Origin of the sequence: Pseudomonas sp. FeN3W (genome assembly GCA_030263805.2) — a bacterium.
GTDB lineage: Bacteria > Pseudomonadota > Gammaproteobacteria > Pseudomonadales > Pseudomonadaceae > Stutzerimonas > Stutzerimonas stutzeri_G.
The window spans coordinates 1,057,047-1,167,759 of sequence record CP136010.1 but is presented as its reverse complement, the minus strand read 5'-3'; the positions used below and the strand labels follow the sequence as shown (position 1 = coordinate 1,167,759).

Annotated in this window: 111 protein-coding genes and 1 pseudogene (2 of these 112 only partly in view); 67 read left to right on the top strand and 45 right to left on the bottom strand. The window is 62.0% G+C overall.

Annotated features, from left to right (window positions below; genetic code table 11):
* Nucleotides 1–567: the 5' end (the start) of a DNA mismatch repair protein MutS gene (mutS, locus tag P5704_005315; GenBank protein ID WOF79915.1), read on the bottom strand. Its footprint begins 2,013 nt before the window's first position; only the first 567 of its 2,580 coding nucleotides appear in the window; the start codon lies at nt 565–567; the stop codon falls past the left edge of the window.
* Between the two features lie 457 nt (nt 568–1,024).
* Here mutS and P5704_005310 point away from each other — a divergent pair, with 457 nt between their 5' ends.
* The 4 genes from P5704_005310 (at nt 1,025) to recX (ending at nt 4,333) form a co-directional block, all read left to right on the top strand.
* Nucleotides 1,025–2,137 (top strand): acyltransferase, encoded by a 1,113-nt coding sequence (locus P5704_005310; protein WOF79914.1) that lies wholly within the window; start codon nt 1,025–1,027, stop codon nt 2,135–2,137.
* A gap of 98 nt (nt 2,138–2,235) precedes the next feature.
* Nucleotides 2,236–2,733, top strand: coding sequence for a CinA family protein (locus tag P5704_005305; protein WOF79913.1), 498 nt, complete (start codon nt 2,236–2,238; stop codon nt 2,731–2,733).
* Nucleotides 2,734–2,816: 83 nt separating this feature from the next.
* Complete coding sequence (gene recA, locus P5704_005300; GenBank protein ID WOF79912.1) at nt 2,817–3,860, top strand: recombinase RecA; 1,044 nt, start codon at nt 2,817–2,819, stop codon at nt 3,858–3,860.
* A 5-nt stretch (nt 3,861–3,865) separates the two neighbouring features.
* Nucleotides 3,866–4,333: a recombination regulator RecX gene (gene recX, locus P5704_005295; GenBank protein ID WOF79911.1), complete on the top strand. Its 468-nt coding sequence runs from the start codon at nt 3,866–3,868 to the stop codon at nt 4,331–4,333.
* Between the two features lie 111 nt (nt 4,334–4,444).
* On the opposite strand, the gene P5704_005290 is transcribed toward recX, so the two are convergent.
* Nucleotides 4,445–5,536: an LOG family protein gene (locus tag P5704_005290; protein ID WOF79910.1), complete on the bottom strand. Its 1,092-nt coding sequence runs from the start codon at nt 5,534–5,536 to the stop codon at nt 4,445–4,447.
* Between the two features lie 115 nt (nt 5,537–5,651).
* Nucleotides 5,652–7,061, bottom strand: a complete 1,410-nt coding sequence (locus P5704_005285) for an MBL fold metallo-hydrolase (GenBank protein ID WOF79909.1) — start codon at nt 7,059–7,061, stop codon at nt 5,652–5,654.
* A 132-nt stretch (nt 7,062–7,193) separates the two neighbouring features.
* On the opposite strand from P5704_005285, the gene P5704_005280 reads away from it, so the two are divergent.
* Nucleotides 7,194–9,608, top strand: coding sequence for a xylulose 5-phosphate 3-epimerase (locus P5704_005280; GenBank protein WOF79908.1), 2,415 nt, complete (start codon nt 7,194–7,196; stop codon nt 9,606–9,608).
* A 52-nt stretch (nt 9,609–9,660) separates the two neighbouring features.
* Here P5704_005280 and P5704_005275 read toward each other — a convergent pair whose 3' ends face one another.
* Nucleotides 9,661–10,059: a PA3611 family quorum-sensing-regulated virulence factor gene (locus tag P5704_005275; GenBank protein ID WOF79907.1), complete on the bottom strand. Its 399-nt coding sequence runs from the start codon at nt 10,057–10,059 to the stop codon at nt 9,661–9,663.
* A 127-nt stretch (nt 10,060–10,186) separates the two neighbouring features.
* On the opposite strand from P5704_005275, the gene P5704_005270 reads away from it, so the two are divergent.
* Nucleotides 10,187–10,897, top strand: coding sequence for a tRNA-uridine aminocarboxypropyltransferase (locus P5704_005270; GenBank protein WOF79906.1), 711 nt, complete (start codon nt 10,187–10,189; stop codon nt 10,895–10,897).
* A 12-nt stretch (nt 10,898–10,909) separates the two neighbouring features.
* Here the strand turns inward: P5704_005270 and P5704_005265 are convergent, their stop codons facing one another.
* Complete coding sequence (locus tag P5704_005265; protein WOF79905.1) at nt 10,910–11,821, bottom strand: DMT family transporter; 912 nt, start codon at nt 11,819–11,821, stop codon at nt 10,910–10,912.
* Between the two features lie 245 nt (nt 11,822–12,066).
* Here P5704_005265 and erdR point away from each other — a divergent pair, with 245 nt between their 5' ends.
* The gene (gene erdR / locus P5704_005260; GenBank protein ID WOF79904.1) at nt 12,067–12,717 is read left to right on the top strand and encodes a response regulator transcription factor ErdR; all 651 of its coding nucleotides are present in this window, start codon (nt 12,067–12,069) and stop codon (nt 12,715–12,717) included.
* A 14-nt stretch (nt 12,718–12,731) separates the two neighbouring features.
* Here the strand turns inward: erdR and P5704_005255 are convergent, their stop codons facing one another.
* The gene (locus P5704_005255) at nt 12,732–13,658 is read right to left on the bottom strand and encodes a LysR family transcriptional regulator (protein WOF79903.1); all 927 of its coding nucleotides are present in this window, start codon (nt 13,656–13,658) and stop codon (nt 12,732–12,734) included.
* Nucleotides 13,659–13,770: 112 nt separating this feature from the next.
* On the opposite strand from P5704_005255, the gene fpr reads away from it, so the two are divergent.
* A complete protein-coding gene (gene fpr / locus P5704_005250) occupies nt 13,771–14,547 on the top strand; it encodes a ferredoxin-NADP reductase (GenBank protein WOF79902.1) in 777 nt (258 codons plus the stop codon).
* Nucleotides 14,548–14,604: 57 nt separating this feature from the next.
* Here the strand turns inward: fpr and P5704_005245 are convergent, their stop codons facing one another.
* Together P5704_005245 and P5704_005240 are read right to left on the bottom strand one after the other, a co-directional pair.
* Nucleotides 14,605–15,090 (bottom strand): YchJ family protein, encoded by a 486-nt coding sequence (locus P5704_005245; GenBank protein ID WOF79901.1) that lies wholly within the window; start codon nt 15,088–15,090, stop codon nt 14,605–14,607.
* Nucleotide 15,091: 1 nt separating this feature from the next.
* Nucleotides 15,092–15,541 (bottom strand): DUF6231 family protein, encoded by a 450-nt coding sequence (locus P5704_005240; GenBank protein WOF81175.1) that lies wholly within the window; start codon nt 15,539–15,541, stop codon nt 15,092–15,094.
* A gap of 459 nt (nt 15,542–16,000) precedes the next feature.
* Between P5704_005240 and P5704_005235 the strand changes: the two are divergent.
* Nucleotides 16,001–16,360, top strand: a pseudogene (locus tag P5704_005235) (OmpA family protein).
* 59 nt (nt 16,361–16,419) lie between these two features.
* On the opposite strand, the gene P5704_005230 reads toward P5704_005235, so the two are convergent.
* The gene (locus tag P5704_005230) at nt 16,420–16,884 is read right to left on the bottom strand and encodes a CopD family protein (protein ID WOF79900.1); all 465 of its coding nucleotides are present in this window, start codon (nt 16,882–16,884) and stop codon (nt 16,420–16,422) included.
* 87 nt (nt 16,885–16,971) lie between these two features.
* On the opposite strand from P5704_005230, the gene dinG reads away from it, so the two are divergent.
* From dinG to pdxH, 4 genes are all read left to right on the top strand, one after another.
* Nucleotides 16,972–19,116 carry an ATP-dependent DNA helicase DinG gene (dinG, locus tag P5704_005225; protein ID WOF79899.1) on the top strand — a complete coding sequence of 715 codons (2,145 nt, stop codon included), beginning with the start codon at nt 16,972–16,974 and terminating at the stop codon, nt 19,114–19,116.
* A 110-nt stretch (nt 19,117–19,226) separates the two neighbouring features.
* Nucleotides 19,227–20,375: a serine hydrolase domain-containing protein gene (locus tag P5704_005220; GenBank protein ID WOF79898.1), complete on the top strand. Its 1,149-nt coding sequence runs from the start codon at nt 19,227–19,229 to the stop codon at nt 20,373–20,375.
* 136 nt (nt 20,376–20,511) lie between these two features.
* Nucleotides 20,512–21,138 (top strand): OmpA family protein, encoded by a 627-nt coding sequence (locus P5704_005215; GenBank protein WOF79897.1) that lies wholly within the window; start codon nt 20,512–20,514, stop codon nt 21,136–21,138.
* A gap of 196 nt (nt 21,139–21,334) precedes the next feature.
* Complete coding sequence (gene pdxH / locus P5704_005210; protein WOF79896.1) at nt 21,335–21,982, top strand: pyridoxamine 5'-phosphate oxidase; 648 nt, start codon at nt 21,335–21,337, stop codon at nt 21,980–21,982.
* Between the two features lie 218 nt (nt 21,983–22,200).
* Here pdxH and P5704_005205 read toward each other — a convergent pair whose 3' ends face one another.
* The gene (locus tag P5704_005205) at nt 22,201–22,437 is read right to left on the bottom strand and encodes a hypothetical protein (GenBank protein WOF79895.1); all 237 of its coding nucleotides are present in this window, start codon (nt 22,435–22,437) and stop codon (nt 22,201–22,203) included.
* Between the two features lie 164 nt (nt 22,438–22,601).
* Between P5704_005205 and P5704_005200 the strand changes: the two genes are divergently transcribed.
* The 7 genes from P5704_005200 to P5704_005170 all read left to right on the top strand — a co-directional run bounded on the left by P5704_005200 (nt 22,602) and on the right by P5704_005170 (nt 28,988).
* Nucleotides 22,602–23,063, top strand: a complete 462-nt coding sequence (locus P5704_005200; GenBank protein WOF79894.1) for a glycine zipper 2TM domain-containing protein — start codon at nt 22,602–22,604, stop codon at nt 23,061–23,063.
* 216 nt (nt 23,064–23,279) lie between these two features.
* The gene (locus tag P5704_005195) at nt 23,280–26,072 is read left to right on the top strand and encodes a monovalent cation/H+ antiporter subunit A (protein WOF79893.1); all 2,793 of its coding nucleotides are present in this window, start codon (nt 23,280–23,282) and stop codon (nt 26,070–26,072) included.
* Entirely contained in the window at nt 26,072–26,401 is a 330-nt protein-coding gene (locus P5704_005190) for a Na+/H+ antiporter subunit C (GenBank protein WOF79892.1), read from the top strand. Before P5704_005195 ends, P5704_005190 begins: the two co-directional genes overlap by 1 nt.
* The gene (locus P5704_005185) at nt 26,398–27,897 is read left to right on the top strand and encodes a monovalent cation/H+ antiporter subunit D (protein WOF79891.1); all 1,500 of its coding nucleotides are present in this window, start codon (nt 26,398–26,400) and stop codon (nt 27,895–27,897) included. Before P5704_005190 ends, P5704_005185 begins: the two co-directional genes overlap by 4 nt.
* The gene (locus tag P5704_005180; protein ID WOF79890.1) at nt 27,894–28,394 is read left to right on the top strand and encodes a Na+/H+ antiporter subunit E; all 501 of its coding nucleotides are present in this window, start codon (nt 27,894–27,896) and stop codon (nt 28,392–28,394) included. The genes P5704_005185 and P5704_005180 overlap by 4 nt, the downstream gene beginning before the upstream one ends.
* Nucleotides 28,379–28,648, top strand: coding sequence for a K+/H+ antiporter subunit F (locus P5704_005175; protein ID WOF79889.1), 270 nt, complete (start codon nt 28,379–28,381; stop codon nt 28,646–28,648). Before P5704_005180 ends, P5704_005175 begins: the two co-directional genes overlap by 16 nt.
* A 10-nt stretch (nt 28,649–28,658) precedes the next feature.
* Nucleotides 28,659–28,988 (top strand): Na+/H+ antiporter subunit G, encoded by a 330-nt coding sequence (locus P5704_005170; GenBank protein ID WOF79888.1) that lies wholly within the window; start codon nt 28,659–28,661, stop codon nt 28,986–28,988.
* A gap of 54 nt (nt 28,989–29,042) precedes the next feature.
* Here P5704_005170 and P5704_005165 read toward each other — a convergent pair whose 3' ends face one another.
* The gene (locus P5704_005165) at nt 29,043–31,745 is read right to left on the bottom strand and encodes a [protein-PII] uridylyltransferase (protein WOF79887.1); all 2,703 of its coding nucleotides are present in this window, start codon (nt 31,743–31,745) and stop codon (nt 29,043–29,045) included.
* A gap of 37 nt (nt 31,746–31,782) precedes the next feature.
* A complete protein-coding gene (gene map / locus P5704_005160; GenBank protein ID WOF79886.1) occupies nt 31,783–32,565 on the bottom strand; it encodes a type I methionyl aminopeptidase in 783 nt (260 codons plus the stop codon).
* Between the two features lie 286 nt (nt 32,566–32,851).
* Here map and rpsB point away from each other — a divergent pair, with 286 nt between their 5' ends.
* The 17 genes from rpsB (at nt 32,852) to P5704_005075 (ending at nt 52,321) form a co-directional block, all read left to right on the top strand.
* On the top strand, nt 32,852–33,592 hold the full coding sequence (rpsB, locus tag P5704_005155; protein ID WOF79885.1) for a 30S ribosomal protein S2: 741 nt from the start codon (nt 32,852–32,854) through the stop codon (nt 33,590–33,592).
* Between the two features lie 127 nt (nt 33,593–33,719).
* Nucleotides 33,720–34,583 (top strand): translation elongation factor Ts, encoded by an 864-nt coding sequence (tsf, locus tag P5704_005150; GenBank protein ID WOF79884.1) that lies wholly within the window; start codon nt 33,720–33,722, stop codon nt 34,581–34,583.
* A 200-nt stretch (nt 34,584–34,783) separates the two neighbouring features.
* On the top strand, nt 34,784–35,527 hold the full coding sequence (gene pyrH / locus P5704_005145; GenBank protein ID WOF79883.1) for a UMP kinase: 744 nt from the start codon (nt 34,784–34,786) through the stop codon (nt 35,525–35,527).
* Nucleotides 35,524–36,081, top strand: a complete 558-nt coding sequence (frr, locus tag P5704_005140) for a ribosome recycling factor (GenBank protein WOF79882.1) — start codon at nt 35,524–35,526, stop codon at nt 36,079–36,081. Before pyrH ends, frr begins: the two co-directional genes overlap by 4 nt.
* Before the next feature lie 138 nt (nt 36,082–36,219).
* The gene (gene uppS / locus P5704_005135) at nt 36,220–36,981 is read left to right on the top strand and encodes a polyprenyl diphosphate synthase (GenBank protein WOF81174.1); all 762 of its coding nucleotides are present in this window, start codon (nt 36,220–36,222) and stop codon (nt 36,979–36,981) included.
* Nucleotides 36,975–37,790: a phosphatidate cytidylyltransferase gene (locus P5704_005130; protein ID WOF79881.1), complete on the top strand. Its 816-nt coding sequence runs from the start codon at nt 36,975–36,977 to the stop codon at nt 37,788–37,790. Before uppS ends, P5704_005130 begins: the two co-directional genes overlap by 7 nt.
* On the top strand, nt 37,787–38,977 hold the full coding sequence (ispC, locus tag P5704_005125; protein WOF81173.1) for a 1-deoxy-D-xylulose-5-phosphate reductoisomerase: 1,191 nt from the start codon (nt 37,787–37,789) through the stop codon (nt 38,975–38,977). Before P5704_005130 ends, ispC begins: the two co-directional genes overlap by 4 nt.
* Before the next feature lie 58 nt (nt 38,978–39,035).
* Nucleotides 39,036–40,388 (top strand): RIP metalloprotease RseP, encoded by a 1,353-nt coding sequence (gene rseP, locus P5704_005120; protein ID WOF79880.1) that lies wholly within the window; start codon nt 39,036–39,038, stop codon nt 40,386–40,388.
* Between the two features lie 69 nt (nt 40,389–40,457).
* Nucleotides 40,458–42,809: an outer membrane protein assembly factor BamA gene (bamA, locus tag P5704_005115; GenBank protein WOF79879.1), complete on the top strand. Its 2,352-nt coding sequence runs from the start codon at nt 40,458–40,460 to the stop codon at nt 42,807–42,809.
* 48 nt (nt 42,810–42,857) lie between these two features.
* On the top strand, nt 42,858–43,361 hold the full coding sequence (locus P5704_005110) for an OmpH family outer membrane protein (GenBank protein WOF79878.1): 504 nt from the start codon (nt 42,858–42,860) through the stop codon (nt 43,359–43,361).
* Nucleotide 43,362: 1 nt separating this feature from the next.
* Nucleotides 43,363–44,421 carry a UDP-3-O-(3-hydroxymyristoyl)glucosamine N-acyltransferase gene (gene lpxD, locus P5704_005105; GenBank protein WOF79877.1) on the top strand — a complete coding sequence of 353 codons (1,059 nt, stop codon included), beginning with the start codon at nt 43,363–43,365 and terminating at the stop codon, nt 44,419–44,421.
* Between the two features lie 103 nt (nt 44,422–44,524).
* Entirely contained in the window at nt 44,525–44,965 is a 441-nt protein-coding gene (gene fabZ, locus P5704_005100; protein WOF79876.1) for a 3-hydroxyacyl-ACP dehydratase FabZ, read from the top strand.
* On the top strand, nt 44,962–45,738 hold the full coding sequence (gene lpxA / locus P5704_005095) for an acyl-ACP--UDP-N-acetylglucosamine O-acyltransferase (GenBank protein ID WOF79875.1): 777 nt from the start codon (nt 44,962–44,964) through the stop codon (nt 45,736–45,738). Before fabZ ends, lpxA begins: the two co-directional genes overlap by 4 nt.
* A 1-nt stretch (nt 45,739) precedes the next feature.
* Complete coding sequence (gene lpxB, locus P5704_005090; GenBank protein ID WOF81172.1) at nt 45,740–46,873, top strand: lipid-A-disaccharide synthase; 1,134 nt, start codon at nt 45,740–45,742, stop codon at nt 46,871–46,873.
* The gene (gene rnhB, locus P5704_005085; GenBank protein WOF79874.1) at nt 46,873–47,511 is read left to right on the top strand and encodes a ribonuclease HII; all 639 of its coding nucleotides are present in this window, start codon (nt 46,873–46,875) and stop codon (nt 47,509–47,511) included. Before lpxB ends, rnhB begins: the two co-directional genes overlap by 1 nt.
* A 155-nt stretch (nt 47,512–47,666) precedes the next feature.
* Nucleotides 47,667–51,188, top strand: coding sequence for a DNA polymerase III subunit alpha (dnaE, locus tag P5704_005080; GenBank protein ID WOF79873.1), 3,522 nt, complete (start codon nt 47,667–47,669; stop codon nt 51,186–51,188).
* Nucleotides 51,189–51,370: 182 nt separating this feature from the next.
* Nucleotides 51,371–52,321: an acetyl-CoA carboxylase carboxyltransferase subunit alpha gene (locus P5704_005075; GenBank protein ID WOF79872.1), complete on the top strand. Its 951-nt coding sequence runs from the start codon at nt 51,371–51,373 to the stop codon at nt 52,319–52,321.
* A 341-nt stretch (nt 52,322–52,662) separates the two neighbouring features.
* Here P5704_005075 and P5704_005070 read toward each other — a convergent pair whose 3' ends face one another.
* A complete protein-coding gene (locus P5704_005070; GenBank protein WOF79871.1) occupies nt 52,663–53,385 on the bottom strand; it encodes a TorF family putative porin in 723 nt (240 codons plus the stop codon).
* A gap of 343 nt (nt 53,386–53,728) precedes the next feature.
* Between P5704_005070 and tilS the strand changes: the two genes are divergently transcribed.
* The 6 genes from tilS to ispD all read left to right on the top strand — a co-directional run bounded on the left by tilS (nt 53,729) and on the right by ispD (nt 60,118).
* Complete coding sequence (tilS, locus tag P5704_005065) at nt 53,729–55,021, top strand: tRNA lysidine(34) synthetase TilS (GenBank protein ID WOF79870.1); 1,293 nt, start codon at nt 53,729–53,731, stop codon at nt 55,019–55,021.
* A gap of 166 nt (nt 55,022–55,187) precedes the next feature.
* Nucleotides 55,188–56,819: a CTP synthase gene (locus P5704_005060; protein ID WOF79869.1), complete on the top strand. Its 1,632-nt coding sequence runs from the start codon at nt 55,188–55,190 to the stop codon at nt 56,817–56,819.
* Entirely contained in the window at nt 56,816–57,661 is an 846-nt protein-coding gene (kdsA, locus tag P5704_005055) for a 3-deoxy-8-phosphooctulonate synthase (protein WOF79868.1), read from the top strand. Before P5704_005060 ends, kdsA begins: the two co-directional genes overlap by 4 nt.
* Nucleotides 57,662–57,694: 33 nt before the next feature.
* Entirely contained in the window at nt 57,695–58,984 is a 1,290-nt protein-coding gene (gene eno, locus P5704_005050) for a phosphopyruvate hydratase (protein WOF79867.1), read from the top strand.
* A 142-nt stretch (nt 58,985–59,126) separates the two neighbouring features.
* Nucleotides 59,127–59,405: a cell division protein FtsB gene (gene ftsB, locus P5704_005045; protein ID WOF81171.1), complete on the top strand. Its 279-nt coding sequence runs from the start codon at nt 59,127–59,129 to the stop codon at nt 59,403–59,405.
* Nucleotides 59,402–60,118 carry a 2-C-methyl-D-erythritol 4-phosphate cytidylyltransferase gene (gene ispD / locus P5704_005040; GenBank protein WOF79866.1) on the top strand — a complete coding sequence of 239 codons (717 nt, stop codon included), beginning with the start codon at nt 59,402–59,404 and terminating at the stop codon, nt 60,116–60,118. Before ftsB ends, ispD begins: the two co-directional genes overlap by 4 nt.
* A gap of 34 nt (nt 60,119–60,152) precedes the next feature.
* On the opposite strand, the gene P5704_005035 is transcribed toward ispD, so the two are convergent.
* The 3 genes from P5704_005035 to P5704_005025 all read right to left on the bottom strand — a co-directional run bounded on the left by P5704_005035 (nt 60,153) and on the right by P5704_005025 (nt 62,745).
* On the bottom strand, nt 60,153–61,319 hold the full coding sequence (locus P5704_005035) for a hypothetical protein (GenBank protein ID WOF79865.1): 1,167 nt from the start codon (nt 61,317–61,319) through the stop codon (nt 60,153–60,155).
* Between the two features lie 76 nt (nt 61,320–61,395).
* Nucleotides 61,396–61,710, bottom strand: coding sequence for an HPF/RaiA family ribosome-associated protein (locus tag P5704_005030; protein ID WOF79864.1), 315 nt, complete (start codon nt 61,708–61,710; stop codon nt 61,396–61,398).
* Nucleotides 61,711–61,833: 123 nt separating this feature from the next.
* On the bottom strand, nt 61,834–62,745 hold the full coding sequence (locus P5704_005025) for a LysR family transcriptional regulator (protein ID WOF79863.1): 912 nt from the start codon (nt 62,743–62,745) through the stop codon (nt 61,834–61,836).
* A gap of 158 nt (nt 62,746–62,903) precedes the next feature.
* Here P5704_005025 and P5704_005020 point away from each other — a divergent pair, with 158 nt between their 5' ends.
* Nucleotides 62,904–64,019: an S-(hydroxymethyl)glutathione dehydrogenase/class III alcohol dehydrogenase gene (locus P5704_005020; protein WOF79862.1), complete on the top strand. Its 1,116-nt coding sequence runs from the start codon at nt 62,904–62,906 to the stop codon at nt 64,017–64,019.
* Nucleotides 64,020–64,105: 86 nt separating this feature from the next.
* The gene (fghA, locus tag P5704_005015; protein WOF79861.1) at nt 64,106–64,951 is read left to right on the top strand and encodes an S-formylglutathione hydrolase; all 846 of its coding nucleotides are present in this window, start codon (nt 64,106–64,108) and stop codon (nt 64,949–64,951) included.
* Between the two features lie 189 nt (nt 64,952–65,140).
* Here the strand turns inward: fghA and P5704_005010 are convergent, their stop codons facing one another.
* Together P5704_005010 and P5704_005005 are read right to left on the bottom strand one after the other, a co-directional pair.
* On the bottom strand, nt 65,141–66,190 hold the full coding sequence (locus P5704_005010; protein WOF79860.1) for an alkene reductase: 1,050 nt from the start codon (nt 66,188–66,190) through the stop codon (nt 65,141–65,143).
* Between the two features lie 38 nt (nt 66,191–66,228).
* On the bottom strand, nt 66,229–66,531 hold the full coding sequence (locus P5704_005005) for a metalloregulator ArsR/SmtB family transcription factor (GenBank protein ID WOF79859.1): 303 nt from the start codon (nt 66,529–66,531) through the stop codon (nt 66,229–66,231).
* A 181-nt stretch (nt 66,532–66,712) separates the two neighbouring features.
* On the opposite strand from P5704_005005, the gene ispF reads away from it, so the two are divergent.
* From ispF to P5704_004965, 8 genes are all read left to right on the top strand, one after another.
* A complete protein-coding gene (gene ispF / locus P5704_005000; protein WOF79858.1) occupies nt 66,713–67,186 on the top strand; it encodes a 2-C-methyl-D-erythritol 2,4-cyclodiphosphate synthase in 474 nt (157 codons plus the stop codon).
* On the top strand, nt 67,183–68,223 hold the full coding sequence (gene truD / locus P5704_004995) for a tRNA pseudouridine(13) synthase TruD (protein ID WOF79857.1): 1,041 nt from the start codon (nt 67,183–67,185) through the stop codon (nt 68,221–68,223). Before ispF ends, truD begins: the two co-directional genes overlap by 4 nt.
* Entirely contained in the window at nt 68,223–68,972 is a 750-nt protein-coding gene (surE, locus tag P5704_004990) for a 5'/3'-nucleotidase SurE (protein ID WOF79856.1), read from the top strand. Before truD ends, surE begins: the two co-directional genes overlap by 1 nt.
* A 38-nt stretch (nt 68,973–69,010) precedes the next feature.
* Entirely contained in the window at nt 69,011–69,646 is a 636-nt protein-coding gene (locus P5704_004985) for a protein-L-isoaspartate(D-aspartate) O-methyltransferase (protein WOF79855.1), read from the top strand.
* Nucleotides 69,647–69,665: 19 nt separating this feature from the next.
* Entirely contained in the window at nt 69,666–70,601 is a 936-nt protein-coding gene (locus tag P5704_004980; GenBank protein ID WOF79854.1) for a DUF368 domain-containing protein, read from the top strand.
* Between the two features lie 79 nt (nt 70,602–70,680).
* Nucleotides 70,681–71,481, top strand: coding sequence for a peptidoglycan DD-metalloendopeptidase family protein (locus P5704_004975; GenBank protein WOF79853.1), 801 nt, complete (start codon nt 70,681–70,683; stop codon nt 71,479–71,481).
* Between the two features lie 100 nt (nt 71,482–71,581).
* Nucleotides 71,582–72,577: an RNA polymerase sigma factor RpoS gene (gene rpoS / locus P5704_004970; protein ID WOF79852.1), complete on the top strand. Its 996-nt coding sequence runs from the start codon at nt 71,582–71,584 to the stop codon at nt 72,575–72,577.
* A 542-nt stretch (nt 72,578–73,119) separates the two neighbouring features.
* Nucleotides 73,120–73,257 (top strand): hypothetical protein, encoded by a 138-nt coding sequence (locus P5704_004965; GenBank protein ID WOF79851.1) that lies wholly within the window; start codon nt 73,120–73,122, stop codon nt 73,255–73,257.
* Between the two features lie 18 nt (nt 73,258–73,275).
* Here P5704_004965 and P5704_004960 read toward each other — a convergent pair whose 3' ends face one another.
* Entirely contained in the window at nt 73,276–74,121 is an 846-nt protein-coding gene (locus tag P5704_004960; GenBank protein ID WOF79850.1) for a GNAT family N-acetyltransferase, read from the bottom strand.
* 155 nt (nt 74,122–74,276) lie between these two features.
* Between P5704_004960 and P5704_004955 the strand changes: the two genes are divergently transcribed.
* Together P5704_004955 and P5704_004950 are read left to right on the top strand one after the other, a co-directional pair.
* Nucleotides 74,277–76,214, top strand: coding sequence for a sodium:solute symporter family protein (locus P5704_004955; protein ID WOF79849.1), 1,938 nt, complete (start codon nt 74,277–74,279; stop codon nt 76,212–76,214).
* A gap of 269 nt (nt 76,215–76,483) precedes the next feature.
* Nucleotides 76,484–76,999 carry a hypothetical protein gene (locus P5704_004950; protein ID WOF79848.1) on the top strand — a complete coding sequence of 172 codons (516 nt, stop codon included), beginning with the start codon at nt 76,484–76,486 and terminating at the stop codon, nt 76,997–76,999.
* A 111-nt stretch (nt 77,000–77,110) separates the two neighbouring features.
* On the opposite strand, the gene P5704_004945 is transcribed toward P5704_004950, so the two are convergent.
* From P5704_004945 to P5704_004935, 3 genes are all read right to left on the bottom strand, one after another.
* Nucleotides 77,111–77,902: an SIR2 family protein gene (locus tag P5704_004945; protein ID WOF79847.1), complete on the bottom strand. Its 792-nt coding sequence runs from the start codon at nt 77,900–77,902 to the stop codon at nt 77,111–77,113.
* A 6-nt stretch (nt 77,903–77,908) separates the two neighbouring features.
* Nucleotides 77,909–78,457 carry a non-canonical purine NTP pyrophosphatase gene (locus tag P5704_004940; GenBank protein WOF79846.1) on the bottom strand — a complete coding sequence of 183 codons (549 nt, stop codon included), beginning with the start codon at nt 78,455–78,457 and terminating at the stop codon, nt 77,909–77,911.
* Between the two features lie 184 nt (nt 78,458–78,641).
* Nucleotides 78,642–79,082, bottom strand: coding sequence for a group II truncated hemoglobin (locus tag P5704_004935; GenBank protein ID WOF79845.1), 441 nt, complete (start codon nt 79,080–79,082; stop codon nt 78,642–78,644).
* Nucleotides 79,083–79,217: 135 nt separating this feature from the next.
* Here P5704_004935 and P5704_004930 point away from each other — a divergent pair, with 135 nt between their 5' ends.
* The gene (locus P5704_004930) at nt 79,218–79,649 is read left to right on the top strand and encodes a universal stress protein (GenBank protein WOF79844.1); all 432 of its coding nucleotides are present in this window, start codon (nt 79,218–79,220) and stop codon (nt 79,647–79,649) included.
* Between the two features lie 21 nt (nt 79,650–79,670).
* Here P5704_004930 and P5704_004925 read toward each other — a convergent pair whose 3' ends face one another.
* Complete coding sequence (locus tag P5704_004925) at nt 79,671–80,015, bottom strand: YajD family HNH nuclease (protein WOF79843.1); 345 nt, start codon at nt 80,013–80,015, stop codon at nt 79,671–79,673.
* Between the two features lie 93 nt (nt 80,016–80,108).
* Nucleotides 80,109–80,813 carry a YebC/PmpR family DNA-binding transcriptional regulator gene (locus P5704_004920; protein WOF79842.1) on the bottom strand — a complete coding sequence of 235 codons (705 nt, stop codon included), beginning with the start codon at nt 80,811–80,813 and terminating at the stop codon, nt 80,109–80,111.
* Between the two features lie 215 nt (nt 80,814–81,028).
* Between P5704_004920 and P5704_004915 the strand changes: the two genes are divergently transcribed.
* Nucleotides 81,029–81,913, top strand: a complete 885-nt coding sequence (locus P5704_004915; GenBank protein WOF79841.1) for an O-acetylserine/cysteine exporter — start codon at nt 81,029–81,031, stop codon at nt 81,911–81,913.
* Nucleotides 81,914–81,951: 38 nt separating this feature from the next.
* Here P5704_004915 and P5704_004910 read toward each other — a convergent pair whose 3' ends face one another.
* From P5704_004910 to P5704_004900, 3 genes are all read right to left on the bottom strand, one after another.
* Nucleotides 81,952–82,089 (bottom strand): hypothetical protein, encoded by a 138-nt coding sequence (locus tag P5704_004910; protein ID WOF81325.1) that lies wholly within the window; start codon nt 82,087–82,089, stop codon nt 81,952–81,954.
* A 151-nt stretch (nt 82,090–82,240) separates the two neighbouring features.
* Nucleotides 82,241–82,954: an MOSC domain-containing protein gene (locus P5704_004905; protein WOF79840.1), complete on the bottom strand. Its 714-nt coding sequence runs from the start codon at nt 82,952–82,954 to the stop codon at nt 82,241–82,243.
* A complete protein-coding gene (locus tag P5704_004900) occupies nt 82,951–83,148 on the bottom strand; it encodes a hypothetical protein (GenBank protein WOF79839.1) in 198 nt (65 codons plus the stop codon). The genes P5704_004905 and P5704_004900 overlap by 4 nt, the downstream gene beginning before the upstream one ends.
* Nucleotides 83,149–83,254: 106 nt before the next feature.
* Between P5704_004900 and dgt the strand changes: the two genes are divergently transcribed.
* Together dgt and P5704_004890 are read left to right on the top strand one after the other, a co-directional pair.
* Complete coding sequence (dgt, locus tag P5704_004895; GenBank protein ID WOF79838.1) at nt 83,255–84,751, top strand: dGTPase; 1,497 nt, start codon at nt 83,255–83,257, stop codon at nt 84,749–84,751.
* A 280-nt stretch (nt 84,752–85,031) separates the two neighbouring features.
* Nucleotides 85,032–86,240: an ammonium transporter gene (locus P5704_004890; GenBank protein WOF79837.1), complete on the top strand. Its 1,209-nt coding sequence runs from the start codon at nt 85,032–85,034 to the stop codon at nt 86,238–86,240.
* 34 nt (nt 86,241–86,274) lie between these two features.
* Here the strand turns inward: P5704_004890 and P5704_004885 are convergent, their stop codons facing one another.
* Nucleotides 86,275–87,207, bottom strand: coding sequence for a glyoxylate/hydroxypyruvate reductase A (locus P5704_004885; protein WOF79836.1), 933 nt, complete (start codon nt 87,205–87,207; stop codon nt 86,275–86,277).
* A 118-nt stretch (nt 87,208–87,325) separates the two neighbouring features.
* On the opposite strand from P5704_004885, the gene P5704_004880 reads away from it, so the two are divergent.
* On the top strand, nt 87,326–87,562 hold the full coding sequence (locus P5704_004880) for a DUF2789 domain-containing protein (protein ID WOF79835.1): 237 nt from the start codon (nt 87,326–87,328) through the stop codon (nt 87,560–87,562).
* A gap of 58 nt (nt 87,563–87,620) precedes the next feature.
* Here the strand turns inward: P5704_004880 and P5704_004875 are convergent, their stop codons facing one another.
* Nucleotides 87,621–88,016: a DUF3597 domain-containing protein gene (locus P5704_004875; protein ID WOF79834.1), complete on the bottom strand. Its 396-nt coding sequence runs from the start codon at nt 88,014–88,016 to the stop codon at nt 87,621–87,623.
* Nucleotides 88,017–88,243: 227 nt separating this feature from the next.
* Here P5704_004875 and P5704_004870 point away from each other — a divergent pair, with 227 nt between their 5' ends.
* The 3 genes from P5704_004870 (at nt 88,244) to P5704_004860 (ending at nt 90,504) form a co-directional block, all read left to right on the top strand.
* Entirely contained in the window at nt 88,244–89,062 is an 819-nt protein-coding gene (locus tag P5704_004870) for an inositol monophosphatase (GenBank protein WOF79833.1), read from the top strand.
* A gap of 190 nt (nt 89,063–89,252) precedes the next feature.
* Nucleotides 89,253–89,513, top strand: a complete 261-nt coding sequence (locus P5704_004865; GenBank protein ID WOF79832.1) for a hypothetical protein — start codon at nt 89,253–89,255, stop codon at nt 89,511–89,513.
* Nucleotides 89,514–90,090: 577 nt separating this feature from the next.
* On the top strand, nt 90,091–90,504 hold the full coding sequence (locus P5704_004860; GenBank protein ID WOF79831.1) for an HPF/RaiA family ribosome-associated protein: 414 nt from the start codon (nt 90,091–90,093) through the stop codon (nt 90,502–90,504).
* Between the two features lie 40 nt (nt 90,505–90,544).
* Here P5704_004860 and P5704_004855 read toward each other — a convergent pair whose 3' ends face one another.
* Together P5704_004855 and P5704_004850 are read right to left on the bottom strand one after the other, a co-directional pair.
* Entirely contained in the window at nt 90,545–91,006 is a 462-nt protein-coding gene (locus tag P5704_004855) for a DUF3597 domain-containing protein (protein ID WOF79830.1), read from the bottom strand.
* A gap of 95 nt (nt 91,007–91,101) precedes the next feature.
* On the bottom strand, nt 91,102–91,470 hold the full coding sequence (locus P5704_004850) for an STAS/SEC14 domain-containing protein (protein WOF79829.1): 369 nt from the start codon (nt 91,468–91,470) through the stop codon (nt 91,102–91,104).
* Nucleotides 91,471–91,765: 295 nt separating this feature from the next.
* Here P5704_004850 and P5704_004845 point away from each other — a divergent pair, with 295 nt between their 5' ends.
* Nucleotides 91,766–93,361 carry a methyl-accepting chemotaxis protein gene (locus tag P5704_004845; protein WOF79828.1) on the top strand — a complete coding sequence of 532 codons (1,596 nt, stop codon included), beginning with the start codon at nt 91,766–91,768 and terminating at the stop codon, nt 93,359–93,361.
* Between the two features lie 89 nt (nt 93,362–93,450).
* Here P5704_004845 and P5704_004840 read toward each other — a convergent pair whose 3' ends face one another.
* Nucleotides 93,451–93,732: a peptidylprolyl isomerase gene (locus P5704_004840; GenBank protein WOF79827.1), complete on the bottom strand. Its 282-nt coding sequence runs from the start codon at nt 93,730–93,732 to the stop codon at nt 93,451–93,453.
* Between the two features lie 187 nt (nt 93,733–93,919).
* Here P5704_004840 and ppk2 point away from each other — a divergent pair, with 187 nt between their 5' ends.
* Nucleotides 93,920–94,846: a polyphosphate kinase 2 gene (gene ppk2, locus P5704_004835; GenBank protein ID WOF79826.1), complete on the top strand. Its 927-nt coding sequence runs from the start codon at nt 93,920–93,922 to the stop codon at nt 94,844–94,846.
* A 10-nt stretch (nt 94,847–94,856) separates the two neighbouring features.
* On the opposite strand, the gene P5704_004830 is transcribed toward ppk2, so the two are convergent.
* The 9 genes from P5704_004830 to P5704_004790 form a co-directional block, all read right to left on the bottom strand.
* Entirely contained in the window at nt 94,857–95,819 is a 963-nt protein-coding gene (locus P5704_004830) for a PstS family phosphate ABC transporter substrate-binding protein (protein WOF79825.1), read from the bottom strand.
* 18 nt (nt 95,820–95,837) lie between these two features.
* Nucleotides 95,838–96,065: a hypothetical protein gene (locus P5704_004825; protein WOF79824.1), complete on the bottom strand. Its 228-nt coding sequence runs from the start codon at nt 96,063–96,065 to the stop codon at nt 95,838–95,840.
* 18 nt (nt 96,066–96,083) lie between these two features.
* On the bottom strand, nt 96,084–97,244 hold the full coding sequence (locus tag P5704_004820; protein WOF79823.1) for a Na/Pi symporter: 1,161 nt from the start codon (nt 97,242–97,244) through the stop codon (nt 96,084–96,086).
* A 173-nt stretch (nt 97,245–97,417) separates the two neighbouring features.
* The gene (gene glpD, locus P5704_004815) at nt 97,418–98,953 is read right to left on the bottom strand and encodes a glycerol-3-phosphate dehydrogenase (protein ID WOF79822.1); all 1,536 of its coding nucleotides are present in this window, start codon (nt 98,951–98,953) and stop codon (nt 97,418–97,420) included.
* A 269-nt stretch (nt 98,954–99,222) separates the two neighbouring features.
* Nucleotides 99,223–99,981, bottom strand: a complete 759-nt coding sequence (locus P5704_004810; protein ID WOF79821.1) for a DeoR family transcriptional regulator — start codon at nt 99,979–99,981, stop codon at nt 99,223–99,225.
* Between the two features lie 133 nt (nt 99,982–100,114).
* On the bottom strand, nt 100,115–101,623 hold the full coding sequence (gene glpK, locus P5704_004805) for a glycerol kinase GlpK (GenBank protein ID WOF79820.1): 1,509 nt from the start codon (nt 101,621–101,623) through the stop codon (nt 100,115–100,117).
* Nucleotides 101,624–101,635: 12 nt separating this feature from the next.
* Nucleotides 101,636–102,517 (bottom strand): MIP/aquaporin family protein, encoded by an 882-nt coding sequence (locus tag P5704_004800; GenBank protein ID WOF79819.1) that lies wholly within the window; start codon nt 102,515–102,517, stop codon nt 101,636–101,638.
* A gap of 198 nt (nt 102,518–102,715) precedes the next feature.
* A complete protein-coding gene (locus P5704_004795; protein WOF79818.1) occupies nt 102,716–103,480 on the bottom strand; it encodes a YoaK family protein in 765 nt (254 codons plus the stop codon).
* 91 nt (nt 103,481–103,571) lie between these two features.
* The gene (locus tag P5704_004790; protein WOF79817.1) at nt 103,572–105,932 is read right to left on the bottom strand and encodes a DEAD/DEAH box helicase; all 2,361 of its coding nucleotides are present in this window, start codon (nt 105,930–105,932) and stop codon (nt 103,572–103,574) included.
* Between the two features lie 270 nt (nt 105,933–106,202).
* Here P5704_004790 and P5704_004785 point away from each other — a divergent pair, with 270 nt between their 5' ends.
* The gene (locus tag P5704_004785) at nt 106,203–106,640 is read left to right on the top strand and encodes a hypothetical protein (GenBank protein WOF79816.1); all 438 of its coding nucleotides are present in this window, start codon (nt 106,203–106,205) and stop codon (nt 106,638–106,640) included.
* 45 nt (nt 106,641–106,685) lie between these two features.
* Here the strand turns inward: P5704_004785 and P5704_004780 are convergent, their stop codons facing one another.
* A complete protein-coding gene (locus P5704_004780; GenBank protein WOF79815.1) occupies nt 106,686–107,474 on the bottom strand; it encodes an ion transporter in 789 nt (262 codons plus the stop codon).
* An 88-nt stretch (nt 107,475–107,562) separates the two neighbouring features.
* On the opposite strand from P5704_004780, the gene P5704_004775 reads away from it, so the two are divergent.
* Complete coding sequence (locus P5704_004775) at nt 107,563–108,312, top strand: DUF72 domain-containing protein (protein ID WOF79814.1); 750 nt, start codon at nt 107,563–107,565, stop codon at nt 108,310–108,312.
* Here the strand turns inward: P5704_004775 and P5704_004770 are convergent.
* The 3 genes from P5704_004770 to P5704_004760 form a co-directional block, all read right to left on the bottom strand.
* On the bottom strand, nt 108,309–108,902 hold the full coding sequence (locus P5704_004770; GenBank protein ID WOF79813.1) for a hypothetical protein: 594 nt from the start codon (nt 108,900–108,902) through the stop codon (nt 108,309–108,311). The genes P5704_004775 and P5704_004770 overlap by 4 nt on opposite strands.
* Nucleotides 108,903–109,075: 173 nt before the next feature.
* A complete protein-coding gene (locus tag P5704_004765) occupies nt 109,076–109,939 on the bottom strand; it encodes an SDR family oxidoreductase (GenBank protein ID WOF79812.1) in 864 nt (287 codons plus the stop codon).
* A 212-nt stretch (nt 109,940–110,151) separates the two neighbouring features.
* Nucleotides 110,152–110,713, bottom strand: partial view of a hypothetical protein gene (locus P5704_004760; GenBank protein WOF79811.1) — the 3' portion only. The gene runs 173 nt beyond the window's last position; 562 of the gene's 735 nt are visible here — the last part of the coding sequence; the start codon falls outside the window, past its right edge; it ends in the stop codon at nt 110,152–110,154.

Sequence of the window (110,713 nt, the reverse complement as noted above, 5' to 3'; positions counted from 1 at the left end):
CAGGCCCTGTGGCCAGTCGTCGGGAATCAACAGTTCCGCCGGGCTCAAGCGCTCCAGTTCCGCGAGCAGGGTTTCCCAGCCCTTGAGTTCCTGCACGCTGAAGCGGCCGCTGGCGATGTCCAGCACCGACAGGCCGAACAGGCGCTCATCGCCGACCACCGCCGCCAGCAGGTTGTCGCGGCGCTCATCGAGCAGCGCCTCGTCGCTCACCGTGCCAGGGGGGATGATACGTACCACCTGGCGCTCCACCGGCCCTTTGCTGGTCGCCGGATCGCCGATCTGCTCGCAGATCACCACTGATTCGCCAAGCTTCACCAGCCGCGCCAGGTAGCCTTCGGCGGAATGAAAAGGAATACCCGCCATAGGGATCGCCGTGCCCGCCGACTGCCCGCGCGCAGTCAGGGTGATGTCGAGCAGCGCGGCAGCTTTCTTGGCATCGTCGTAGAACAACTCATAGAAATCGCCCATGCGGTAGAACATCAGCTGGTCCGGATGCTCGCGCTTGAGCTTCCAGTACTGTTGCATCATCGGCGTATGGGCGGAGAGGTCGGCGTTGGGCTTGGTCATCGGTTTGCGTGCGGTTCGTTGAGTGGCGGGGAAGGCTGCTCGGATAACGTTCGGTCGAGCCGTCCGGGGCGGCAGGTTCCCGCGGGAAAGCCGGCAAGGTTAACACGGGCTGAGCGGCTCGACAGGTGACGACGTGGGCCAGTTCTTGGTCAGGTGTCATCTGTCGGGCGACGCGCAGAACGCGTTGACAAGCGAACCGGTGCTGTTGGTAACTCTGGCCTGTCGACAGGTTGCCGGTGCGCCTTGTGCCTCCTGTACGCCAAGCCTGCGACCTCGATTGCGCAGTTGTGCAGGCCTCGGTGCCTGTCGCGGTAGCTTGCCTGATTGTCGCTCATGCTTCGCCGCCCGGTGGATTGCAGCCCCGGCCGTCCCACTCTGGCGAATGCCTGTCTACCCCCTCGCGTCAGTTCTTCCTGCAGTAATGCTGGCGACCTTCCTGGTCAAGTGAGCAGCAGACATGTCTCGACTACTCGGACTCGACGCCCTGCGCGGCGTTGCGGCGTTGTGCGTCGCCTATTCTCATCTGATCGCAAAAATGAAGCGTGACGGCCAATTCGATGGACTGACCAGCGATCTGTTTCTTGTCAGCAAAACGGTGCTGGATGTCGGCAAGATCAGCGTGCTGGTGCTGTTCGCCCTGAGTGGCTATTTCGTCGTCGCGGCGTTGTACAAGAGTCGCCATCGCTACGAACGGCCTGTCGCGGCGTTCGTCTATCAGCGCTTCTTCAGGCTGTTTCCCCTGTACTGGCTCTCACTGCTGCTCGGCGTGATGTTTCCCTGGGACGATCCGGCACGGGTATTCAGTCCGGCTGTCATCGCCGTCAACGCGACGATGCTGCAAGGCTTCGTATTCGTCGAAAACGTGATCGGTCTGTACTGGACGCTGCAGATAGAACTGACCTTCTATGTGCTGTGCATCGTCATGTTCGCGCTGCGCCTGGGCGGTTCGGCCAAGCGCGATCTGCTGTTTCTGCTGGCCCAGTACGGCTTCACCCTGCTGCTCGCGTTCCTGCGCTACAAGCTGGAAATGAAGCTGCCGGTGGCCTTGCCTCTGATGTTGAGCGTGTGTTTCCTCGGTGCGCTGTGGAAAGCCACGGATAATGGTCGCGCGGCCGATACCGGATATTACGCACGCATCGCGGTCGGTTTGTTCTACCTGTTTCTGCTGCCGATCTGCGTGCTGGCCTACTCGCGCGATACCGGTCTCGGCGAAACCTGGTATCGCTACTTCATCAGCTACGCGGTGGGTATTGCGGTCTTCATTACCGCGACACGCATCAGCGGCAAGGGGCTGAGCTGGATCGCACCGTTAGGCGGGATTGGCTATATCGTCTTCCTGTCCCATCCGTCGGTATTCGCGATCGCCGAGCGGCTGGGCTTCGGTGCCGGCGCGCTGGCCATTCCCGGCCCTTTCTATATCGCAGCGATGCTGCTGCTGGTGACGCTGTTCGGCTTCTTCGTCAAGCGAACCCTTGCCGATCCCATCCAGCGCTATGGTGATGCGGTGGTAAGCCGTCGCGGACGGCGTATCGGCGAGCCTGCCGTCCTGCCGGTTCGCCAGGACGCCTGATCGCCGAGGCGCATCTCGACCATTGGCAACGCGGATGGGCTGAACTCGGTCGCCCGCTGGTGTAGGGTATCGGCCACTTTCCTTTGGCCGGAGCCCTGATGAATCTCACTGAACTGGCCGCGCAGCTGGGCGAGGCGCTGCAACGACTGGGTGCGCAGGTCAGCACCGCGGAATCCTGCACCGGTGGCGGCATCGCCGAGGCCATCACCCGTATCGCCGGCAGCTCGGCCTGGTTCGAGGCCGGCTATATCACCTATTCCAACGCTCAGAAGACATGCCAGCTCGGCGTACCGGCGGAGCTGTTCGATCAGGTCGGCGCGGTCAGCGCCGAAGTGGTGCAGGCGATGGCGCGCGGAGCGCAGCAGAACAGTGGTGCGCGCTTCGCAGTGGCCGTCAGCGGCATCGCCGGGCCTGGTGGTGGCTCAGCGGAAAAACCGGTGGGCACGGTCTGGATTGCCTGGGCCGATGACGTTCATCTGCAGGTCCAACGCTATCTGTTCGCCGGCGATCGCCAGGCTGTACGTGAGCAGACAGTCGCGGCGGCGTTGCAAGGGCTGCTTGCGCTGACGGCCGGAGAAAAACAGTTTCGGGGCTAGGCGAGTAAATTTGCCTATGTTCTAATACTGGCTACTTATACAGTTGTTGTGGCCTCTGGCCCTCTTGATCAAGTGAGGATTCGATGGACGAGAACAAGAAGCGCGCCTTGGCTGCAGCCCTGGGCCAGATTGAAAAGCAGTTCGGCAAGGGCGCAGTGATGCGCATGGGCGATCACGATCGCCAGGCGATTCCGGCCATCTCCACAGGCTCGCTGGGCCTGGATATCGCGCTGGGCATCGGCGGCCTGCCGAAGGGACGAATCGTCGAGATCTACGGTCCCGAATCGTCCGGCAAGACCACCATGACCCTCTCGGTCATCGCCGAGGCGCAGAAGATGGGCGCCACCTGCGCCTTCGTCGACGCCGAACATGCGCTGGACCCGGACTACGCCGGCAAGTTGGGCGTGAACGTCGACGACCTGCTGGTTTCGCAGCCGGATACCGGCGAGCAGGCGCTGGAAATCACCGACATGCTGGTGCGCTCCAATGCGGTCGACGTGATCATCGTCGACTCCGTGGCGGCGCTGGTGCCCAAAGCCGAAATCGAAGGCGAGATGGGCGACGCACACGTCGGCCTCCAGGCCCGTCTGATGTCTCAGGCGCTGCGCAAGATCACCGGCAACATCAAGAACGCCAACTGCCTGGTCATCTTCATCAACCAGATCCGCATGAAAATCGGCGTGATGTTCGGCAGCCCGGAAACCACTACCGGTGGTAACGCGCTGAAGTTCTATGCTTCGGTTCGTCTGGACATTCGCCGTACCGGTGCGGTTAAAGAAGGTGACGAGGTCGTTGGTAGCGAGACTCGTGTCAAGGTGGTGAAGAACAAGGTGGCGCCACCGTTCCGTCAGGCGGAGTTCCAGATCCTCTATGGCAAGGGTATCTACCGCAATGGCGAGGTCATCGATCTTGGCGTGCAGCAGGGCCTGGTGGAGAAGTCCGGCGCTTGGTACGCCTACAAGGGCAATAAGATCGGCCAGGGCAAAGCCAATGCCGCCAAGTACCTGGAAGACAATCCGGAAATCGGTCGCGAGATCGAACAGCAGATCCGCGACAAGCTGCTAGTGGTCGCCGGTGGTAGCAAGGCGAACGCGGTAAGCGAAGATCTGGCTGACGCCGATCTCTGATCCCCATGGCTGCCGTGCTCGATAATCCCGTCGCGGTACGGCGGACGGCCATGGACCTGCTGGCTCGACGCGAACATGGTCGCGTCGAGCTGGCCCGTAAGCTGCGCCAGCGTGGCGCCCCTCCTGAGTTGATCGAGCAGGCCCTGGATCGTCTATGCGAGCAGGGGTTGCTTTCCGAATCCCGCTATCTCGAAAGCTTTGTCAGAAGCCGGGCCAATGCCGGCTATGGGCCGTTGCGCATCCGCGAGGAATTGGCCCAGCGCGGGTTGCCCAGAACGGATATCGAACAGGCATTGCGTGACAGTGGTTTCGACTGGGGTGAGCAGTTGCGCGAGCTCTGGCAGCGCAAGTTCGCTGGACGCTTGCCTGCTGACGCCAAAGAGCGGGCCAAGCAGGGGCGTTTTCTCAGCTATCGCGGTTATCCGCTGGAGTTGATCAGCCGAATGTTGCGCGGCGGTAGTTCGGCAGATTGAACCGGAGGTGGGGCTTTATGGCTGGCTGTGCGCGTCGGCGAGCAGTCAACGCTGAAGCCGACTAGCCTTACAAGCACTCGCCATACCCAGAGTTCGGGCCAGCAAAGGGCATCAATCCTCGCTCGCCAGCGGCCGCGCCCAGTTGGCCGGTTCGTTGATGTAGTCCGTCAGCTCTCGCAAGCGACCGTGGTTGCGGCCGTTGAAGACGAAGCTCAAGCGCGGCAGGCGCTGCAGTTCCGGCTCGTCCAGTTCCGATTCGCAGCAGTTCTGCTGTTCGAATACGCCCTTCAGACACAGATCGGTGAACTCCGCGTTCAGGTAGTCCATCGCCTGGTCGTTCAGTGCGTGGTTAAGGCGCAGTACGAAACGATCCTTCAGCCAGCGACTCGAGTGAAAGTTGCGATAGAAGTTGGCGATTTCCCTGGCTGCTTCCTCCGCATCGTCCACCAAACGCATCAATCGCATGTCGCTGGGCAGGATGTAGCGATTCTCCTCCAGCTGATCGCGCATGAACTGCAGTGCATCTTTCCAGTAGGTGCCGCCAGGCTCGTCGAGCAGCACGATCGGCACCAGCGGGCTCTTGCCGGTCTGGATCAGTGTCAGCACTTCCAGTGCTTCGTCCAGTGTGCCGAACCCGCCTGGGCAGAGCACCAGCGCATCGGCTTCCTTGATGAAGAACAGTTTGCGCACGAAGAAGAAGTGGAATGACAGCAGGTTCTCGGTGCCGCCGACCGTCGGGTTGGGATGTTGCTCGAAAGGCAGCGTGATGTTCAGCCCCAGGCTGCTGTCGCGTCCGGCACCTTCGTGGGCCGCGGCCATGATGCCGCCACCGGCGCCAGTGATGACCATGAAGTTGTAGTGCGCAAGGATGGAGCCCAACTGCCGAGCCAGCGCATACAGGGGATGCTCGACCGGCGTTCGGGCTGAGCCGAACACCGTTACCTTGCGGCGCCGCTTGAACTGGTCGAGGCGGCTGAACGCGTGCTCCATCTCGCGCATCGTCTGCAGCAGGATCTTGGCATCCCAGCGGCTGCGGTCGGCCTGGGCCATGCGCGTTACGGTTACCAGCATCTCCCGGTACAGGGAGAGGTTCGGACTGTTTTCCGGAACGACCAACGCGGTCAGCTCATCGAGCTTGCTTTCCAGTTCGGCTCCGCTGGTCTTGAAATGCCGCGACAGGTAGTCATCCGAATCAAAGGACATACAACATCTCCATGTATGAGCGTCGCGTTCAGGCTATAGGGTGCGGTCAACCGGCTCAAGCCGGTTGCGTGGCGCGTAGCTGACCGAAGCCGCAAGCGGCTTCGGCGTGCCGCCTTCAGAGGGCGATTCGGTCGCCGGGCTCCGGAATGCGTGCCTCCCAGTCGAGACGCTCACGGATGGTCTGTTGCAGTACCTGCATCTTCTCCAGCTCGCCGTGCACCAAGTAGAGCTCCGGACGGCTTTCGAAGTTGCTGACCCAGTCGATCAGCTGGGACTGGCCGGCGTGCGCGGAGAACCCGCCGAGGGTATGTACCTTGGCATTCACGGCGATGCGCTGGTGCAGTAGCTTGACGCTTTTCGCACCGTCGACGATGGCACGGCCGAGCGTACCGCGTGCCTGGAAGCCGGGAATCACCAGATGGCATTCCTCGCGCCAGAGGTTGTGCTTGAAGTGGTGAAGGATGCGCCCGCCGGTGCACATGCCGCTGCCGGCGATGATGATCACGCCGCTCTTGAAGCGGTTTATTGCCATCGATTCTTCCGGTGTCGGCGTGGGTCTGAGGATCGGCAACCAGCGCTCGGCGTACAGCTTGCCGCTGGCTCCGCCAAGGGCATTGTCGATGCCATCGAGATCCAGCTGATCCTTGTAGTGTGAGTAGATAGCGTTGGCACCGATGGCCATGGGGCTATCCAGGAAAACCGCTTGCTGCGGCAGGCGGCCCTCACGGTAGAAGCGCCCGAGGTAGTAGATCAGGTCCTGGGTGCGTCCAACGGCGAAGGAGGGCATCAGCACGTTGCCGCCATCGCGGTGAGCCTGTTGCAGGATGCCGGCCAGCTCCTCGATGGTGTCTTCGTGGCTGCGGTGATTGCGGTCGCCATAGGTGGATTCCATGAGCACCACGTCGGCTTCCTTGAGCACGGTTGGCGCATGCATCAGCGGCGAGCAATCGTTGCCCAGGTCGCCCGAGAAGACCACGCGCCGCGTTCGGCCATGGTCGTGCACATCCAACTGCACGATCGATGAACCGAGGATGTGACCGGCATCGTGGAAGGCCACCGCGACACCTGGCGCGACATCGAACGTCTCGCCATAGGCGTGGGGGGTGCGCTGGCTCAACATGCGCTCGGCGTCGACGCGGGTGTAGAGCGGCTGGATCATGGGTTTGCCGATCCGTGCGCGCCACTTGTTTTCCCACTCCGCATCCTTTTCCTGAATCTGCGCCGAATCCAGCAGCATCAGTTCGAGCAGCTCAGCGGTGGCATCGGTGCAGTGCACCGCGCCGCGGTAGCCGAGGGCGACCAGGCGCGGCAGCAGGCCGCTGTGGTCGATATGCGCGTGAGACAGCACCACCGCATCGAGCGTCTTGGGGTCGAAGGCGAACGCGCTGCGGTCGCCGCCGGCTTCTTCCCGGCGGCCCTGATGCATGCCGCATTCGAGCAGAACCCTTGCACCATCATGGGTCTCAATGAGATAGCAGGAGCCGGTGACCTGCTGAATGGCGCCTAGAAAACTGAGCAAAGCCATGTTGCCTTCCTGTCTGTACGATGATGTCCACCTTGCCCGCTCGGTTGCCATGACCACTTGATACATATCAGAGATAACGAATCGAGCGCTGCCTAGACTACAGCACAACCCGCTTACCAACGGAGTGAACCCATGAGTCAGCTACTGCCCAGCCTTGTCGAGCTGGATCAACACGCGCAAGCCGAACCGGAGTTCGCCACCTGGCGTGTAGGTTTCGGGCCGTTCGAGCACGCGCTGGAGACCCAGGCGGCGGTGTTCCGGTTGGCCCATCAGCTGGTACAGGCAGGTCATCAGCCGGATTTGGCCAGTGTGTACCGGCTGCTGCAGGCGGTCGATCGGGTCGCCAGCGCCGGACTCTGGCTGGTGGTGCACATGACCTACGCGCGCCAGGTGCGTCTGGACGGCTCGCCGCTGACGGCCGAGGATTTCAAACAGAACCCCGAAGGACATACCGGCGGCGCGCTGAACATGGTGCCGGCCTATGCCGGTTACCTGGCCCTGAATGCGCTGACTGGCCGTACCCGCGCCTGGCTTATGGGGCAGGGCCACTGTGTGGCGGCCGTCGATGCGCTCAACCTGCTGACGGGCAACCTGCATCCGGAGCAGGCGCAAACCTATGTCGGCGGCGAGGCGGGCATGAATCGCCTGCTGCAGGATTTCTACGGTTACGGCCAGGCGGCCGACGGCAGTCCACTCGCGCCGCTGGGTAGCCATGTCAATCCGCACACTGCTGGCGGCATCGCCGAGGGCGGCTATCTCGGTTTTGCCGAGCTGCAATATGCGCACATGCCGCTGCCGGGCGAGACGCTGGTGGCCTTCCTCTCCGATGGTGCGGCGGAAGAACAGCGCGGCAGTGACTGGATTCCCCGCTGGTGGCGTGCCGAAGATTGCGGCGTCGCGCTGCCGGTGATGATCGCCAACGGCCGGCGAATCGAGCAGCGCACTGCGCTTGGCACCGAACAAGGGCTCGAGGATTTCCGCCAGCACCTGAGCCAGTGCGGCTTCGACCCGATGCCGTTCGATGGGCGTGATCCCGCTGCTTTCGTCACCACCCTGTGGGAGATGGAGCTGCGCCTGGAACGGCGCGTGGAAGAGAAGGCACGCGGCATTCTCAACTATCCGCTACCGATGCCCTATGGCATCGCCGAGACGGTGAAAGGCTTCGGCTTCTATGGTGCCGGCAGCAACGCAGCGCACAACCTGCCGTTGCCGGGTAATCCGAGCCGGGATGAGCAGTCGCGCGACCTGTTCAACGAATACGCGGCGCGTCTGTTCGTACCGCAACAGGAGCTGGTTGCTTCACTGGCGCTGTTCACGCGCAGTCGCCAGGGGCGAGAGCTGGAGCGCGATAATCCGCTCGCTTCGCGTCGCCCGCCTGCGCCGACCATGCCGAAGCTGAATTACCGCGACGACGCCTGTTCACCCATGGCAGCGGTCGATCGTTTCTTCGTCGAGCTGACGGCCGCCAACCCCGCGTTGCGGCCGCGGGTGGGTAACCCGGACGAGCTGGCCAGCAACCGTTTGGGCGGCGTGCTCAAGGCGCTCAAGCATCGCGTCATCGAGCCGGAAAGCGAGCTGGAGGCCGTGGATGGCGCCATCATTACCGCCCTCAATGAGGAGGCGGTGGTCTCCGCCTGCCTTGCCAACCAGGGCGGCTTGAATCTGGTGGCCAGCTACGAGGCCTTCTGCGTGAAGATGCTGGGCGTAGTGCGGCAGAGCATCATCTTTTCCCGGCAGCAAAAGGAGATCGGCAGGCCAGCAGGCTGGCTCGGCTGGCCGCTGATCGCGACGTCGCACACTTGGGAGAACGGCAAGAATCAGCAGTCGCACCAGGACACCACCTTCTGCGAGGCGCTGCTTGGTGAGATGAGCGATATGGTCCGGGTGCTGTTTCCGGCCGACCACAACAGCGCCCTGGCGCTGCTGCCATCGATCTACCAGGCGCGTGGCGAGCTGGCCTGCCTGGTCATGCCCAAACGCGACCGGCCGTGCTACTTCGATCAGGCCCAGGCCGAGCAGTTGGCGCGCGATGGTGCCATCGTGGTCGAGGAGCAGCCGGGCAACGAGGCATTGCTGCTGATTGCCAACGGCAGCTATCAGCTGGGCGAGATGCTCCGTGCGGCCAAGCGGCTCAAGGAGGCCGACTGCGCTTATCGACTGGTCTATCTGCAGGAGCCGGGTCGCTTCCGCGGGCCGCGCGATCATTGGGAAGTCGAGGCGCGCGCCAGCGAAGGTGTAGCTGAGCGGTTGTTCCCGGATGCGATGGAGATGCGCGTGCTGCTGACGCACATGCGGCCGGAAGTGGCGCGTGGTCACCTGTGGCCGATTCTGCCGGATGCGCGCAAGTGTTCGGCGCTCGGCTATCGCAACCGCGGCGGTACGCTGGATGAGTTCGGCATGCAGTTCGCCAACCGCGCCAGCTGGGCGAATGTGCTCGCGGCCTGCGCACGCCTGCGCAACGTGCCGCGCACGGCACTGCTCACCAGGGACGAGGCTGCCGCGGTGGCCGGCAGGGGTGATCCGCAGATACTGCGGGGCGATGCTTGATCAATAAGCCTGGCGGGATGGGCCGTGGCCTGCTCCCGCCTGCTTTCACCTTTTAGCGGCCGCAGTCCGAGGCCTTGTAGCGCTCGCTGGCGATGGGCTTGTTGCTCTGGTACTCGCTGAAGTCGTAGCGCAGCACCGCGCCCTGGCTCATCAGCTTGCGCAGCCCTTCGTTGCCACAAACGCTGACGGCGAGCTGGCTGCGCACATCGGCGGGATTGTCGCGCATTTGCGCCGCATGGCGTGGCTGCACGCTGAGGTGGTTTACCAACACGTTGTTTTCTACGGTGTAGCCCTGGTCGAGAATGTCTTCGTTGATCGCGCGGGGCGTTCCGACACTGCTTTCGCGGGCGACCTGCTCGAGCAGCTGATTCAGCTGTTGCTCCTGCAACGAGGCGGCGTGGGCAGCGGGAAGGGCGAGGCTCAGAGCGAGCAGGGTGGTCAGACGATACATGGCGGTCTCCTTTTGACTGCGCTATTTCGACCGGCTGCCTGTGGTGCGGTTCATTTAACGGTGCCGGGCAGCAGATGCCTGCGCGCTGGTAGACTGCCGCGCTTCATCGTCACCCTCGAGTCGATTCATGCCCCATGCCGTAGCCCGTCTGCGCAGCGAACGCCTGGCGAAAAGCCTCAAGCCCTTCGTTGCCCGCGGCTCCCGGGCGCCGCGCTGCGAACGCTGCCGGGTCCCGTCCAGCCATTGCCTTTGTCCCTGGTTGCCGACGATCGAGAGCGATTGCGGTGTCTGTCTGCTGATGCACGATATCGAGCCGCTCAAGCCGAGCAACACGGGTTGGCTGATTGCCGATGTAGTACGCGATACCTTCGCCTTCACCTGGCAGCGCACGGGCGTGGACCCGCGATTGCTGGCGCTGCTGGCCGATCCGCAATGGCAGCCACTGGTGATCTTTCCGGGCGAATACGCCGAATCGCGGAGAGTGATCGAGCAAGTCGAGCGGGAGGACGGTAAGCGCCCGCTGTTCATCTTGCTCGATGCCACCTGGACCGAGGCGCGCAAGATGTTTCGCAAGAGCCCTTACCTCGATGGCCTGCCGGTGCTGAGCCTGCGCCCCGAGGTGCTATCGCGCTACCGGCTGCGTCGGTCCACCCGCAGTGACCATCTGTGCACTGCCGAGGTCGCTGCACTCTGTCTGGATCTGGCTGGTGATTCGAACGCGGCGAACATGCTCGACGCCTTGCTCGACGTGTTCACCGAGCACTATCTGGGTGCCAAGTATCATCGCCAGCCGGACCTGCAGAACGCCGCGCATCTGGCGTTGAAGCCTGTGCGCTGACGCGATTGGCCTTCAGGCCTTGGCTGGACTCGCCGTTGTTAGCGGCTCGGCTTTGCGTGGCCAGAGTTGTGCGGCGAGCATGCCGATGAACATCAATACGCAGCCCATGTAGCCGCGCAGCGTCAGGCTTTCTTCGAGGAACAGTGCGCCCGCGATGGCGGCGAACACCGCTTCCAGCGAGAGGATGATCGCCGCATGGGAGGCTATCGCATGCTTCTGTGCAACGACCTGCAGCGTGTAGCCAACCGCAACGGCGAACAATCCGCCATAGATGAGGGCCGGCCCGGCGAGCCAGATGCTGGCTGGCTCGATCTCTTCGAAGATCAATGCCAGCAGCAGGCTCACCACGGCACAGGTGGCGAACTGCAGGAAGGCCAGGCGGATCGCGTCGTGGCGGCTGACGAAGAAGCTCACCAGCAGCACGTGCAGGCCCCAGACGAAGGCGCCGGCCAACTGGATCCAGTCGCCAGAGGCTACGGTGAAGTCCTCGCCGATGCTCAGCAGCGCCATGCCGGCGACGGCGAGAAAGGCGCCAAGCCAGGTTCCGAGGCCGGTCTTGTGGCCAATGATCAGTCCCAGTAGCGGCACCACGATTACGTACAGTCCGGTAATGAATCCTGAGTTGGTCACGCTGGTAAACAGTAGGCCGACCTGCTGCAGGTTGATTCCCACAGTCAGCGCAAGCCCCATGCTCAGGCCGCCCAGCAGCAGGCCACGCTGCAGAAAGGGTTCGTGCCGGGCTTTGGTGCGACCCTGGTAAATCACCAGTGGCAGCAGCGCGAGAGCGCCCAGGGTGAAGCGCAGGCCGGTAAATAGAAAGGGACCGATGTTGTCCATGCCGACGCGCTGGGCGACGAAGGCCGTGCCCCAGATCATGGCGGTGATCAGCATCAGAAAGTCGGCGCGGAGGGCTTGGCTACGCATGTTTCGGCTCGGTCGGGAAAAATCGCAGACTTTGCTACAAAGCGCTGCGCTTGACCACTTATTCATGGGTGGGCATGCTTGCGCCGCTTGATTTGTTGTGGCGGGCGGTCGATATTCGATCGAGCCGGCCGAAATTTCACATCGGACCATCCCCGGAGCGTTGTCTCGGGGTTTCTGCCGTCATCTTGTCGGCATCGGCTGCTCAAGCCGATGAAAAAGCGCCAATAAAAACTACAGGTCTGCCAATGGCTGCTTACGAAATAATCATTGCCGATGATCACCCGCTTTTCCGCAGCGCGCTGCAACAGGCGCTCACCATGGGGCTTGGGGAAAACGTACGTCTGGTGGAAGCGGCGAGCATCGCCGAATTGGAAAGCTTGCTGAATCAGGGCGCCGATTGGGATCTGGTGCTGCTGGATTTGAACATGCCTGGAGCCTATGGTTTCTCGGGGCTGGTACTGCTGAGGGGGCAGTATCCGCATCTACCGGTAGTCATGATCTCGGCACAGGAGGATGCAGCGGTCGTTGCGCGCTCGCGTGAGTTCGGTGCCAGCGGTTTCATTCCCAAGTCCAGCTCTCTGGAAACCATCCAGGAAGCGGTACGTGCGGTTCTGGATGGCGATGTCTGGTGGCCGAGCAACATCCAGGATGTGGCCAACGTCAGCGATGAAGCCAAGGCCGCCAGCGCCGGGCTTGCCAGCCTGACGCCGCAACAGTTCCGAGTGCTGACCATGGTCTGTGACGGGCTGTTGAACAAGCAGATCGCCTACGAGCTCAGCGTTTCCGAGGCGACCATCAAGGCCCACGTTACCGCCATCTTCCGCAAGCTCGGCGTGCGTACCCGCACCCAGGCGGCCTTGTTGCTGCAGCAGATGGGTTCCATTCCCACCAGCTGAAGCCAGATATGGCCTCAGGCGATCGGCGGCAGCTGGATCTCATCGCTGCGGCGCACGCCTGAGGTCAGGGCGCGACACTGTTCGACGAACTCGAGCATGGCCGCGGTCTGATATTTGTGCGAATGCCAGATGAAGTAGAACTGGCGGCGCAGGTCCAGCTCCGGGGTCGCCACCGGTACCAGGCTGCCACGGCGAAAGGCGTCCCGCAGCGCCAGCCGAGAAATACAGCCGATCCCCAGTCCCGACTCCACCGCGCGTTTGATCGCTTCGGTGTGCTCCAGCTCGAGTCGCACGTTCAGCTTGCCTGGCCGATGCCGCACGGCCTGCTCGAAGGTCATCCGCGTGCCGGAGCCCTGCTCGCGGAGAATCCAGGCTTCGCTGGTCAGTTCGTCCAGACCCACCTCGTCGCGTCCGGCCAGCGAATGCTGCGGTGCGCAGAACACCACCAGCTCATCTTCGATCCACGGTTGGACCTCAAGGTCCGGGTGCTGGCAATCACCCTCGATCAAACCCAGATCAAGTTCATGTTGCGCGATCTGATGCACGATATGCGCGGTGTTGTGCACGTGCAGCTTCACTCGGCACTCCGGGTGGCGCTGCATGAAACTGCCGATCAGCAACGTGGCGAGGTAGTTGCCGATCGTCAGCGTCGCACCAACCGCCAGTGAACCGAAGCCGCTCTTGCCGTTGAGCAGGTCCTCGATGGCGCGTGCCTGATCGAGCAGGGCAACCGCCTGCGGCAGCAGCTGTTGTCCGAGTGCATTCAAGCAGAGCCTTTTGCCGGCGCGGTCGAAGAGTTGGCAGCCAGATTGGCGTTCCAGTTCGGCCAGCGATGTGCTGGTCGCGGACTGTGACAACGAGAGGCTTTCGGCCGCGCGCGACACGCTTTCCTGGCGGGCGACGGCGGCAAACACTTCGATCTGGCGGAGGGTGAAATGCATATCTATATAACCGATAACCTATATCTTTATTATCCAGTTAAGGAATAAGGCCGCTATCGCTAGACTGGCATCACGTAACGACGCCGTCGCGACACCACGAGGAATTCGTAGCATGAGCAATCTGAACGTAGAGCGCGTTCTCAGTGTGCACCATTGGAACGATACGCTGTTCAGCTTCAAGACCACCCGCAATGCAGGCCTGCGCTTCGAGAACGGCCAGTTCGTCATGATCGGTCTCGAGGTCGAGGGCCGTCCGTTGATGCGTGCCTACAGTATCGCCAGTCCCAACTACGAAGAGTACCTGGAGTTCTTCAGCATCAAGGTGCAGAACGGCCCGCTGACGTCACGTCTGCAGCACCTGCAGGAGGGCGACCAGGTCATGGTCAGCCGAAAGCCAACCGGAACGCTGGTGCTCGACGACCTGCTGCCTGGCAAGCACCTTTACCTGCTCAGCACCGGCACGGGCTTGGCGCCGTTCATGAGTGTCATCCAGGACCCGGAAACCTACGAGCGCTTCGACAAGGTCGTGCTGGTGCATGGTGTTCGTTACGTAAACGAAGTCGCCTATCGCGAGTTCATCACCGAGCACTTGCCGCAGAACGAGTTCTTTGGTGAGGCGGTGAAGGAAAAGCTGATCTATTACCCGACCGTGACGCGCGAGCCTTTCGAGAATCAGGGCCGCCTGACCGAGCTGATGCGCAGTGGCAAACTGTTCAACGACATTGGTCTGCCACCGATCAATCCGCAGGACGATCGCGCGATGATTTGCGGTAGCCCGAGTATGCTGGACGAAACCAGTCAGGTGCTGGACAGCTTCGGTCTGAGCGTCTCGCCACGCATGGGCGACCCGGGGCACTACCTGATCGAGCGCGCGTTCGTCGAGAAATAGCGCATCCGCTCCACGCCGCCGCCTCGTGCGGCGGCTATTCCGCCGCGTCGTCTGGCATCAGACGTAGGCGGCGCAACACTTCTTGAATTTCGAACCGCTGCCGCACGGGCAGGGATCGTTACGTCCGGCCTTGAGTGGCACTGTCGGATCGATGAAATACCATTTGCCGTCACATTGAACGAACGCTGAGCGTTCCTGGTGCGCATGCTCGCCCGCCTGGTCGTGCCAGCGGGCGGTGAAGGTCACTCGTGCATGCTCTGGCTTGCCGCCCAGTACCGCACTCTCGCTCACCTCCAGCCCCAACCAGGTGCTGTCCAGGCTCCAGCGGCGCATGCCTTCCAAATCCAGCGCCGCCTGTTGTACCGGCAGCGTGGTGGCCTGCAGATAGTCGACCAGACCCAGCACGTAGGCGCTGTAGCGCGAGCGCATCAGCAGTTCGGCGCTGGGTGCGGGCGTGCCAGCGTGATAACGGCCGCAGCACTGATCAAGCGCATTGCCGCTGCCGCAAGGGCAGTTCGGCGCGAGGGTTCGCTGTTCGCTCATGTCACCACCAGTACTTTCCGAAGTTTTCCGGGTTGGCCCAGAACCTGGCATTCAGCCAGTCCGGAACCTGCTTGTATTGGAGCAGGTCGTAGGTGAAGAGCGTCAAGGTCTGTCCGTCGCGCTGGAAGCGCTCGCTGACTTGCAGGGCCAGTGCGTAGAAGTCTGTTGTCTGCCATTCGCATGCGTCGAGATCCACGAGTACCGCCATCCGGCTGGCATTCAGATTGCGAACGCTGCCGAGCAGCTCCAGGCCGTTACGCTTGGGCAAGTGCTCCAGGCAGTCGACGAACAGGGCCAGATCGTAGCGCCGCGAGGCCAGTTGTTCTGGTAGCGGTGCAGCATCGGCGCGCTCTAGCTGACACTCCGGATGACATTCGGCGTAGGCAGCCAGGGCAGGTTGATCGCTACGTCCCACGTGCAACAGATGGCTTGGGGCATAGTGATCGAGCATCGCCGCAAGCGCTTGTTGTGGCGTGTGCACTACAGGGTTTTCGGTCAATCGAGAATCCTCGTTTCAAAGGTGAAGACTAGCGCGGTGCCGTTTGTCGGCCTAGTCTGAAAGTAACCGGAGCCGCCCGGATTCCCGTACGTGGCGATTCTGGCTGAATGTTCATACTGGAGGTTTTGATCGATGAGTACATTACGGACAGCAGTACCCGTTATTGTCATGACCACGTTCCTGGCTGGTTGTGCAGGCGTGCAGAAACAGGATTGGCCGACATGTGCGGCCGTGGGTGGCGTGACCGGTGCCGCGCTGGGGGCCATCGAGAGCAGCTCCTATGCTGGTTGGGGTGCGCTGATCGGCGGTGGTGTCGCGGCAGCCTATTGTTGGGCCAACGGTATGGAAGAGGAAACCGTCGCCGTTGTCGAGACGGTCGAGCCGATGCCTCAGTCCGAGCCGGAACCGGAGCCAGCGGCAGAGCCGGTGCGCGTCGAGCTGGACGTCAAGTTCGACTTCGATCGTGATGTGGTCAAGCAGGACAGCTATGGCGACATCCAGAATCTGGCTGATTTCATGAAGGAATACGGCCAGACCACAACCGTGCTCGAAGGCCACACCGACTCCGTCGGTACCGATGCCTACAATCAGCGTCTCTCCGAGCGCCGCGCCAATGCGGTTCGTCAGGTGCTGGTCGACCAGTATGGCGTCGAGGGTAATCGGGTTAATGCGGTTGGCTACGGCGAATCGCGCCCGGTGGCCGATAACGCAACCGAAGAAGGTCGCGCGATCAACCGTCGCGTAGAGGCCGAGGTCGATGCACGTCCTTGAGTCGAGTGCGGTAACAGATCCAGCCGGGCCCTGTGCCCGGCTGTTTTATTTTTAAGCTGTCAGAACGGCGGCCGTGCGCTGGCCAGTGCGACCACCAGCAGGCCGAGCACGAGGTTGATGCCCACCAGTCGGCGGATCTGTCCGAGCGCCGCACCACCGTCCGGCCACCGCCCGGCTTCGATTGCGCGCTTGAGGACTGGCAGCTGCAGCAGCTGGATACGTAGAAACAGCGCCAGCATCACCAGATACAGGCCGGCCATGATGTGCACGTAGCGCGGTGCGCTTTCCAGCGGTCCGAAACGCATGTGCCACATGCCGATGCCACTCACCGGTAATACCAGCACCGCTACCCAGACCCAGACGAAAAAACGTCGGAAAACATCTGCCCATAATGTCAAGCGTTCCGGTGCCTGCAGCATCGCCACCGCCGCCGGGCGCAGGACCATCCAGGCGAAAAACATTCCGCCCACCCAGACCGTTGCGGCGAGTAAATGCAATGTATAAAGCAGGGCAAATGACGTCATGTGGCAAATCTCCGGTGGCGACAGGGCGAACGCGCGCTATCATAGCCGCCCCATTGAAGTACTGAAAATATATACAGCTCCGCGCCCATGCTCAGCACCGAACTCAAGTCCCAGATCCAGGGCGCCTACACCCGCTTTCTCGAAGCCAAAGGGCTCAAGGCCCGCTATGGCCAGCGTCTGATGATCGCCGAGGTCGCCAAGGTGCTCGGCACTATCAAGACCGACGATGAAGGGCGCCGCGAGAGCGAGCCCGCGGTCGTCGCGGTCGAGGCGGGCACCGGTACAGGCAAGACAGTCGCCTACAGTCTGGCGGCGATCCCCACCGCCAAGGCTGCTGGCAAGCGGCTGGTGATCGCCACCGCCACGGTTGCCCTGCAGGAGCAGATCGTGCACAAGGATCTGCCAGACCTGATGCGCAACAGCGGGCTGAATTTCAGTTTCGCGTTGGCCAAGGGCCGCGGGCGTTACCTGTGCCTGTCAAAGCTGGATCTTTTGCTGCAGGAGGGCCAGGCGCAGAGCGCGACAGCCCAGCTGTTCGAGGAAGAAGGCTTCCGGATCGAGGTCGACGAGCGCAGTCAGAAACTGTTCACCGGCATGATCGAGAAGTTGGCGGGTAATCGCTGGGATGGCGACCGCGACAGCTGGCCGGAGGAGCTGGGTGATGCGGACTGGTCGCAGCTCACTACGGATCACAGCCAATGTACCGGCCGGCATTGCCCCAACTTTCAGCAGTGCGCGTTCTACAAGGCGCGTGAGGGCATGACCAAGGTCGACGTGATCGTCACCAACCACGACATGGTTCTGGCTGATCTGGCCCTTGGCGGCGGTGCGGTATTGCCCGATCCACGTGACACCATCTACGTCTTCGACGAAGGTCATCACCTGCCGGACAAGGCCATCGGTCACTTCGCCCATTTCACCCGATTGCGTTCCACGGCTGACTGGCTCGGGCAGGTGGAAAAGAATCTGACCAAGCTGCTCGCCCAGCATCCGCTGCCGGGCGAGCTCGGCCGATTGATGGAGGGCATCCCCGAACTGGCTCGCGATCTGCGTACTCAGCAGCAGTTCATGTTCAGTGCCTGTGAGCAGTTGGCCGACTTCAAGGCTGGTGAGGACATGGAGGGCCGTGAACGGCCTCGGCACCGTTTCGTCGGTGGCGTGGTGCCGGAGCATCTGATCGAGCTGGGCACCGAACTGAAGAAGGGTTTTTCCAAGCTGACCGATCTGTTCAGTCGCATCGCTGAACTGCTCAAGGAGGCCATGGACGGAGAAGCAGGTGGCGGAATCGCCAGCCATCAGGCCGAGGAGTGGTACCCGCTGTTCGGCAGTCTGCTGACGCGTTCGCAGAACAATTGGGAGTTGTGGACCGCATTCACCGTCGAAGATCCGGAGGACAGCCCGCCAATGGCGCGCTGGCTGACCCTGGCGGAAGGCGGGGCGCTGTTCGATATCGAGGTCAATGCCAGTCCGATCCTCGCAGCGGAAACACTGCGGCGCAATCTCTGGAATGTCGCCTTTGGTGCGCTGGTGACATCGGCGACGCTCACGGCGCTGAACAGCTTCGACCGCTATCGCATGCGCGCCGGCTTGCCCAGGGCGGCGGTCACCGCCGTGGTGCCGAGTCCTTTTCATCATGCCGATGCCGGGGTCCTGCGCGTCCCGGACCTGAAGGCCGATCCGCGCGATGCTGCAGCACATACGGCAGCCATCGTCCGCGACCTGCCGGGGCTGGTCGAAGGGGCGCGGGGAACACTGGTGCTGTTCTCCTCGCGCAAGCAGATGCAGGACGTGTTCGATGGCCTTGAGCGTGAATGGCGTCGGCGGGTGCTGATCCAGGGCAATCTGTCCAAGCAGGAAACGCTGAACAAGCACAAGGCGCGGGTGGACGATGGCGAGTCCAGCGTGCTGTTCGGGCTTGCCAGCTTTGCCGAAGGCGTCGACCTGCCGGGGGCGTACTGCGAACATGTGGTGATTGCGAAGATTCCGTTCGCAGTCCCCGATGACCCGGTCGAGGCGGCGCTGGCAGAGTGGATCGAGGCGCGCGGCGGCAATCCCTTCATGGAGATCGCCGTTCCCGATGCCTCTCTGCGACTGGTGCAGGCCTGTGGCCGGCTGCTGCGTACCGAGGCGGACCGTGGAACCATCACGCTGCTCGACCGGCGGGTGGTGATGCAGCGCTATGGCAAGGCGATCCTCAATGCGCTGCCGCCGTTCCGTCGCGAGATCGGTTGACTGGGCGAGATAACCGGTCGCGATATCCACCCATCAGCGCTTCGTCTGGCGGTTCCGTTGCGTAGCGGCGGTTGCAAGAATCCCGAGAATTGATTGCGAGAGGTGACAGCGTGCAGATTCAGGGCTATTTCGATCTTCGTTTCGAGGCCGTTCGCGATGCGTTCGGCGCACTGTTCGATGGCACCCAGCAGCGCGGCGCGGCACTCTGCGTGCAGATCGGTGGCGAGACGGTCGTCGACCTCTGGGCCGGCGTTGCCGACAACCAGGGCGAGCAGGTGTGGCACAGCGATACGCTGGTCAACCTGTTCTCCTGCACCAAGACCTTCACCGGGGTCGCTGCGCTGCAGTTGGTCGAGGAAGGCAAGCTGCAGCTGGATGAGCCCGTCGGCCGTGTATGGCCGGAGTTCGCGGTCAATGGCAAGGAGGCCATCACCCTGCGCCAGCTGCTCTGTCATCGGGCAGGGGTGCCGGCGATTCGCAGACCGCTGGCCGCAGAAGCGCTGTACGACTGGGATATCATGACCGCCGCGCTAGCTGCCGAAGAACCATGGTGGACGCCCGGCACCGATCAGGGCTACGCGGCGATGACCTACGGCTGGCTGGTTGGTGAACTCCTGCGTCGTGTCGATGGCTGCGGCCCTGGCGAGTCGATCGTTCGTCGGACGGCGGTGCCGCTCGGGCTGGACTTCCATGTCGGCCTCGACGATTCCGAGGCTCATCGCGTCGCTTATCTCACTCGCACCAAGAACGACTTCGGTGACGCTGCCGCGCAGCGCCTGTTCAAGGCTTTGATGAGCGAGCCTGAGTCGATAAGTGTCCGGGCCTTCAACAATCCACCGTCCATCATGAGCAGTGGTAACAAACCGGAATGGCGACGCATGGCGCAACCGGCAGCCAATGGCCATGGCAATGCCCGCTCGTTGGCGGGTTTCTATACCGGGCTGCTGCAGGGCAAGCTTCTGGGTGAGTCGCTACTGCGCGAGATGACCAGCGAGCACAGCGCCGGAGAAGACCGCACGCTGTTGGCCGCCACGCGTTTCGGGCTGGGCTGCTGGCTGGATCAGCCGAACGTCGCCAACGCCACCTTTGGCATGGGCCCGCGGGCGTTCGGCCACCCCGGAGCCGGTGGCAGTGTCGGTTTTGCCGATCCGGAGCGGGAACTGGCGTTCGGTTTCGTGACCAATACCCTCGGCCCCTACGTGCTGATGGACCCGCGTGCGCAATCGCTAGCGCGCAGTGTTGCGACATGCCTGCGTTGAACCACTCGTCACTTCTGGCCTCACAGGCTTTTCAAAAGAAGGGCTTGCGTCCACAATTTCAACTCGAACTCAATAGTGGCCTCACCTCGATTGGTCGCTCCCTCCTAGAACGCCTCTGGTTGACGGAACCTGCCTCATGAACCTGCTGAAGAGCACCTCCCTGATTTTCTGCATGATCGTCGTTGCCGGCTGCAGCTCGAAGAGCGAGAAACCGAGCGAGGTCGCTGCTTCGGTCGCAGTCAAGGTGGATTACGCCTGGCTCGACGAGTATGAGCCGCAGTTGAAGGATGCCCTTATTGGGAGTGGTTTCGAGGTGGAGCGTAGGGACAGCGTACTGGTAGTGACGGCGCCGGTAGATTCCTCGTTCAATCCGGATCGTCCCGGTATGCTCTTGCCGGTAACCCTCGGGCCGATCACTCGCGTCGCGAAGCTGGTCGAGAAGGACGACAAGACGGCCGTAGTCGTACTTGGTCATGCCGACAGCACGGGCTCTGCGGACATCAATCGCACCATCAGTCGCGAGCGTGCTGGTGCCGTGGCGGCCATTTTCCGCCTGAGTGGCCTTAAACATAACCGCCTGCGCATTCGCGGCCTGGGTTCCGATATGCCGCGTGCTGCCAACGACAGCAAGGAAGGCCGGGCCCTGAACCGTCGGGTCGAGATGGTACTGGCGCCGCAGGCGACGATGCTTGCATTGATCGCCAATTACGAGCAGCCGGCGCCGTCGGCGACGCAGGTGGCGCAAGCCGAGGTCGCCAAGTAACACTGCCAGGCATTGGATATCGACAGGCCCGCATGCGGGCCTGTTTTCGTTGGGCATGGTTGCCTTGAATCAAGCGAGTTGCCTAAGCACGCGGATAAGCTAGTCCATACAGGCCGGCTGGGTTCAACCACCGTCGCCCGGCGAATGGCCGCCTGGTAGGCTGAAGCCTGCTTATTCGACTACAAGGAGCCCCGCGATGATCCAGACCCTGGCCGATATGCGCCGTGACTACACCCGTGACGGACTCAGCGAGGCCAATGCACCAGCCGAGCCGTTCGGATTGTTTCGTCAGTGGTTCGCCGAGGCTACGAAAACCGAACAGGCGCCGGTGGAGCCTAACGCGATGTCCCTGGCCACGGTCGACTCCGACGGTCGTCCTCACTGTCGCATCCTGCTCCTCAAAGCGTTGGATGATCGCGGCTTTACCTTTTTCACCAATTACGAGAGCGCCAAGGGCGAGCAACTGAATGCAGCGCCTTATGCAGCCATGACCTTCTTCTGGCCGACACTCGAGCGCCAGGTTCGTATCGAGGGGCGGGTGGAGAAGGTCACTCTGGAAGAGTCGGATGCCTATTTTCAGGTCCGCCCATTGGGTAGCCGGCTCGGTGCCTGGGCGTCGCCGCAGAGCCAGGTGATTCGCGATCGCGCCGAACTCGAGCGTTTGCTGGCGGAAACCGAGCAGCGCTTTCTCGACACTGCGCCGCATTGTCCGCCGCACTGGGGTGGATATCGCCTGTTGCCGGAGCGGATGGAGTTCTGGCAGGGCCGGCCTAGCCGCCTGCATGACCGTCTCGACTATCGATTGATCGCAAACAGCTGGCAGCGGGAGCGCTTGGCGCCCTAGTGGGTCTCCAAACAACGAACTAAGTTGTTCCAAGTTTGCCTGTACCGCGCAGGGCGGCGCTTCGCTGGACGCCAGCGAGCAAAGCTCGCGCGCGCGGTGCTGGTAACGTTCAGTAACCAGCAAGCGATCACCTGATGCGAGGAATGTGTCTTCCGATGGTCAGAGGCCTTGAAGGCGCGGCCCTTTGTTCGGGCTGGTCTATTGCAAACTGTCCGAAATCAGGCTCCGGGGTAATGCTGTGCCTGCTGCTCAAGCCAGCTTTGCAATTCGCGCCGCTTGATCTTCTGGCTCTTTGCATCGGCGAGGCGTTGTAGCATCCAGCTGCGCTTGTCTGGGTCGCCTCCAGCGATCGAAAGCGCCAGGTCCCGATCGGCCCAGCGCCGGAAGCGCACGATCAGCCACCCGTGAAAAGCCAGGCCCGCGATAGTGGTGACGGCTATGATGAAGTAATCCATGGATCGTCTCGTCGAGAGGAACCGGTGCGCAGGGTTCGACTCGCATATGTATGCTTGGAAAGTAGTAAATGCTGAGTCAGGACGGAGAAGTTGCCAAGCGCTTTTTTGTCGCTACTGCTCATGCCGCCGTTCAGAACGAAACAGCTGTCCGCAGGAGAATTGCAATGCGTAGGTCCATTTATGTCGCTTCCTTTACAGCCTTGACGCTCGCTCTGAGCGGGTGCGCCTCCAGCCTGACCGGAGATACCTATTCCCGGGACGAGGCGCGAGCCGTACAGACCGTGCGTTACGGAACCATCGAATCGCTGCGTCCGGTGCAGATCGAGGGAACCAAGACCCCCATCGGCACCGGCGCCGGTGCCGTGGTTGGTGGCGTTGCCGGCAGTGGCATCGGCGGCGGTCGTGGCAGTGCGGTTGCTGCCGTGATCGGTGCGGTTGCCGGTGGCATGCTCGGTGCGGCGGCGGAAGAGGGGGTAACCCGTACCCAAGGTGTCGAGATCACCGTGCGCGAGGATGATGGAAACATGCGTGCCTATGTGCAGGCGGTGGAGCCCAATCAGGTATTTCGCGTTGGGCAACGGGTTCGCATCATGACCGTCAGTGGCACCAGTCGCGTGGCGCCTTGACCACGGCAGCGACTGTCCGGGGCTGAAGTCAGGGCGCTGTCGCCGTTCTGGAAACGGAACGGTGACAGCGCTTTTTGTTTTTCGAAATACATGAATCCATGACGCCAGCATCATCGGTATGGATAATCGGCCGCACATTTGTGTGGTGTTTCAGGCAGTTGCTGTGCCTGCAAGGATAAGAATGCCTCCGGACAGGTGGCTTAAGGGGTCTCGTTCATGGCGCTTGCGCTGATCATCGCTTTGCCATTTCTGGGCATCTTCCTGCCTTTGTTCCTGGAGCGGTTCGGTCGCTCCGCTTGCGCCTTCGGTGCGGGCCTGGCGCCACTGACAGCACTGGTTCTGCTGCTGTCAAAACGGGCCGAGGTATTTGCCGGCCAGACCGAGATCATCCATTACGAGTGGCTGCCGCAGCTCGGTCTCAACCTCAGCCTGCGCCTCGACGGATTGGGCTTTCTCTTCGCCCTGCTGATTCTCGGCATCGGTCTTCTGGTCATTCTCTACGCACGCTACTACCTGTCGAAGAAGGATCCGATGGGGCGATTCTTCGGCTTCTTCCTGTTGTTCATGGGCGCCATGCTCGGTGTGGTGCTGTCCGAGAACCTGCTGCTGATGCTGATGTTCTGGGAGCTGACGAGCTTGTCGTCGTTCCTGCTGATCGGTTACTGGAATCACCGCGCCGATGCCCGCCAGGGTGCACGCATGGCGCTCGCCATCACCGGGGGCGGCGGCCTCGCCTTGCTCGCGGGGATTCTGCTGATTGGCCATATCGTAGGCAGCTTCGAGCTGACAACCGTGCTCGCTTCGGGCGATCTGATCCGCGCCAATGCCCTGTATCCGCTGACCTTGATTCTCGTGTTGCTCGGTGTGTTCACCAAATCGGCGCAGTTCCCGTTTCATTTCTGGTTGCCGCAGGCAATGGCGGCCCCCACACCGGTGTCGGCTTTCCTGCATTCCGCGACCATGGTCAAGGCTGGTGTCTTCCTGCTTGCTCGGCTGTACCCGGCACTGGCCGAGTCGGAGTGGTGGTTCTACATGGTCAGCGTCACCGGGCTGGCGACATTGCTGCTGGGTGCAGTGATGGCGCTGTTCCAGCACGACCTGAAAGGCCTGCTGGCCTACTCCACCATCAGTCATCTGGGCCTGATCACCTTGCTTTTCGGCCTGGATTCGCGTCTTGCGGCGGTGGCGGCGATCTTTCACATCATCAACCACGCGACCTTCAAGGCTTCGCTGTTCATGGCCGCCGGGATCATCGATCACGAGACGGGCACTCGCGACATGCGCCGCATCAATGGCATGTGGAAGTACATGCCGCACACCGCGGCACTCGCCATGGTGGCGTCGCTGGCGATGGCCGGCGTGCCATTGCTCAATGGCTTCCTGAGCAAGGAAATGTTCTTCGCCGAGACGCTCGATCAGCACCTGCTCGGTAGCTTCTACTGGACGATTCCCGCTGCGGCGACATTGGCCGGCGCGTTTTCGGTGGCCTACTCGCTGCGTTTCGTGCATGACGTGTTCTTCAACGGCGAGCCGATCGATCTGCCGAAGTACCCGCCGCATGAACCAGCTCGCTACATGAAGATTCCGGTGGAAATCCTCGTGTTGCTCTGCCTGTTGGTGGGAATGCTGCCGGCTTTCACCGTAGGCCCATTGTTGGCGGCGGCGGTGTCGGGAACGCTGAATGGCAATGTGCCTGAATACAGCCTGTCGATCTGGCACGGCTTCAACCTGCCGCTGGCCATGAGCTTTGCTGCGCTGATTGGCGGAATACTGATCTACTCACTGCGCAAGTGGGCGTTCCGCTGGTATGAAGGACTGCCGACGGTCGATTCGCTGGAGGTGTTCGAGCGGGTAATGGCCGGACTGACCCTCGCTGCCCGCCACGTCACCTGTCTGCTGGAAAACGGCTCGCTGCAACGTTACATCGCCCTCATGCTGTTCAGCACTCTGGTGCTCGTGATCTATGCGTTGACCCCATTGGAAACGCTGCATGGGCCGGTCGTGCTGACACCACTCGATGGCATCACGGTGCTGGGCATGGCGATTCTCGCGCTGACTTCGCTGCTGACCGTATTTTTCCATCGCCGCCGCCTGACCGCACTGATCGTACTCAGTGTCGTCGGTCTCATGGTCGCGCTCGGGTTTGCCCGTTTTTCCGCTCCGGATCTGGCCCTGACTCAGCTTTCGGTAGAGGTGGTTACGATCATCCTGCTGATTCTCGCGCTGTTCTTCATGCCTGACCGTACGCCTGCCGAGTCGAGCAGCCTGCGCGGCTTCCGCGATTTCATTCTCGCGGGCGGCAGCGGCACCATGGTCGCGCTGCTTGCCTACACCGTGCTGACCCGGCCCTATGACAGCATTGCGTCGTACTTCCTCGAAAACAGCGTTTCCGGGGGCGGCGGCAAGAACGTCGTGAATGTGATTCTGGTGGACTTCCGCGGGTTCGATACCTTGGGCGAGATCGCGGTGCTGGCGATCGCCGGCGTAGGCATCTATGCGTTGCTCAAAGGCCTGCGCCTGCCGCACCCGGTTCGCGACTACGGCGGGCGTCCCTGGTCGGTTGATCGGCACCCCATCGTGCTGGATACGCTTGCCCGCGCGCTGCTACCGATGGCGTTGCTGATCTCCGCTTTCGTCTTCCTGCGAGGGCATAACCTGCCGGGTGGCGGATTCATTGCCGGTCTCATCACTGCGGTGGCGCTGATTCTCCAATACATCGCACACGGCGTGAGCTGGGCACAAGCGCGGCAACCGATCAGCTATCACGCACTCTGCGGTGCAGGCCTGCTTATTGCGGGGCTGACGGGTCTGGGCAGCTGGGCGTTCGGCTACGCCTTCCTGACGTCGTCATTCGGGTATTTCCATCTGCCTCTCGTCGGTGAGTTCGAGTTGGCGACCGCAATGCTCTTCGATCTGGGGGTTTATCTGGTGGTTGTCGGCGCGACATTGCTGATTCTTTCCAACATCGGCCAGGTCAGCCAGGACGATTCCAACAGGGAGGTGCTGTAGTGGAAGCGTTGTTCGCGATCACGCTGGGGATCATGACGGCCAGCGGCGTCTATCTGCTCCTGCGTGCCCGGATCTTTCCGGTGGTGATGGGGCTGACGCTGATTTCCTATGCGGTCAACCTGTTCATCTTTTCCATGGGCCGACTGGCGACCGGCGTTCCGGCGGTGATCGGCAAGAGCGCGGAGTACGGCGATCCGCTGCCGCAGGCGCTGGTGCTTACGGCCATTGTCATTGGTTTTGCCATGACCGCCTTCGTGGTGGTACTGGCGTTGCGCAGCATCGGCGAGCTGCGTACCGATCATGTCGATGGTGAGGAGCCGCGCAAATGAATCATGCGTTGATTCTTCCGCTGCTGCTGCCGTTGTTCATGGGGGCGCTGTTGCTGTTCGCCCATCGCGCGGACAAGTCGACCAAGCGCCTGCTTTCATTGGCGGCAACCTGGACCCTGGTCCCTATTGCGATCTGGCTGGTCCTGCTTGCCGATGATGGCCAGCTGCGAATCTATGCGCTGGGTAGCTGGCAACCGCCATTCGGCATCATTCTCATGCTGGACCGGTTGAGTGCGTTGATGCTGCTGGTGACAGCCGTGCTGGCTGGTTTTGCAGCGCTGTACGCTTGCCGTGGTGATGATGAGCGCGGGCCGAACTTTCACGCCCTCTACCAGTTCCAGTTGCTCGGCATCAATGGTGCCTTCCTGACCGGCGACCTGTTCAACCTGTTCGTGTTCTTCGAGATCCTGTTGATCTCCTCGTATGCCTTGCTGCTGCACGGCCATGGCCAGCGCAGGGTGCGTTCGGGCATGCACTATGTGGTGCTGAACCTGCTCGGGTCCTCGTTATTTCTGATCGGCGTGAGCATGCTCTACGGGCTGCTGGGCACCCTGAACATGGTCGACATGGCTGCCCGTGTGGCTGCGGCCGAACCGGCCGATGCGCCGCTGCTGGCGGCCGCTGGGTATCTGCTGCTGGTGGTGTTCGCACTCAAGGGCGCAATCCTGCCGCTGTACTTCTGGTTGCCGCGGGCTTATGCATCCGCCACCGCGCCGGTCGCAGCGCTGTTCGCGATCATGACCAAGGTCGGCCTGTACGCGATCATTCGCGTGTTCACCCTGGTCTTCGGCAGCGAAGCGGGCGAGTTGAGCGGCATGGTCGATCTTTGGCTCTGGCCGCTGGCTCTGCTGACACTCGGTGCGGCCGTGATAGGCGCATTGGCCGCTCGCAGTCTGCAGGTACTGCTGGCTTATCTGGTGGTCGTGTCGGTGGGCACGCTTCTGGCCGGTATCGCGCTCGGCAGCGAGGCGGGGCTTGCTGCGGCACTTTATTACCTGGTCCACAGTACGCTGGTCGCGGGCGGCCTGTTCCTCCTCGCCGATCTGATAGCCCGTCAGCGCGGTGACCTGGGGACCGATCTGATTTCCGCGCCTGCGCTGCGTCAGCCGTTACTGCTAGGCACGCTGTTCTTCATGGGCGCCATCTCCGTCGCCGGTTTACCTCCATTCTCCGGCTTTCTCGGCAAGGTAATGCTGCTGCGCGCCATCGAGCTTGGTGCTGACGCGATCGCGCTGTGGGCCGTGGTGCTGGTGGGCGGGCTGGGCATGCTGATTTCACTGAGCCGAGCCGGCAGCCTGGTGTTCTGGCGCCCCAGTTCCGAGGCGGTGGGACAGCCGGCCGATGCCATTCGGGTTCTGGCGACGCTCGGCCTGCTGCTTGGTAGTGTGATGCTGGTTGTCGCCGCTGGCCCGCTGCAGGCGTTCATGCAGGCCACTGCTGCGCAGCTGCTGGATGTTGCGCCTTATCTGCAGATCCTTCAGGGAGGTGCGGCATGAAAGCACGCTGGCTACCCAATCCCGCACTGACGCTGATGCTGGCCATTCTCTGGCTGCTGCTGAACAACACGTTCAGCTTCGGGCAGCTCTTGCTTGGCCTGTTTCTCGGCTGGGCGATTCCTCTTCTGGTCCGGGGCTTTCTCATCGAAGTGCCGCGCATACGCAAGCCGCTGCAGCTGTGTGTGTTCTCGCTCAAGGTGCTCTATGACATCGTCGTGGCCAATGTGCACGTTGCCAAACTGGTGTTGGGGCCGAAGAAAAACCTGCGTCCTGCGTTCATCGAGGTGCCCATGGCCATCGAGAACGAGTTCGTTCTGTCCACTCTGACCAGCATCATCTCGCTGACTCCCGGAACGGTATCAGCCTGCCTGAGTCAGGATCGCCAGATGCTGATGGTGCATGCCTTGGACGTGCCGGATGTCGATGCGCTGATCGCTGACGTCAAACGTAACTATGAAGCGCCACTGCTGGAGATCTTCGAATGCTCGCCTACGTGATTCCGTTCTGTATGGCTGTGTTGGGGCTGGCGGCGGTGTTGAATGTCGTGCGTCTGGTCCAGGGGCCGGACATGCCCGATCGAGTGCTCGCGCTCGATACGCTGTACATCAACGCGCTCGCGCTTATCGTGCTGTTCGGCATCTGGCTCGCCTCTGACCTGTTCTTCGAGGCCGCACTGCTGATTGCCGTAATGGGGTTCGTCAGTACCGTGGCAGTTGGCAAGCACCTGCTGCACGGCGACATCATTGATTGAGGGGAGCGACATGCCATTCTGGATCGAAGTGCTGGTAAGCGTGTTCCTGATCATCGGTAGCCTCTTCGCGCTGATCGGTGCGATTGGCCTTTACCGGCTGCCGGATTTCTACACGCGCCTGCATGGCCCGACCAAGGCGACGACGCTGGGGGTCGGCGGTATCGTGATCGCGTCGATGATCTTTTTCAGCAGCCAGAACGATGGCCTGAGCCTGCACGAGCTGCTGATCACGCTGTTTCTCTTCCTCACTGCACCGGTCAGTGCGCACATGCTGGCCAAGGCTGCAATGCAGCAGAAGCTGCCAGCCGTCGAGCAGACCCGTGGTCAGCCCTGGGATTGAGCCTGCGCCTATACCTGTCTTGTAGCTCTGGGTAGGTGCGCAGGCGAGGGCAGCTCAGATCAGGATGCTGCTCGGCGACGGCTGCTGTTCGTTCTCCTGCTGCAATTCCTTGACGAGCGCCTGCTGCAGGCGCAGGCAGAACTGCGGGTCGGACAGTGGCTGGTTGTCCGCATCGGTGACGAAGAACACGTCTTCCACGCGTTCGCCCAAGGTTGCGATCTTGGCGTTCTGCACCGACAGGTCGAAATCGAGGAACAGCTGACCTACCCGTGCCAATAGGCCGGGACGGTCCGGTGCGATGATTTCCAGGATGGTCTGCGGTCGCTGTGTGTCGTTGTGGATGGTGACCTGCGGCGGGAAGGCGAAGTGCTTGAGTTGCCGTGGAACACGGCGCTGGATGATGGTCAGGTAGTCGTCCGGATTGCGCAGGGCGGCGATCAGGCCGCTGCGAATCTCCTCGATCCGTTCCGGATTGTTGCCGATCGGGCTGCCGTCGGCGTCCAGCACGATGTAGGTATCCAGCGTGAACTGGCTGCTCGAGGTGAGAATGCGTGCGTCATGGATGTTCAGATTGAGCTGATCCATCGCCGCCACGGTCACGGCGAAGAAGTCATGCTGGTCCGGTGCGTAGATGAATATCTGCGTGCCGCCTTCGAACTCGCGCTGTGTGGTTTCCTTGATCAGGACGAGTGGTCCGCCGTTGGCCGGGTGCTCGATGATCGCGTCGGTATGCCAGGCCACGTCGGTAGCGGTGTGCCGGAGGAAATAGTCGTCGCCCAGCTGCGCCCAGAGTTGCTCGGCGTCATCCGGGTCGGTGCCGTGGCGCACCAGGTCATCCAGCGCAGCGCGCTGGGTCTGGCGGATCTGCTCTTCGCGCCCCAGCGGGTTTTCCAGCCCGCGTTTCAGGGCGCGCTTGGTCTCGGTGTAGAGCTGACGCAGCAGGCTCGCGCGCCAGGAATTCCACAGGGTCGGGTTGGTGGCGTTGATGTCGGCCACGGTCAGGACGTAAAGGTAGTCCAGGTGTGTCTCGTCGCCGACCAGCTGAGCGAAATCGTTGATCACCTGCGGGTCGGACAGGTCCTTGCGCTGGGCTGTGGTGGACATGACCAGGTGGTTTTCCACCAGCCAGACCACCAGGCGGGTGTCCCATGCCGGCAGCTTGTGACGACTGCAGAACTGCTCTGCATCCACCGCGCCCAGCTCCGAATGGTCTCCGCCACGGCCTTTGGCGATGTCGTGATAGAGCCCGGCAATGTAGATCAGCTCTGGTTTGGGCAGCCTTTCGACCAGCTTGCTGGCCAACGGATACTTCTCGGCGACGCCTGGCTTGGTCAGCTTGCGCAGGTACTTGATGACGTTGAGCGTGTGCGCATCGACCGTGTAGATGTGGAACAGGTCATGCTGCATCTGGCCGACAATGTGGCCGAACTCCGGCAGATAGCGGCCCAGGATGCCGTAGCGGTTCATACGCCGAAGATTGCGGTGGATCCCTTCCTTGCACTTGAACAGCTCGATGAACAGGCTGGTGTTGCGCAGATCCTGGCGGAAGATGTCATCGATCAGATAGCGGTGGTCGCGGAGCAGGCGAATGGTGTCGGAGCGGACACCCTGGATGTCGGGATGCTGGGCAAGCAGCACGAAGGTTTCCAGAATCGCGAAAGGGGTGCGTTTGAAGATGGCTGCGTTGCTCACCTCAAGGTAGCCGTCGCGCACCTGGAATCGGCTGTTGAGCGGCACGATCGGGCCCGATTCGCCTTCCCAGAGAATCACTTCGGCGAAGTGCTGACCGACAAGATCGCTGAGTTCGGCAATACTCATGACGACTCGGTAGTACTTCTGCATGAAGCGCTCGATAGCCAGCTTGGCATCGTTGTCTTCATAGCCCAGCAGCGCGGCCAGGCTGCGCTGATGGTCGAACAGCAGGCGGTCCTCGGCACGGCCGGCAAGCATGTGCAGGCCGTAGCGCACCTTCCAGAGAAACTCCTGGGCGGCGGTCAGCAGGCTGTGTTCACCCTCGGTAAGAAATCCCTGGTCGACCATGGCCTGCAGATTGAGCGTGCCGAACTCGCGCCGGGCGATCCAGAGGATGGTCTGGATGTCGCGCAGGCCGCCGGGAGAGCCTTTTACATTGGGCTCCAGGTTGTACTCGGTGTTGTTGTACTTGGCATGTCGCGCGCGCTGCTCGTTGCGCTTGGCGAGGAAGAACTCCTTGCTCGGCCACATCTGCTGGGTGCTGGTGACCCGCAGCATCGCCTGGCGCAGGCGCTCCGGGCCGGCGATCGTCCGGCTTTCCATCAGGTTGGTGATGACCGTTAGATCGGCGCGCGCCTCGTCGGCGCATTCGGCGACGGAACGCACGGCCTGCCCGACTTCCAGGCCGATGTCCCAGAGCAGCGTCAGGAAGCCCTCGATCGAGTCGCGAAAGATCTCCTGGTCGTTGGCGTCGAGCAGGATCAGCAGGTCGATATCGGAGTAGGGGTGCAGTTCACCTCGGCCATAGCCGCCCACGGCGACGAGCGCGATATCGGCGCCCTTGTTCCAGTCGAAGCGATCCCAGGCCGAGCGCAGAATCTGATCGACGAACCAGGCGCGATCCTGAATCAGGCGACGGATGTCCCGACCTGCCTTGAACCGCTCGTCCAGTACCTGCCGCGCCTGGCGTATGGCCTTCTTGTACGCAGCGATGGGGCTGGCCTTCAGCGCCAGCTCCGCCTGAAACTGGCTGCGGTCAAACAGCTCCGGGTCAACCTGGGGCATGCGAACGTCCTCCCGTGGGGGCTGCGGCTGTGAAATCTCAGGCGGAGGTGCGAGCGATGGTGTCGTCGCTGCGCAGGGTGAAGATCTCGTAGCCGTCAGCGGTCACCAGGATGGTGTGTTCCCATTGCGCCGACAGCTTGCGGTCCTTGGTGATGGCGGTCCAGCCATCGCCGAGCAGGCGGGTTTCCGCCCGACCCTGGTTGATCATCGGCTCGATGGTGAAGGTCATGCCTTCCTTCAGTTCCATGCCGGTGCCGGCACGGCCGTAGTGCAGCACCTGCGGCTCTTCGTGGAAGACCTTGCCGATACCGTGGCCACAGTATTCACGGACCACGGAGAACCCGTTTTTCTCGGCGTGTTTCTGAATCACCTCACCGATATCTCCGAGGCGCGCGCCCGGGCGAACCAGCTCGATACCTTTATATAGGCATTCCTGGGTGACCTGGCAGAGGCGCTCGGCCCACTCGGGCACCTTGCCGACCATGAACATCTTGCTGGTGTCACCGTGATAGCCGTCCTTTATCACGGTGATATCGATATTGAGGATGTCACCGTCCTTCAGCGGCTTGTCGTTCGGAATGCCGTGGCAGACGACGTGGTTGATCGAGGTGCAGATCGACTTGGGAAAGCCCTTGTAGTTGAGGGGGGCCGGGATCGCCTGCTGAACGTTGACGATGTGCTCGTGGCAGAGGCGGTCGAGTTCATCGGTGGTGACGCCTGGCTTGACGTGCTCGCCGATCATCTCGAGAACTTCGGCGGCGAGGCGCCCGGCGATGCGCATCTTCTCGATATCTTCGGGCGTCTTGATGGTGACAGTCATGCAAACCTCTTGTGCGCCCGCAGGCGAAGGCATTAAGGAAAGCCGCGATGATAAACCAAAGCACCTGCGGCCTGCAGGTCAGGGCTGGTCAGTGGCTGAGCTCGGCGCCGAGAAAGTGCAAAGCAGTAGCCTCGCGATGACCTTTGTGCTATAAAACGCGCCGCTCAGCGGGGTAGGCCCCGCCGAGCCTAACCCCACACACGTGTCGACACGGTATCCTGGGTGCTCGCAAGAGTTGGATATCGGGACGCGTGGAGGCCTAACCCGACTTATTCGAGGACTGATCATGTCTCAAGTCACCATGCGCGATATGCTGAAGGCCGGTGTGCACTTCGGCCACCAGACCCGTTACTGGAACCCGAAAATGGACAAGTACATTTTCGGCGCGCGCAACAAGATCCATATCATCAACCTGGAAAAAACCCTGCCGATGTTCAACGACGCGCTGCGTTTCGTTGAGAAGCTGGCTGCAGGCAAGAACAAGATTCTGTTCGTGGGTACCAAGCGTTCCGCCGGCAAGATCGTTCGCGAAGAAGCTGCTCGTTGCGGCTCGCCGTATGTCGATCATCGCTGGTTGGGCGGCATGCTGACCAACTACAAGACCATTCGTGCGTCCATCAAGCGTCTGCGCGAGCTGGAAGTACAGTCTCAGGATGGTACTTTCGAGAAGCTGACCAAGAAAGAAGCCCTGATGCGCAGCCGTGACCTCGAGAAGCTCGAGCGCAGCCTGGGTGGTATCAAGGATATGGGCGGCCTGCCGGACGCCATGTTCGTCGTCGACGTCGATCACGAGCGCATCGCCATTTCCGAAGCCAACAAGCTGGGTATCCCGGTCATCGGCATCGTCGATACCAACAGCAGCCCGGAAGGCGTTGACTACATCATTCCTGGTAATGATGACGCCATCCGTGCCGTGCAACTCTACCTCGGCTCCATGGCTGACGCTGTTCTGCGCGGTCGCCAGAACGGTGCCGGTGGCGCTGACGAGTTCGTCGAGGAAGTTGCTTCCGAAGCGGCTCAGGGCTGAGTGCGGCGCACTGCAGCGTGACACCCGATGAACAAAAAGGGGGCTAGGCCCCCTTTTTGTCTCTTGCGAATTGATCACCCGTGTATTGGGTGAGTGGTTTAGAAACCAAATCGAGAGGATTCCCAACATGGCAGAAATCACTGCAGCCTTGGTCAAAGAACTGCGCGAGCGTACCGGTCAGGGCATGATGGAGTGCAAGAAGGCTCTGGTCGCCGCTGGTGGTGACATCGAAAAGGCGATTGACGACATGCGTGCCTCGGGCGCCATCAAGGCCGCCAAGAAGTCGGGCAACATCGCTGCTGAAGGCTCGATCGCCGTTCGCGTCGAAGGTGGCCGTGGCCTGATCATCGAAGTTAACTCGCAGACTGACTTCCTGGCTCTTCAGGACGACTTCAAGGCATTCGTCAAGGAAAGCCTGGACGAGGCCTTCGAGCAGAAGCTGACCGATGTGGCCCCGCTGATCGCTTCTCGTGAATCCGCTCGCGAGGCGCTGGTCGCCAAGTGCGGCGAGAACGTCAACATCCGTCGTCTGACCGCGGTGGAAGGTGAAGTGGTTGGTGCTTATCTGCACGGTCACCGCATCGGCGTGCTGGTCACCCTGAAGGGTGGCGATGCCGAGCTGGCCAAGGATATCGCCATGCACGTGGCTGCCAGCAACCCAGCCGTTCTGAGCCCGGCTGATGTTTCCGAAGAGTTGGTTGCCAAGGAAAAGGAAATCTTCCTGCAGCTCAACGCCGACAAGATCGCCGGCAAGCCGGAAAACATCGTCGAGAACATGGTCAAGGGCCGTATCAACAAGTTCCTGGCCGAAGCCAGTCTGGTTGAGCAGGCGTTCGTCAAGAACCCGGAAATCAAGGTTGGTGAGCTGGCCAAGAAAGCCGGTGCCGAAATCGTATCCTTCGTTCGCTACGAAGTAGGCGAGGGTATCGAGAAGGCCGAAGTCGACTTCGCTGCCGAAGTTGCTGCTCAGGTCGCTGCGACCAAGAAATAAGGCCGCTTCGGTGGTTCTGGCAAAGAGGCTGCCCGCTCACGCGCGCGGCCTCTTTGTCGAATTGGGCAGCGGAATTGTTTTTTTGTCACGTTATAGTCATCGCCTGGCACCAACCGCTGGTTGAGCTGTCAAAGCGCAGATATTTTTTGGTCTGAGTCATTCAGACTTGGTCACAGCACGCCGCAGGAGATAACACGCCAATGGCTCAGCAGATGAGTGCACGCAATCCTCGCTATAAACGCATTCTGCTCAAATTGAGCGGCGAGGCCCTGATGGGCTCCGAAGACTTCGGCATAGATCCCAAGGTCCTTGACCGTATGGCTCTGGAAGTCGGCCAGCTGGTAGGCATCGGCGTCGAAGTGGGATTGGTCATCGGTGGCGGCAACCTGTTCCGCGGCGCGGCGCTTTCCGCAGCCGGAATGGATCGGGTCACCGGCGACCACATGGGCATGCTGGCCACGGTGATGAATGCGCTGGCCATGCGCGACGCGCTCGAGCGTTCGAACATTCCGGCGCTGGTCGTGTCGGCCATTTCCATGGTCGGCGTGACCGATCACTATGACCGTCGCAAGGCGATGCGTCATTTGAAGACCGGTGAGGTGGTCATCTTCTCCGCCGGTACCGGCAACCCATTCTTCACCACCGACTCGGCCGCCTGTTTGCGCGCTATCGAGATCCAGGCGGATGTCGTGCTCAAGGCCACCAAGGTCGATGGCGTCTACACCGCAGATCCATTCAAGGATCCGAATGCGGAGAAATTTGCCGAACTCACGTACGACGAAGTGTTGGACCGCAAGCTCGGCGTGATGGACCTGACAGCCATCTGCCTGTGCCGCGATCACAACATGCCGCTGCGGGTCTTCAATATGAACAAGCCCGGCGCCCTGCTCAACATCGTGCTAGGTGGCGCTGAAGGAACTCTGATCGAGGAATCGAACGAATGATCAACGAGATCAAGCAGGACGCGCAGGAGCGCATGAAGAAATCCCTGGAATCGCTGGATCACGCTTTTGCCAAGATTCGTACTGGCCGCGCCCACCCCAGCATCCTCGACAGCGTGATGGTGTCCTACTACGGTGCCGACACGCCGCTGCGTCAGGTTGCCAACGTGATCGCCGAAGACTCCCGCACCCTGGCGCTGACAGTGTTCGACAAGAGCATGATCCAGGCGGTAGAGAAGGCGATCATGACCTCGGACCTGGGCCTGAATCCGGCTACCGCTGGCACCACGATCCGCGTGCCGATGCCGGCGCTGACCGAGGAAACCCGCAAGGGCTACACCAAGCAGGCGCGTGCAGAGGCCGAGAACGCCCGAGTCGCAGTGCGCAATATCCGCCGTGATGCGATTGCACAGCTGAAGGACCTGGTCAAGGAAAAGGAAATCAGCGAGGACGAGGAACGTCGTGGCCAGGATGACGTCCAGAAGCTAACCGACAAGTACGTTGCCGAGATCGACAAGGCTCTCGAAGCCAAAGAAGGCGACCTGATGGCCGTATAAGGCCGGCATCGAATCGCTGCCGCCGTGCCCTGAATCGCAGAAGCCGGTTCGTGCTGCGGCGGCGCTGATGCCACCGAGCTGTTGCTTGCAGCTTTTTCTTTTGGTTCGCAGCGTGTTTTAGCGCAAGTAGAGTTGTTCATGGAAAAGGTCAGGCAGATCGCCGGGCGGAACGTACCCCGTCACGTGGCGATCATCATGGATGGCAACAACCGCTGGGCGAAGCGGCGTTTGCTGCCCGGTGTGGCCGGGCACAAAGCCGGTGTCGATGCGGTTCGCGCCGTGATTGAGGTCTGCGCTGATTCCGGCGTCGAGGTGCTTACACTGTTTGCTTTCTCCAGCGAGAACTGGCAGCGCCCGGCGGATGAAGTCGGTGCGCTGATGGAGCTGTTCCTCTCGGCGCTGCGGCGTGAGGCACGCAAGCTCGATGAGAATGGCATTCGCCTGCGCATCATCGGAGATCGCACGCGTTTCCATCCCGAATTGCAGGCCGCGATGCTGGAGGTGGAAGAGATGACCTCCGCCAATCATCGTTTCGTGCTCCAGGTTGCCGCCAATTACGGCGGGCAATGGGACATTCTTCAGGCGGCTCAGCACTTGGCTGCCGAAGCGCAGTCCGGGCGTCTGAATCCGGCGGAAATTACGCCCGCTCTGTTTCAGAGCTATCTGGCGACTGGTGACATGCCGTTGCCCGACCTGTGCATTCGCACCGGCGGCGAGCGGCGCATCAGCAATTTCCTGCTTTGGCAGCTTGCCTATGCGGAACTGTATTTTTCCGACCTTTATTGGCCCGACTTCAAGCACGTTGCCATGCGCAAGGCGCTCGCCGATTTCGCCACTCGACAACGGCGATTCGGCAAAACGGGTGAACAGGTCCAAAGCGAGGTCAAGGCCGAATGCTGAAGCAGCGCATCATCACCGCCGCCATTCTTCTGCCCGTCGCGATCATTGGGTTTTTCCTCCTTCATGGGCTCGCTTTCGCCATCTTCATTGGGCTGGTCGTTGCGCTCGGTGCCTGGGAGTGGGCCCGGTTGGCTGGATTCGCCGGCCAGCCGGTGAGAATCGCTTATGCGGCGCTGGTCGTGGTGTTGCTTGCCGTGCTGTATCAGCTTCCGGCGCTGGCCCCCTGGTTATTGGCGCTTGCCGTGCTCTGGTGGCTGGCGGCGACCTATCTGGTGTTGACCTATCCGCAGAGCAGTCGTCTCTGGGGCGGTTCCGCTGGCAGCCTGGTGATCGGTCTGGCGATCCTGCTGCCGTCGTGGCAGGCATTGGTCGTGCTCAAGCAGTGGCCGCTGGGTAACTGGTTGATCCTTGCCGCGATGGTTCTGGTCTGGGCTGCGGATATCGGTGCGTATTTCTCCGGCAAGACGTTCGGCAAGCGCAAGCTTGCACCGCAGGTCAGTCCTGGCAAGAGCTGGGAGGGGCTGATAGGGGGGCTGTTGACCAGTCTGCTGATCACGCTGGCGGTCGGCATCTACCGCGGCTGGTCGGTGCGGGAGTTGGTGCTTGCGCTGTTGGGTGCGGCGGTGGTGGTGTTGATCTCGGTGATCGGCGATCTCACCGAGAGCATGTTCAAGCGTAGCTCGGGCATCAAGGACAGCAGTCAGCTGCTGCCCGGGCACGGCGGTGTCATGGATCGCATAGACAGTCTTACCGCAGCCATTCCGATCTTCACGGTGCTTTTGTGGCTTGCTGGCTGGGGCGTGCTGTGACGCGACCTCTACAGATCACCGTGCTGGGGGCGACCGGCTCGATCGGGCTTAGCACATTGGACGTCATCGCTCGTCATCCGGATCGCTATAACGTATTTGCGCTGACCGGCTTCAGCCGGCTTGACGAACTGCGTTCGCTCTGTCTCAAGCATCGTCCGAGCTACGCCGTGGTCGGTGATGAAGCGCAAGCCGGTCTGTTTCAGGCCCAGTTGCAGTCCGATGGCATTACCACCCGAGTGCTGAGCGGTGAGGGCGGTCTGAGCGAAGTGGCGGGGCATCCCGAGGTCGATGTCGTGATGGCTGCAATCGTCGGTGCCGCTGGGCTGAAGCCGACTCTCGCCGCCGTACAGGCAGGCAAGCGAGTGTTGCTGGCGAACAAGGAGGCGCTGGTAATGTCCGGCGCCCTGTTCATGCAGGCGCTGCGCGATAACGATGCGGTGTTGCTGCCGATCGATAGCGAGCACAACGCGATTTTCCAATGCTTGCCAGCCGATTATGCCCAGGGGCTTGGTGCTGTCGGCGTGCGGCGGATATTGCTTACCGCTTCCGGCGGGCCGTTTCGAGATATCGCGCCGCCGCTTCTGGCGGATGTTTCGCCGGAACAGGCCTGCGCTCATCCCAACTGGTCGATGGGGCGCAAGATTTCCGTGGATTCGGCCAGCATGATGAACAAGGGCCTCGAACTCATCGAGGCCTGTTGGCTGTTCAATGCACGACCAGATCAGGTCGAGGTGGTGATTCACCCACAAAGCGTTATCCACTCGATGGTGGACTACGTGGATGGCTCGGTGCTTGCGCAGCTAGGCAATCCTGATATGCGCACGCCGATTGCGCATGCCTTGGCTTGGCCGGAGCGAATCGATTCCGGCGTTCCAGCGCTGGATCTGTTGCAGATTGGGCGATTGGATTTCCACGCACCGGACGACCTGCGCTTTCCTTGTCTGCGGCTTGCTCGCCTGGCCGCGGAGACCGGTGGTACGGCGCCGGCGATGCTCAATGCCGCGAACGAAGTGGCGGTTGACGCCTTTCTTAATCGACGCATCCGCTTTACCGAGATCGCGAGTATCATCGACGACGTATTGAATCGTGAGGCGTCGGTTCCGACTGTCTGCCTTGAAGATGTATTGGCGGCTGACAACCAGGCTCGGGAAACTGCCGAAAATTGGTTGAGCTGCCGCGGGCGATAGGGTCTGCCGGCCTCGCGGCTTGCAGCGAAACGTCAACAGACCCACTCCCGGAGGAAATATGGGCGCGCTCTACATGATCATCGGCACCCTCGTTGCGCTCGGGGTGTTGGTGACCTTTCACGAATTCGGTCATTTCTGGGTTGCCCGCCGCTGTGGCGTGAAGGTGCTGCGATTCTCCGTTGGCTTCGGTAGTCCGCTGCTTCGCTGGCATGACCGGCAGGGCACCGAGTTCGTCATCGCTGCGATACCGCTTGGCGGTTACGTCAAGATGCTCGACGAACGTGAGGGCGACGTGCCTCCCGCTTTGCTCGACAGTGCATTCAATCGCAAGAGCGTCCGCCAGCGCTTCGCTATCGTATCCGCCGGGCCGTTGGCCAATTTCCTGTTAGCTATGGTGTTCTTCTGGCTGCTGGCGATGCTTGGCAGCGAACAGGTGCGGCCTGTTGTCGGTGCTGTCGCGCCAGGCAGTCTCGCTGCTCAGGCGGGGATGGCGGTCGATCAGGAGATCGTTGCGGTCAATGGCAAGCCAGTCAGTGGCTGGTCCGAGGTCAATTTACAGTTGGTACGGCGCCTGGGCGAGAGCGGTCAGCTCGATATGACGGTGCGAGAGCTTGGCGGTTCTGGCGAGCAGCACCTGCAGATCCCGTTGCAAAATTGGCTGAAAGGCGTGGAGGAGCCGGACCCGATCACCTCGCTCGGAATCAGACCCTGGCGCCCTCAGATTGTCCCAGTGGTCGCTCAGTTGGATCCTGAAGGCCCGGCGCAGGCCGCAGGTATTCGTCTCGGCGACCGCCTGTTGAGTATGGATCAGCAGCCACTGGACGATTGGCAGCAGGTGATCGACGCAGTCAAGGTACTGCCCGGTGAGCCGGTATCGCTGCAGGTGGAGCGCGCCGGTGAGCGACTCGATGTGTCGTTGACGCTGGCCGCGCGTGGCGAAGGCGATGCGCGCCGCGGTTATCTGGGGGCGGGTGTCGAAGGTGGTGAGTGGCCAGCGGAAATGCTGCGCGAAGTCAGCTTCGGTCCTCTTGAAGCGGTGGTCGAAGGCGTAAGGCGCACCTGGACCATGAGCCTGCTGACCCTCGATTCGCTGAAGAAAATGCTCTTCGGGGAGCTCTCGGTAAAAAACTTGAGCGGTCCGATAACCATTGCTAAAGTGGCGGGCGCTTCTGCCCAGTCGGGCCTGGGGGATTTCCTCAATTTCCTCGCCTATCTGAGCATTAGTCTGGGGGTTCTCAATCTATTGCCTATCCCGGTGCTCGATGGCGGCCATCTGCTCTTCTATGTCGTCGAGTGGGTCCGCGGACGTCCTCTGTCGGAGCGGGTACAGGGATGGGGAGTACAGATCGGCATCAGCCTGGTGGTTGGGGTGATGCTGCTTGCACTGGTCAATGACCTTGGCCGTCTGTAATGCCGAATCCGTAGTGTCGCCATGCCGAATCGCCGGTTCATTTATCAGGTTTGAATAAGAAAGGACTTCATGAAACGTCTGCTGCTACCTGCGGTTATCTCCGCATTGATGATCGCCGAAGTTCACGCTGAGTCCTTCACTATTTCCGATATCCGGGTCAATGGCCTGCAGCGGGTTTCCGCCGGCAGCGTATTCGGCGCTCTGCCTTTGAACGTGGGTGAGCCCGCCGATGACAATCGCCTCGTCGATGCCACTCGTGCGCTCTTCCGAACCGGTTTCTTTCAGGATATTCAGCTGGGGCGGGATGGCGATGTGCTGGTCATCAGCGTAGTCGAGCGACCATCTATTTCCGGCATCGAGATCGAAGGCAACAAGGCGATCAAGACCGAAGATCTGCTGTCAGGTTTGCAGCAGTCCGGTCTGGCCGAAGGGGAAATCTTTCAGCAGGCCACGCTCGAGGGTGTACGTAATGAACTGCAGCGCCAGTACGTTGCCCAGGGGCGCTATTCGGCGACCATCGAAACCGAGGTCATTTCGCAGCCGCGTAATCGGGTGGCGTTGAAGATCAAGATCAACGAAGGCTCGGTGGCGGCGATCAAGCACGTCAATATCGTGGGCAATTCTGTCTTCGCGGACGAAGATCTGGTGGATCTGTTCGAGCTGAAGACCACAAACTGGCTGTCGTTCTTCCGCAACGACGACAAGTACGCGCGTGAAAAGCTCTCCGGTGACCTGGAACGCCTGCGCTCGTATTACCTGGATCGCGGTTACATCAACATGGATATCACCTCGACCCAGGTATCCATAACGCCAGACAAGAAGCACGTCTATGTCACCGTGAACATCGACGAAGGCGAGCGCTATACCGTGCGCGATGTCAAGCTGAGCGGTGATCTCAAGGTTCCGCAGGAAGAGATCGAGGCGCTGTTGCTGGCAAAAGAAGGTCAGGTGTTCTCGCGCAAGGTGATGACCACCACCTCCGAGCTGATTACACGGCGCTTGGGTAACGAAGGCTATACCTTTGCCAACGTCAACGGTGTTCCTGAAGCTCACGACGAAGACAATACGGTGTCGATCACGTTCGTCGTCGATCCGGGTAAGCGTGCGTACGTCAATCGCGTCAATTTCCGCGGGAATACCAAGACCGAAGATGAAGTGCTGCGTCGCGAAATGCGCCAGATGGAAGGTGGTTGGGCGTCGACCTATTTGATCGACCAATCCAAGACTCGTCTCGAGCGCCTGGGCTTCTTCAAGGAAGTGAACGTAGAAACGCCGCAGGTGCCAGGTACGGACGACCAGATCGACGTCAACTACAGCGTCGAGGAGCAACCGTCCGGTTCGATCATGGCCAGCATCGGTTTTGCGCAAAACGCAGGCCTGATTCTGGGTGGCTCCATCAGCCAGAACAACTTCCTCGGTACCGGGAACCGGGTCTCCCTGGGCTTGACTCGCAGCGAATACCAGACGCGTTACAACTTCGGTTTCGTCGACCCCTACTGGACCGAAGACGGTGTCAGCCTGGGGTATAACGCCTTCTATCGCACCACCGATTACGACGAGCTCGATTACGACGTTTCCAGTTATTCGGTGGATAGCCTTGGTGGCGGCATCAACATCGGCTACCCGATCAGCGAGACGTCTCGACTGTCATTCGGCCTGACTGTGCAGCAGGATGATCTTGATACTGGCCGTTATACCGTGGACGAGATCTTCGACTTCATGGAGGAGGAGGGCGACAGCTTCCTCAACTTCAAGGCATCTGCAGGTTGGTCCGAGTCGACCCTCAATCGCGGCGTGCTCGCAACTCGCGGCCATTCGCAGAGCCTGGTATTCGAAAGTACTATTCCGGGTAGCGACCTGTCTTTCTATAAACTCGACTACAACGGCCAGCTGTTCGTACCGATGAGCAAGGATTACACCCTGCGCATGCATACGCGCCTGGGTTACGGGGACGCCTATGGCTCGACCTCGAGCCTGCCGTTCTACGAGCATTACTATGCCGGCGGCTTCAATTCGGTACGCGGCTTCGAGGATAGCAGCCTCGGCCCTCGTAGCACGCCGAGTGACGGGTCGCGCCCAGGCACCATCGCCGACCCGGATCAGGATCCTCTGCCGTTCGGTGGTAACGTACTCATCCAGGGGGGGTTGGAAGTGCTGTTCCCCATGCCGTTCGTTAAGGATCAGCGCTCGCTGCGTACCTCGGTGTTCTGGGACGTAGGTAATGTGTACAACACCAATTGCCCAACAGAGTCGAGTAATTGCAGCGATATCGACTTCGGCGATATGGCCAGCTCGGTGGGTGTCGGTCTGACCTGGATTACCGCAATGGGCCCGCTGAGCTTCAGTCTGGCAATGCCGGTGGTCAAGCCGGACGAAGCCGATACTCAGGTATTCCAGTTCTCGCTGGGACAAACGTTCTAACATTGCGGCGTGATGCCTCAGTGCTTTCTTTCAGGAGTGGTGTTTACCGTGCGTAAGTTGACTCAACTGTTTCTCGTCGTTGCCGCGCTGGTAGCGACCCCAGCATTTGCCGAAATGAAGATCGCCGTCATGAACTATCAGATGGCGCTGCTTGAGTCGGATGCGGCCAAACGTTACGCGGTCGACGCGGAGAAGAAGTTCGGCCCCCAACTGAGCAAGCTGAAAACACTCGAAAGCGACGCCAAGCGTATTCAGGATCGCCTGGTCAAGGACGGCGACAAGATGCAGCAGGCCGAGCGTGAACGTCTGGAGCTCGAATTCAAGCAAAAGGCCCGTGACTTCCAGTTCCAGTCCAAGGAATTGAACGAGGCAAAGGCTGTGGCGGATCGGGACATGCTCAAGCAGCTCAAGCCGAAGCTTGATCAGGCTGTCGAAGAAGTCATCAAGAAGGGCAACTACGACCTAGTGTTCGAGCGTGGTGCCGTGGTGGATGTCAAACCGCAGTTCGATATCACCCGCCAGGTCATCGAGCGCATGAATCAGCTGCGCTGATATGGCAGGCGCAGTCTATACACTCGGCCAGCTGGCCGAGGAACTGGGTGGCACCCTGCGCGGCGATGCTGACCAGACGATTAGCGGGCTCGCTACCCTGCAGGAGGCGGGCCCGGCGCATTTGACCTTCCTTGCCAATGCTCAGTATCGCAAGTACCTGTCGACCACCCAGGCCGCCGCGGTGTTGTTGGCTCCCGCTGATGCTGAAGGCTACGAAGGCGCGGCAATTGTCGTTAGCGACCCTTATCTGGCTTATGCGCGCGCGTCGCACCTGTTCGAGACTCGACCGGTAGCGAATAGCGGCATTCACCCGACGGCGGTGGTCGCTGCCGATGCTTATGTAGATTCGTCGGCCAGCATTGGTCCCTATGTGGTGATCGAGTCCGGCGCAACCATCGAGGCGGATGTGGTGATCGGTGCGCAGTCATTCGTCGGCGCCCGTAGTCGAATCGGCACTGGCGGGCGACTCGCGCCGCGAGTCACGCTTTATCACGACGTGCAGATCGGTAAGCGCGTGGTGATCCAGTCCGGTGCCGTGATCGGTGGTGAGGGGTTCGGCTTCGCCAAGGAAAAAGGTGCCTGGCAGAAGATCGCTCAAATCGGCGGTGTGCGTATCGGGGATGATGTGGAGATTGGCTCGAATACCACCATCGACCGCGGCGCCCTTTCCGATACGCTGATTGGCAACGGCGTGAAGCTAGATAATCAGATCATGATCGCGCACAACGTGCAGATCGGTGACAACACGGCGATGGCTGGCTGTGCCGGCATCTCCGGTAGCACCAAGATCGGACGCAATTGCATGATCGCCGGTGGCGTCGGCATGGTTGGGCACATCGAAGTGTGCGACAACGTGTTCGTGACGGGTATGACGATGGTCACGCGCTCGATCACGGAACCCGGAAGCTACTCCTCGGGCACGGCGATGCAGAATGCTGCCGATTGGAGAAAGAGTGCGGCGCGTATTCGTCAGTTGGATGACATGGCTCGCCGGCTGCAACAGCTGGAGAAAAGCCTGGCTACCGTGACTCAGGGTCAGAATCCGGCTTCTGATGCCTGAGCTTACCGTCTGATCCGGTTTTTTTCGGGGTTAATGCCTGTCAGTGCTCGCGCGGGCTTTCAGCGCAGGCGGCCCTATACTTTTTTACAGGCTCTTTCCTGACATGATGGATATCAACGAGATTCGCGAATATTTGCCTCACCGCTACCCGTTCCTGCTGGTGGACCGTGTGACGGAGATGGACGTCGAGGCCAAGCGCGTTCGTGCCTACAAGAACGTGACCATCAACGAACCGTTCTTCAATGGGCATTTTCCACAGCATCCGATCATGCCAGGCGTGCTGATCATCGAAGCCATGGCGCAGGCGGCCGGTCTGCTTGGTTTCAAGATGATGGGCGTCAAGCCAGCCGATGGCACGCTTTACTATTTCGTCGGCTCTGACAAGCTGCGCTTCCGTCAGCCGGTGGTTCCGGGCGATCAGCTGGTCCTGGAAGCTTCCTTCATCAGCGCCAAACGCGGCATCTGGAAGTTCGATTGTCGTGCCAGCGTCGAGGGCAAGCCGGTCTGCTCGGCAGAAATCATCTGCGCGGAACAGAAGATATGAGTTTGATCGACCCTCGCGCCATCATCGACCCTGCGGCTCGCTTGGCGGATGACGTCCAGGTCGGCCCATGGTCGATCATTGGTCCGGACGTCGAAATTGGCGAGGGTACGGTGATCGCGTCGCATGTGGTCATCAAAGGGCCGACCCGTATCGGTCGGCACAATCGCATCTATCAGTTCTCCTCGGTTGGCGAAGATACGCCGGATCTGAAGTACAAGGGTGAGCCGACGCGCCTGGTGATTGGCGATCACAACGTGATTCGCGAGGGTGTCACCATCCATCGCGGCACCGTGCAGGATCGCTCCGAAACCACCCTCGGTGATCACAACCTGATCATGGCTTATGCTCACATCGGCCACGACAGCGTGATCGCCAATCATTGCATTCTGGTCAACAACACCGCGCTGGCCGGTCACGTCCATGTGGGCGACTGGGCCATTCTCTCCGGTTACACCCTGGTACATCAGTTCTGCCATATCGGCGCCCATAGTTTTTCCGGCATGGGCACGGCGATCGGCAAGGATGTACCGGCATTTGTCACCGTGTTCGGCAATCCGGCGGAGGCGCGCAGCATGAACTTCGAGGGCATGCGTCGTCGTGGCTTCAGCGCCGAAGCCGTTCACGCCCTGCGCAACGCTTACAAGGTCGTCTACCGCAAGGGGTTGACCGTGGAGGCCGCACTCACCGAGCTGGCCGAAAGTGCAGCGGCATTCCCCGAGGTTGCGATCTTCCGCGACTCGATTCAGGCTTCAACTCGTGGGATCACTCGCTGAGATGAACCGGCCGCTCAGGGTTGCCTTGGTAGCCGGGGAGTCCTCCGGTGACATCCTTGGTGCGGGCCTGATGCAGGCGCTGAAGGCTCAGCACGCGAATGTCGAATTCATCGGCGTCGGCGGCTCGCGCATGCAGGCCGAAGGGTTGCAGTCGTACTTTCCGCTCGAGCGTCTGGCAGTGATGGGCCTGGTCGAAGTGCTCGGTCGTTTGCCGGAGCTGCTGGCCCGCCGCAAACGCCTGGTGGACACGCTGATCCAGCAGCGGCCGGATGTATTCATCGGCATCGACGCGCCGGACTTCAATCTCGGGCTTGAGCTCAAGCTGCGTCGGGCCGGAATCAAGACCGTGCACTACGTCAGTCCGTCGGTCTGGGCCTGGCGTCAGAAGCGGGTACTGAAGATCCGTGACGCCTGCGATCTGATGCTCACGCTGTTTCCGTTCGAGGCCAGGTTCTACGACGAGCACCAGGTACCGGTTCGCTTCGTCGGTCATCCCCTAGCTGATGCCATTCCGCTTTGCGCTGATCGTGCCGCGGCACGGCAAGCGCTCGGATTGCCAGCGGATGGCCTGGTCGTCGCGCTGATGCCCGGTAGCAGGGGCGGCGAAGTCGCTCGACTGGGGGATCTGTTCCTTTCCGCTGCCGAGCGGTTGCGCGCCATGCGTCCCGGGATTCGTTTTGTCATGCCTTGCGCCAGCCCCGAGCGGCGGCTGCAGCTTGAGCAGATGCTGGTTACGCGTGATTTACCGCTGACCCTGCTCGATGGCCGGTCCCATGAGGCATTGGCCGCCTGCAACGCCGTGTTGATTGCTTCCGGTACGGCAACGCTTGAGGCGCTGTTGTTCAAACGTCCTATGGTGGTGGCCTACAGCGTAGCGCCAATGACTTACCGCATCCTCCGGCGGCTGGTGAAGAGCCCCTATGTTGCGCTTCCCAACCTGCTGGCCCAGCGTCTGCTGGTTCCCGAGTTGCTGCAGGACGCCGCTACCCCCGAAGCGCTTGCGCAGTCTCTGTCGCCACTGCTGGACGATGGTGACGTGCAAACCGAAGGCTTCGACAGTATTCATCGCACCCTGCGTTGCGATGCGTCGAGTCAGGCCGCCGATGCCGTGTTGCGCCTGGTTGGAGTTCGTTGATGCAGTTCGGACTCGATTTCAATCTGGTCGAAGAGCTGGTTGCCGGCGTCGACGAGGTCGGGCGCGGGCCGCTGTGTGGTCCTGTAGTGACCGCTGCAGTGATCCTCGATCCGGCGCGTCCGATCAAAGGCCTCAACGACTCGAAAAAGCTGAGCGAAGCCCGTCGTGAAGCGTTGTTCGACGAGATCTGCGAAAAGGCGGTGGCGTGGTGCATTGCCCGAGCGGAGGTCGAAGAGATCGATCAGCTGAATATCCTTCACGCCACGATGCTCGCCATGCAGCGTGCGGTTGATGGACTGAGTGTCACGCCGCGGCTGGCACTCATCGATGGCAATCGCTGCCCTCAGCTGAACGTGCCCAGCGCACCGGTGATCCAGGGCGACGGTCAGGTGCCGGCTATCGCTGCGGCATCCATCCTGGCCAAGGTCAGTCGTGACCGCGAAATGCAGGCCCTGGATCTCTGCTATCCGGGTTATGGGCTGGCCGGGCACAAGGGTTATCCGACTCCAAGCCATCTGGAAGCGCTTCGTCGGCTAGGACCAACGCCCATTCATCGGCGCTCTTTCGCCCCCGTGCGTACGCTGCTTGAGCAGGCAGTTGTCGAGACCGACATCCCGGCCAGCGTGCTGCTGGTCTAGCGGGTAACTGTACGCGGGCCAGCCAGGTGCTTCATGAGGTCCTGGGCCGCCGAACACCCTTTTACCGTGTCGGCTACCGTTAGCGCGGTCGCCAGCCCGTCCGTGCTTTCCGGTACAATTCCGCGCTTGTCGTTCTGCCAGCTCAAGGTCTGTTCATGCCTGTTTCCTTCGTCCATCTACGTCTGCATACCGAGTACTCGCTGGTCGATGGGCTGGTTCGGGTCAAGCCGCTGATCAAGGCGGTCGCGGCAGGTGGCATGCCGGCAGTGGCGGTGACCGACATGAGCAATATGTGCTCGCTGGTCAAGTTCTATAAAGCCGCGCAGGGCGCCGGCATAAAGCCGATCTGCGGTGCCGATATCTGGATGGCTGGTTGTGACGAGGACGGTCCTCTCAGCCGCTTGACCTTGCTGGCGATGAATCCCAAGGGGTATCGCAACCTCACTGAGCTGGTTTCGCGTGGTTGGACCGAAGGTCAGCGCAATGACCTGGTGATCATCGAGCGTGACTGGGTGAAGCAGTCCTCGGAAGGGCTGATTGCCTTGTCCGGCGCCAAGGAGGGCGAGATCGGACTTGCCCTGCTCAACGGCGAGGAGTCGCTGGCCGAGGCGCTGCTGGCCGAGTGGCAATCGGTGTTTCCCGAGCGTTTCTATCTGGAAGTGCAGCGCACCAGCCGGGTCAACGATGAGGAGCATCTGCACGCGGCAGTAGCGCTGGCCGAGCGCTGCGCTGTGCCGCTGGTGGCGACCAATGACGTGCGCTTTCTCAAGCAGGATGATTTCGAAGCCCATGAAACGCGCGTCTGCATTGGCGAAAGCCGCACCCTCGACGACTCGCGACGACCGCGCAACTATTCCGATCAGCAGTATCTGAAAACGCCCGAGGAAATGTACGAGCTGTTCAGTGACCTCCCCGAGGCGCTGGAAAATACCGTCGAGATCGCCAGGCGCTGCAACATCGAGGTGCAGCTGGGCACCTACTTCCTGCCCGATTTCCCGGTGCCGGACGGCATGACCATGGACGATTACTTCCGCAAGGTCTCGTTCGACGGCCTCGAAGAGCGGCTGGAAGTGCTGCTGCCCCGGGATACGCCCGATTACGAGGCGAAGAGGCAGGTCTATGTCGATCGGCTGAATTTCGAGCTGGATATCATCATCCAGATGGGCTTTCCGGGTTACTTCCTGATCGTCATGGACTTTATCCAGTGGGCCAAGAGCAATGGGGTGCCTGTAGGGCCAGGCCGTGGCTCGGGTGCCGGCTCGCTGGTGGCCTATGTGCAGAAAATCACCGACCTGGACCCGCTGGCCTACGATCTGCTGTTCGAGCGCTTCCTCAACCCTGAGCGGGTTTCCATGCCCGACTTCGACGTCGACTTCTGCATGGATGGCCGCGACCGGGTCATCGATTACGTGGCTGAGAAATACGGTCGCAATGCGGTGAGCCAGATCATCACCTTCGGCACCATGGCGGCCAAGGCGGTGGTGCGTGACGTGGCGCGGGTGCAGGGCAAGTCCTACGGGCTGGCGGATCGCCTGTCGAAGATGATCCCCTTTGAAGTAGGCATGACGCTGGAAAAAGCCTACGAGATGGAAGAGCCGCTGCGCGACTTCCTTGCCGTCGATGAAGACGCTAGGGAAATCTGGGACATGGCGCTCAGGCTCGAAGGCATCACCCGCGGCACCGGCAAGCATGCCGGCGGCGTGGTGATTGCGCCGACCAAACTCACCGATTTCGCCCCCATCGCCTGCGATGACGAGGGCGGCAGCCTGGTCACCCAGTTCGACAAGGACGACGTCGAGTCTGCCGGTCTGGTCAAGTTCGACTTTCTCGGCCTGCGCACGCTGACCATCATCAAATGGGCGCTGGAAACCATCAACCGCGAACAGGCGCGTAAGGGTCTCGAACCGGTCGACATCGACTTTATCCCCCTGGATGACAAGCCCACCTACTCGCTGCTGCAAAAGGCCGAAACCACGGCGGTGTTCCAGCTCGAATCGCGTGGCATGAAAGAGCTGATCAAAAAGCTCAAACCCGACTGCCTGGAAGACCTGATCGCCCTCGTGGCGCTGTTCCGTCCCGGCCCGCTGCAATCGGGCATGGTCGACGACTTCATCAACCGCAAGCATGGTCGCGCGGAAATCTCCTACCCGCATTCGGATTACCAGTACGAAGGCCTCAAGCCGGTTCTTGCGCCCACCTACGGCATCATCCTGTATCAGGAACAGGTGATGCAGATTGCCCAGGTCATGGCCGGCTACACGCTAGGCGGCGCCGACATGCTGCGCCGCGCCATGGGCAAGAAGAAGCCCGAGGAAATGGCCAAGCAGCGCGGCGGTTTCATTGAGGGCTGCAAGAACAACGGTATCGATGCTGATCTGGCGGGCAACATCTTCGACCTGGTAGAGAAGTTTGCCGGTTACGGCTTTAACAAGTCGCACTCGGCGGCCTACGGTCTGGTGTCCTATCAGACCGCCTGGCTTAAGGCGCATTACCCGTCGCCGTTCATGGCCGCGGTGCTTTCGGCGGACATGCACAACACCGACAAGGTGGTCACGCTGATCGAAGAATGTCGCAGCATGAAGCTGCGTATCGATGCGCCGGACGTGAACAACTCCGAATTCAAGTTCACCGTCAGCGACGACGGGCGCATCATCTACGGTCTGGGTGCGATCAAGGGTGTCGGTGAAGGGCCGGTGGAGGCCATTGTCGAATGCCGCAGTGAAGGCGGGCCGTTCAAGGACCTGTTCGACTTCTGCAGTCGGGTCGATCTCAAACGCATCAACAAGCGCACCCTCGAGGCCTTGATCCGTGGCGGTGCGCTGGATCGCATGGGGCCGTATTTTTCCGATGACCCGAAGCTCTACCAGGCCGGCATTGATCAGAATCGTGCGGTGCTTTTGTCAGCCATGGAAGAGGCGATTCAGGCGGCGGAGCAGACTGCGCGCAGCCTGGATAGCGGCCATATGGATCTGTTTGGCGGCTTGTTCGCAGAGCCCGAGGCGGATGTCTATGCCAATCACCGCAAGGCGCGGGAGCTGACGCTCAAGGAGCGCCTCAAGGGCGAGAAGGACACCCTGGGTCTCTACCTCACTGGCCACCCGATTGATGAATACGAAGGAGAAGTACGTCGCTTCGCCCGTCAGCGCATCATCGATCTGCGTCCGGCTCGCGATACCCAGACGGTCGCCGGGTTGATCGTCAACCTGCGGGTGATGAAGAACAAGAAGGGTGACAAGATGGGTTTCATCACCCTGGACGACCGCTCCGGGCGCATCGAGGCCTCGCTGTTCGCCGAAGCCTTCAATACGGCTCAGGCACTGCTACAGACCGATGCGCTGGTGGTGGTCGAAGGTGAAGTCAGCAACGACGATTTCTCCGGTGGCCTGCGTCTGCGTGCCAAGCGGGTGATGAGCCTGGAAGAAGCGCGCACCGGTCTGGCCGAGAGCTTGCGGGTCAAGGTCGGCAGCGATGCGCTCAGGGGTGACCGGGTGCGCTGGCTGGCAGACGTCTGTGGTCGTCATCGCGGGGCCTGCCCGATCACTCTGGAGTACACCGGTAGCGACGCCAAGGCGCTGTTGCAGTTTGGCGAGAGCTGGCGAATCGATCCGGCGGATCACTTGATTCAGGCATTGCGTGACCAGTTCGGACGCGACAACGTCTTCCTGCAATACCGATAGAGGGCCGAGGCCCGGAAGGTCGCCGATGGCGCTTTCCGGGTCAGGCCCGAACGGCCCGGTGATGACCGGGTCATGGTTCAGAACAATTTTTGTTCGACCTGAATGCGCCCGTCCCGTAAGGTAAGGCGCAAAAAACGGAACAGCCTCCCGGCCGCCTGGCCGTCGACGCATGACGGATGCCTATGAACCCGAATTTCCTGGATTTCGAACAGCCGATCGCCGACCTGCAAGCCAAGATCGAAGAATTGCGCCTGGTTGGTAACGACAACTCGCTGAACATCGGCGATGAGATTGCCCGCCTGCAGGACAAGAGCGAATCGCTCACCGAAAGCATCTTCGGCAATCTGACCAGCTGGCAGATCGCCCGCCTGGCTCGCCACCCGCAGCGCCCCTACACCCTCGACTACATCAATCACCTGTTCACCGAGTTCGAAGAGCTGCACGGTGATCGCCACTTCTCCGATGACGCCGCTATCGTGGGCGGTACTGCGCGTCTGGACGGACAGCCGATGATGATCATCGGTCATCAGAAGGGCCGTGAGGTGCGCGAGAAGGTACGCCGTAACTTCGGCATGCCGCGCCCCGAGGGTTACCGCAAGGCGTGCCGTCTGATGGAGATGGCCGAGCGCTTCAAGATGCCGATCCTGACCTTCATCGACACTCCGGGTGCCTATCCGGGTATCGATGCCGAAGAACGCAACCAGAGCGAGGCCATTGCCTGGAACCTGCGCGTCATGGCACGTCTGAAGACGCCGATCATCGCCACCGTGATCGGTGAGGGCGGTTCTGGCGGAGCCCTGGCTATTGGCGTCTGCGACCAGCTGAACATGCTGCAGTACTCCACCTACGCGGTGATCTCGCCGGAAGGCTGCGCCTCGATTCTCTGGCGCACCGCCGACAAGGCACCCGAAGCGGCCGACGCCATGGGCGTGACTGCCGAGCGCCTGAAGGACCTCGGGATCGTCGACAAGGTGATTTCCGAGCCCCTGGGCGGCGCGCATCGCAACCCGGCCGTCACCGCGGCTTCGCTGCGTGACGAACTCAGGACTCAGCTGGAAATGCTCAAGGCGCTGGATACCGACGCGCTGCTGGAGCGCCGCTACGCGCGCCTGATGAGCTACGGTATCGCCTGATCGGATGCCGTTTTGTCCGCTGCAGAAACCCCGCCTACCCGGCGTGGTTTTTCGTTTCCGGGCCTGTTCAGACGGGGTCCAGCAACAGGCGCAGCGGCATCATCGGCGAGCGCTGAACCCCTGGCGTATGTAGCTTTATAGGGCGGGTGAAACCCGCGCGGTTACACCTCACCGCCCGACAAACGAAACCCTGCCTCGCGGCGGGGTTTCGTTTTTTCTGGGCCTTGCATCGCTCTTACAACAAGGCGGAGGGCCACGTTCGGCGGGTGTCACCCGCTCTACGTCCTGCAGACCATGCGACACGTGACTGGGTCAGGCCTTTGTTGCGGTCCCGACAGGAGTTACAAGCTCTTCGAAACCGAAACCACGAAGGTCGCGTCGCAGTAGTCGTCCTTGCCGACGAAGCCTGCGCATTCGCTGCCGCTCAAGCTGGTGTCGGAGTAGGTCAGGCCGAAGTCCAGACCGGCCATGGTCTTGCTCAGGCCGACCGACCAGTCGTTGTAGGTATCGTCGTTGCCGAAGGTGGCGTCCTTGAAATCGTACTTGCCGTACTGCAGGGCCAGACCGACGTCGTAGGGCAGGGCGTATTCGTAGCCGAGATAGGAGTACAGGGTGGTGTCGTCGCCGGCGAAGTCGTCGGAGTAGGCCGCGCCGGCCGTGAAGCCGTAGGCGCTCAGGCTGCCGTAGTACTCGCTGAAGTTCAGCGCGCTTTCGCCCGGGTAGTCGTACTTGATCCAGCCCAGATCGTAGGAGATGTTCTCGGTGATGTTGTTACCGAAGCCCAGGTAGTAGTCGAATTCCACCGAGGCGTCACCGCCGAAGTCGACGTTGGACGCCCAGGTGCCAACGTACAGGCCGCTCTCGTGGGCTACGTCCAGACCGCCCTGGATGGCGCCGTTGCCCTGGGTTTGCGAGATACCGCGGAACATGTAGTCCGAGGTCAGGCCGACGTTCATGCTGACGTCGAAGTCGCCAACGGGGCTGGAGACGGTTTCCGCGACGGCGAAGCTGCTGGCAGTCACGGCGCTGGCGGCGGCGATGGCGAGGGTCAGTTTCTTGAGCATGGTGGTATGTCCCTAAAGGTGGCGCCGGGTATTCAGTAGCCCGGCTGGTAAGTCAGCAACAGCTTTTGGAATAAGCTGAGCGGACTTTTGCATTTCCCTTGCCAACTACGAGAAAGCCAACGATTACAGAGGCCTAGCTCGAATTTGAATGCCTCGATCTGTTTGCGGCGATCTCAGATAGCCATGGGTGTGCACTGTTTTGGAGCGGCGCGGTGCGGAGGGCGTCAACGAAGGTGCGCCGCTGTGTTTGCGTCGTGCTCTTGAAAGGTGCGCACCGCTGGCGGCTGTAGTCGTGGCGTGCGCTGCCTTATGCTGGCCGCCTTGCCTGAATGAGTCGATTTCCATGCCGGTCGAATCCAAACTGCTCGATGCACTGCGCCCGTGGCTAGCCGCGCGGCGCTGGCTGGTCGGCTTTTCCGGCGGGCTCGATTCGACGGTGCTGCTGCATGCACTGGTGCGACTGACGCAGGGCCGAAGGTTGCCGCCAATCAGCGCCGTCCATGTGCATCACGGCCTGCAGGCGGTCGCCGATGCCTGGCCGGAGCACTGCCGGCAGGTTTGCGAGGGGCTAGGCGTGCCGCTCGAAATCGTGCGGGTGCAGGTCGCGCACGGCGCAAGCCTGGAGCGTGCCGCGCGGGATGCGCGTTACGCCGCCTTCGCTGAACGCCTCGGCGAAGGTGATCTGCTGCTGACCGCGCAGCACCGCGACGACCAGGCCGAGACGCTGCTGTTTCGTCTGTTGCGTGGTGCCGGCGTGCGCGGGCTGGCGGCTATGCCGGCGGAGCGGCCGCTGGGGCAGGGCAGGCTGCTGCGGCCGCTGCTGGCCGTTTCGCGCGCCGAGCTGCAGGCCTACGCCGACGCCCAGGGCCTGCGCTGGATCGAAGACCCGAGCAACCAGTGTGATGATCACGCGCGCAACTACCTGCGTCTGCAGGTGCTGCCGCCGATCAGCCGCCGCTGGCCACAGGCGTCGGCGAACATGGCGCGCACTGCCGCGCACATGGCCGAGGCGCAGGCGTTGCTGGATGAGCTGGCGCAGGCAGACCTTGCTGCTGCGCAGCAGCCATCTCCGGTCGACTGGCTGGCACTGCCCAGTCTCTGTCTGCCGGCGCTGCGTGCCTTGTCGCCAGCCCGACAGCGCAACGCCCTGCGTCATTGGCTGGCGCACCTCACCGAGCTTCCGGACAGCGATCACTGGTGCGGCTGGGAGTCGCTGCGCGATGCGCGAGGCGACGCCACGCCACGCTGGCGGCTGGGGCGTGGCGAGTTGCAGCGCACCGGCGAGCGGGTCTGGTGGGTGGGCAATTCATGGTTGCTGCCGGCAGAGGGGCCGCTCGCCTGGCCGCAGCCATCGACCGATCTGTCGTTGCCCGGCAATGGCAGCCTGCACCTGATCGGTACGGCCCCGGCAGGCCGACTGCAGGTGCGCTACCGAGCCGGCGGCGAGTGGCTGGTACTGCCCGGCCGCGGCCGGCGTGACCTCAAGCGCTTGCTCAATGAGAACGGCGTGCCGGGCTTCGTTCGGGCGCGCCTGCCGCTGCTTTTCTGCGAAGACCAGTTGATCGCGGTGGGCAATCTGCCGCAACTCGACGCAGCTGCCGTTTCGCTGGTCTGGACGTTGCCGCCGGCTGACTGAGGTTTGAGCATGTGGGGCTGATCCAGTAGACTACGCTCCCGTCTCAATACAGCTTTCACGGATCTTCCGAACCGTAGCAGCTGAGCCGTTGCCGCCTCGGGCGCGATGGCACCTTCGCTTTCCCCTCGCGGCGCTAGCCGCTTAACGCAGACTTCTAGGGTTTTTCATGACGCGCTACATCTTCGTCACGGGTGGTGTTGTTTCTTCATTGGGGAAAGGCATCGCCTCGGCTTCATTGGCGGCCATCCTGGAGGCGCGGGGCCTGAAGGTCACGATGCTCAAGCTGGACCCTTATATCAACGTCGATCCGGGCACCATGAGCCCGTTTCAGCACGGCGAGGTGTTCGTCACCCACGACGGCGCCGAGACCGATCTCGACCTGGGCCATTACGAGCGTTTCATTCGCACGCGCATGACCCAGAACAACAACTTCACCACCGGTCGCGTATACGAAGACGTGCTGCGCCGCGAGCGCCGGGGTGATTACCTGGGCGCGACCATTCAGGTCATTCCTCACATCACCGACGAGATCAAGCGTCGCATCATCAAGGGCGCCGGCGACGCCGACGTTGCGCTGGTTGAAGTCGGCGGCACCGTTGGCGACATCGAGTCGCAGCCGTTCCTCGAGGCGATCCGCCAGTTGCGCGTCGAAGTGGGCGCCAAGCGCGCCATGCTGATGCACCTGACGCTGGTGCCCTACATCGCCACCGCCGGCGAGACCAAGACCAAACCGACCCAGCATTCGGTCAAGGAGCTGCGCTCCATCGGCCTGCAGCCTGACGTTCTGGTCTGCCGCTCCGATCGCGCGATCGATGTTTCTTCGCGCCGCAAAATCGCGCTGTTCACCAACGTCGAAGAGCGCGCGGTGATCAGCCTTCCGGACGCCGATACGATCTACAAGATTCCAGGCATCCTGCATGCCCAGGGCCTTGATGACTACGTGGTCGAGCGCTTTGGCCTGGAGTGTCGTGGTGCCGATCTCTCCGAATGGGATCGTGTCGTCGATGCCAAGCTGCACCCGGAGAAGGAAGTCACCATCGCCATGGTCGGTAAGTACATGGAACTTCTGGACGCCTACAAATCTCTGATCGAGGCGATGAGCCACGCTGGCATCCAGAGCCGTACCAAAGTGAATCTGCGTTATATCGACTCCGAAGACATCGAGAATCAGGGCACCAGCCTGCTGGAAGGTGTCGACGCCATTCTCGTGCCGGGCGGTTTCGGCCTGCGCGGCGTCGAGGGCAAGATCGCTACGGTACGTTATGCCCGTGAGAACAAGATCCCGTATCTGGGCATCTGCCTGGGTATGCAGGTCGCGGTCATCGAGTTCGCTCGTGACGTGCTGGGCTGGTCCGATGCCAACTCCACCGAGTTCGACAAGGACAGTGGTCACCCGGTAGTCGGTCTGATCACCGAGTGGGAAGACGCCAGTGGCGCCGTGGAAACCCGCAGTGATAACTCGGATCTGGGCGGTACCATGCGTCTTGGCGCGCAGGAATGCGGCCTCGAAGCCGGCTCCAACGTATTCGAGTGCTACGGCCAGGAGCGCATCGTCGAGCGCCATCGCCATCGTTACGAAGTGAACAACAACCTGCTGCCGCAGCTGCAGGCAGCGGGGCTGAAGATTACCGGGCGTTCCGGCGACGGCGCGCTGGTGGAAGTGGTAGAGGCTCCGGATCATCCCTGGTTCGTCGCTTGCCAGTTCCACCCTGAATTCACCTCCACGCCACGTGATGGCCATCCGCTGTTCAGCGGTTTCGTCAATGCGGCGCTGGAACACAAGGCGAAGAAGGCATGAGCCAGAAGACCATCCGCGTAGGCAACATCGAGATCGCCAACGACAAGCCGTTCGTGCTGTTCGGCGGCATCAACGTGCTGGAATCCCGCGACCTGGCCATGCAAGCCTGCGAAGAGTACGTGCGGGTGACCGAGAAGCTCGGCATCCCTTATGTGTTCAAGGCCAGCTTCGACAAGGCCAATCGCTCCTCGATCACCTCGTTCCGTGGCCCCGGCCTGGAAGAGGGGATGAAGATCTTCGAGGAAGTGAAGAAGACCTTCGGCGTGCCGGTCATCACTGACGTGCACGAGCCCTGGCAGGCGCAGCCGGTGGCCGATGTCTGCGACATCATCCAACTGCCGGCCTTTCTTTCGCGGCAGACCGATCTGGTGGTGGCGATGGCCAGGACCGGCGCGGTGATCAATATCAAGAAGGCGCAGTTCCTGGCGCCGCAGGAGATGAAGCACATCCTGCGCAAGTGCGAGGAAGCCGGTAACGATCAGCTGATCCTCTGCGAGCGCGGCTCCTCCTTCGGCTACAACAATCTGGTCGTCGACATGCTCGGCTTCGGCATCATGAAGCAGTTCGAATACCCGGTGTTCTTCGATGTCACCCACGCCCTGCAGATGCCGGGCGGTCGTGCCGACTCGGCGGGTGGTCGTCGTGCCCAGGTTACCGACCTGGCCAAGGCCGGTCTGTCCCAGGGCCTGGCCGGATTGTTCCTCGAGGCGCATCCGGATCCGGACAACGCCAAGTGCGACGGTCCGTGCGCTCTGCGCCTGAACAAGCTCGAGCCTTTCCTTACCCAGCTCAAGCAGCTGGATGATCTCGTCAAGAATTTCCCGCCAATCGAAACTGCTTGAAGCCTTGCAGCTATCTACGGAGTGTTAACAACAATGGCAAAGATCGTCGACATCAAAGGGCGTGAAGTTCTCGATTCCCGTGGCAACCCCACCGTGGAAGCCGACGTGATCCTGGACAACGGCATCATCGGCAGCGCTTGCGCGCCGTCTGGTGCATCCACCGGTTCGCGCGAGGCTCTGGAACTGCGCGATGGCGACAAGAGCCGTTACCTGGGCAAGGGCGTACTGACCGCCGTGGCCAACGTAAACGGCCCGATCCGTGACCTGCTGTTGGGCAAGGATCCGCTCGATCAGAAAGCGCTGGACCGGGCGATGATCGAACTCGACGGCACCGAGAACAAAGGCAAGCTGGGCGCCAACGCCATTCTCGCGGTGTCCCTGGCTGCCGCCAAGGCTGCTGCGCAGGCCAAGGGCGTGCCGCTGTACGCGCACATCGCCGATCTGAATGGCACCCCGGGCCAGTACTCCATGCCGGTGCCGATGATGAACATCATCAACGGCGGCGAGCATGCCGACAACAACGTCGACATCCAGGAATTCATGGTCCAGCCGGTTGGCGCCAAGACCTTCGCCGACGCGCTGCGCATGGGCGCGGAAATCTTCCATCACCTGAAAGCCGTGCTGAAGGCCCGTGGCCTGAGCACCTCCGTAGGCGACGAGGGTGGCTTCGCACCGAACCTGGCTTCCAACGAGGACGCCCTGGCCGCGATCGCCGAGGCCGTGGCCAATGCCGGCTACAAGCTGGGCGACGACGTGACCCTGGCTCTGGATTGCGCTTCCTCCGAGTTCTTCAAGGACGGTCAATACGACCTGGCCGGCGAAGGCAAGGTGTTCGACGCTGCCGGATTTGCCGACTACCTGGCCGGCCTGACCCAGCGCTATCCGATCATCTCCATCGAAGATGGCATGGACGAATCCGATTGGGCCGGCTGGAAGGTGCTGACCGACAAGATCGGCGACAAGGTGCAGCTGGTCGGTGACGACCTGTTCGTGACCAACACCAAGATCCTCAAGCGCGGCATCGACGAAAAGATCGGCAACTCGATCCTGATCAAGTTCAACCAGATCGGCTCGCTGACCGAAACGCTGGAAGCCATCCAGATGGCCAAGGCCGCCGGTTATACCGCGGTGATCTCGCACCGCTCCGGCGAGACCGAGGACAGCACCATCGCCGACCTGGCCGTGGGTACTGCCGCTGGTCAGATCAAGACCGGTTCGCTGTGCCGTTCCGACCGTGTGTCCAAGTACAACCAGCTGCTGCGCATCGAGGAGCAGCTGGCCGGCAAGGCGCCGTACAACGGTCGCGCCGAATTCCGCGGTTGATCCGCGGCACTTAAAAAAGGGCGGCGCAAGCCGCCCTTTTTTGTTTCAATCGGCACCGTGTCCGTGTGCAAACGCCTCGTGCGTCCTGAGCCGTGGCTGTTTGCCAATCCCGAATTTCAGCTGAAGTCGTTTCATGCCTTCTATGCGTCGCCCCTATTGGTTGTTCGTCGTACTGATACTGCTGCTGGGTGGTCTGCAGTATCGTCTCTGGGTGGGCGAGGGCAGCCTGGCTCAGGTCAATAGTCTGAACAAGCAGATCGCCGAACAGCAGGGTGAGAACGAGCGGCTCCTGGAGCGCAATCGAATCCTCGAGGCGGAGGTTCTGGAGCTCAAGCAGGGTATGGAGACCGTCGAAGAGCGGGCCCGCCAGGAGCTCGGCATGGTCAAAGAGGGCGAAACCCTCTATCAGCTGATCGAATGAGCCCGCGCGAGCAGCCTGCCTTCTGGGTCGTCATCCCGGCTGCCGGCGTCGGCAGTCGTATGCGCGCTGACCGTCCCAAGCAGTATCTGTTACTGGGCGAGCGCAGCATCATCGAACACACCCTCGATTGTTTCCTGGACCACCCGGCGCTTGCTGGACTGGTGGTTTGCATTGCGCCTGACGATCCTTACTGGCCGGCGTTGCCCTGCGCTCGCGATAGTCGCGTGCAGCTTGCTCCGGGCGGTCGTGATCGTTGCGATTCGGTACTCAGCGGACTGCAGCGCCTCGATGAGCTGGGCGTGAATGAAGGTGACTGGGTTCTGGTGCACGATGCGGCCCGTCCCAATCTTGCACGTGAGGATCTGGACAGGCTGCTGGCTGAGCTGGCGGATGATCCGGTCGGGGGCTTGCTGGCCGTTCCGGCGCGGGACACCCTCAAGCGCGTCGGTCCGGATGGGCGTGTGCTGGAGACGGTGGACCGCAGTGTCATCTGGCAGGCCTTCACTCCGCAGATGTTCCGTCTGGGCATGTTGCGCGACGCGCTCGAAGCCGCACTCGAGTCCCGTGTGCAGGTTACCGACGAAGCATCGGCACTGGAGTGGGCGGGTCACTCGCCGAAGGTTGTAGAAGGGCGGGCGGACAATCTGAAGGTCACCCGCCCCGAAGATCTTGAGTGGCTGACGCAGCGCTGGAAGACAGGCCGCGAGTGTTGAGAGCGGGCAGGGATCGCCTGCCCGCCATGTACCTTCAGAAGCGATAGATCGCCGCCGCGCCAGTGCTGGTCGGCATTCGTTCGGTCGGTACCACGACCACGTCTCCACCTTGCTCGAGCGTCCAGATGGTCAGCTCGTCCAGCAGGTCGGGTGTGTTGACGTCATCCTCGCTGGTCGGCGTCGCCGTTCCGTCAGTTTTGTCCACATGGCCCGGAATCTGCCGCTCGGCCTCCACCAGCAAGGTGGCGACCCGGCCTTGGCGAGTGGCCTGGCCGATATCCTCGAGATGGTCGGAAGCCAGCCCCTGGCCATGGGACGCGCCGAACTGGTTGAGCAAGCCTTCCAGGCGCTTGAGATAGCGCGGCTGCATCACCATCCAGCTCTTCTCGCGCAGCTCATTGATGCTCAATGCGTTCTGGCCGGTCTCGATGCCTTCCGGCAGCAGGCACTCATTGTGGCTGAGGCGTCGGAAGTGCGACTGCTGCTCGGGCAGCGCAGCGAGGATCAACGGCAGACCGGACGGGCGCGAGTGATGTTCGGTGATGGCGCGGTCGACTTCGCGGAAGTAGCGATCACGGTCCCGGTCGATCTCCGCCTGTTTGCCACTTCCGCCAGCCTCCACCTGCATCGGGTCGCCGCGTTCGCTGGAGCGGCCATAACCCTGGGGAAACCCGCTCTGACCCTTCTCGGTGAGGTCGCTGCCCAAGGCATCGGCGAGTGTCCGGGGCACGCCATCGTGCAGCTTCACCTCGTCAAGGGCATCACGGTTGCCCTCGAACAAGCGTACCGAGTCGCGCGACAGGCAGAGGATCTGAAAGCGGTCGGCCGATTGCGCAATGCGTACCAGCGGTTTGAGGTGCATGCGCGCGTTGGCCACGGCCATCTCCGGCACGCTGCGTTGCAGTCGATAGACCTGGAAGTAGTCCTTGGCGGCAAATGCGGCCAGGCCGTCGAGGCTGTGGTTCCAGAAGTCGCTGTTATCGATCAGGGCGTAGAACGGCTCGAGCAGGGTGTGTGCCTTGTCGCCATGGCCTTGCTGTTTGAGTGATTCTTCCAGTTGCTTGACCAGGTGCTTGAAGCGGATCGGGTCTTGCTGGCGCTCGGGGAAGCTGCGATGAGTGGGCTGGTACATGGACAGGCAAGGCCCGTCTCGTTGTGACAGCAGCTTGGTCAGGGTTTCGCGGTCGAGTAGTCGGTTCATGCGTGGCCTCCAGTAGCGGTGGTTCGGTCCCTCGCAGAAATGTCGATGGCGCGCTCATTGGCCATCGAGGGCCAGGTCAGTGGCGGTTGAGCTTGTCCAGAACGTGGCTCAGCGCGTGGTTAAGCTTCTCTGCGGCGCCGTTGATTGCCAGGTCCAGCGTTTCGGCCTTGTGGGTGGCCGATACGGGATCGTGGCCCTTGACCCGCGCCTCCATCTGGCAGCGCTTGTCATGGGGGCCGCTCTTGTTGCTGTTTTCGTCGTTGAGATGAACCTCGACTCGGGTCAGATAATCATCGAAGCGCTCCAGTTCGGTCTCGACCGTGGCCTTCACTCGTTCTTCCAGATCGGCGGTGACGCTGATGCTATGGTTACTGTTCACCAGAACCTGCATGGTTTCCTCCTGATTGCAGCGCTGCGCTCGTCCAGCGCGGGGCTCGAAGAGCAGCAGCTACACAGGGTACGACGTGGGGGATTAAGGCGGGTTCCGCGTCATTACGGGCGTCTGACGCGCGGTTCAGCGTCTGTTCAAGTTGCCAGTCCCCGCGTACTCGGAGCGCTTGGCGAGGCCGGTCCTGAGCGCCTCGACCAGCAGGCGAACCTTCGGTAGCGGATAACGCCGTTGCGGGTAAACGGCCCAGACGGCGGTGTCCGGTGGCTGGTTGCTTTCCAGTAGCGAAACCAGCTCGCCGCGACGCAGCGGCCCTTGCACGTAGTAGTCCGGCAGCTGGCACAGGCCAAAGCCACGCAGGGCTGCATCCAGCACCGCCTCGCCGCTGTTGCAGCGCCAATTGCCGCTGGGCTTGAAGTGCTGCTCGCGGCCCTCGACCTGAAACGACCAGATGTCGCTCGTGCCGATCAGGCAGTTGTGTCGCGTCAGCTCCGACAGGGTGTGTGGTCGCCCGTAGCGCTCGAGGTAACTCGGTGCTGCGCACAGGTACATCGCTCGCGGCGCGATGCGTGTGGCGACCAGGCGCGATTCACCGAGTTTGCCGAGGCGGATGGCCAGGTCGTAGCCCTCCTGAACCAGATCGAGGGTGCGGTTGGACAGCTCGATATCGACGCGAAGTTGCGGGTGTTGGGCCATGAATTCGTTCACCAGCGGCACGATGAAGCGCTCGCCATAGGCCACCGCAGCGGTCATGCGTAACAGCCCGGTCGGTGCGCTGTGCAGATCGCTGATGGCCAGAAAGGCTTCGTCGCGCTCCTCGATCAAGCGCTGACAGCGGGCGAAGAAGGTATGTCCGGCTTCGGTCAGCGAGACGCGACGGGTGGTGCGATAGAGCAAGCGCGCCTGCAGGCGCTCTTCAAGGCGCGCGACCTGTCGGCTGACATGTGAGGACGAAACACGCAGGCGCTCAGCGGCGCGCATGAAGCTGCCGCATTCGGCGACAGCCACGAATTCGTCAAGGCCTTCCCAGCGGCTCATGGGTTCTCCGGCATCGAGGGTTCAGCAATGGACGGATCGTAACGTGCCAGGTGTCGATTGTCCCTCAGTCGCAATAATGTTTTCCTGAAGCCTTCGTTAATCCCCATTTGGCCATGAATTACACTCTCTGCTTTCCAATCACATCGAGAGTGATGTCCATGACCATCAAGTCGCGCGCCGCCGTTGCCTTCGGCCCCAATCAGCCTTTGCAGATCGTGGAAGTGGACGTCGCCCCACCCAAGGCCGGCGAAGTGCTGATCCGCATCGTCGCCACCGGTGTATGCCACACCGATGCTTACACGCTTTCCGGCGAGGATTCGGAAGGCGTGTTCCCCTGCATCCTCGGACACGAGGGCGGCGGCATCGTCGAGGCAGTGGGCGAGGGCGTCACCTCGGTCGCCGTCGGCGATCACGTGATCCCGCTGTATACCGCCGAATGCCGTCAGTGCAAGTTCTGCCAGTCGGGTAAGACCAACCTCTGCAGCTCGGTTCGCGCCACCCAGGGCAAGGGCCTGATGCCCGACGGTACCACCCGCTTCAGCTACAACGGCGAGCCGATCTACCATTACATGGGCTGCTCGACCTTCTCCGAATACACCGTGCTGCCGGAGGTCTCGGTGGCGAAGATTCCTAAAGAGGCCCCGCTGGAAAAGGTCTGCCTGCTCGGTTGCGGCGTCACCACCGGTATCGGTGCCGTGCTCAATACTGCGAAGGTGGAGGAGGGTGCCACCGTGGCGATCTTCGGCCTGGGCGGCATCGGCCTGGCAGCGATCATCGGCGCGAAGATGGCCAAGGCCAGCCGGATCATCGCCATCGACATCAATCCGGGCAAATTCGCCATCGCCGAAGAGCTGGGCGCCACCGACTTCGTCAATCCGAAGGAGCACGACAAGCCGATTCAGGATGTGATCGTCGAGATGACCGATGGCGGCGTCGACTATTCCTTCGAATGCGTCGGCAATGTGCAGCTGATGCGCGCAGCGCTGGAGTGCTGTCACAAAGGCTGGGGCGAGTCGACCATCATCGGCGTCGCCGGTGCGGGGCAGGAGATCAGCACCCGTCCGTTCCAGCTGGTCACCGGACGCGTCTGGCGCGGTTCGGCGTTCGGCGGCGTGAAGGGTCGTACCGAACTGCCGAGCTACGTGGAGAAGGCGCAGAGCGGCGAGATTCCGCTGGACACCTTCATCACCCACAACATGCCGCTGGACCAGATCAACGAAGCGTTCGACCTGATGCACGAAGGCAAGAGCATCCGGACCGTCATCCATTTCTAAAACAGCGGCAAGCTTCAAGCTGTAAGCGACAAGCCTGCCTTCTTGCAGCTAGTGGCTTGCGGCTTGTAGCTGCCCCGGAGGGGCCCATGACCCTTGAAAACATCTCCTGCCAGAAAAGCTTCGGCGGTTGGCACAAGCGCTACCGCCACCGTTCCAGCAGCCTTGACTGCGACATGGTATTCGCCGTTTATCTACCGCCACAGGCGGAGCAGGGCGAAAAGCTGCCGGTGCTGTACTGGCTGTCCGGGCTGACCTGCACCGATGAGAACTTCATGCAGAAGGCCGGGGCGTTGCGGCTGGCTGCCGAACTCGGCCTGATCATCGTTGCGCCGGATACCAGCCCGCGTGGCGCCGGCGTGCCGGACGATCCCGATGGCGCCTGGGACTTCGGCCTCGGCGCCGGCTTCTACCTCAACGCCACCCAGAAGCCCTGGGCACAGCATTACCGGATGTACGACTACGTCGTCGACGAGCTGCCGGCACTGGTCGAGGCGAACTTCCCTGTCTCCGACCGCCGGGGCATCAGCGGGCATTCGATGGGTGGCCACGGCGCGCTGATCTGTGCGCTGAAGAATCCGGGTCGCTACCAGTCGCTTTCGGCTTTCGCACCCATCAGCAATCCGCTCAACTGCCCGTGGGGCGAGAAGGCGTTCAGCCGCTACCTGGGCGCCGACCATTCGCGCTGGCGCGAGTGGGATGCCTGCGCGCTGATTGCCGATGCCGGCGAGAAGCTGCCGATGCTGGTCGATCAGGGCGATCGCGATGATTTCATGGAGGGTCAGCTCAAACCGCAGGCGCTGCGTGCCGCTGCGGACGCTGTCGGGCACCCGCTGACGCTGCGCATCCAGCCGGGCTATGACCATAGCTACTACTTCATCGCCAGCTTTATCGATGATCACCTGCGTCATCATGCCGAGGCGCTGAAGGCGTAGGGTGGATGACGGTGGAGCCTCATCCACGCGTCTGTTCTGTTTTGGTCGGCGCCGGGGTGTTTTGTATGACCCTGTTCGCGTGGAAAACGCTTCGCGGTTTTCCACGCTACGAGGCTGGTCGACACCGTGCGGCAAAAATAAAGAAGGCCCGTCCGGACATGCCGGTCGGGCCTTTCCATCGCCAGGAGCTTAGAGCGACGGATAATCGGTATAGCCAGCCGGACCCTGGGCGTAGAACAGCTCGGGTTTCGGCTCGTTCAGCGCTGCGTCCTGACGCAGGCGCTCGACCAGGTCCGGGTTGGCGATGTACGGGATGCCGAAGGCAACGGCATCGGCCTTGCCCTCAGTCAGCCAGGCGTTGGCCTGTGCCTTGGTGAAGCGCTCGTTGGCGATATAGATGCCACCGAATATCTTCTTCAGCTGTGGGCCGAGGCTGTCTTCACCGGCTTTTTCGCGAGTGCAGATGAAGGCTATACCGCGCTTGCCCAGTTCACCGGCAACGTAGCCAAAGGTCTCAGCGCGGTTGGAATCGCCCATGTCATGGGAGTCGGCACGCGGCGCAAGGTGTACGCCAACACGCCCTGCGCCCCACACGGAGATGGCGGCATCGGTCACTTCCAGCATCAGCCGGGCGCGGTTTTCCAGCGAGCCACCGTAGGCGTCGCTGCGCTGGTTGGTGCTGTCCTGCAGGAACTGGTCGAGCAGATAGCCGTTCGCGCCATGAATCTCGACCCCATCGAAACCAGCTTCCTTAGCGTTCTCCGCACCCTTGCGGTAGGCCTCGACGATGCCCGGAATCTCAGCGGTTTCCAGCGCACGAGGCGTCTCGTAATCCTTCATTGGTCGCACCAGGCTGACATGGCCGGCTGGTTTGATGGCGCTGGGTGCGACCGGTAGCTGGCCGTCGAGGTAGATCGGGTCGGAGATACGGCCGACGTGCCAGAGCTGCAGGACGATCTTGCCGCCTTTGGCGTGCACTGCATCGGTGACCTTCTTCCAGCCCTGAATCTGCTCGGCGGACCAGATGCCGGGGGTGTCCGGGTAGCCGACGCCCATCGGGGTCACCGAGGTGGCTTCGCTGATGATCAGGCCGGCGTCGGCGCGCTGGGCGTAGTACTCGGCAATCAGGTCGCCGGGAACGCGGCCGGGCTCGGCGCGGCAGCGGGTCAGGGGAGCCATGATGACGCGGTTGTTCAGTTCCAGATCGCCGATCTTGATCGGGTCGAAAAGTGTGGGCATAGCAATACCGCTCCTTTACTGGTGGTGCGAAAAGGGACTCAGAGTTCCTGGCCGATGCGCTCGACGAACGACTCGATGATCGCGTCGTTGCGCTTGAAGAAGTGCCACTGGCCGACCTTTTGGCTGGTGATCAGCCCGGCTTTCTGCAGGGTCGCCAGATGGGCCGATACGGTTGACTGCGACAGGCCGGCACGCTGGTCGATCTGCCCGGCACAGACGCCGTTTTCCAGCGAATGGTGCTGCTCGGAGAAATACCGCTGCGGCTCCTTCAACCAGCGCAGGATGTCGCGACGCAGCGGGTGGGCGAGGGCCTTGATGATGTCGTCGAAGTCGTCCGGCATGGGATGGCTCTGGGCTGTATATCGGAATGAGGCGAACTATATATCGTTGTTTTCCGATATGAGATCGATTCGACTGATGGTGGTTATTGGCTGTGTCGATGATCGGGAGGTGCCGCGGACACTCAAGCAGCACCCGGCTCCTGTAGAATCGCCGCCTCGAGATTTTCAGGGTTTTGCATCTATGCGTATCGGCCACGGTTACGACGTGCACCGCTTCGGCGAGGGCGATCACATCACGCTTGGCGGCGTGCGGATTCCACACAGGTTCGGGCTGTTGGCTCATTCCGACGGTGACGTGCTGCTACATGCCTTGAGTGACGCGTTGCTCGGTGCCGCTGCGCTGGGCGATATCGGCAAGCACTTCCCGGACACCGACCCGCAATTCAAGGGCGCCGACAGCCGCGCTCTGCTGCGCCATGTGCTCGTCCAGGTCCAGGCCAAGGGATACGTCGTCGGCAATGTCGACGCCACCATCATCGCCCAGGCGCCGAAGATGGCACCGCACATCGACAGCATGCGCGCGTTGATCGCGGCCGACCTGCAGGTCGAGCTGGACCAGGTCAACGTCAAGGCCACCACGACCGAGAAGCTGGGTTTCACCGGGCGTGAGGAGGGGATCGCCGTTCACGCGGTTGCCTTGCTGGTCCGCGCATGACCGAAGATCAGCTGCTTGGGCCGCGCGCCCATGGCGAGCCCTGTGGCAGTGCCGTGCTGAAAGCGATTGCCGAGGATTTTCAGGTCGATGAAGTGCTCGATATCCCGCTGTCCGGCGAAGGCGAGCACCTCTGGTTATGGGTGGAAAAGCGCAATCTGAACACCGAGGAAGCCGCCAAACGCATCGCCCGCGCCGCTGGCGTGCCGCTGAAGATGATCAGCTACGCCGGGCTCAAGGACCGCCAGGCATTGACTCGCCAGTGGTTCAGCCTGCATCTGCCGGGCAAGAGCGATCCGGATCTTGCCGCTGCCGAGAGCGACGGCCTGGCGATCCTCAAGCGCACCCGGCATCAGCGTAAGCTGCAGCGCGGCGCGCACTCGGCCAATGGCTTCCGCCTACGCTTGACGGAGCTGCGCGGTGAACATGCCGCGCTGGATGAGCGGCTGGAGCGGATCAAGGCCTCCGGCGTGCCGAATTACTTCGGCCTGCAGCGTTTCGGCTATGAGGGCAGCAACCTGCACGGTGCTCGGCACTTCGCGGCGAAAGGTGAGCTTCCGGAGCAGCGCAACATGCGTTCGCGGCTGCTTTCGGCTGGTCGCAGTTACCTGTTCAACCGTGTGCTCGCCGAACGGGTTGGGGATGGCAGCTGGGATCAGGCACGGGTAGGCGATCTCCTGGCATTCACCGACAGTCGCAGCTTTTTCCCGGCCGGGCCGGAGGAGTGCGGCGACCCGCGCCTGACGATTCTGGATCTACATCCGACCGGCCCTTTATGGGGCATGGAAGGCTCTCCAGCAGGTGACGAAATTCAGGCACTGGAAAACGCTGTCGCCGAAACTGAACTTGCGGTCGTCAATTGGTTGGCGCAGGCAGGAATGAAGCACGAACGGCGCATTCTTCGCCTCCCCATCGGCGGTTTGTCGTGGCATTATCCCGAGCCTGACATTCTGCAACTGGAATTCGTCCTGCCGACCGGATGCTTCGCCACCGCCGTGGTGCGTGAGCTGGTCAGCCTGGCAGGGCAGACGGACATCTGATGCGTATTCTGATCGCCAACGACGACGGGGTGTATGCACCCGGGCTCGCCGCGCTTTATGACGCGCTGGCCGACTATGCCGAGTGCAAGGTGGTAGCCCCGATCCAGGATATGAGCGGCGCCAGCAGCGCCCTTACCCTGGACCGCCCGCTTCATCCTGTCAGCATGCCGAACGGCTTCATCGGGCTGAACGGCTCGCCCACCGATTGCGTGCATCTGGGCCTGAACGGGCTGCTCGAAGAAACACCGGACATGGTGGTTTCGGGCATCAACCTCGGCGCCAATCTGGGCGACGATGTGCTCTATTCCGGCACGGTTGCCGCGGCCATCGAAGGCCGCTTCACCGGCCGCCCGGCCTTTGCCTTCTCGCTGGTCTCTCGCTCCACGGAAAACCTGCCGACCGCTGCGCATATCGCGCGCCTGCTGGTGGAGAAGCACGACCAGCTCGAAGTGCCGCCGCGCACGGTGCTCAGCGTCAACGTGCCGAACCTGCCGCTTGATCACATTCGTGGTATCCAGCTCACTCGTCTGGGGCATCGCAGCCGTGCCAAGCCGCCGGTCAAGCAGGCCAACCCTCGGGGCAAGGAGGGCTACTGGATATCCGTGGCCGGGGACGTCGAGGATGGCGGACCGGGTACCGATTTTCATGCGGTGATGCAGGGTTACGTATCGATTACCCCGCTGCAGCTGGATCGAACTTTTCATGAGGCCTTCAACGGTCTCGAGAGCTGGCTGGAGAACGTGCTGTGAGACATCGCGAACAAGACAGCCTGCTGCATGGGTCGGGAATGACCTCCCAACGCACCCGTGATCGCCTCATCCAGCGCCTGTACGAGGAAGGTCTTTCCAGCGCCCAGGTGCTCGAAGTCATCCGCCGCACGCCACGTCATCTGTTCGTAGACGAAGCCCTGGCGCACCGTGCCTATGAAGATACGGCGCTGCCGATCGGACACAACCAGACCATTTCCCAGCCGTTCATGGTTGCACGCATGAGCGAGCTGCTACTGGCCGACGGGCCGCTGGACAAGGTTCTCGAAATCGGGACCGGCTCCGGCTACCAGACCGCCGTGCTGGCGCAGCTGGTCGAGCGGGTCTTCTCGGTCGAGCGCATTCAGGCGCTGCAGGACCGAGCCAAGGAGCGCCTCGCCGAACTCAAGCTGCGCAATGTGGTCTTTCGCTGGGGCGATGGTTGGGAAGGCTGGCCAGCATTGGCGCCTTACAACGGGATCATCGTCACCGCAGCGGCAGCCGATGTGCCGCAGGCCCTGCTCGATCAGTTGGCGCCCGGTGGGCGTCTGGTGATCCCGGTAGGGGCCGGCGAGGTCCAGCAACTCATGCTGATCATTCGAGAGGAGAACGGCTTTTCGCGTCATCTTCTGGATACCGTACGTTTCGTGCCGCTGCTCAATGGCCCCGTGATTTGATCATTCAGCGGAAGAAAGCATGAAAGACGCTTTATTGTTGTACGCCAAGGGCATGGCCATGGGCGCAGCGGATGTGGTGCCCGGTGTCTCGGGCGGTACGGTGGCTTTCATCACCGGCATCTACGACGAGCTACTGCGTTCGATCAGTGCGGTGCCCTATGCCATCCGCCCGTTGCTGCGGGGGCGCGTCGCCGAGACGTGGAAGACCGCCAACGGCAGTTTTCTGGTGGTGCTGTTTGCCGGCATCCTGACCAGCATCCTCAGCCTGGCCAGGCTGATTACCTTCCTGCTGGAAGAGCATCCGATTCCCGTCTGGTCCTTCTTCTTCGGCCTGATCCTGGTTTCCGTGCATCTGGTGGGCAAGGAGATCCAGCGGCGCAACCTGTCGCGGCTGGTGAGTTTCTGCCTGGGTATCGGTTTCGCCTACTGGATAACGGTGGCGGCCCCGGTGCAATGGGGCAGTGACGGCCTGAGCCTGTTCTTCGCCGGTGCCATCGCCATCTGCGCCATGATCCTTCCGGGGATCTCCGGCAGCTTCATCCTCGTCTTGCTGGGGCTGTATCCGGTGGTGCTGGGTGCGGTAAAGAACTTCGATATCGGCGTGATGGCGATCTTCGCTGCCGGTTGCCTGGTGGGTCTGCTCAGCTTTGCCAAGTTCCTCAGCTGGCTGCTCAAGCGCTGGCGCGACCTGACCCTGGCGTTTCTGACCGGATTGATGCTCGGCTCGCTGAACAAGGTCTGGCCGTGGAAGGAAACGCTGACCTGGCGTACCAACTCCAGCGGCGAGAACGTTCCGGTCCTGCAGCAGAATCTGCTGCCCGGCGCCTATGGCGATCTGACTGGCCAGGACCCACAGTTGCTGCTGGCCATACTGCTGGCCGTGGGCGGCATCGTCCTGGTGCTGGGTCTCGAGTGGTTCGCCGGGCGACGCCAGCCGATGACGGAAGGCGTTTGACGCACGTGTCTATGAAAGGGAGCGGGCATTGAGGCTCACAGCAGTACGGCGGTGGATTCGCGACCCTTTGGTCCGCTCGATGGTCGGCGTGCTGGTGATCGCCGGCACGCTGGTCGGTTGCGCATCCTCGCCTCCGGGCGGTGGTGTGCAGGTCGTCGATCGCAACCAGCGTGATCGTGTCACCAGCGGGCAGTACATCGTGCGCCGCGGCGACACGTTGTGGTCCATCGCTTTCCGCTTCGGCTGGGACTGGCGCGATCTGGCCCGCGTAAACGGCATTCAGCCGCCGCATGTCATCTATCCCGGTCAGCGGATTCGCTTCAGCGGCGGCGCCACCCGAACGGCGGCTGCTACACCGCAGCCGGTGCCTAAGCCTTCTTCCAGTCCCGCCCCATCCACCCCGGTCGTGGTCGCCAATCCGGTGCCGCGCCAGCCGGCGATCACCACACAGCCTAAGCCTGCGGTTAGCCAGCCGGCGCGCACTCCGGTCACACCTGTGACCCGCTCTGCAAGCGGTTGGGCATGGCCAGCGAACGGCACGATCATCGGTCGTTTTTCCTCAAACGGTAGTTTGAATAAAGGAATTGATATCGCTGGGGATTTGGGACAGCCTGTCCTGGCTGCTTCTGATGGGACTGTTGTGTACGCCGGCAGTGGATTACGGGGTTACGGCGAACTTGTGATCATCAAGCACAGCGATACCTATGTAAGCGCCTACGGACACAACCGCAGGCTGCTGGTGCGGGAGGGTCAACAAGTCAAGGCTGGGCAAAGTATCGCCGAGATGGGATCGACGGGTACCGACCGGGTGAAGCTGCATTTCGAGATTCGTCGCCAGGGCAAACCCGTAGACCCGCTGCAATACCTGCCAAGACGTTGACCTGTCGCCTGCCTGTTCCAGCACTAGGTTGGGCTTGAGCGTAGCCAGGGACCCGCGCCGCTTGGGCCTGTTGTCGAACTCGGAACAGGACAAGAATAAAATGGCACTTAAAGACCACGCGCTGGAGTTTGACGTCGACGATGCGGTTCTGCTCATGGAAACGCCGATCCACTTCGACCAGAAAGACAAAGTGACCAAGGCTGCCAGTGCAGGCAGACCCAAGGCCACATCCAGCAAACAGCACAAGTTCATCGACTACAACCGGGCGCTAGATGCAACCCAGTTGTATCTCAACGAAATCGGTTTCTCCCCCCTCCTGACCCCCGAAGAAGAAGTGCATTTCGCGCGTTTGGCGCAGAAAGGCGATCCGGCGGGGCGCAAGCGCATGATCGAAAGCAACCTTCGCCTGGTGGTGAAGATTGCCCGACGCTACGTCAATCGCGGTCTTTCCCTGCTCGATCTGGTCGAGGAGGGCAATCTCGGTCTGATTCGCGCGGTGGAGAAATTCGACCCCGAGCGCGGCTTCCGCTTTTCCACCTATGCCACCTGGTGGATTCGACAGACGATCGAGCGGGCGATCATGAATCAGACCCGCACGATTCGCCTGCCGATTCATGTGGTCAAGGAATTGAACGTCTACCTCCGGGCCGCTCGCGAGCTGACCCAGAAGCTCGACCACGAACCCAGCCCTGAAGAGATCGCCAACCTGCTGGAGAAGCCGGTCGGTGAGGTCAAGCGCATGCTCGGGCTCAACGAACGCGTCACTTCGGTGGATGTGTCGCTTGGCCCGGACACGGACAAGACGCTGCTCGATACACTGACCGACGATCGCCCGACCGATCCTTGCGAGCTCCTGCTGGATGACGATCTGTCCAACAGCATCGACCAATGGCTGTCTGATCTGTCCGAAAAGCAGCGGGAGGTGGTTATCCGTCGTTTTGGCCTGCGCGGCCATGAAGCCTCGACGCTGGAGGAGGTGGGGCAGGAGATCGGCCTCACCCGCGAGCGTGTTCGCCAGATCCAGGTGGAGGCGCTGCGCCGTCTGCGCGAGATTCTCGAGCGTAACGGCCTGTCGAGCGACGCGCTGTTCCAGTGACATCAATGTCGTCGGGTCTGGTTGCCGGGCCCGACGACAATCCCGCCGCTGCTGCACTCTTCCTGACCCCTTACACACGCTGCCTTGGGTCGATCCCTTGGCTTAATCCGCCGCGGTCGATTTTCCTGGTTGTCCTCTCCCCGTGTACGCATTTGCTTACAAGCGTTGTAAGCAAACCCCACGAAACAGCTACGGTGACCGGCGATTTATGCCAGCATCACTACGCAAGTTACTGATTTTTATAGAACTTATTAGATGCTCTGGATGGGCCAGGCAGTGCTGCGGCCGGATGCCACAGCTTGTTGTCGTCACGCCGATCATTAATATCGCACCCGTGCTCAGGGATTAGCGCGGCCTTCAGGATGAAGGTCAAGGACCGCCGCAGGAAGCGGTGTCATCCAGGAAGATGAGAAGGGATACAGGGAACAAGGAAGGAGGCGGGCGGGGTCAAACCCGCCCCTTTTTTTGCCTGCAAGAAACTCCCGCTGAACCGAGTGGCCGGGGCACGGCCTAATGGGAACAGTCCATCAGCGGAGAACCACATGAACGGCGACCAGCACAACGACCAGCCCACCAAAGAGCAGGACGACGTGACCCGTCGGCCGGATGAGGCTGACGAAGATCAGCTCGATGAGGCTATAGAAGAAACCTTTCCAGCCAGCGATCCGATCTCGCCCTGATCAACCGGAGGCGCACGCTCAGACGGCTTGTTCCTTCCCCTCCGTACGCATCAATAGCGCAGGCATGATATGCCTGCGCAACAGCGGCGCCACATCCTCCCTCGCGCATGGCGCGATCTCCAGCCAACCCAGTTCTTCCAGTTCGGCCTGCACCTTCACTGCGTGGGGCAGGCGTCCGATGAACACATCCGCCTCCACCTGATGGTCCGGCTCGTTGGCAGCCGGTGCGCGGAAATGCCCGAACGACTCGAGGTCTTCATCCTCGAGCCTCAGGTCGAGTTCTTCATGAAGCTCACGCTTGAGGGTTTGCAGAGGTGTTTCGCCCGGTTCTGCCTTGCCCCCGGGGAGCATGAAGAAGCGGGTGCTGCGTTTGCGCACGACCAGGAGGCGTCCGCGTTCGTCGATCAGGCAGGCGATGGCGATGTTCAGGGTTGCAGCTGGCATGGGCATCATCCTTCGGTCATTGAGCAGGGCAATCAGTGCCTTGGTCCGCCGGTAGCGGGCCAGTCGGTCGGCCAGGGTGTCAGGCAGCTGGTCCGTCATGACGAAGCCAAGTCGCGTATAGAAATCCAGAAGTTCCGGTTTACAGAACAGCCAGACCGGTCCGCTGTTCGACATCAGCGCTTCGCGTACAAGCTGCGCGCCGATGCCGCGGCTTCGCTGCGAAGGGGTCACCAACAAGCCGGTCAGAAAATGCCCATCCGCTACTGGCGTCAGGCAGAGCCCACCGAGGATAGCGCCGCGCCGGGCCACCCAGCATGTGGCCTCGGGACGTATGCGGTTACGGCTGTTGTGGGCTCGATAGAACCTGACCAGCAGCGGCTGCAAAGCCTTGGGGAGCGGCGAATAGTCGAGAGTGGGCATGACCGACCGTGGATTCTTCGAGGGCGCTAGTCTAGCGCCTGTGCTGCGATCGCCATACGCCCTGTATCCGACCGCTGCCGTTCATCCGTTCGCTGCATCTTTTCCGTCGTCTTGGCGCTCTCACCCTTAGCGTTTCCAACGACAGGAATAACAACATGTTGGATCTACTGATTGTGCTCGCATTCGTTTTCTACGGCCTTTCGGCAGGGATGCGCGCCCGCTCCAAAGCCTCGCAGAGCCTTCACGAATACTTTCTTGCCGGACGAACCATCAAGGGCTGGCGCGCAGGTGTGTCGATGTCCGCCACGCAGTTCGCGGCCGATACGCCGTTGCTGGTCAGCGGTCTGGTCGCGACTGCCGGGGTTTTTGCGTTGTGGCGGCTGTGGATATATGGGTTGGCATTCCTGCTGCTGGCATGGGTATTCGCCTCCGGCTGGCGCCGTGCCGGGGTGCTCACCGACGCCGAACTCACTCGTGTGCGCTACAGCGGTCCCGCAGTGGTGCCGTTGCGGCTGTTCAAGGCGATTTATTACGGCACCGTTATCAACTGTGTGGTGCTGGCAATGGTACTGGTCGCGGCCATTCGCATTGCCGAGGTGTTTCTGCCATGGCACGAGTGGCTGCCGGGCGGCGTCTACGCGGTGATCATGGGCGCAGTGGAAGCCAGCGGTATACGGCTTGGTGAGAGCATCAGTGGGCTCGATCAGCTGACGACCAGCACCAACAATCTCATTTCTATCCTGTTGATCCTGACCTTCACGGCGATGTACTCGATCACCGGCGGCCTGCGCGCGGTGGTGCAGACGGATGTCATGCAGTTCAGCGTGGCGATGCTGGGTACATTGGTATACGCCTGGTTCGTGGTGGATGCAGCGGGCGGACTTGGCGGTCTGACCGATCGGATCGTCGAGCTGTATGGCAGCGAACAGGCGGCCAAGATGCTTTCGTTTTCGCCGCCGAGCAATGCCGGCGAGGCGCTGACGCCGTTTCTGGTGATCGTCGGTTTGCAATGGCTGTTTCAGATGAACTCCGACGGCACCGGATACCTGGCGCAGCGCAGCATGGCTTGCCCGACAGATCGTGAGGCGCGTATTGCCGGGTTGGTATTCACCTGGCTGCAGATCTTCCTGCGCAGCCTGTTCTGGCTAGCGATCGCCATCGGTCTGCTGGTGCTGTACCCGTTTAGTCCAGAGGAAATGAGCGCTGATGGCTTCACCGCCGCGCGCGAGGCGTTGTTCGTCACCGGTATCGAAGAGTTGCTGCCGCCGGGTTTCCGCGGGCTGATGCTGGTGGGCCTGTTGGCGGCCTTGGCGTCGACCGTCGATACGCACCTCAACTGGGGCGCTTCGTACTGGAGCAATGATGTCTATGGCGGGGTCGTCGCGCCGAAGCTGCTCAAGCGCAAGCCCAAGGACAAGGAGCTGGTTCTGGTCGCGCGTCTTTCCAACGTACTGATCCTGCTGATCGCGATGGTCATCATGGCCAACCTCGGCTCGATTCAGACGGCCTGGTTCATCTCCTTGCTGTTCGGCGCCGGTATGGGCTCGGTACTGGTGCTGCGCTGGCTCTGGGAGCGGATCAATCTGTATTCCGAACTGACGGCAATGATCGCATCGCTGATCACCGCCCCCTTGCTGCTCTACTACCTCGGCACCGATCCGGAGCGGGAGTGGATACGCCTGGGCATCATGTCGCTGGTGACGTGCAGCGCGGCGATTCTGGTCAGTTACATCACCCCGCCCACAGACAGGGAGACGCTGGACCACTTCTACCGCAGGGTGCGACCGTTCGGCTTCTGGGGGCAGACCGCCGCGCGTTGTGGCGTCTCGCGCCGGGAGTCGCTCAAGGCGCTGGGTGTTCGCCTGTTTGCGGTGTGCGTTACGGCGCTATCGGTCTACACGTTATTGATCGGCATGGGGCGGTTGCTGTTTCCACAGCCCGACGGGAGTTCTGCGCTGGCGTGGGTATGCATCGCTGTTGGGTTGGCCTTGACCCCGGTGTGGATGTATCTCGCATTCAGCCGTTATTTCGATGATGAACGGGAAGACGATGCGCTTGAACTTCAAGAAAGGAGTGCCAATGTGGCTGGTTGAGCGCATGGAAAAGCTTTTTATGTATATCGCGCAACGATTCTGTAATTGCATTTCTAATATCTATTTGAGAGTTTTTGTGATGGCATAACAATATTGCCCCATAAGCTAAATTCATAAAAATCATCGGATTGACGCTTTTTTCTATTGTTTTGCATGAAATACAGGTCATTCGTCGATTCTTTTGGGCGGTCTCAGGTTTTACATGCTTGTCTCAAAATACGCATTGCTGTTGCGTATTTCATAACAAGCACAAAAGCAGAGGTGCCGTCATGAATCGACTTTTCAAAACTTCCTTAATGGTTGCCGCCATGCTTCCGGCTGTTGCCGGTGCGGCTCCCATGACCGGTGACAAGGAAATCACACTGGGTGGTGCAGGAAGCAGCGACAAGGACTTTGACGATACTGTGTTTTCCGTACAGGGAAGTTGGGGTCAGTATTTAAGCGAGTCTTCTCTCTGGGGTGTTCGGCAGACGGTGAATGCGCGTGACACCGAGGGAGAAAGTGTCAAGTTCGATGGCTCGACTCGCGTCTTCTATGACTATCACTTCGGCACCGGCAAGGCGCGGCCTTTCATCGGTGCGAGTGTTGGCGGTGTCTACGGTGACCGGGTAGACGAGACGTTCATGGCGGGGCCGGAAGTCGGCTTCAAATACTGGGTTCAGGACAAGACGTTCATTACCGCAATGGCGGAATATCAGTTCCTGTTCAAGAGCGGCAGCGATGCACAGGATCGATATGATGACGGAGTGTTCCTCTACAGCATCGGTATTGGCTTCAACTACTGACCAGGACATGCGCGATGTCGCCTGGCATCGCGCATGCTCAATTGCCGGAGTATTCGTCAAATTGCCGTTTCGCTTGCTTTAATTCCGCTTCGCTTGTTTTGGGAAAAGGTTTCAGGTTTCGACCAGTTGCTGCAGAAAGTTTTTCAGCGCAACACCGGGCTCATCATCTTCCGATGCGATCATGCGAATTCCCCATTGTCTCAGTACTTCTTCCTGGACCGGGTTCGGCTTGTGCGAGAACACATATGAAATAGGCCGGACGCCGAGCGTCTCGTATTCGTTCCAGATCTTCGACAGCTTGTGAAACAGCAACCGTATATTGGTATCGGAAAGACTGTAGCCAATGAATAGAACGGCCTTGCTCAGGGTGTCGGCGCGTAACTTGATATCCAGGGGCGTTTCGAACTGCAGGCGCTGGTAGTAGCTGGTTTCGTCGAGCACGATCGAGGCGTCATCATCGAAGTCGCCGTGGAACTTGACGATCTGTCTGACGCCATCACGGGCTTTGGTCAGGTCACTGGCGTTGGCGATCTTGATGTAGTCCACCGCATGGGCGTCATGGGCGTACTCCAGCCAACGGTCATAGTTGGTGGTATAGATCGCCGGAAAACGGCCACGCACGATCAGCCGATGAATTTCCGAGTCTCGTATTTCGATGTCGCGATGCCACTCACGGTCCATCCAGCTGCGCAGCGGGCCGATGCTGCCTTTCCTGATCCGGTAGTACTCGGCCAGAGCGAGGAAATTACCGTAGGTGTTGAACACCTCCGGGTCGTAGTCGAGCTGCACGGCGATCTCGTCGATCAGCTCCTTCCACGGCGGCAAGCCAATGTTGGCGGATACGCCGGAACCGACAAAAAGGATCAGGCGATTGGTCCGGTACGCTTCGTGGAGCTGGTCCATGGTTGCTCAGGGCTCCCGCAGATAGGCGACGAAGGCGTCGAGTGCGCGCCGGCGCATGGAAAGGCCGTTCTTTTGCGTGCCCAGCTGCGCGAACGTCTGGGTCTGGCCTTCGGGAATGAACACGTCGTCCCATTCGAAGCCGCCATGCCCGGCTGGCGACGGTGCGATGCGCCCGGCGACCACGCCTTCGAAGAAATGCCGTTTGCGACCGTCGCAATAGCCGATCAGGGTCCGCGCCTCGGCGGCCGGATCGTCCAGCCGCCCGATCAGCTCCGAGAATCGCTCGGCCTGCAGTCGGTCCCAGAAGATCTGCGTCAGCCCGCCGGGAAAGCCGTTGAGGCTGTTGATGAAAAGCCCGGTGTGTTCGACGAAGACCGGTTTACCGATCATCTTGAAGGCGACCAGCAGCTTGTCGCTGACCAGCTGGTGCAGGTCCTCGGTACGCAGCTCCTCGATACGGATGGGGAAGGGCTTCACCTCGATTCCGCTGGGCTGGAGAATCTCGCAAACCTCGAGGATCTTCTGCGGGTTGATGGACGCGAAGCGGATTTTCATGGAACGAGCCAGCTCGGTTTCGACGGATGAACGCTGCCGCCACGACGGCCGCTCTTGTCTGTATGACGCAAGGTGAGTGGCTCGGTTCTCCTGCCCAGCGGATTAATCGATCAGGCGCGCCTATGGACGTTGCAGCGCCACGTCTTAAACGAATGACATTGCAGCCTCTGGCGGGGAGGGCGCTTCAGCTCTGGCCCGGACGCATCGGGCAGGCTGCCTGCACCTGGCGGATGCGCTCGGCGGGGACGCGCAGCTGCCGTAGCAGGTAGTCGGCGAATTCCGGCGTGAATGGCTGACGGGCGATGGCCTGTTCCATGCAGAACAGCCAGGCATCGCGTTCGGCTTCGCCGACCTGCCAGCGGGTATGGAACTGCGGAATGCTGATGCCGCCATACTTCTCTGCGTATCGCTTCGGGCCGCCCAGCCAGCCGCTCAGAAAGCTCGCCAGCCGGTCCCGGGCGTCGCTCACGTCCGCCGGATACATTGCACGAACGCCCGCGGCCTCTGGCGCCAGGTCCATCACCTGGTAGAAGTCCGCGACCAGCCGTTGCAGGCCCGGTTCGCCGCCGGCTGCCTGGAACGAGGCGTCGCCGACGCCGAATGCGGGACCTTGATCGGGGTTCATCAGACTCGTCTCTGTCTCGTTGAAAGGGCGCGAGATGATGCGCGCTTGTGCCAGATCAAAACAAGTGCGAGCAGGGCCCGCAACGCGCAGGCAGCTGGTCTAAGCTGAAGGTCCACACAACAGCGGAGACAGGAAATGCGCAGGCTTCTGGTTGCATACGATGGTTCGGACAACGCCAAGCGCGCCCTGCAGTATGTCGTCGATCTGGCGCGGGATACCGGGATCGCGCTACAGGTGCATGTGGTCAACGTTCAGCATGAACCGATCATCTACGGCGAATACGTGACGTCGGCGATGATCGATGAACTCAACAACGGCCTGATGGCCAAGGCGCGCTCCGTGCTCGACGAAGCGGCAGCCGTGTTGCAGGCCGGCGGCCTGAGCTGCGAAACCCATGCGCTGCTGGGCAATGTTGCCGAGCAGGTCAACGACGCGGTCAAGCGGCTGGGCTGCGACACGGTGGTAATGGGCACTCGCGGTCTGGGCAGCTTCACCGGGATGCTGATGGGCTCGGTGGCGAACCGGGTGATCCATGAGGTATCGGTCCCGGTGCTCTTGGTCAAGTGAGCTGAATGCCGGTCTGGCCGATCAGTCCTGCTTACCCTTGAGCAGATCGGCCAGGTTGGCGAAGGCCTTGAAGGTTTCCTTCGGGCCCAGGTCGCTGCCCGGCCTGGCTTCGGCCTGGTACTGGTTGTCGGTGTAGCGGGAATGCTCGTTGTCGTGGCAGTACAGGCAGAGCAGTTCCCAGTTCGAGCCATCCTCGGGGTTGTTGTCGTGGTTGTGGTCCTTGTGGTGGACCGTCAACTCGCTCAGGCGCTTGCCGGAAAACTCCCGCGCGCAACGACCGCAGACCCAGGGATACATCTTCAGTGCTTTTTCCCGATAGCCTTGTTCGCGCTGACTGTAGGGCGTGGTCGGTTTGCTGCTGCTCATGGTGAATGCTCGCCGGGTTCGTTGTTCGTCAGGGCCCACCCCCGCGTCGGCATCGCCACGCGCGGGAACAGCCCCAAGTAAAGTCGATGGCTGTCAGCCCGCCAAGCCGACGTAGACGTTCTGCACGTCATCGTGGGCGTCGATGGCCTCGAGGAAGGCTTCGACTTCTTCCAGTTCGGCACCGGACAGGCTGACCGGATTCTTCGGACGATAGCCCAGTTGCGCGGACTGCACGGTAAAGCCGAATTCCGGCAGCGCCTTGCACACGGCGTCGAGATCGGTGGGTTCGGTGATGAACAGCGTGCTGCCTTCGTCGGCTGCTTCGAAATCCTGCGCACCGGCCTCGATCGCGGCCATTTCGGCATCGGCATCGGCGTCGCCTTCAGGCGCGGCTTCGATCATGCCGACGTGGTCGAAGTCCCAGCTCACCGAGCCGGAGGAGCCCAACTGGCCTTTGCGGAACAGCACGCGGATTTCGGCAACGGTGCGGTTGACGTTGTCGGTCAGGCACTCGACGATCAGTGGCACCTGATGCGGCGCGAAGCCTTCGTAGAGTGTGCGTTCGTAGTGGACCACCTCACCGCTGAGGCCTGCGCCTTTCTTGATGGCGCGCTCCAGGGTGTCCTTGGGCATCGAGGCCTTCTTCGCCTGTTCGACGACCAGACGCAGACGCGGATTCATGTCGGGGTCGGCACCACTGCGGGCTGCGATCATGATTTCCTTCGACAGCTTTCCGAAGATCCTGCCCTTGGCGTTCGCCGCCGCTTCCTTATGCTTCGCTTTCCACTGTGCGCCCATGCTCGTCCCCGTCTGAAGTGATGAAGTCAGGCGCGGATTCTATAGCGTATTCCGGCCTTGCGTCGCCGGTGGCGGTGGTGCCTGACCTGTGCCGCCCGTGACAGGGCGATGGGCGGTTGCTCCGCACTGTGCCGCTCAATTTGGCGATCACTGTATGGAGCGCTCACCGGAGGCGGCGTCTTTAATGCATCTTTTACGCAACAGGGTGCGTCGCCATGTCGCTTCGGGATCTGCTGCTCGCGCTGATCGTCATCGTCGTCTGGGGCATGAACTTCGTGGTGATCATGGTTGGCCTGCACGATGTGCCGCCGATGCTGCTCGGTGCGCTGCGTTTCATGCTGGCGGCCGTGCCGGCGGTGTTCTTCATCAAGCGTCCGCAGGTGCCGTTGCGCTGGATGCTGGCCTATGGGCTGACCATCTCCCTCGGGCAGTTCGCCTTTCTGTTCACCGCCATGAAACACGGCATGCCGGCCGGGCTGGCCTCGCTGGTGCTGCAGTCGCAGGCGTTTTTCACGCTGTTCTTCGCGGCGCTGTTTCTCGGCGAGCGACTGCGCGCAGCCAATCTGCTGGGACTGGTCATCGCGGCCTGCGGTCTGGCGATGATCGGCGCGCAGACCGGCCTGGGCATGACGCTGAGCGGTTTCGTGCTGACCATCTGCGCGGCGTCGATGTGGGCGCTGGGCAATATCGTCACGCGCAAGGTCGGCAAGGTGAACCTGGTCGGGCTGGTGGTGTGGGGCAGTCTGGTGCCGCCGCTGCCGTTCCTGGCGCTGTCGCTGTGGCTCGAGGGGCCGGTGGTGATCGAGGCGGCGCTGCGCGGCATCGGCTGGCAGACGATTTTGGTGCTGGCCTATCTGGCATTCGGCGCGACCATTCTCGGCTATGGCCTGTGGAGTCGCTTGCTGTCGCGTTATCCGGCGAGCCAGGTGGCGCCGTTCTCGCTGCTGGTGCCGGTGGTCGGGCTGACGTCAGCCAGTGTGCTGCTGGGCGAGCGGCTGGGGTCGCTGCAGTTGGCCGGGGCGTTGCTGGTGATGATCGGGCTGGGGGTGAATGTCTGCGGTAGCTGGTTGTTCGGCCGGTTGCGCCTGGCCAAGGTCTGAAACGCCCGGTATCAGACCGGGCGTTGCAGCGATCAGGCTCAATGGGTCGCGGCGTGGGTGCCGAGCAGCGTAGTGCCGGAGCCACTCTTCTTGTCGCGCTTGGCCATCCGTTTTTCTTGCGCCGTTTTCATCGGCTTTTTCTTGCTGTTCTTCCTTGCGTCCATTCCCTTGCTCATGGTGTTCACCTGTAATTGCTGGCTGGACATGTCCTGGTGCGAAGGCCTGACTGTCGCTGCTGGAGCGAAGCCTGCTTCCGGCCTGTGTCTTCCGTGACCGCTGCAGTATGGCACTGCTGGGCGGCTTTGCACGCATTGCTTTGCTTAGCTATCAGTCGAACAGGCTGTGCTGGTCGCGCCGGCCGCGAAGGGTGTCGTAGCGCTGGCGGAAGATCGCCCGATAGTGCATGGCCAGAGGCTGCAGCTCGGCCAGTTGCAGCAGGCTGACTTCAGCCAGGTCCTGGTCGAGAAAGCAGCGCCACAGGTGCGCGACGCTGATCTGCGGGTGCGCTCGTTCGAGCAACTGCAACCTGTCGCCAGGACGTACGCTACCTGGCTCGATGGTCCGGTAGAGCCAGCCGGTGCGGCCGCTCGCCGACAGCTCCCGCGCCAGGCCACGCACGCCATGCCGGCTGTCCAGCCTGATGCAGGGCGAGCGCGGCTGGCTGATCTCGATCAGCGCAGAGCCCCAGCGAAGAAGGTCGCCGATGCATGCCTGCTCTTCATTCAGCGCCTGGCTGCCGAGGTTCTCACCGAAGGCGCCGGGACCAAGCCGCGAACGCAGCTGCGGGAAGCGCTGCGACCAATACTGATAATGCTGGCTTGGGTAGTGGCAGAGGCTGCGATCCGGCCCGCCATGAAAACGCCGATCGGCGATCCGATCGCCCTGCAGGCCATCCAGGCCCAGCCACAACGGGCCGTCGCTCGCATGCTTGTCCATGGCGCTGGCCTTGCGGCTGTTCGGCAGCGGTGAGAACTGACGGCACAGCAGTGGGCCGTCGACGGCCCAGGCTCCGAGGGAGGGGCGTGGCGCCTGCTGGGTCACGGCTGCTGCGCTCGATTGAGCCGCTCCAGTTCGCGGCGGACCATGGCGGTGTATTCCGGCGGGCTGAGCTGATAGAGCTCGGTGGCGACCCAGGCCAGCCAGCGCGAGCCAAGGGCCGCCTGCTGGTCCAGCAGGCGCTGGGCTTCGGCGCGGGCGCGCTCGGCATTGTTCTGATGGAAATCTGCTCGACTCACGATCGTCTCCGTCGCCGTGCTTGGCAATGAAAGGGGCAGCGATGGTAAACCCGGAACGCTCGCGTTAGGCTCGATGGCTCTTCTTTTCGCGCCACGAGAACGATGCATGCCGGTTTCCGTGAACTTCAAGCACAAAATCTCCCGCCAACGCCCCTATGGCAAGGCCGAGACGGGCCTGCGGGCCAGCGATGGCAATCTCGATGCCGTGCTGGATCAGCTGGAGAGCGATCGCGGGCGCATCATCAACTCGGCCGCGGTGCGCCGCCTGCAGCAGAAGACCCAGGTCTTTCCGCTGGAGCGCAATGCGGCGGTGCGCAGCCGTCTCACCCATTCGCTGGAAGTGCAGCAGACCGGCCGCTTCATCGTTCGTACCCTGTACAAGCAGCTCGGCAACCGTGCCGCGGAGTTCGGCCTGGACGGGCTCGAGCCGGCATTGCAGAGTCTGGTCGAGATGACCTGCCTGATGCACGACATCGGCAATCCGCCGTTCGGCCATTTTGGCGAGTACGCCATCGGCGAGTGGTTCGAGCGCAATCTCGACGCGCTGTTCACGGCTGCCGTGACACCGGGGCAGGGCGATGCCGAGCTGCGCAAACGGATGCTGGTCGATCTCAAGCACTTCGAAGGCAATGCCCAGGCGGTTCGTCTGGTGGTCTCGCTGCAACGCCTCAACCTGACCTATACGCAGGCCGCCGGACTGCTCAAGTACGTCCGGCCGGCCTATCAGGCCAAGCCCGCGAAAGGCACGCCAGGCGCCTACCTGCTGAAGAAGCCCGGCTTCTATCTGTCCGAGGAGCCCTTCGTGCGTGCGCTGCAGGCGGCGCTCGATCTGCAGCCGTACACGCGTCATCCGTTGGCCTACGTGATGGAGGCCGCCGACGATATTGCCTATTGCCTGGCCGACATCGAGGATTCGGTGGAGAAGGGCATCTTCAGCATCGAACAGCTGGCGCAGCTGCTGCTCGCCAAGTTCGCGCTGCATGGTTCGGTCGATGCCCCGGTGCCGGGGCCGGAGCGCAGTTTCCGGGGCATGGTCAACTACGCGCTGGAACGCGCACAGAAGGAGCCGATCAACAAGGCCGGCGAGTTCTTCATCTGGCTGCGGGTGAACATGATCCACCCGCTGGTGCAGCACGCTGCGCGGCAGTTCATCGACAACATCGACGCGGTCTACCATGGCACGCTGGATCGCGCGTTGCTGGAAGACGACAGCCTGCCCAACGCCATCGTGCAGACCTTCAAGGATGTCGCGATGGAGCATGTGTTCTGCCACCGCGAGGTGGAAACGTTGCAACTGCAGGGCTATCGCATCCTCCAGGGCCTGCTCGACTTCTATGCGCCGCTACTGCGCGTGCCGGCCACCGTGTTCGACGCACTCAGCCTTGGCACCTGCCGCAGCGAACCTCACCTGCAGATGCTGGCGCGGCGCCTGCCCAACCAGCTGGTCAAGGCCTACCACGAAGCGCTCAAGGCGCACGGCGAGCAATCGGCGGATTGGCCTTTGTGGGAGTTCTACTACCGCAACCGGATGCTGCAGGACTACATCAGCGGTATGACCGACCAGTTGGCCCAGGACGAATACCGGGCTCTTTCCGCCCTCTGAGCGTGCACCGCACCAGAATTGCCGCTGCGCTTGGTACGCGCCTTGCTATCGCTTGGTGCAGCAGTCGTCGTGCGAGCCCCGCAATGGCGCACGACGGATTTCCGGTAGTTTTCCTAAACTCTTGATATCAAAGGTTTCATGGCGCTTCAGCGTTTCGCTGCAAGCAAGCTCCGGCTGCAGGTGACGGTGGCTCGACATGGCGCGGTGATGCATCTCGGTGCACGCGTCTGGCGACGGTAACCGTTTTGGTGCGATTTATCCGCTGAGGCTGTAGTAACCCATGGAAAACCTCAACAGCGCCGTGGAAACCCTGGTCCACGGTTCGAATACCCTGTTCATCCTGATGGGCGCGGTGATGGTGCTGGCCATGCATGCCGGCTTCGCCTTCCTCGAAGTCGGTACGGTACGTCTGAAGAATCAAGTCAATGCGCTATCGAAGATCATCACCGACTTCGCAGTATCGACCCTGGCGTACTTCTTCATCGGCTACTGGGTCGCCTACGGCGTGACCTTCATGCAGCCGGCCGATCAGCTGGTCCTGGACCACGGCTATGCGCTGGTGAAGTTCTTCTTCCTGCTGACCTTCGCCGCGGCCATTCCGGCGATCATCTCCGGCGGGATCGCCGAGCGCGCGCGGTTCGGCCCGCAACTGTGCGCCACGCTGCTGATCGTCGCGTTCGTCTACCCGTTCTTCGAGGGCCTGATCTGGAACGGCAACTTCGGCTTCCAGGGCTGGCTCGAGCGCCAGTTCGGTGCCTCCTTCCATGACTTCGCCGGCTCCGTGGTGGTGCACGCCATGGGCGGCTGGCTGGCATTCGGCGCGGTAGTGCTGCTGGGGCGGCGCAACGGTCGCTATCGGGACGGCAGGCTGGTGGCCTTCGCGCCGTCGAACATTCCGTTCCTGGCGCTGGGTTCGTGGATTCTCATCGTCGGCTGGTTCGGCTTCAACGTCATGAGCGCGCAGACCATCGAGGGCATCAGCGGGCTGGTGGCGGTCAACTCGTTGATGGCGATGGTCGGCGGAACGGCCGCGGCATGGCTCGCCGGTCGCAATGACCCGGGCTTCCTGCACAACGGCCCGCTAGCCGGGCTGGTGGCGGTCTGTGCCGGCTCCGACCTGATGCATCCGGTCGGTGCACTGGCTACCGGTGCGATCGCCGGAGCACTGTTCGTCTGGACGTTCACCGCTACGCAGAATCGCTGGAAGATCGACGATGTGCTGGGAGTATGGCCGCTGCATGGTTTGTGCGGGATTTGGGGCGGGGTGGCTTGCGGCATCTTCGGTCAGGCCGCGCTGGGCGGCCTGGGCGGCGTGAGCCTGATCAGCCAGGTGATCGGCAGTGGCATGGGCATGCTGGTGGCACTGCTGGGCGGCTTCGGCGTCTACGGCCTGCTCAAGCTGACCACTGGCATTCGCCTGAGCCAGGAGGAAGAGTTCAACGGCGCGGATCTTTCCATCCACCGGATCGGCGCGCTCAGCCAGGATTGAGCCGCTTGGTTATGCCCGGTGGTCGCAGCCGCGCTCAGTAGCCGCGGCTGCGTTCCACCAGATCATGCAGCGGCTCGCCGTCACGCAGCGCTTGCAGGTTCACTGCGACGATCCGCGCCGCGCTGCGCATGTCCGTCGCGGCTGCGATGTGGGGCAGCACGGTCACCTGTGGATGCCTCCAGAACGGATGCTCTGCCGGCAGCGGCTCGCTGCGAAACACGTCGAGCACCGCATGGCCGACCTGGCCGCATTCGAGCGCCTGCAACAGATCCGCCTCGACCAGGTGCCCGCCGCGGGCAAGGTTGACCAGCCCCGCGCCGGGGCGCAGGGCTTCGAAGAAACGCCGGCCCAGCAGATCGCCCGTCTGTGGCGTCAATGGCAGCAGGTTGATGACGATGTCGCTGCGTGCCAGCAGCGGCCAGAGGGCATCCATACCGTGCTCCAGCGCAACGCCATCGGCAGCGCCGCTGCGAAGCTTCCAACCGGTCACGCGGTAGCCTTGGGCGACCAAGCGCTGGGCACATGTCCGGCCCATCTGGCCCATGCCCAGCAGAGTCACCTGGATTTCGTCGGCCCGCCGCTGCGGCAGTTGCCGCCAATCGCAGGCGCGCTGCTGCCGGGCGTAATCGTAGAAACCCCGGTGCAACGAGAGCGTCGCCCATAGCGCGGTTTCGGCCATGGCCGCGCTCATGGTCGGGTCGACCATGCGTGCCACCGGCACATCCGGCAGGCTCGGGTCGCTGAGCAGGCGGTCCACACCGGCCCAGAGTGACTGAATCAGCCGCAGGTTGGGCAGGCCGTGCAGCGAGCCAGCGGGAGGGTTCGCGACCACCGCCGCGGTGATCAGCCCGGCGCTCTCCGGCGTGGCGGTCAGGTGCCAGCGGGCTTGCGGCAAGGTGCGCTGCAGCTCTGCGAGCCAGGCGTCGCGCTCGTTTTCGTCGAAGCTGCCGCAGAGCAGGATGTCCATGCAGGTCGTTCCTCATCGGTCCAGGCGGAACTGTAGTCAGCCGCAGAGCCTCTGAATAGGCAAGTAGCGCAACGCGTGATGCGCCTTTCAGCCTGTTGACGAGCCTAAGGAGAACATCATGGAACTACCCAACAAAGACCTCGGTACCCTGTTCGAGCAGCTCGGCCTGGCGTCAGATCCGGCGAGTATCGATGCATTCATCGGCAAGCATGGGCGCCTGCCGGAAGACGTCCGCCTGGCCGATGCGCCGGTCTGGAACGAGTCGCAGCGTGCGCTGCTGCGCGATGAGTGGATCGAGGATGCGGAGTGGGCGCCAATCGTCGACGAGTTGAACGTGCGCATGCACGAGCATTGATCCTTTGCGCGAGCTGCGGCAACCGCTGCAGCCCGCCTGTCGCCACTTGAGAAGCAGATCAGTCCAGCAGATCGGCTGGTACGTTGCCGCCATTCTCGGCGAGTTTGTTCAGCACCGTCTTGTGCAACCACATGTTCATCTGTGCCGAATCCCCCAGCTTGTCAGCCGGGCAACCCAGCTCGGTAGCCAGTTCCTTGCGCGCGGTGAGGCTGCTGTCCAGGCCGAGCAACTTCAACAGATCGACGATGGACGTGCGCCAGTTGAGCTTCTCCGGATGGTTCTGCGCCATGCCGTCGAGCTTGGCCGCGACGTCCACCTGGTCCATTGCAGGACCCGTGGGTGCGCCGGCACCGCCTGTCGAAGCTTCGGGTGGTGTGGTGGGTGCGGTGCTGTCAGGTGCGGCATGTGCCTGGCCGAGGCCGATCTTTTCCAGTATCGAGTTGAACAAGCCCATGGGAATCTCCTGTCTGCGTGAATGATGAGCCGTGGCTCGCAGGTTAGGACCGCGCGCGTATCGATTCGTCGCGGGGGCGTTTTCGGCGAATGGCGTTGGGAATCGAGACCCTGAAATATCCTGTCTTCGCCGGTGCGGTTCGCCGTCTCGCCCAGGTTCTTCCCCTACATCGCTCGTGCTGTAACGGGCGCATGTCTAGAATGCCGCTTTTGTTTCAGGAACCGATCATGAGCGAGTCGACCCAGCAAGACCTCGATATCGATGCCCGCTACGCCTGCGCCAGGAACCTCGCACTGGAAGCCGCGCAGCTGGGCATGGATTTCTATCGGCAACGCGAGACGCTGGATGTCGAGCACAAGGGCAACGACCGGCAGGATGTGGTCAGCGTCGCCGACAAACGCATCGAAGACTTCATTCGTACACGCCTGGCCGAGCGCTTCCCGCAGGACGGCTTTCTCGGCGAGGAAAGCGGCTCGGCGGACCTCAAGGCCCGCTGCGTATGGGTGATCGATCCCATCGACGGCACCGCCTGTTTCGTCAACGGCCTGCACAACTGGTGCGTTTCCATCGGGCTGCTGATCGACGGGGAACCCCACATCGGCGCGATCGCCGACCCCAACCATGACGAACTCTTCCATGGCTGTCTCGGCCGCGGTGCCTATGTCAACGAGACACCGCTCACGGCCAGCCGCGCCAGCCATGTGCGTGAAGGCCTGACCGGTGCGGGCACCTTTCACCCGCGCGGCAAGGAGCATTTCATTCCGTTTCTGGAAAAACTGCTGGCCGAAGGCGGCATGTTCATCCGCAACGGCTCCGGCGCGCTGATGACGGCGTATGTCGCCGCCGGGCGACTGATCGGTTACTACGAGACCGAGCTCAAGAGCTGGGATTGCCTGGCCGGGCTGGTGCTGGTGGCCGAGGCGGGCGGGCTGCGCAACGATTTCTTTCGTAACGATGGGCTGCTCAGGGGCAACCCCTATCTGGTGGCCGCGCCCGGCGTGTATCGGCAGCTGGCCGAGCTGATCGGCCCTTCGCTGGATGGCTGAGGTGGGGCACACGTTCGTCAGTCGACCGTGCGCTGCAACGTACGACTCGGGCAGCCTGTGCTATACCGTTCTGACGTGCTGGGGCCGGCGAAACGGCCCTGTTCATCAAGGGGGGAGCAATCGGCGGTCCATCAGCCTGGAGCCAACCTGCGTGATCTGATGGCTGCCCGCACAGAGCGAGGTAACGATCATGACCATGATGCAATGCACCCACCGCGACCACCTCATCACCGCCGAGGTGATGGAATATCCCGGCACCCCGACGCCCTGGGCTGGCGGTTGCCGGATCACCGATCCCTCCGGGCACGTGACCCGTCGTATGCCGCTACCGCTCGAGCATGCCTTCATGGACGAGCTGGAAAAGGCCCAGCGACTGTCCATCGCCCATGGCAAGTGGCTGGTCGATCAGCACCTCGATCACGGCCGCGAGCTGTTCCAGAAGGCGGCCTAGGGTCTGTTGCCGTTTCATCGCGAGCCGCGTTGCTGCGAGAAATGGCGCCAGGTTAGGCGTAGGACACAGGTAATGGTTGTTCCCTTGCCAAGTCCTACAACGACAGCTGGCGCCATTTCCCGCGCAACCCTTCGGGCCGGGCCTGTTTTTACGCGATGCAGCGTTACTCGTCGCTTATTTGAAATGACCAAACTTCGCTTCTCATGCCTTGCCTCGCGTAAAAACAGGCGCCGGCGCGGCCGCCGGACGAAATGACAACAGACCCTAGCACTGCCCGAAGACGCGTTTCATGCGTCGGATACCCATCGTCCGACGCATGCCTTGAGCGCGTCAGGTGGGCGGGCAGCATGCTTCACCTGCACACGATTCTCTTCACAATTGCCAGCGCACAAATTTGTCCGATTCGCGGCAGGAACGCCGGCGAACCGGCTAAGTTTCGGATAGCAAAGCGAAAAGTGCTGACCGGCAGGACAGCTTCGGCGGCATTTTGCCCGTTGCTTAATAAGTGAAACGGTGGCATAGCTATCACCAAGCCGCCGGAAACGGCGGTGCTCATAAGCGGAAGTAAGGACGACTTATGCAAATCCAGGTTCACAGCGATAACCACATCGAAGGCAGTGCCCGTCTGGCTGATTGGGTCAGTGCCAGTGTCGCAAGCAGGCTGGACCGGTTCGACGACGAGCTGACGCGCGTCGTCGTGCACCTCAACGATGAAAACGGTGACAAGGCCGGCGCCCATGACAAGCGCTGCCAGATCGAAGCGCGGCCGAAGGGGCTGCAGCCGATTTCCGTCACCCACAAGGCCGAATCGCTGGAGTTGGCGATCGACGGCGCGGTGGACAAGCTGAACAATGCGCTCGCTCACCAGTTCGGCAAGTTGCGCAGCAAGCGCTCCGGTGCCCAGCCGCAGATGATCGACGGCGCGCTGGCCGAGCGTGACGCGCTCTTGGAGGAAGATTTCCTCGCGGATGAGCAGGTCCGCAATTCATAAGCCGTAAGCAAGGGCCTTCCTCGGAAGGCCCTTCGCACATCTAGTGCAGCAGTTCAGGCGGTATCCTGCCGCCATTCTCGGCAAGCTTTTTCATCACCGCCCGGTGCAGCCACATATTCATCTGCGCCGAGTCCGCCATTTCCGCCGGCGGGCAGCCTAGCTCCGTGGCAAGCTCCCGTCGCGCTTCCAGACTGCTGTCCAGCCCGAGCAACTTCAGCAGATCGACGATCGAGGTGCGCCAATTCAGCGCTTCCGGATGCTGCGCCGCCTTGGCTTCCAGCTGAGCTACCACATCCACTCCGCTTGCCGTGGTCGGGGACTGATTCAGGTCCTGGTGCGGCGCGATGGTCGCGTTGTCGGTGGTGGTGGGCCTTTCTCCCAGCGTGATGCCTTCGGCGCTCGAACGGATCGCGTCGGCCGGCGGTGCATCGGCCTTGTGTTGCGCCTCGTTGGAGACATCGCCCAGGCCGAGTTTGGCCTTGATCGTATCGAAAAGTCCCATGTCCCTTCTCCTGGCTGTTGATGTCCATGTTCGACAGCAACCCAGGACGGACCATTCGCTCCCGCAGGTCGGGTAATTGCCGCTTGGCGTGGCCCTCAGCCGTGCTCCAGCCAGGCACTGGCTTCGGCTTCCTGGTGCAGGTCGAACGCCTTGATGGTCAGCCCGGGGATCAGCGCGCCTTCCACCTCGCTGGCCTTGCGCAGCCATTCCTTGCCGGCGACCACCGCACAGCGGTCGAAACGCCGAATGAAGCGGAACAGGTGCGGCAGTCGTGACAGCTCCACGCCGACGGCGCCGAGCGTAGGCAGATCGAAGTCGCCGATGCGATAGAGCATGCGGCCATGGCTGATGCCTTCGGATTTGAACAGCAGGTCATCCAGCGCAGCACGCATGGCCTGACTGTCCAACTTGCCGGAGAAGTCGATATCGATGCGGTTTTCGCCTCGGCGCGATACGTGGAACATGCGCACACCCCCGATTGATCCGTGTTCATGCGAGTTTGCCCCGCATTACCTGACCATAGACGTTGCCTCGCGAACGAGCCAAAAAACAGGTACGAATGGGCCCTTTCTGTTGATCTGTATCAGTGCGCGAAACCGCATTGCATGAGCACCAAAAAAGTGCGCGCCGCCAGCAATGACGCGGCTTTCAGATAGTTGATGAACGGTATCAAGTTGCCCCTGACACCGCCGAGAACAGGGTTAGCTGCGAGGCCATTCGACGCTGGCATCGCTTTCTTTTCCTGTAGTGGATACCCCCATGACCAGCACCTTGGCGAACGTCATTCAGTCCCTTCTGCGCGGACTGGGTCTGCGGACCATCAACAACCAGTTCTTCTTTTCCTACAGCCTGATCTTTCTGTGTGCGGCACTGACCGCTGCTGTGCTGTTCATGTCCGCCAAGGACGCCAGCCAGATCGACATGGCCGGTGCCCAGCGCATGCTCAGTCAGAAGATGATGAAGGAAGCGCTGCTGGCCGCTCAGGGCGTCGGCGACAAGGCCGCCGTCGACAAGACCATCCAGCGCTTCGAACAGTCGCATCGGCTGCTGCTCAACGGTGACCGCGCCCAGGACATCGCCCCGGTGGGGTTGGCCAGTGCAAAGCCACATCTGCAGCGCGTCGACCAGATCTGGCAGCGTTACCGGCCCGCCATACAGGCGCTGGCTGCAGGGCAGAGCGCTGACGTGAACGCCATTGCCACCGACTCCAACGACATCCTTGGCGCGTCCAACGAAGTGGTGCTGCTGATATCCGCCGAGGCCAATCGCAGTGCGTCGCAGCAGCTCTGGGTGGCCCTGGGGTCGACCCTGTGCATCCTGCTGCTGGTCGTGCTGGGTCGGATTGCCGGAATGAACTGGCTGATGCTGCAGATCGACGAGCTGCGCGGGCGTCTGGAGAAGGTCAGCCAGGGCGACTTTTCCGCGCCGCTGCAGGTGCGGCACGCCGATGACGAGATGGGCATGATCACCCTGGCCTACAACCGCCTGCTGGGGCAGGTCGGCGAGATGATCCGCGGTGTGCGCCTGGCCGCTGACGAAGCCGATGGTCAATGCGTGCGCATGGCCAACCTGGCTGGCGACAGCGCGCGCAACGTCGAGGGGCAGCAGGCCGAGATCGATCAGGTCGCCACCGCGATGAACGAAATGCTCGCCACCTCCCAGGAAGTCGCGCGCAGCACGGTCGAGGCCGCCAATGCCGCGGATGTCGCCGAGCAGGAGACCAACTCCGGCAGCGCGGTGATGAATGAGTCGGTCGGTGCCATCCGCATCCTCAGTCGTCATGTCGACAGCCTGTCCGATGTGATGCAGCAGCTGGTGCAAGACAGTCACGAGATCGGCAAGGTGCTCAACGTGATCAGCGGGATCGCCGAGCAGACCAACCTGCTGGCGCTGAATGCGGCCATCGAGGCGGCGCGCGCTGGCGAGCAGGGTCGCGGTTTCGCGGTGGTTGCCGACGAAGTACGCAGCCTGGCCAGCCGCACGCAGAGTTCGGCCAAGGAGGTCAGCGTGCTGGTCGAGCGTTTGCAGAGCCAGGCCACCCGCGCGGGTACGGCCATGGATGCGTCGCGTCAGAGCAGCTCGGTGACGCTCACCCAGATCGAAGCGGCGCAGCATGCGCTGGGGCAGATCGTCGGCGCGGTGCAGACCATTCGCGGCATGACCAATCAGATCGCCACGGCGGCCGAGGAGCAGTCGCAGGTGGCGGAGGACATGAACCAGTCGCTGACGCGCATCGCCCATGTCGCCGATCAGGCCGCCGGAGTCACCCACGACACGGCGGCGTCGGGCAATACCATCATGCAGAGCATGAAAGGCCTCAAGGCACTGACCGGACGTTTCCGTCTCGAGGCGTGATCAGGTTGGAGCGAAACGGGGGGCTGCCAGGAAGGGCGCCTTCCGGCGCAGAGGCATCCCCGCCCTTGGGGGGCGGGGATGAACGGTGATCAGTCCTGGCGGCTGGTCACTTCCAGCAGGTGATAGCCGAACTGGGTCTTCACCGGGCCTTGCACCTGGTTCAGCGGGGCGCTGAACACGACGGTGTCGAATTCCTTGACCATCTGGCCGGGGCCGAACGAACCCAGGTCACCGCCCTGACGGCTGGATGGGCAGGTGGAGTTTTCCTTGGCGACTTCGGCGAAGTCGGCACCGCCTTCGATGGCGGCTTTCAGTTCGTTGCACTTGGCTTCGGTGGAAACCAGGATGTGGCGGGCAGTGGCTCGAGCCATTTGGCGTACTCCTGTGGGAAAGCTGCGAGCCTACCGGAATTGCCCGGCGATTCAAGCTGTGCCGACGCCCGCTCGTCCTCGGCGTCGAATCGGCAGCGCGTCGGTCATGAGTCCGTCATCGCCGATGACTAGCGTGGGCCAGAGCCACCCAGAGCGTGGCGCGCCATTACGCTACCGGAAATCGCCCATGACCGACGATATGCGCAGCTCGCACGACATCTACCAACACCTGCTGCACGAGTTTCAGGACAGCCTCGACGAAGAGCTGGAAATGGAGCTGGACGATGTGCGCATGGAAGCCCTGATATCCCGCGAAGGCCTGCCGCAGCCCCCGGGATCGGGACTGTCCCGGCGGTTGTACTTTTCCGAACTGCTGCGTTTGCAGGGCGAGCTGGTCAAGCTGCAGGACTGGATCGTGCACAACAAGCTGCGTGTGGTCGTGCTCTTCGAGGGGCGGGATGCGGCCGGCAAGGGCGGCGTCATCAAGCGAGTGACCCAGCGTTTGAATCCGCGCATCTGTCGCGTGGCGGCCCTGCCAGCACCGAATGACCGCGAGCGAACCCAGTGGTACTTCCAGCGTTATGTTTCCCATCTGCCCGCCGCTGGCGAAATGGTCCTGTTCGATCGCAGCTGGTACAACCGTGCCGGCGTCGAGAAGGTGATGGGCTTCTGCACCGACGACGAATACGAAGAGTTCTTTCGGTCGGTCCCGGAGTTCGAGCGGATGCTGGTGCGCTCGGGAATCATCCTGATCAAGTACTGGTTCTCCATCTCCGACGAAGAGCAGAACCGGCGCTTCCTGGCCCGTATCCACGACCCGCTGAAGCAGTGGAAGCTCAGCCCCATGGACCTTGAATCCCGGCGTCGCTGGGAAGCCTACACGCGCGCCAAGGAGATCATGCTCGAGCGCACGCACATCGCCGACGCACCCTGGTGGATCGTCGAGGCGGATGACAAGAAGCGCGCACGCCTGAATTGCATCACGCACCTGCTCAGTCAGCTGCCGTACGGCGAGGTCGAGCGTACGCCGGTGAAGTTGCCGGAGCGCGTCTACAACCCCGACTACCTGCGTAACCCGGTGCCGGACAGCATGATCGTCCCGGCAGTCTACTGATTCAGCCGTATCACCTGGCGCCGGCTGGATTCGCTGCCGGCGCTGCGTCGAGCGCTTTCAGGTTCTGCGCATAGCGTTCGGCGCGCAGCGGCATGTACCCGGTGAAGTGGATCCAGCTCGGCAACCCTTGCAGGTAGTGTCGAACGAAGGCCCTGGTGCTGGGCTTGTCCTGCAGGCTCCGTTCGCTCAGGTAGATGAACAACGGGCGGGTCAGCGGCTGGTATTGCGCCTCGCCGACGGTTTCCAGTGTCGGGTAGACCGGTCCCTCGCCGTTGTCGACGGCGAGCAGCTTCAGCTCGTCCCAGTGCCGGTGGTAGGCGCCGATGCCGAAGAAGCCGAGCGCATCCGGTTCGGCGGCGATGCCAGTGGCCAACTCCTCCTCGTTCTCGCTGGCGGTGTAGTCCTGACGGCTGCGATGCGCCTCGCCGACGATTTCCCGGGTGAAGACATCGTAGGTGCCGGAATCCTGGCCACGCCCGAACAGTTTCATCGGACGGTCTGGCCAGTTCGCCCGGACATGGCTCCAGTGCGTCACCTTGCCCTCGGCCGCAGGAGACCAGAGCTTCTTCAGCTCTTCGACCGTGATGTCGGTCGCCCAGTCATTGCTCGGGTGCACGACGACCGTGATCGCGTCCATGGCCAGCGGCAACTCGCGATAGCCGATACCGTTCTTCGCGCAGAGTGCCTGCTCGCTGCTGTTGATTTTTCGGGAGGCGTCGTTGATGTCCGTCTCGCCCGAGCAGAAGCGGCGAAAGCCGGCGGAGGTGCCGGAGAACGCCACGTCGATCGGATGCCCCGGCTGCGCACGCTGGAATCGGCGCATCGCTTCACGGGTCAGCGGGTAAACGGTACTGGAGCCATCGATCAGCAGGCCTTCGGTGGCGGGTTCGGCGGCGCTAACGGTTGGCGCCACCAAGAGCTGCAGGCCGAGCGAAAGACCGATCAGCAGCAGCGGGCTGGGGATAACGTGCATGCGGTCGCTCCTTGCCGCTCAGGACTTGGCTTTCAGCCATTCATGTTTCAGTGAGTTCCAGAACACCTGCAGGCTGTTGAATCGGCTGTCGACGGCATTGATGTAGTCATCCAGCCGATCAATTTCCCGGTGCTGCGCCTGTCGTTCCTGCTCATCGATCTGTTGCAGCTGCGTTTCGAGTTCGTTGAGCGATTCGCGCAGCTCACGGATGCGGTTCTCTGTCTGGATACGGCGTTCGCGTTGCATAAGCGGGCTCCTGGCGGGTCAGAGTTGGCTGCCGCCGATCAATAGCAATGGCAGGCCGAAGAACACGCCACCGATGTATGCCCCGACGTAAAGCTTGCTGCGTTGCGCCAGATCGGCGAGGTATGTGGCAATAGCAGGCGGTAAGCCGCGCAGGAACGGCAGCACGTAGATCAGGAAGATTCCGAACAGGTTGAACAGCAGATGCACCAGCGCGATCTGCAGGGCCAGCTCGGCAGTCGGTCCGGAAATCGCCGTAGCGGCCAGCAGGGCCGTTACGCAGGTGCCGATGTTGGTGCCCAGGGTGAACGGATAGACCTGTTTGAGAGAAAACACGCCGGTTCCCGCCATCGGTACGATCAGTGCGGTCGTCGTCGAGGACGACTGCACGAGGATCGTGATGATGGTGCCTGAAGCGATCCCCGAAACCGGGCCGCGGCCGACGCTGGCGTGCATGATGTCTTTCGCGCGGCCGACCATCACCTTGCGCAGCACCTTGCCAATGGCCTGGACCGCGAAAAGAATCAGGCCGATGCCGATGATGATCAATGCGACACCGGACCAGACCTGGCCAGGCAGCCAGGCCACGCTCGCGTTGAGCACATCGCTGGCAGGCGTGAGGATGGTCTTCATGAAGTTGACGCTCTTCATGTCGACGCCTGTGCTGTCGCTGACCAGCAATCCGGCCAGGATTTCGGACATCTGCGCTAGCGGGTGAAAGAGCAGTTCCAGCGGCAGAAGAATGGCCACTGCGGTGAGATTGAACGCATCGTGCACGGTGGCCGCTGCAAAGGCCCGGTGAAACTCGACGCCGTTGCGTACGTGGCCCAGGCTAACGATGGTGCTGGTCAGCGATGTACCGATGTTGGCGCCCATGATCAACGGGATCGCAATCGGAATGGGCAGCCCGCCGGCGACCATGCCGACGATGATGGAAGTCACGGTGCTTGAACTCTGGATCAACGCCGTCGCCGCCACGCCTATCATCAGGCCGACGAAGGGGTTGGTGGCAAAGGCGAACAGTTCCTTGGCATTGTTCCCAACTGCGGCCTTGAAGCCATCACCGATGGCGCCGACGGCTGCCAGCAGAAGGTAGATCAGCGTGATGACCAGCAGCCAGGAAAGCCATTGGCGGCTGGCAGGCGTGGAGTGATCGGCTAAGGCGCCAGTATTTGTGGTCATCAGGCAACTCCCGAGAGCAGGTCAGTCGCCCGACGGTGCGCCAAGGGTATGAACACTTGATGACCGCAACGGCAAGGGTGGACGGATGGTCTTGCCCGTCCACTCGGCGGCAGCGCGAGCGCTGTGGGGTGGTGCAGACGAGTGCGCCCTGGATGAAGCTCGTCCCAGCCTGCTCAGGCCGCGTCGCTGTCGCGTGCAGGTTCGATGGTCAGTCGCTCTGTCAGGTAACGCTGCAGGCGAGCCTTTTCCGGCTCGCTGAAGGCCAGCCCGAGTTTGGTGCGGCGCCAGAGGATGTCATCCACCTGGGTTGCCCACTCTTCGCGCCGCAGGTAATCGACTTCCTGCGCGTACAGCTGCTGGCCGAGATCCTCGCCCAGTGCATCGAGCGAGCGCGCTTCGCCCAGCATGCGCCACACTCGGTTGCCGTAGAGAGTGGCCCAGCGCCTGGCCAGCGGCAGTTTCAGCCCCTGTACCTTGGCTACCAGCTCTTCGGCGAGTGCGTCGGCCGTGCTCATGCCTTCGCCGCCAGGCAGTGCCGCCTGTGCCGTCCAGCTTTCACCCATGCCCGGGAAGAACGGCTTGAGCTGCGCCATCGCCGACTCGGCGAGCTTGCGGTAGGTGGTGAGCTTGCCGCCGAACACCGAAAGCAGCGGTGCCTGTTTTTCTTCCGCCGCCAGCGACAGGGTGTAATCACGGGTAACCGCGGAGGGGTTATCCGATTCGTCGTCGCACAGCGGCCGGACGCCGGCGAAGGTATGCACGATGTCCCTGGGCTCGAGCTGCTTGCGAAAGTGCGTGTTGGCCACGCCCAGTACGTAGGCGATCTCCTCCTCGCTGATGCTCACCTTGGCCGGGTCGCCACGGTACTCTCGGTCGGTGGTGCCGATCATGGTGTAGCGATCCAGGTAGGGGATGGCGAAGACGATGCGCCGATCCTCGTTCTGCATGATGTAGGCCTGCTCGCCGTCATACAGCTTGGGCACGATGATGTGGCTGCCCTGAATCAGGCGGATGCCGTATGGCGAGCGCTGTTGCAGGTTTTCACCGATGAACTGTGCGACCCAGGGACCGGCGGCGTTGACCAGCGCCTTGGCGCGAAGCGAAAAGCGACTGCCGTCCTCGCGCCGCAGCTCGACATGCCAGATGCCGCCGGCACGCTTGGCGCTCAGGCATTGGGTGCGGGTATGGATGTGCGCGCCGTTCTCCCGCGCCGCCATGGCGTTGAGTACCACCAGCCGCGCGTCGTCGACCCAACAGTCGGAGTATTCGAAACCCCGGGTGATGGCTGGCTTCAGTGGGCTCGCCTTGCCGAAACGCAGGCCCCGCGATGCTGGCAGTTTCTTGCGCATGCCCAGGTTGTCGTAAAGAAATAGCCCGGCGCGGATCATCCAGGCCGGGCGCAGGTGCGGGCGGTGGGGCAGCACGAAGCGCATCGGCTTGACGATATGCGGCGCCTTGGCCAGCAGCACTTCGCGCTCGGCCAGCGCCTCGCGGACGAGGCGGAATTCATAGTGCTCCAGATAGCGCAGGCCACCGTGGATGAGCTTGCTGCTGGCCGACGACGTATGGCTGGCCAGATCGTCGCGTTCGCAAAGGAACACCGACAGCCCGCGACCAGCTGCATCGGCAGCGATACCGACGCCATTGATACCGCCGCCGATCACGGCGACGTCATAGAGCTCGGAGACGGGCTGGGCGGAATGGGGCACGGGCTTCTCCTCGGAAACGAAAGGTCATGTTCGGTTTTGAACATGCTATTCGCAAAAGAATCCGTATGAAAGTGAAAATGTTCGAAAACAGATAAAATAGAAAATATTCGAACGCTGGGTTTTCTGATTCCCTGATTGGTTTGCGTTGCTCCGGCTGCGGCGCGGGAGTCTGTTGGGCGGATTCGCCTGCCAGCGAGCGCTCGAATCGCTACGAGTGTCCTGCCATCACTGTGGGGGCGGACTTGTCCGCAAATAACCTGCCGCCGAACCTAGTCGGCGATCTCCACTTGCACCTTGTGGCGGGCCAGCAGCTCGGCGAACACCTCGGAAGGTGCCGAGTCGGTGAACAGGCAGTCGATCTGCTCCAGCGAGCCCAGGCGCGTCATGGCGCTGCGGCCGAACTTGCTGGAGTCCGCTGCCAGAAACACCTTGCGTGCGTTATGGATGATCGCCTGGGAGACGCGGACTTCCTGGTAGTCGAAGTCGAGCAGGGTGCCATCCTCGTCGATGCCGCTGATACCGATCAGGGCGAAATCGACCTTGAACTGGCTGATGAAATCGGCGGTGGCCTGGCCCACCACGCCACCATCGCTGCGCACGTTACCGCCAGCGATCAGCACGTCGAAGTCTTCCTTGGTGCTGAGAATGCTCGCCACGTGCAGGTCGTTGGTGATGACCTTCAGGTCGCGATGGTTGAGCAGGGCGCGGGCGATGGCCTCGGTGGTGGTGCCGATATTGATGAACAGCGAAGCCTGGTCGGGAATGCGCGCAGCCATCGCTGCAGCGATACGCAGTTTCTCGTCGCGCATCTGATGCGCACGCTGGCTGTAGGCGGTGTTCTGTACGCTGGAGTCGTAGGCCGCGCCACCGTGGTAGCGCCGCAGCAGGCCGGCATCGCCGAGCTGGTTGATGTCGCGGCGGATGGTTTGCGGCGTGACGGCGAAGTGCCGAGCCAGCTCATCGATGCTCACGTAGCCGCGCTCGCGCACGAGTTCCAGAATGTTCTGCTGTCGGGGCGCCAGGCTCATGAGGCTTCCTTGTTCGCTGTTGTGCGGGAAGCATGCCGTAGTCTGGCGTTCGATTAAAGCGCGCTTTGTTCGAATTCGCGCAATGCCGCGCTTGCCTGCGAGCCGACCGCAGGCAGGCGCGGGCCGCGGCCGCTCAGTCCTCGGCCCAGTTGCGCGTACGGTCGACCGCCTTCTGCCAGCCGCGATAGAGTGCTTCGCGCTGTTCGCTTCCGCACGCTGGTTCGAACACCCGCTCGATGCTGCTCTTGCTGCGCAGCTCGTCGAGATCGCTCCAGAAACCGGTCGCCAGTCCAGCCAGATAGGCCGCGCCGAGGGCGGTGGTTTCCTTCATTTGTGGGCGTTCTACCTGGGTGCCGAGCAGGTCGGCCTGGAACTGCATGAGGAAGTTGTTGGCTACTGCGCCGCCATCCACGCGCAGGGCGCGCAGGCGCTCGCCGGCGTCCTGCTGCATGGCATCGAGCACGTCGCGGGTCTGGTAGGCGATGGATTCCAATGCTGCACGGATCAGGTGATCGACCTTGACCCCGCGGGTCAGGCCGAACAGCGCGCCGCGGGCGCGCGGGTCCCAATAGGGCGCGCCAAGACCGGTGAACGCCGGCACCAGATAGATGCCGTTGCTGTCCGGTACCTTGGTGGCGAAGTATTCCGAATCCAGCGACTCGTTGAGCACCTTCAGTTCGTCGCGCAGCCACTGCACGGTGGAGCCACCATTGAAGATGGCGCCTTCCAGCGCGTAGTTCACTTCGCCACGCGGCCCGCAGGCGATGGTGGTGAGCAGGCCATGCTCGGACTGCACCGCCTTGGTCCCGGTGTTCATCAGCAGGAAGCAGCCGGTGCCATAGGTGTTCTTGGCCTGGCCTGGCTCGACGCACATCTGGCCGAACAGGGCGGCCTGCTGATCCCCGGCGATGCCTGCAATGGGAATGCCGGTGCTCTGGCCGGAGCCGATATAGGCGTGCCCGTAGATCTCCGAGGAGGAACGCACTTCCGGCAGCATTTCGCGCGGGATATCCAGCGCCTCGAGCATCACCGGATCCCAGTCCAGCTTGTGGATATCGAACAGCAGCGTGCGCGAGGCGTTGGTGTAGTCGGTGACGTGGGCCTTGCCCTGGGTCATCTTCCAGATCAGCCAGCAGTCGACGGTGCCGAACAGCAGTTCGCCGCGGCGGGCGCGTTCGCGGCTACCTTCGACGTGGTCGAGAATCCACTTGATCTTGGTGCCGGAGAAGTAGGGGTCGATCACCAGGCCCGTGGTCTTGCGGATGTGCTCTTCCATGCCGTCGCGCTTGAGCTGGTCGCAGATCGGCGTGCTCTGGCGGCTCTGCCAGACGATGGCGTTGTAGATCGGCCGGCCGGTGATCTTGTCCCAGACGATGGCGGTTTCTCGCTGGTTGGTGATGCCGATCGCCGCCACCTGCTCGTTGGTGATGCCGGCCTGGGCCAGGGCTTCGACGAACACGCCGCTCTGGGTCGCCCAGATTTCCATGGGATCGTGCTCGACCCAACTCGGCTGCGGGTAGATCTGCGCGAACTCGCGCTGGGCGATGGTCACCACGTTGGCGTTGCGGTCCAGCACGATGGCGCGGGAGCTGGTGGTGCCCTGGTCGAGGGCGACGATGAATTGCTTGTTCTGATTGCTCATGGCGACGTTTCCTTAGCGAACTTTGCTGATATCGGGCTGGGCTGAGCCCATTTCGGCAGCGGCCTTTTCCTTGGGTTTTGGTGCATCGCAGGCGGCCGATCCAACGCCTGGCAGGTGCCGGCAGATGAGTGCCTTGTAACCTGCAGCGCCGAGACAGGCGCCAAGAATCGGGGCGAAGACCGGAACCAGGAAGTACGGGATGTCTCGCCCGCCGGTGAAGGCCACGTCACCCCAACCGGCAAAGAAGGTCATCAGCTTAGGCCCGAAATCCCGCGCGGGATTCATCGCGAAGCCGGTCAGCGGTCCCATGGCGCCGCCGATCACGGCGATCAGCAGGCCGATCAGTAAAGGTGCGAGCGGGCCGCTGGGCAGGCCGTTGCCGTCGTCGGTAATGGCCATGATCATCGCCAGCAGGATGGCGGTGATGACGACCTCCACCAGAAACGCCTGGCCGAACGACAACGAGGCGTGCGGGTAGGTGGAAAAGATCGACGCGAGTTCGAGGCTCTCGACACTGCCGCGAACCATCTGCTGGGCCTGTTCGAAATCGAAAAACAGACTGCTGTACAGTCCGTAGACCAGCGCCGCAGAACAGAAAGCGCCGGCCACCTGCGCCAGAATGTAGGCCGGAACGCGGTGCCGCTCGAAGGTGCCGAACAGCCACAGTGCGATGGTGACGGCCGGGTTCAGATGGGCCCCGGAGACGCCGGCGGCGAGGTACACCGCCATCGAAACGCCGATGCCCCAGATGATGCTGATTTCCCAAAGCCCCAGATCGGCGCCGCCGAGCTTGAGCGCTGCGACGCAGCCGGTACCGAAGAAGATAAGCAGGGCAGTGCCGAGAAATTCGGCGATGCATTGTCCCTTGAGTGTCGGGACGATGGGCGTACTCATGCGCGGAGCCTCGTTCGTTTGTTTTTGTTTTATTCCGAGCACTGCGATGGTTCGGAATTGTTCGGAAACGAAAACTTAGAGGCAATAAAAGCCGCTGTCAAAGTAAAAATTCGAACATTTTTTCAAGGTGTTGATGGAACGAACGGGTGTCGTGGCTGTCTCGTTGCGCGCGTCAGTTGTTGGCGAGGCGCGGTGAACTCAGCGCCGGCGCCGCCAGAGGCGCCAGCCAAGCCATAGATCGTCGGCCATCGGCACCAGGGCCAGGGTCAGCAGCAGTGCGGCCAGCGGTACGGTGGAGAGAAAACCGAAGTGCTTGAAGCCGATTGCGCCGCTCAGCCCGCCGATGAAGAAGCAGCTGACCAGCAAGGCATTGATGCGCAAACGCTCGCGGTTGGCCCGCACTGGTGGCAGGTCTTCATGGCGGTGGCGGTTGATATAGATCAGCCGGCCCAGCTCGATACCGATATCGGTCACCATCCCGGTGATATGGGTGGTGCGCACCTCGGCGTTGGAAAGCTTGGTGATGATCGCGTTCTGCAGACCCATGATGAAACACAGCAGCACCACCGTCAGCGGCACGAAAAAACCGGGAACCGCCATCAGGCGCGCGCCGAGGACACCGAACAGCAGCAACAGCACGGCCTCCAATGCCAGCGGCAGGGCGTACTGGCTGTGCAGACGGCGGCGGCGCGAGAAGTTGATCATCAGCGTCGAGCACATCGCGCCAAGGACGAACGAGAGCAGGGCGCCGAAGCCGGCCAGCGCCAGGTCGGTGGCCCCGAGGGCCAGATTGTCGGCCATCGCCGAGACGATGCCGGTCATGTGCGAAGTGTACTGCTGGACGGCGATGAACCCGCCGGCATTGGCGGCCCCCGCAACGAAGGCGAGGCACAAGCCGAGCTGGCGATTGCTATGGGCGGATCGTCGGCGATCGGTCAGACGACGGGCGTAGTTGATGGGCATGGGCTGGCTCGTGGTCGGCAGCGAGGCGGCGATTATAGCGACGCACACAAGGGCGCTTGCAGGTGCAGCCCTGCGCATCGGCCACGCATGCTCAGCGCCGCCGGCCCGCCCTGCGGCCGCCGCCGCGTTTCGCCGCACGCGGTTTACGCTGGCGTGACAGTTCACGGGTGATGGCATCGTTGAGCAGCTTGCGCGCGTCTTCACCGTCGTCGTGCTCGGGGAAATGCTCGGGCAAGCTACGGGACAGGTGCAGGTAGGTTTCCACCACGTGCAGGGTGCTTTCCAGGCTGGCCAGATCGCTGCCGAGCAGCAGCTTGGGCATCGGGATGGCGTGACCTTCGGCGACTCGCTTGATCCAGCGCTGGGCATGCTGACTGGCCGGGCTGTCGAAGCCGCCGCGGATCGGCGTGCAGGCGAACGTCCAGCGCAGCCAGAGCGGAATCTTCGGGTCGTCGATCAGTTCGATCCATTCGGCCAGTTCGTCCGGCAGCACCGAGATGAACGCCTCGCCGTAATTGATGTTGCGGTTGAAGGTCAGCCAGGCGCGCAGCAGGCTCGGCTCGCCCATCAGTTCGGAAATGGCGGACAGATGATCGATGGACGGGCGCACCTGGAACTGACTCAGGTCCACCGGCGCATCCGGGCTGTTGAACAGGCGGCGGATGGACTTGAGCGTCTGCGGGTCAAGCGCAGTGATCTCGCCGCTGTCGTGGTGACCGAAACGCCCGGCGCGGCCACCGATCTGCTTGACCTCCTGCACCTTGAGCTGGCGGTTCTGGATGCCGTCGAACTTCTCGTCGGTATAGAAACACAGCGTGTGCGCCGGCAGGTTGAGGCCCATGCCGACCGCATCGGTGGCGACCATGATGTCCGCCTCGCCTTCGCGGAAGCGCCGGGCCTGCTCGCGGCGCACCTCTGGCGAAAGCGCGCCGTAGACCACCGAGACGCTCTTGCCGGCGCTTTCGAGCATGCCCTTGAGCTCCAGCACCAGCTTGCGGCTGAACGCCACCAGCAGCGAGCCGGGTTCCAGCCGTTCCAGCGTGGTGGCGTGCTTGGATACTTCCACTGGCGACAGGCGCTTGGTGCGCTGCACCTGCAGCTGGTCCTCGCAGAGCTCGCAGAGTGTGCGCAACGACGGCTCGATCAGCGCCGGCCCGGTCATCATCAGCTTCGGCGTATGCGCGCTGACCAGCGCATCGACCCAGGCCCAGCCGCGTTGCGGGTCGGCCATCATCTGCACTTCGTCGACCACCACCACATCCCAGTGCTGATGGCGGAAGCGCGCGAACTCCTCCACGGTGCAGCAGAAGTGCGTGGCGCCTTCGCGAATGATTTCCTCCTCGCCGGTGACCAGCGAGCAGGGCACGCCCATCGACTCGATGCGCTCCTGATTCTCCAGCGCCATCAGGCGCAGCGGCGAGAGGTAGATGGCGTGCTCGGCGGCCGCCATCGCTTCGATGGAGCGGTGCGTCTTGCCGCTGTTGGTGGGGCCGAGCAGGGCGATCCAGCGTCGCGTCAGGCGGCGGGCCGGGTAGAGCTTGTGGTAGTGGACGAAGCGTGGGTTGTTCTCCAGCAGCACGGCGAACGCCATCTTCTCCTCGTGCTCGCGGCGGGCGGCACGAATCGCCTTGCGCATGCGGCCGGGTTCCAGGGCGATGAGTTCGGTAAGACGCTTGTGCCCGAGCAGTTGCAGGTCGAAATCGCCAGCGAGCTCGAGCATGCGCTCGAAGGTGGCCTGCAGCTCGTCGCGATCCTGGCGCTTCCACGTCTCGACTTCCGCCACGCTGAGCAGATGATCCTGGCCGGAAGGAACGCGCCGCTGCAATTCGAGGATGAGATTGCCGCGCTGCAACGCCACCACGTAGCGCAGCTCATGGCGAATCTCGTTGAGGATGGCGACGGCATGCGGCAGAAATTCATCGAGCCGTGACAGTTCGGGGCGGATGCGCGCCAGGCAACGCTGCCGCTCGTCCTCGTCCATTTCGGCGAAGGGGCGTTCGAGCAACTGCAGCCGATTGCGCACATAGCGCTGCACGGCCTGTTTCAGGTTGCCGGTGAAATCGCCGCGCCGCGGGCTGTCGTCCAGCCGCATGGCCCAGTCCGGCTCCAGCAGATGGACCGGCGAGCCCAGGCTGAAAGTCTTCTCGCTGCCGAACACATCCACGCTGCAGTGGATCTCGCCAAGGTCACGGCTGACGATCCGCTCGAGCAGTTCATCCGCCGTGGGTTCGGCCATCAGCTGGTCGACCGCCGGACCGTGCAGTCCCAGCCAGAAGGCTTTCGCCGCCCGACCGAGCCCCGGCATCGGGTAGCCGATATAGGGCGCGAACCACTTTTCCTGGTGATGCTTCTTCGCGGTGAAGTCCGGATATCGCGCCGTCGCCCAGTCGATGAAGCGCGCCAGACGTTCGAGCCTGATGGATTTGAACTGCTTGCCCCCGGCCTTGGCCATGATCGACACCTTTGCTGATCAGTCTTCTTTTACGACTCGCGTTGCGCTCGTTTGCTCGCCAGCGCGCATGACCGGCCGGTGATTATAGAGTCCGGCGTCGGTTTTTCTTGTCGGCCTGACGGCAATCAAGAAAACAAACCACCTGTAAGGGTGGCGGTTGGCCATTATTTGTCGATGCCCTATAGTGCGCGCCGCAATGGATGGCAAACCGCCCGGTCGAGCCGGCTGGATGAGAGCTATCGATTTCTGATGGACAACAGGGAATTACAGATGAACGCCAAACACATTCTTGCCGTAGCCGTTACTGCCACACTGCTTTCGGCCTGCACCGCCACCACTTCGCTGCGCGCCACTGATCCGGACCTGGCAATCAAGATCAACCAGGATGCGCCGCTGGTGCTGAAGAACCCCGTCAGCAAGACCTACAAGGCCACCAGCTTCGGCCAGTACCGCTTCCGTGCCGAGAAGCCCGGCATGGAGCCGATGTATGGCCTGATTCCATTGAAATTCAACAGCGGCTACCTGGTTGCCGACATCCTCTTCTTCGCACCCGCGGCGTTCTACAACCTGCGCGAGGTCTACCCGTTCTACGAGTTCGACGTAGAGAAGAACGAGGTCCGCTACAAGAAGAACGAGGGTGATCAGTGGACCGTGTACAAGCCGACTCCCGCGGAAGTAGCCCGGGCCCAGGCATACTTCGCCAACTAATCGCACCCGGTAGCCCTTGCATCTGATGACGCAAGGGCTCCGAACTCAAATCCCTCGCTCCACCGCATCGCCATCGTTGCGGCGATCGCCCCCCAGTTGCAGTTTCAGGCTGCGCACCTCTTCAGTCAGGCATTCCACCTGTACCAGCAGCCGCTGCAGGGTTTCGCGGTCGGCCAGCTGGTCGCGGTTGTCTTCCTCGTTGCGGTCGGCGACGAACAGCGAACCGATGTAGGCCGCGAAGCTGCCGAACAGACCGACCCCGGACACCATCAGCAGCACCGCGACGATGCGGCCCAGGGTGGTGACCGGATAGAAGTCGCCGTAGCCCACCGTGGTCACGGTGACGAACGCCCACCACAGCGCCTCTTCCGGCGTATTGATCGAGCTCTCGGGATTCGGCGCTTCCACTAGCAGCATGGTCAATGCGCCGAACGCCACCAGCAGCATGGTCGCCGTGGCGGCGGAGGCGACGATGCCTTCGGCGCGGTTGCGGAACAGGATGCGCCAGATCAGCCGCAGCGACTTGATCGCCCGCAGCACCCGCAGAATCTGGAAGGCACGGAACAGCTTGGCGGCCTGCAACCCGCCCGCCGGCACGCTGGCCAGCAGATCGATCCAGCCCCAGCGCATGAAGCGCAGCTTGTCTTCGGCCTGTTGCAGGCGCATCCAGAAATCGATGAAGAAAAAGAAGCACACGATGTTGTCCAGATACCCGAGCAGTGCCGATACGTCGTCGGGCAGGTCGAACACCAGATCGGCCACCAGCGCACCGATCACGTAGACCGACAGCAACAGGATGAAGATCTGAAAGGGTGTGATGGCGCGCTGCTTCATGAGTCAACCGGGTTTCGTGGGGCAGGTGGGGCGCAAGTTTAAAGCACTCCGGGGTAACCGGGCCGGAGCGATGGCGGGAGTGTTGGGTATGACAGCGCAAGAGATGTTTCGCATCGGCTGTGCCGGCTGGAGCCTGCCGCGCGAGGCGTGGCAGGCATTCGCTGAGCAAGGCACGCACCTGCAGCGCTACAGCGGCGGGCTATCGGCGGTAGAGATCAACAGCTCGTTCTATCGACCACATCGCCCGGCCACCTATCGCAAATGGGCGGCGAGCGTGCCGGAGGGCTTTCGCTTCTGCGTAAAGATGCCCAGGCAGATCAGTCATGAACTGCGCTTGCGCGAGTGCGACGAGGCACTAGGGCGCTTCCTCGGTGACGTGACCGGGCTGGCTGAAAAGCTCGGTTGCCTGTTGTTGCAATTACCGCCATCGCTGGCCTTCGATCGGTCAGTGGCGGGGGACTTCTTCACCGCCATGCGCGCGCGCTACGAAGGTGCACTGGTACTCGAACCGCGGCATGCCAGCTGGCTGGACGCCGGTGAGCTGCTAGAGCGTTGGTATATCGCACGGGTGGCGGCAGATCCTTCGCCGATTGCAGGAGCAGAGCAGCCGGGCGGCTGGTCGGGAATGCGCTACTACCGACTGCACGGTTCGCCACGCATCTATCATTCTGCCTACTCGCCCGAGTGGCTGGCGCGCCTGGCAGATGAACTGCGGACTTGTGCTCGGTCCGGCGTGCCGTGCTGGTGCATCTTCGACAATACCGCCAGCGGCGCTGCGGTGAGCGATGCGCTGGCACTGCAGGCGCTGCTGGCAGACGACACCGCCTGGACGTCCTAGCGCGGGATGATGCGTACGCGACCCGCGGTATTGTCGCGCCGGGCAGCCTTTTCATTTTCCGCGCGGCCGGGAATCGAGCCGAAATCCGCACCGCGATCCGGTGTCGCGCTGCCGTCCAGTTCGCGCTCATCGACGCTGATGGAGGTGGCGTCTGGGTAGCCGGTGGTTAGCGTCTCGGTGCTGGCGGTGACCGGCGTGGCGCCGTCGCCCCAGGTTGCGCTGCGCTCGTCGATATCGATGGCGCCGTTGCGCACCATGACATGCTCGACCGCCGATACCCGGCTGTCGTCTTCCAGCGTTACGGTGACGATGGTCGATCCGCGGCGGGCCGCTTCGGGGTAGCGACCGGCATGCTGGCTCGATTCGTCGCCGAAAACCTTGTGAAAGAAGCTGCCGATCTTGTCGGCCACCGTTGCGTCTTTATCCGGCTCTTCGCCGATCACTTCCACGCGGCTGCTGTCGACGGCATCGCTGTTGATGGATGCCGATATCTGGATGTCGTCGCTGGACACCCCCTCGCTCACGAGTTCGGCTTTGACTCGCTCTGCTTCGGCATAGCGGTCGAAAGCGGCAATAAGAATCTGGGTCATGACTTCACCTTTCATATGCAGCGTGACTGCGCTGGCGTGCATCTGGACCGATAGTGGTCGACGCATGGGTACTGATCGTTGGGCGCGGCGAGCCGCACGATGGTTCCGTGCCGACTCATTACCCGATGCGTCGTCTGGAGTCGCGCCGGCCTGGCGCGGCATTCTGCCGCCAGCTAGCCATTCACCACCTTGCCGCCATTGATATGGATGGTCTGGCCACTGACATAGGACGAGTCCTCACAGGCCAGATAGACATAAGCCGGACCCAGCTCGGACGGCTGTCCGCAGCGGCCCATGGGCATCTGGCTGCCGAAGTCTTCGAGCATCTGCGGGTCGTGCTTGCCGAGCGACGGCGGTTGTAGCGGTGTCCAGATCGGGCCTGGCGCGACCTGGTTGACGCGGATCTCGCGCTCGATCAGCTGCTGCGAAAGCGCCCGGGTAAAACCATCGATCGCGCCTTTGGTCGAGGTGTAGTCGACCAGCAGCGGGTGGCCGATAAAGGAATTGATCGAGGTGGTGTTGATGATCGAGGCGCCGGCCTGCAGATGGGGCAGGGCGGCGCGGGTGAGATAGAAGTAGCCGTGAATGTTGGTGGCGAAGGTCTTCTCCCACTGTTCGTCGCTGATGTCCTCGAGGCGGGTCTGGACCTCCTGGCGGCCGGCATTGTTGACCAGCACGTCCAGCCGGCCGAAGGCCTTCACGGTTCGCTCGACGGCATCGTTGCAGTGGCTGCTGTCGCGGATATCGCCAGCGATCAACAAGCAGTGCTGGCCTTCGGCTTCCACCATGCGTTTGGCGTTTTCGGCGTCCTCGTGTTCGTCGAGATACATGATGGCAACGTCCGCGCCTTCACGGGCGAAATGCACCGCTGCCGCGCGACCGATGCCGCTGTCGCCGCCACTGATCAGCGCCACCTTGCCGGCCAGCTTGCCACTGCCCTTGTAGCTGTCGCGGATAAACTCGGCCTGCGGGTGCATTTCGGTTTCGCGACCGGGCAGGCGGTCCTGCTGCTGAGCGGGAATCTTCGGGTAAGCCATACGTACTCCAGACCTGAAATGGGCTCTGTAGGTACGGCTGGCGCTCGCCTGGAAAGTTTCGCCGGGATGCCGAACGGAAGTCAGGCAGTGGCAGAGGGCAGTGACGGGCTATCGATAGCACTGTCTGCCTTAGCGGCGCACGGCCTTCCTGCCGTCGGCGTGATCGCCTTGCTGGTCTGCTCGGCTCGCTGCTGTTCGGTGCAACGGCGCTATCAGATGGTCTTCCTGATTGCGGTGATCTCGCTCGTGGCGTTCTGTCTGCTGCTGTTGCTGCCGGTCCCGCGCGCGACATCCAATGCCGCCCGCTCCAGGCAGCGGCCGATTACCCGGTCACGATGTTGATTGCTGCGGATGCCATCCAACAGCGCTAGAACCACGTATGTGAGCATGGCTAACGCCAGCACGAATACGCTGCCTTTTCCGGCGATCCAGGTATCGGTCAGCTTGATGACGTCCGTCGACAGGCTGACGATCGCCGAAACCAGCATGACGATGACAAGATTCTGGGAGACCCAGCGTTCCTGAGGGGGAGGGCCGGCGATCTCGGCGATGCGTGCCAACTCCTGAATATCCGCTGCGTCGAGCCCGCGCTTTAGCAGGGCATTGCGGAACAGTGCATAGCGCAGCAGTTCTTCGCGGCGTAGAAAACCGTAGCGATTCAGCGTTTCACGGGCATAGATATCCCGGTAGTACCACGCGCAATAGCGCTCTCGAGCCAGCAGCATGCCAAACAGAGCGAGCAGTGCGCCGGCCATGGCAGCCAGTCCCTGCAAA

What these genes read in the sequence shown, in the direction of transcription:
- rpsB (WOF79885.1), top strand. Translation starts at nt 32,852, where the DNA reads ATGTCTCAAGTCACCATGCGCGATATGCTGAAGGCCGGTGTGCACTTC.
- recA (WOF79912.1), top strand. Translation starts at nt 2,817, where the DNA reads ATGGACGAGAACAAGAAGCGCGCCTTGGCTGCAGCCCTGGGCCAGATT.
- rpoS (WOF79852.1), top strand. Translation starts at nt 71,582, where the DNA reads ATGGCACTTAAAGACCACGCGCTGGAGTTTGACGTCGACGATGCGGTT.
- P5704_005265 (WOF79905.1), bottom strand. Translation starts at nt 11,821, where the DNA reads ATGCGTAGCCAAGCCCTCCGCGCCGACTTTCTGATGCTGATCACCGCC.
- P5704_004940 (WOF79846.1), bottom strand. Translation starts at nt 78,457, where the DNA reads ATGAAAATCCGCTTCGCGTCCATCAACCCGCAGAAGATCCTCGAGGTT.
- rnhB (WOF79874.1), top strand. Translation starts at nt 46,873, where the DNA reads ATGCAGTTCGGACTCGATTTCAATCTGGTCGAAGAGCTGGTTGCCGGC.
- P5704_004845 (WOF79828.1), top strand. Translation starts at nt 91,766, where the DNA reads ATGACCAGCACCTTGGCGAACGTCATTCAGTCCCTTCTGCGCGGACTG.
- P5704_004930 (WOF79844.1), top strand. Translation starts at nt 79,218, where the DNA reads ATGCGCAGGCTTCTGGTTGCATACGATGGTTCGGACAACGCCAAGCGC.
- P5704_004920 (WOF79842.1), bottom strand. Translation starts at nt 80,813, where the DNA reads ATGGGCGCACAGTGGAAAGCGAAGCATAAGGAAGCGGCGGCGAACGCC.
- P5704_004910 (WOF81325.1), bottom strand. Translation starts at nt 82,089, where the DNA reads ATGAGCAAGGGAATGGACGCAAGGAAGAACAGCAAGAAAAAGCCGATG.
- P5704_004785 (WOF79816.1), top strand. Translation starts at nt 106,203, where the DNA reads ATGAACGCCAAACACATTCTTGCCGTAGCCGTTACTGCCACACTGCTT.
- P5704_004765 (WOF79812.1), bottom strand. Translation starts at nt 109,939, where the DNA reads ATGGCTTACCCGAAGATTCCCGCTCAGCAGCAGGACCGCCTGCCCGGT.
- map (WOF79886.1), bottom strand. Translation starts at nt 32,565, where the DNA reads ATGACTGTCACCATCAAGACGCCCGAAGATATCGAGAAGATGCGCATC.
- ispF (WOF79858.1), top strand. Translation starts at nt 66,713, where the DNA reads ATGCGTATCGGCCACGGTTACGACGTGCACCGCTTCGGCGAGGGCGAT.
- P5704_005205 (WOF79895.1), bottom strand. Translation starts at nt 22,437, where the DNA reads ATGGATTACTTCATCATAGCCGTCACCACTATCGCGGGCCTGGCTTTT.
- P5704_004795 (WOF79818.1), bottom strand. Translation starts at nt 103,480, where the DNA reads ATGCCCATCAACTACGCCCGTCGTCTGACCGATCGCCGACGATCCGCC.
- fpr (WOF79902.1), top strand. Translation starts at nt 13,771, where the DNA reads ATGAGCAATCTGAACGTAGAGCGCGTTCTCAGTGTGCACCATTGGAAC.
- P5704_005255 (WOF79903.1), bottom strand. Translation starts at nt 13,658, where the DNA reads ATGCATTTCACCCTCCGCCAGATCGAAGTGTTTGCCGCCGTCGCCCGC.
- pyrH (WOF79883.1), top strand. Translation starts at nt 34,784, where the DNA reads ATGGCTCAGCAGATGAGTGCACGCAATCCTCGCTATAAACGCATTCTG.
- P5704_005035 (WOF79865.1), bottom strand. Translation starts at nt 61,319, where the DNA reads ATGAACCGACTACTCGACCGCGAAACCCTGACCAAGCTGCTGTCACAA.
- P5704_004840 (WOF79827.1), bottom strand. Translation starts at nt 93,732, where the DNA reads ATGGCTCGAGCCACTGCCCGCCACATCCTGGTTTCCACCGAAGCCAAG.
- P5704_005165 (WOF79887.1), bottom strand. Translation starts at nt 31,745, where the DNA reads ATGCCCCAGGTTGACCCGGAGCTGTTTGACCGCAGCCAGTTTCAGGCG.
- erdR (WOF79904.1), top strand. Translation starts at nt 12,067, where the DNA reads ATGGCTGCTTACGAAATAATCATTGCCGATGATCACCCGCTTTTCCGC.
- P5704_005270 (WOF79906.1), top strand. Translation starts at nt 10,187, where the DNA reads ATGCCCCATGCCGTAGCCCGTCTGCGCAGCGAACGCCTGGCGAAAAGC.
- frr (WOF79882.1), top strand. Translation starts at nt 35,524, where the DNA reads ATGATCAACGAGATCAAGCAGGACGCGCAGGAGCGCATGAAGAAATCC.
- fghA (WOF79861.1), top strand. Translation starts at nt 64,106, where the DNA reads ATGACCCTTGAAAACATCTCCTGCCAGAAAAGCTTCGGCGGTTGGCAC.
- P5704_004880 (WOF79835.1), top strand. Translation starts at nt 87,326, where the DNA reads ATGGAACTACCCAACAAAGACCTCGGTACCCTGTTCGAGCAGCTCGGC.
- P5704_004825 (WOF79824.1), bottom strand. Translation starts at nt 96,065, where the DNA reads ATGCAACGCGAACGCCGTATCCAGACAGAGAACCGCATCCGTGAGCTG.
- P5704_004860 (WOF79831.1), top strand. Translation starts at nt 90,091, where the DNA reads ATGCAAATCCAGGTTCACAGCGATAACCACATCGAAGGCAGTGCCCGT.
- P5704_004955 (WOF79849.1), top strand. Translation starts at nt 74,277, where the DNA reads ATGTTGGATCTACTGATTGTGCTCGCATTCGTTTTCTACGGCCTTTCG.
- P5704_004875 (WOF79834.1), bottom strand. Translation starts at nt 88,016, where the DNA reads ATGGGCTTGTTCAACTCGATACTGGAAAAGATCGGCCTCGGCCAGGCA.
- glpK (WOF79820.1), bottom strand. Translation starts at nt 101,623, where the DNA reads ATGAGCAATCAGAACAAGCAATTCATCGTCGCCCTCGACCAGGGCACC.
- P5704_004865 (WOF79832.1), top strand. Translation starts at nt 89,253, where the DNA reads ATGACCATGATGCAATGCACCCACCGCGACCACCTCATCACCGCCGAG.
- P5704_005060 (WOF79869.1), top strand. Translation starts at nt 55,188, where the DNA reads ATGACGCGCTACATCTTCGTCACGGGTGGTGTTGTTTCTTCATTGGGG.
- tsf (WOF79884.1), top strand. Translation starts at nt 33,720, where the DNA reads ATGGCAGAAATCACTGCAGCCTTGGTCAAAGAACTGCGCGAGCGTACC.
- P5704_004820 (WOF79823.1), bottom strand. Translation starts at nt 97,244, where the DNA reads ATGACCACAAATACTGGCGCCTTAGCCGATCACTCCACGCCTGCCAGC.
- P5704_005175 (WOF79889.1), top strand. Translation starts at nt 28,379, where the DNA reads ATGCTCGCCTACGTGATTCCGTTCTGTATGGCTGTGTTGGGGCTGGCG.
- P5704_005130 (WOF79881.1), top strand. Translation starts at nt 36,975, where the DNA reads ATGCTGAAGCAGCGCATCATCACCGCCGCCATTCTTCTGCCCGTCGCG.
- P5704_004770 (WOF79813.1), bottom strand. Translation starts at nt 108,902, where the DNA reads ATGACCCAGATTCTTATTGCCGCTTTCGACCGCTATGCCGAAGCAGAG.
- P5704_004945 (WOF79847.1), bottom strand. Translation starts at nt 77,902, where the DNA reads ATGGACCAGCTCCACGAAGCGTACCGGACCAATCGCCTGATCCTTTTT.
- P5704_005020 (WOF79862.1), top strand. Translation starts at nt 62,904, where the DNA reads ATGACCATCAAGTCGCGCGCCGCCGTTGCCTTCGGCCCCAATCAGCCT.
- surE (WOF79856.1), top strand. Translation starts at nt 68,223, where the DNA reads ATGCGTATTCTGATCGCCAACGACGACGGGGTGTATGCACCCGGGCTC.
- ftsB (WOF81171.1), top strand. Translation starts at nt 59,127, where the DNA reads ATGCGTCGCCCCTATTGGTTGTTCGTCGTACTGATACTGCTGCTGGGT.
- lpxB (WOF81172.1), top strand. Translation starts at nt 45,740, where the DNA reads ATGAACCGGCCGCTCAGGGTTGCCTTGGTAGCCGGGGAGTCCTCCGGT.
- eno (WOF79867.1), top strand. Translation starts at nt 57,695, where the DNA reads ATGGCAAAGATCGTCGACATCAAAGGGCGTGAAGTTCTCGATTCCCGT.
- P5704_005230 (WOF79900.1), bottom strand. Translation starts at nt 16,884, where the DNA reads ATGACGTCATTTGCCCTGCTTTATACATTGCATTTACTCGCCGCAACG.
- P5704_005070 (WOF79871.1), bottom strand. Translation starts at nt 53,385, where the DNA reads ATGCTCAAGAAACTGACCCTCGCCATCGCCGCCGCCAGCGCCGTGACT.
- P5704_004890 (WOF79837.1), top strand. Translation starts at nt 85,032, where the DNA reads ATGGAAAACCTCAACAGCGCCGTGGAAACCCTGGTCCACGGTTCGAAT.
- P5704_004830 (WOF79825.1), bottom strand. Translation starts at nt 95,819, where the DNA reads ATGCACGTTATCCCCAGCCCGCTGCTGCTGATCGGTCTTTCGCTCGGC.
- P5704_005200 (WOF79894.1), top strand. Translation starts at nt 22,602, where the DNA reads ATGCGTAGGTCCATTTATGTCGCTTCCTTTACAGCCTTGACGCTCGCT.
- ppk2 (WOF79826.1), top strand. Translation starts at nt 93,920, where the DNA reads ATGACCGACGATATGCGCAGCTCGCACGACATCTACCAACACCTGCTG.
- P5704_004775 (WOF79814.1), top strand. Translation starts at nt 107,563, where the DNA reads ATGACAGCGCAAGAGATGTTTCGCATCGGCTGTGCCGGCTGGAGCCTG.
- P5704_004985 (WOF79855.1), top strand. Translation starts at nt 69,011, where the DNA reads ATGACCTCCCAACGCACCCGTGATCGCCTCATCCAGCGCCTGTACGAG.
- P5704_005305 (WOF79913.1), top strand. Translation starts at nt 2,236, where the DNA reads ATGAATCTCACTGAACTGGCCGCGCAGCTGGGCGAGGCGCTGCAACGA.
- tilS (WOF79870.1), top strand. Translation starts at nt 53,729, where the DNA reads ATGCCGGTCGAATCCAAACTGCTCGATGCACTGCGCCCGTGGCTAGCC.
- P5704_004980 (WOF79854.1), top strand. Translation starts at nt 69,666, where the DNA reads ATGAAAGACGCTTTATTGTTGTACGCCAAGGGCATGGCCATGGGCGCA.
- P5704_005245 (WOF79901.1), bottom strand. Translation starts at nt 15,090, where the DNA reads ATGAGCGAACAGCGAACCCTCGCGCCGAACTGCCCTTGCGGCAGCGGC.
- P5704_005010 (WOF79860.1), bottom strand. Translation starts at nt 66,190, where the DNA reads ATGCCCACACTTTTCGACCCGATCAAGATCGGCGATCTGGAACTGAAC.
- P5704_005075 (WOF79872.1), top strand. Translation starts at nt 51,371, where the DNA reads ATGAACCCGAATTTCCTGGATTTCGAACAGCCGATCGCCGACCTGCAA.
- P5704_004965 (WOF79851.1), top strand. Translation starts at nt 73,120, where the DNA reads ATGAACGGCGACCAGCACAACGACCAGCCCACCAAAGAGCAGGACGAC.
- bamA (WOF79879.1), top strand. Translation starts at nt 40,458, where the DNA reads ATGAAACGTCTGCTGCTACCTGCGGTTATCTCCGCATTGATGATCGCC.
- P5704_004810 (WOF79821.1), bottom strand. Translation starts at nt 99,981, where the DNA reads ATGAGCCTGGCGCCCCGACAGCAGAACATTCTGGAACTCGTGCGCGAG.
- P5704_004960 (WOF79850.1), bottom strand. Translation starts at nt 74,121, where the DNA reads ATGCCCACTCTCGACTATTCGCCGCTCCCCAAGGCTTTGCAGCCGCTG.
- P5704_005310 (WOF79914.1), top strand. Translation starts at nt 1,025, where the DNA reads ATGTCTCGACTACTCGGACTCGACGCCCTGCGCGGCGTTGCGGCGTTG.
- P5704_005290 (WOF79910.1), bottom strand. Translation starts at nt 5,536, where the DNA reads ATGTCCTTTGATTCGGATGACTACCTGTCGCGGCATTTCAAGACCAGC.
- lpxA (WOF79875.1), top strand. Translation starts at nt 44,962, where the DNA reads ATGAGTTTGATCGACCCTCGCGCCATCATCGACCCTGCGGCTCGCTTG.
- P5704_005215 (WOF79897.1), top strand. Translation starts at nt 20,512, where the DNA reads ATGAACCTGCTGAAGAGCACCTCCCTGATTTTCTGCATGATCGTCGTT.
- lpxD (WOF79877.1), top strand. Translation starts at nt 43,363, where the DNA reads ATGGCAGGCGCAGTCTATACACTCGGCCAGCTGGCCGAGGAACTGGGT.
- P5704_005280 (WOF79908.1), top strand. Translation starts at nt 7,194, where the DNA reads ATGAGTCAGCTACTGCCCAGCCTTGTCGAGCTGGATCAACACGCGCAA.
- P5704_004790 (WOF79817.1), bottom strand. Translation starts at nt 105,932, where the DNA reads ATGGCCAAGGCCGGGGGCAAGCAGTTCAAATCCATCAGGCTCGAACGT.
- P5704_005275 (WOF79907.1), bottom strand. Translation starts at nt 10,059, where the DNA reads ATGTATCGTCTGACCACCCTGCTCGCTCTGAGCCTCGCCCTTCCCGCT.
- P5704_005185 (WOF79891.1), top strand. Translation starts at nt 26,398, where the DNA reads ATGAATCATGCGTTGATTCTTCCGCTGCTGCTGCCGTTGTTCATGGGG.
- kdsA (WOF79868.1), top strand. Translation starts at nt 56,816, where the DNA reads ATGAGCCAGAAGACCATCCGCGTAGGCAACATCGAGATCGCCAACGAC.
- P5704_004870 (WOF79833.1), top strand. Translation starts at nt 88,244, where the DNA reads ATGAGCGAGTCGACCCAGCAAGACCTCGATATCGATGCCCGCTACGCC.
- P5704_004975 (WOF79853.1), top strand. Translation starts at nt 70,681, where the DNA reads ATGGTCGGCGTGCTGGTGATCGCCGGCACGCTGGTCGGTTGCGCATCC.
- P5704_004935 (WOF79845.1), bottom strand. Translation starts at nt 79,082, where the DNA reads ATGAACCCCGATCAAGGTCCCGCATTCGGCGTCGGCGACGCCTCGTTC.
- P5704_005005 (WOF79859.1), bottom strand. Translation starts at nt 66,531, where the DNA reads ATGCCGGACGACTTCGACGACATCATCAAGGCCCTCGCCCACCCGCTG.
- P5704_004925 (WOF79843.1), bottom strand. Translation starts at nt 80,015, where the DNA reads ATGAGCAGCAGCAAACCGACCACGCCCTACAGTCAGCGCGAACAAGGC.
- dinG (WOF79899.1), top strand. Translation starts at nt 16,972, where the DNA reads ATGCTCAGCACCGAACTCAAGTCCCAGATCCAGGGCGCCTACACCCGC.
- uppS (WOF81174.1), top strand. Translation starts at nt 36,220, where the DNA reads ATGGAAAAGGTCAGGCAGATCGCCGGGCGGAACGTACCCCGTCACGTG.
- P5704_004915 (WOF79841.1), top strand. Translation starts at nt 81,029, where the DNA reads ATGTCGCTTCGGGATCTGCTGCTCGCGCTGATCGTCATCGTCGTCTGG.
- fabZ (WOF79876.1), top strand. Translation starts at nt 44,525, where the DNA reads ATGATGGATATCAACGAGATTCGCGAATATTTGCCTCACCGCTACCCG.
- P5704_004800 (WOF79819.1), bottom strand. Translation starts at nt 102,517, where the DNA reads ATGAGTACGCCCATCGTCCCGACACTCAAGGGACAATGCATCGCCGAA.
- P5704_005180 (WOF79890.1), top strand. Translation starts at nt 27,894, where the DNA reads ATGAAAGCACGCTGGCTACCCAATCCCGCACTGACGCTGATGCTGGCC.
- pdxH (WOF79896.1), top strand. Translation starts at nt 21,335, where the DNA reads ATGATCCAGACCCTGGCCGATATGCGCCGTGACTACACCCGTGACGGA.
- dnaE (WOF79873.1), top strand. Translation starts at nt 47,667, where the DNA reads ATGCCTGTTTCCTTCGTCCATCTACGTCTGCATACCGAGTACTCGCTG.
- P5704_005170 (WOF79888.1), top strand. Translation starts at nt 28,659, where the DNA reads ATGCCATTCTGGATCGAAGTGCTGGTAAGCGTGTTCCTGATCATCGGT.
- P5704_005025 (WOF79863.1), bottom strand. Translation starts at nt 62,745, where the DNA reads ATGAGCCGCTGGGAAGGCCTTGACGAATTCGTGGCTGTCGCCGAATGC.
- P5704_004850 (WOF79829.1), bottom strand. Translation starts at nt 91,470, where the DNA reads ATGTTCCACGTATCGCGCCGAGGCGAAAACCGCATCGATATCGACTTC.
- rseP (WOF79880.1), top strand. Translation starts at nt 39,036, where the DNA reads ATGGGCGCGCTCTACATGATCATCGGCACCCTCGTTGCGCTCGGGGTG.
- dgt (WOF79838.1), top strand. Translation starts at nt 83,255, where the DNA reads ATGCCGGTTTCCGTGAACTTCAAGCACAAAATCTCCCGCCAACGCCCC.
- P5704_004855 (WOF79830.1), bottom strand. Translation starts at nt 91,006, where the DNA reads ATGGGACTTTTCGATACGATCAAGGCCAAACTCGGCCTGGGCGATGTC.
- P5704_005240 (WOF81175.1), bottom strand. Translation starts at nt 15,541, where the DNA reads ATGCTCGATCACTATGCCCCAAGCCATCTGTTGCACGTGGGACGTAGC.
- P5704_005030 (WOF79864.1), bottom strand. Translation starts at nt 61,710, where the DNA reads ATGCAGGTTCTGGTGAACAGTAACCATAGCATCAGCGTCACCGCCGAT.
- P5704_004950 (WOF79848.1), top strand. Translation starts at nt 76,484, where the DNA reads ATGAATCGACTTTTCAAAACTTCCTTAATGGTTGCCGCCATGCTTCCG.
- P5704_004885 (WOF79836.1), bottom strand. Translation starts at nt 87,207, where the DNA reads ATGGACATCCTGCTCTGCGGCAGCTTCGACGAAAACGAGCGCGACGCC.
- truD (WOF79857.1), top strand. Translation starts at nt 67,183, where the DNA reads ATGACCGAAGATCAGCTGCTTGGGCCGCGCGCCCATGGCGAGCCCTGT.
- P5704_005195 (WOF79893.1), top strand. Translation starts at nt 23,280, where the DNA reads ATGGCGCTTGCGCTGATCATCGCTTTGCCATTTCTGGGCATCTTCCTG.
- P5704_004780 (WOF79815.1), bottom strand. Translation starts at nt 107,474, where the DNA reads ATGAAGCAGCGCGCCATCACACCCTTTCAGATCTTCATCCTGTTGCTG.
- recX (WOF79911.1), top strand. Translation starts at nt 3,866, where the DNA reads ATGGCTGCCGTGCTCGATAATCCCGTCGCGGTACGGCGGACGGCCATG.
- P5704_005285 (WOF79909.1), bottom strand. Translation starts at nt 7,061, where the DNA reads ATGGCTTTGCTCAGTTTTCTAGGCGCCATTCAGCAGGTCACCGGCTCC.
- ispD (WOF79866.1), top strand. Translation starts at nt 59,402, where the DNA reads ATGAGCCCGCGCGAGCAGCCTGCCTTCTGGGTCGTCATCCCGGCTGCC.